Source organism: Paenarthrobacter sp. TE3676, assembly GCF_056279165.1.
In genome coordinates this window covers 57672-170174 of record NZ_JBWBQU010000002.1, presented here as the reverse complement: position 1 = coordinate 170174, position 112503 = coordinate 57672, and the positions used below count along the sequence as shown (strand labels likewise).

General features: G+C 62.6%; 101 protein-coding genes, 2 tRNA genes, 1 pseudogene and 1 riboswitch (2 of these 105 running past the window's edge). Of the genes and pseudogenes, 40 read left to right on the top strand and 64 right to left on the bottom strand.

Annotation, left to right across the window (positions count from 1 at the left end):
- The 5 genes in view from ACZ881_RS04625 to ACZ881_RS04605 are tightly spaced (at most 18 nt apart) and all read right to left on the bottom strand, a layout consistent with a single transcriptional unit that may run on beyond the window.
- Positions 1-761: the 5' portion of a Gfo/Idh/MocA family protein gene (locus ACZ881_RS04625; protein ID WP_476112875.1), read on the bottom strand. 268 nt of this gene lie to the left of the window's left edge; only the first 761 of its 1029 coding nucleotides appear in the window; it begins with the start codon at positions 759-761; the stop codon falls past the left edge of the window.
- A 4-nt stretch (positions 762-765) separates the two neighbouring features.
- The gene (locus ACZ881_RS04620) at positions 766-1767 is read right to left on the bottom strand and encodes a sugar phosphate isomerase/epimerase family protein (RefSeq protein WP_476112873.1); all 1002 of its coding nucleotides are present in this window, start codon (positions 1765-1767) and stop codon (positions 766-768) included.
- Position 1768: 1 nt separating this feature from the next.
- Positions 1769-2932, bottom strand: a complete 1164-nt coding sequence (locus ACZ881_RS04615) for a Gfo/Idh/MocA family protein (protein ID WP_476112871.1) — start codon at positions 2930-2932, stop codon at positions 1769-1771.
- Between the two features lie 18 nt (positions 2933-2950).
- Positions 2951-4072 carry a Gfo/Idh/MocA family protein gene (locus tag ACZ881_RS04610; protein WP_476112869.1) on the bottom strand — a complete coding sequence of 374 codons (1122 nt, stop codon included), beginning with the start codon at positions 4070-4072 and terminating at the stop codon, positions 2951-2953.
- Entirely contained in the window at positions 4069-4836 is a 768-nt protein-coding gene (locus tag ACZ881_RS04605; RefSeq protein WP_476112867.1) for a sugar phosphate isomerase/epimerase family protein, read from the bottom strand. The genes ACZ881_RS04610 and ACZ881_RS04605 overlap by 4 nt, the downstream gene beginning before the upstream one ends.
- 139 nt (positions 4837-4975) lie before the next feature.
- Between ACZ881_RS04605 and ACZ881_RS04600 the strand changes: the two genes are divergently transcribed.
- Both ACZ881_RS04600 and ACZ881_RS04595 read left to right on the top strand, forming a co-directional pair.
- Positions 4976-6193 carry an ROK family transcriptional regulator gene (locus ACZ881_RS04600; protein ID WP_476112865.1) on the top strand — a complete coding sequence of 406 codons (1218 nt, stop codon included), beginning with the start codon at positions 4976-4978 and terminating at the stop codon, positions 6191-6193.
- Positions 6194-6275: 82 nt separating this feature from the next.
- Positions 6276-7469 carry an MFS transporter gene (locus tag ACZ881_RS04595; RefSeq protein ID WP_476112863.1) on the top strand — a complete coding sequence of 398 codons (1194 nt, stop codon included), beginning with the start codon at positions 6276-6278 and terminating at the stop codon, positions 7467-7469.
- Between the two features lie 484 nt (positions 7470-7953).
- Here ACZ881_RS04595 and aceB read toward each other — a convergent pair whose 3' ends face one another.
- Positions 7954-9606, bottom strand: a complete 1653-nt coding sequence (gene aceB, locus ACZ881_RS04590; RefSeq protein ID WP_476112861.1) for a malate synthase A — start codon at positions 9604-9606, stop codon at positions 7954-7956.
- Positions 9607-9814: 208 nt separating this feature from the next.
- Positions 9815-11131, bottom strand: a complete 1317-nt coding sequence (gene aceA / locus ACZ881_RS04585; protein WP_178993320.1) for an isocitrate lyase — start codon at positions 11129-11131, stop codon at positions 9815-9817.
- Positions 11132-11276: 145 nt separating this feature from the next.
- Here aceA and ACZ881_RS04580 point away from each other — a divergent pair, with 145 nt between their 5' ends.
- Positions 11277-12791 carry an XRE family transcriptional regulator gene (locus ACZ881_RS04580; protein WP_091465280.1) on the top strand — a complete coding sequence of 505 codons (1515 nt, stop codon included), beginning with the start codon at positions 11277-11279 and terminating at the stop codon, positions 12789-12791.
- A gap of 140 nt (positions 12792-12931) precedes the next feature.
- Entirely contained in the window at positions 12932-14254 is a 1323-nt protein-coding gene (locus tag ACZ881_RS04575) for a serpin family protein (protein WP_476112860.1), read from the top strand.
- Here ACZ881_RS04575 and ACZ881_RS04570 read toward each other — a convergent pair.
- Positions 14251-14865, bottom strand: coding sequence for a TetR/AcrR family transcriptional regulator (locus ACZ881_RS04570; RefSeq protein ID WP_476112858.1), 615 nt, complete (start codon positions 14863-14865; stop codon positions 14251-14253). The genes ACZ881_RS04575 and ACZ881_RS04570 overlap by 4 nt on opposite strands.
- A 301-nt stretch (positions 14866-15166) precedes the next feature.
- Between ACZ881_RS04570 and ACZ881_RS04565 the strand changes: the two genes are divergently transcribed.
- Complete coding sequence (locus ACZ881_RS04565; protein ID WP_091465285.1) at positions 15167-16099, top strand: cytochrome b/b6 domain-containing protein; 933 nt, start codon at positions 15167-15169, stop codon at positions 16097-16099.
- On the opposite strand, the gene ACZ881_RS04560 is transcribed toward ACZ881_RS04565, so the two are convergent.
- The 5 genes from ACZ881_RS04560 to ACZ881_RS04540 form a co-directional block, all read right to left on the bottom strand.
- A complete protein-coding gene (locus ACZ881_RS04560; protein WP_476112855.1) occupies positions 16096-16929 on the bottom strand; it encodes a hydroxymethylpyrimidine/phosphomethylpyrimidine kinase in 834 nt (277 codons plus the stop codon). The genes ACZ881_RS04565 and ACZ881_RS04560 overlap by 4 nt on opposite strands.
- 52 nt (positions 16930-16981) lie before the next feature.
- The gene (locus ACZ881_RS04555) at positions 16982-17968 is read right to left on the bottom strand and encodes a TAXI family TRAP transporter solute-binding subunit (protein ID WP_476112853.1); all 987 of its coding nucleotides are present in this window, start codon (positions 17966-17968) and stop codon (positions 16982-16984) included.
- On the bottom strand, positions 17961-19376 hold the full coding sequence (locus ACZ881_RS04550) for a sensor histidine kinase (protein ID WP_476112851.1): 1416 nt from the start codon (positions 19374-19376) through the stop codon (positions 17961-17963). Before ACZ881_RS04550 ends, ACZ881_RS04555 begins: the two co-directional genes overlap by 8 nt.
- Positions 19373-20035 (bottom strand): response regulator transcription factor, encoded by a 663-nt coding sequence (locus ACZ881_RS04545; RefSeq protein WP_476112850.1) that lies wholly within the window; start codon positions 20033-20035, stop codon positions 19373-19375. The genes ACZ881_RS04550 and ACZ881_RS04545 overlap by 4 nt, the downstream gene beginning before the upstream one ends.
- A 131-nt stretch (positions 20036-20166) precedes the next feature.
- Entirely contained in the window at positions 20167-21570 is a 1404-nt protein-coding gene (locus tag ACZ881_RS04540) for an MFS transporter (protein ID WP_476112848.1), read from the bottom strand.
- A gap of 313 nt (positions 21571-21883) precedes the next feature.
- Here ACZ881_RS04540 and ACZ881_RS04535 point away from each other — a divergent pair.
- Positions 21884-22315 (top strand): annotated as a pseudogene (locus ACZ881_RS04535) (methyltransferase family protein); the annotation flags it as partial.
- A 44-nt stretch (positions 22316-22359) separates the two neighbouring features.
- On the opposite strand, the gene ACZ881_RS04530 reads toward ACZ881_RS04535, so the two are convergent.
- From ACZ881_RS04530 to ACZ881_RS04520, 3 genes are all read right to left on the bottom strand, one after another.
- On the bottom strand, positions 22360-22812 hold the full coding sequence (locus ACZ881_RS04530; RefSeq protein ID WP_476113892.1) for a hypothetical protein: 453 nt from the start codon (positions 22810-22812) through the stop codon (positions 22360-22362).
- Positions 22813-22953: 141 nt separating this feature from the next.
- On the bottom strand, positions 22954-23868 hold the full coding sequence (locus tag ACZ881_RS04525; protein WP_476112846.1) for a TIGR01777 family oxidoreductase: 915 nt from the start codon (positions 23866-23868) through the stop codon (positions 22954-22956).
- Positions 23865-24527: a TetR/AcrR family transcriptional regulator gene (locus ACZ881_RS04520; RefSeq protein WP_476112844.1), complete on the bottom strand. Its 663-nt coding sequence runs from the start codon at positions 24525-24527 to the stop codon at positions 23865-23867. Before ACZ881_RS04520 ends, ACZ881_RS04525 begins: the two co-directional genes overlap by 4 nt.
- A 312-nt stretch (positions 24528-24839) precedes the next feature.
- On the opposite strand from ACZ881_RS04520, the gene ACZ881_RS04515 reads away from it, so the two are divergent.
- Entirely contained in the window at positions 24840-25550 is a 711-nt protein-coding gene (locus ACZ881_RS04515) for a queuosine precursor transporter (RefSeq protein ID WP_091465298.1), read from the top strand.
- Positions 25551-25631: 81 nt separating this feature from the next.
- On the opposite strand, the gene tgt is transcribed toward ACZ881_RS04515, so the two are convergent.
- From tgt to ACZ881_RS04490, 5 genes are all read right to left on the bottom strand, one after another.
- Entirely contained in the window at positions 25632-26903 is a 1272-nt protein-coding gene (gene tgt, locus ACZ881_RS04510) for a tRNA guanosine(34) transglycosylase Tgt (RefSeq protein WP_476113854.1), read from the bottom strand.
- Positions 26904-27031: 128 nt separating this feature from the next.
- The gene (locus ACZ881_RS04505; RefSeq protein ID WP_091467504.1) at positions 27032-27742 is read right to left on the bottom strand and encodes an SRPBCC family protein; all 711 of its coding nucleotides are present in this window, start codon (positions 27740-27742) and stop codon (positions 27032-27034) included.
- 72 nt (positions 27743-27814) lie between these two features.
- Positions 27815-28828 carry a DUF6707 family protein gene (locus ACZ881_RS04500; RefSeq protein WP_476112842.1) on the bottom strand — a complete coding sequence of 338 codons (1014 nt, stop codon included), beginning with the start codon at positions 28826-28828 and terminating at the stop codon, positions 27815-27817.
- A gap of 73 nt (positions 28829-28901) precedes the next feature.
- Positions 28902-29441 carry an NUDIX hydrolase family protein gene (locus tag ACZ881_RS04495; protein WP_091465301.1) on the bottom strand — a complete coding sequence of 180 codons (540 nt, stop codon included), beginning with the start codon at positions 29439-29441 and terminating at the stop codon, positions 28902-28904.
- Between the two features lie 77 nt (positions 29442-29518).
- Entirely contained in the window at positions 29519-30232 is a 714-nt protein-coding gene (locus ACZ881_RS04490; RefSeq protein ID WP_476112839.1) for a hypothetical protein, read from the bottom strand.
- 99 nt (positions 30233-30331) lie between these two features.
- On the opposite strand from ACZ881_RS04490, the gene ACZ881_RS04485 reads away from it, so the two are divergent.
- Positions 30332-30937: a YdeI/OmpD-associated family protein gene (locus tag ACZ881_RS04485; RefSeq protein WP_178993332.1), complete on the top strand. Its 606-nt coding sequence runs from the start codon at positions 30332-30334 to the stop codon at positions 30935-30937.
- Here the strand turns inward: ACZ881_RS04485 and ACZ881_RS04480 are convergent.
- Positions 30934-32097, bottom strand: coding sequence for a glycoside hydrolase family 76 protein (locus ACZ881_RS04480; protein WP_476112836.1), 1164 nt, complete (start codon positions 32095-32097; stop codon positions 30934-30936). The two genes, ACZ881_RS04485 and ACZ881_RS04480, sit on opposite strands and share 4 nt — an antisense overlap.
- A gap of 113 nt (positions 32098-32210) precedes the next feature.
- Here ACZ881_RS04480 and ACZ881_RS04475 point away from each other — a divergent pair, with 113 nt between their 5' ends.
- Both ACZ881_RS04475 and ACZ881_RS04470 read left to right on the top strand, forming a co-directional pair.
- On the top strand, positions 32211-33017 hold the full coding sequence (locus ACZ881_RS04475) for an SDR family NAD(P)-dependent oxidoreductase (RefSeq protein WP_476112834.1): 807 nt from the start codon (positions 32211-32213) through the stop codon (positions 33015-33017).
- The gene (locus ACZ881_RS04470; protein ID WP_476112832.1) at positions 33017-34315 is read left to right on the top strand and encodes an acyl-CoA dehydrogenase family protein; all 1299 of its coding nucleotides are present in this window, start codon (positions 33017-33019) and stop codon (positions 34313-34315) included. Before ACZ881_RS04475 ends, ACZ881_RS04470 begins: the two co-directional genes overlap by 1 nt.
- Before the next feature lie 36 nt (positions 34316-34351).
- Here the strand turns inward: ACZ881_RS04470 and ACZ881_RS04465 are convergent, their stop codons facing one another.
- The 3 genes from ACZ881_RS04465 to ACZ881_RS04455 form a co-directional block, all read right to left on the bottom strand.
- Complete coding sequence (locus ACZ881_RS04465) at positions 34352-35179, bottom strand: DUF1684 domain-containing protein (protein WP_429331257.1); 828 nt, start codon at positions 35177-35179, stop codon at positions 34352-34354.
- Positions 35180-35411: 232 nt separating this feature from the next.
- The gene (locus ACZ881_RS04460) at positions 35412-36722 is read right to left on the bottom strand and encodes an Ig-like domain-containing protein (RefSeq protein WP_476112829.1); all 1311 of its coding nucleotides are present in this window, start codon (positions 36720-36722) and stop codon (positions 35412-35414) included.
- Positions 36719-37384 (bottom strand): hypothetical protein, encoded by a 666-nt coding sequence (locus ACZ881_RS04455; RefSeq protein WP_476112827.1) that lies wholly within the window; start codon positions 37382-37384, stop codon positions 36719-36721. Before ACZ881_RS04455 ends, ACZ881_RS04460 begins: the two co-directional genes overlap by 4 nt.
- A 266-nt stretch (positions 37385-37650) precedes the next feature.
- Between ACZ881_RS04455 and ACZ881_RS04450 the strand changes: the two genes are divergently transcribed.
- The 3 genes from ACZ881_RS04450 to ACZ881_RS04440 all read left to right on the top strand — a co-directional run bounded on the left by ACZ881_RS04450 (position 37651) and on the right by ACZ881_RS04440 (position 42628).
- On the top strand, positions 37651-39261 hold the full coding sequence (locus ACZ881_RS04450) for a sigma-70 family RNA polymerase sigma factor (RefSeq protein WP_476112825.1): 1611 nt from the start codon (positions 37651-37653) through the stop codon (positions 39259-39261).
- Between the two features lie 156 nt (positions 39262-39417).
- The gene (gene ppc / locus ACZ881_RS04445) at positions 39418-42216 is read left to right on the top strand and encodes a phosphoenolpyruvate carboxylase (RefSeq protein WP_179018765.1); all 2799 of its coding nucleotides are present in this window, start codon (positions 39418-39420) and stop codon (positions 42214-42216) included.
- A 106-nt stretch (positions 42217-42322) separates the two neighbouring features.
- Positions 42323-42628: a hypothetical protein gene (locus tag ACZ881_RS04440; RefSeq protein ID WP_091465316.1), complete on the top strand. Its 306-nt coding sequence runs from the start codon at positions 42323-42325 to the stop codon at positions 42626-42628.
- A gap of 15 nt (positions 42629-42643) precedes the next feature.
- On the opposite strand, the gene ACZ881_RS04435 is transcribed toward ACZ881_RS04440, so the two are convergent.
- Positions 42644-43288 carry a DedA family protein gene (locus ACZ881_RS04435; RefSeq protein ID WP_091465318.1) on the bottom strand — a complete coding sequence of 215 codons (645 nt, stop codon included), beginning with the start codon at positions 43286-43288 and terminating at the stop codon, positions 42644-42646.
- 54 nt (positions 43289-43342) lie between these two features.
- On the opposite strand from ACZ881_RS04435, the gene ACZ881_RS04430 reads away from it, so the two are divergent.
- Positions 43343-43900: an O-acetyl-ADP-ribose deacetylase gene (locus tag ACZ881_RS04430; protein ID WP_476112822.1), complete on the top strand. Its 558-nt coding sequence runs from the start codon at positions 43343-43345 to the stop codon at positions 43898-43900.
- Positions 43901-43907: 7 nt separating this feature from the next.
- Here the strand turns inward: ACZ881_RS04430 and ACZ881_RS04425 are convergent, their stop codons facing one another.
- Both ACZ881_RS04425 and ACZ881_RS04420 read right to left on the bottom strand, forming a co-directional pair.
- Positions 43908-44612, bottom strand: a complete 705-nt coding sequence (locus ACZ881_RS04425; protein ID WP_476112820.1) for a hypothetical protein — start codon at positions 44610-44612, stop codon at positions 43908-43910.
- A gap of 79 nt (positions 44613-44691) precedes the next feature.
- On the bottom strand, positions 44692-45621 hold the full coding sequence (locus ACZ881_RS04420) for a pseudouridine synthase (RefSeq protein WP_476113851.1): 930 nt from the start codon (positions 45619-45621) through the stop codon (positions 44692-44694).
- Positions 45622-45773: 152 nt separating this feature from the next.
- On the opposite strand from ACZ881_RS04420, the gene ACZ881_RS04415 reads away from it, so the two are divergent.
- Both ACZ881_RS04415 and ACZ881_RS04410 read left to right on the top strand, forming a co-directional pair.
- Positions 45774-46424: a helix-turn-helix domain-containing protein gene (locus tag ACZ881_RS04415; protein ID WP_476112818.1), complete on the top strand. Its 651-nt coding sequence runs from the start codon at positions 45774-45776 to the stop codon at positions 46422-46424.
- Positions 46417-47109, top strand: a complete 693-nt coding sequence (locus tag ACZ881_RS04410; protein ID WP_476112816.1) for an SRPBCC family protein — start codon at positions 46417-46419, stop codon at positions 47107-47109. Before ACZ881_RS04415 ends, ACZ881_RS04410 begins: the two co-directional genes overlap by 8 nt.
- Before the next feature lie 9 nt (positions 47110-47118).
- On the opposite strand, the gene ACZ881_RS04405 is transcribed toward ACZ881_RS04410, so the two are convergent.
- A complete protein-coding gene (locus tag ACZ881_RS04405; protein WP_476112814.1) occupies positions 47119-47694 on the bottom strand; it encodes a TetR-like C-terminal domain-containing protein in 576 nt (191 codons plus the stop codon).
- An 89-nt stretch (positions 47695-47783) separates the two neighbouring features.
- Here ACZ881_RS04405 and ACZ881_RS04400 point away from each other — a divergent pair, with 89 nt between their 5' ends.
- Positions 47784-48311: a DUF4188 domain-containing protein gene (locus tag ACZ881_RS04400; RefSeq protein WP_476112812.1), complete on the top strand. Its 528-nt coding sequence runs from the start codon at positions 47784-47786 to the stop codon at positions 48309-48311.
- Positions 48312-48376: 65 nt separating this feature from the next.
- On the opposite strand, the gene yczR is transcribed toward ACZ881_RS04400, so the two are convergent.
- Entirely contained in the window at positions 48377-49831 is a 1455-nt protein-coding gene (gene yczR, locus ACZ881_RS04395) for a MocR-like transcription factor YczR (protein WP_476112810.1), read from the bottom strand.
- Between the two features lie 61 nt (positions 49832-49892).
- Here yczR and yczE point away from each other — a divergent pair, with 61 nt between their 5' ends.
- On the top strand, positions 49893-50522 hold the full coding sequence (yczE, locus tag ACZ881_RS04390; RefSeq protein WP_476112808.1) for a membrane protein YczE: 630 nt from the start codon (positions 49893-49895) through the stop codon (positions 50520-50522).
- A 2-nt stretch (positions 50523-50524) separates the two neighbouring features.
- On the opposite strand, the gene ACZ881_RS04385 is transcribed toward yczE, so the two are convergent.
- The 3 genes from ACZ881_RS04385 to ACZ881_RS04375 form a co-directional block, all read right to left on the bottom strand.
- Positions 50525-51445 carry a carbohydrate ABC transporter permease gene (locus tag ACZ881_RS04385; protein ID WP_476112806.1) on the bottom strand — a complete coding sequence of 307 codons (921 nt, stop codon included), beginning with the start codon at positions 51443-51445 and terminating at the stop codon, positions 50525-50527.
- Between the two features lie 7 nt (positions 51446-51452).
- On the bottom strand, positions 51453-52394 hold the full coding sequence (locus ACZ881_RS04380; RefSeq protein WP_476112804.1) for a carbohydrate ABC transporter permease: 942 nt from the start codon (positions 52392-52394) through the stop codon (positions 51453-51455).
- 83 nt (positions 52395-52477) lie between these two features.
- Entirely contained in the window at positions 52478-53791 is a 1314-nt protein-coding gene (locus ACZ881_RS04375; RefSeq protein ID WP_476112802.1) for an ABC transporter substrate-binding protein, read from the bottom strand.
- A 307-nt stretch (positions 53792-54098) separates the two neighbouring features.
- Between ACZ881_RS04375 and ACZ881_RS04370 the strand changes: the two genes are divergently transcribed.
- Positions 54099-55154, top strand: a complete 1056-nt coding sequence (locus ACZ881_RS04370; protein WP_476112800.1) for a LacI family DNA-binding transcriptional regulator — start codon at positions 54099-54101, stop codon at positions 55152-55154.
- A gap of 21 nt (positions 55155-55175) precedes the next feature.
- Here ACZ881_RS04370 and ACZ881_RS04365 read toward each other — a convergent pair whose 3' ends face one another.
- Genes ACZ881_RS04365 through ACZ881_RS04355 form a run of 3 tightly spaced genes read right to left on the bottom strand, consistent with a single transcriptional unit; the run spans position 55176 to position 58770 of the window.
- A complete protein-coding gene (locus tag ACZ881_RS04365) occupies positions 55176-56408 on the bottom strand; it encodes a glycoside hydrolase family 26 protein (RefSeq protein ID WP_476112798.1) in 1233 nt (410 codons plus the stop codon).
- On the bottom strand, positions 56399-56836 hold the full coding sequence (locus ACZ881_RS04360) for an STAS domain-containing protein (RefSeq protein WP_476112796.1): 438 nt from the start codon (positions 56834-56836) through the stop codon (positions 56399-56401). Before ACZ881_RS04360 ends, ACZ881_RS04365 begins: the two co-directional genes overlap by 10 nt.
- A 50-nt stretch (positions 56837-56886) precedes the next feature.
- The gene (locus tag ACZ881_RS04355) at positions 56887-58770 is read right to left on the bottom strand and encodes a glycosyltransferase (RefSeq protein WP_364307862.1); all 1884 of its coding nucleotides are present in this window, start codon (positions 58768-58770) and stop codon (positions 56887-56889) included.
- Between the two features lie 340 nt (positions 58771-59110).
- Here ACZ881_RS04355 and ACZ881_RS04350 point away from each other — a divergent pair, with 340 nt between their 5' ends.
- Positions 59111-60373, top strand: coding sequence for a ricin-type beta-trefoil lectin domain protein (locus ACZ881_RS04350; RefSeq protein WP_476112794.1), 1263 nt, complete (start codon positions 59111-59113; stop codon positions 60371-60373).
- A 180-nt stretch (positions 60374-60553) separates the two neighbouring features.
- Here the strand turns inward: ACZ881_RS04350 and ACZ881_RS04345 are convergent, their stop codons facing one another.
- The 7 genes from ACZ881_RS04345 to ACZ881_RS04315 all read right to left on the bottom strand — a co-directional run bounded on the left by ACZ881_RS04345 (position 60554) and on the right by ACZ881_RS04315 (position 69883).
- A complete protein-coding gene (locus ACZ881_RS04345; RefSeq protein ID WP_476112792.1) occupies positions 60554-61384 on the bottom strand; it encodes a DNA-formamidopyrimidine glycosylase family protein in 831 nt (276 codons plus the stop codon).
- Complete coding sequence (locus ACZ881_RS04340) at positions 61377-66320, bottom strand: ATP-dependent helicase (protein WP_476112791.1); 4944 nt, start codon at positions 66318-66320, stop codon at positions 61377-61379. The genes ACZ881_RS04345 and ACZ881_RS04340 overlap by 8 nt, the downstream gene beginning before the upstream one ends.
- 55 nt (positions 66321-66375) lie before the next feature.
- Positions 66376-67023, bottom strand: coding sequence for a DUF4232 domain-containing protein (locus tag ACZ881_RS04335; protein ID WP_476113848.1), 648 nt, complete (start codon positions 67021-67023; stop codon positions 66376-66378).
- A gap of 104 nt (positions 67024-67127) precedes the next feature.
- Positions 67128-67862 carry a YcnI family copper-binding membrane protein gene (locus tag ACZ881_RS04330; protein ID WP_091465338.1) on the bottom strand — a complete coding sequence of 245 codons (735 nt, stop codon included), beginning with the start codon at positions 67860-67862 and terminating at the stop codon, positions 67128-67130.
- A 121-nt stretch (positions 67863-67983) separates the two neighbouring features.
- On the bottom strand, positions 67984-68604 hold the full coding sequence (locus ACZ881_RS04325; RefSeq protein ID WP_091465340.1) for a hypothetical protein: 621 nt from the start codon (positions 68602-68604) through the stop codon (positions 67984-67986).
- A 103-nt stretch (positions 68605-68707) separates the two neighbouring features.
- Positions 68708-69256: an SRPBCC family protein gene (locus tag ACZ881_RS04320; RefSeq protein WP_476112788.1), complete on the bottom strand. Its 549-nt coding sequence runs from the start codon at positions 69254-69256 to the stop codon at positions 68708-68710.
- A gap of 135 nt (positions 69257-69391) precedes the next feature.
- Entirely contained in the window at positions 69392-69883 is a 492-nt protein-coding gene (locus ACZ881_RS04315) for a hypothetical protein (RefSeq protein WP_429331270.1), read from the bottom strand.
- Between the two features lie 242 nt (positions 69884-70125).
- On the opposite strand from ACZ881_RS04315, the gene ACZ881_RS04310 reads away from it, so the two are divergent.
- Positions 70126-71142 (top strand): TM2 domain-containing protein, encoded by a 1017-nt coding sequence (locus ACZ881_RS04310; protein WP_476112786.1) that lies wholly within the window; start codon positions 70126-70128, stop codon positions 71140-71142.
- A gap of 331 nt (positions 71143-71473) precedes the next feature.
- Here the strand turns inward: ACZ881_RS04310 and ACZ881_RS04305 are convergent, their stop codons facing one another.
- Positions 71474-71962 (bottom strand): NUDIX hydrolase, encoded by a 489-nt coding sequence (locus tag ACZ881_RS04305; RefSeq protein WP_178993357.1) that lies wholly within the window; start codon positions 71960-71962, stop codon positions 71474-71476.
- Between the two features lie 353 nt (positions 71963-72315).
- Positions 72316-72405, bottom strand: a tRNA-Ser gene (locus tag ACZ881_RS04300).
- Positions 72406-72531: 126 nt separating this feature from the next.
- Here ACZ881_RS04300 and ACZ881_RS04295 point away from each other — a divergent pair.
- The 3 genes from ACZ881_RS04295 (at position 72532) to ACZ881_RS04285 (ending at position 74937) form a co-directional block, all read left to right on the top strand.
- Positions 72532-73533 carry a zinc-dependent alcohol dehydrogenase gene (locus ACZ881_RS04295; RefSeq protein WP_476112783.1) on the top strand — a complete coding sequence of 334 codons (1002 nt, stop codon included), beginning with the start codon at positions 72532-72534 and terminating at the stop codon, positions 73531-73533.
- Between the two features lie 3 nt (positions 73534-73536).
- Positions 73537-73935 (top strand): 6-pyruvoyl trahydropterin synthase family protein, encoded by a 399-nt coding sequence (locus ACZ881_RS04290; RefSeq protein ID WP_476112781.1) that lies wholly within the window; start codon positions 73537-73539, stop codon positions 73933-73935.
- A 171-nt stretch (positions 73936-74106) separates the two neighbouring features.
- On the top strand, positions 74107-74937 hold the full coding sequence (locus tag ACZ881_RS04285) for a glycosyltransferase family 4 protein (protein ID WP_476113845.1): 831 nt from the start codon (positions 74107-74109) through the stop codon (positions 74935-74937).
- 34 nt (positions 74938-74971) lie between these two features.
- Here ACZ881_RS04285 and ACZ881_RS04280 read toward each other — a convergent pair whose 3' ends face one another.
- On the bottom strand, positions 74972-75508 hold the full coding sequence (locus tag ACZ881_RS04280; protein ID WP_476112779.1) for a nucleoside deaminase: 537 nt from the start codon (positions 75506-75508) through the stop codon (positions 74972-74974).
- 22 nt (positions 75509-75530) lie between these two features.
- Here ACZ881_RS04280 and upp point away from each other — a divergent pair, with 22 nt between their 5' ends.
- From upp to ACZ881_RS04260, 4 genes are read left to right on the top strand one after another with little or no spacing between them, the layout of a single operon-like run.
- Positions 75531-76166 carry a uracil phosphoribosyltransferase gene (upp, locus tag ACZ881_RS04275; protein WP_091465380.1) on the top strand — a complete coding sequence of 212 codons (636 nt, stop codon included), beginning with the start codon at positions 75531-75533 and terminating at the stop codon, positions 76164-76166.
- Between the two features lie 45 nt (positions 76167-76211).
- Positions 76212-76589 (top strand): VOC family protein, encoded by a 378-nt coding sequence (locus tag ACZ881_RS04270; RefSeq protein WP_026005392.1) that lies wholly within the window; start codon positions 76212-76214, stop codon positions 76587-76589.
- Positions 76590-76634: 45 nt separating this feature from the next.
- A complete protein-coding gene (locus tag ACZ881_RS04265) occupies positions 76635-77333 on the top strand; it encodes an HAD-IA family hydrolase (RefSeq protein ID WP_476112776.1) in 699 nt (232 codons plus the stop codon).
- A 51-nt stretch (positions 77334-77384) separates the two neighbouring features.
- Positions 77385-78776 carry a pyridoxal phosphate-dependent decarboxylase family protein gene (locus ACZ881_RS04260; protein WP_091465383.1) on the top strand — a complete coding sequence of 464 codons (1392 nt, stop codon included), beginning with the start codon at positions 77385-77387 and terminating at the stop codon, positions 78774-78776.
- Positions 78777-78890: 114 nt separating this feature from the next.
- Here ACZ881_RS04260 and ACZ881_RS04255 read toward each other — a convergent pair whose 3' ends face one another.
- The 3 genes from ACZ881_RS04255 to ACZ881_RS04245 all read right to left on the bottom strand — a co-directional run bounded on the left by ACZ881_RS04255 (position 78891) and on the right by ACZ881_RS04245 (position 82305).
- Positions 78891-79745 carry an aggregation-promoting factor C-terminal-like domain-containing protein gene (locus ACZ881_RS04255; RefSeq protein WP_476112773.1) on the bottom strand — a complete coding sequence of 285 codons (855 nt, stop codon included), beginning with the start codon at positions 79743-79745 and terminating at the stop codon, positions 78891-78893.
- Between the two features lie 3 nt (positions 79746-79748).
- A riboswitch (cyclic di-AMP (ydaO/yuaA leader) is annotated at positions 79749-79910 on the bottom strand.
- 133 nt (positions 79911-80043) lie between these two features.
- Complete coding sequence (locus ACZ881_RS04250; protein WP_476112771.1) at positions 80044-81543, bottom strand: sensor histidine kinase; 1500 nt, start codon at positions 81541-81543, stop codon at positions 80044-80046.
- Between the two features lie 21 nt (positions 81544-81564).
- The gene (locus ACZ881_RS04245; protein WP_091465388.1) at positions 81565-82305 is read right to left on the bottom strand and encodes a response regulator transcription factor; all 741 of its coding nucleotides are present in this window, start codon (positions 82303-82305) and stop codon (positions 81565-81567) included.
- 675 nt (positions 82306-82980) lie between these two features.
- On the opposite strand from ACZ881_RS04245, the gene ACZ881_RS04240 reads away from it, so the two are divergent.
- Both ACZ881_RS04240 and ACZ881_RS04235 read left to right on the top strand, forming a co-directional pair.
- Positions 82981-83847, top strand: coding sequence for a winged helix-turn-helix domain-containing protein (locus ACZ881_RS04240; protein WP_017198144.1), 867 nt, complete (start codon positions 82981-82983; stop codon positions 83845-83847).
- 338 nt (positions 83848-84185) lie between these two features.
- Positions 84186-84710, top strand: coding sequence for a SixA phosphatase family protein (locus ACZ881_RS04235; RefSeq protein ID WP_091465390.1), 525 nt, complete (start codon positions 84186-84188; stop codon positions 84708-84710).
- On the opposite strand, the gene ACZ881_RS04230 is transcribed toward ACZ881_RS04235, so the two are convergent.
- Positions 84707-85009, bottom strand: coding sequence for a hypothetical protein (locus ACZ881_RS04230; RefSeq protein ID WP_243836673.1), 303 nt, complete (start codon positions 85007-85009; stop codon positions 84707-84709). The two genes, ACZ881_RS04235 and ACZ881_RS04230, sit on opposite strands and share 4 nt — an antisense overlap.
- 124 nt (positions 85010-85133) lie before the next feature.
- Positions 85134-86051: a LysR family transcriptional regulator gene (locus ACZ881_RS04225; RefSeq protein ID WP_476112768.1), complete on the bottom strand. Its 918-nt coding sequence runs from the start codon at positions 86049-86051 to the stop codon at positions 85134-85136.
- A gap of 72 nt (positions 86052-86123) precedes the next feature.
- Between ACZ881_RS04225 and ACZ881_RS04220 the strand changes: the two genes are divergently transcribed.
- Complete coding sequence (locus ACZ881_RS04220; RefSeq protein ID WP_476112766.1) at positions 86124-87038, top strand: EamA family transporter; 915 nt, start codon at positions 86124-86126, stop codon at positions 87036-87038.
- Positions 87039-87110: 72 nt separating this feature from the next.
- Here ACZ881_RS04220 and ACZ881_RS04215 read toward each other — a convergent pair whose 3' ends face one another.
- Both ACZ881_RS04215 and ACZ881_RS04210 read right to left on the bottom strand, forming a co-directional pair.
- The gene (locus ACZ881_RS04215) at positions 87111-88589 is read right to left on the bottom strand and encodes a gamma-aminobutyraldehyde dehydrogenase (protein ID WP_476112764.1); all 1479 of its coding nucleotides are present in this window, start codon (positions 88587-88589) and stop codon (positions 87111-87113) included.
- A gap of 130 nt (positions 88590-88719) precedes the next feature.
- Entirely contained in the window at positions 88720-89406 is a 687-nt protein-coding gene (locus ACZ881_RS04210) for a TetR/AcrR family transcriptional regulator (protein WP_476112762.1), read from the bottom strand.
- A gap of 179 nt (positions 89407-89585) precedes the next feature.
- On the opposite strand from ACZ881_RS04210, the gene ACZ881_RS04205 reads away from it, so the two are divergent.
- From ACZ881_RS04205 to ACZ881_RS04180, 6 genes are read left to right on the top strand one after another with little or no spacing between them, the layout of a single operon-like run.
- On the top strand, positions 89586-91283 hold the full coding sequence (locus ACZ881_RS04205) for an amidohydrolase (RefSeq protein WP_476112760.1): 1698 nt from the start codon (positions 89586-89588) through the stop codon (positions 91281-91283).
- Positions 91280-92977 (top strand): ABC transporter substrate-binding protein, encoded by a 1698-nt coding sequence (locus tag ACZ881_RS04200; RefSeq protein ID WP_476112758.1) that lies wholly within the window; start codon positions 91280-91282, stop codon positions 92975-92977. The genes ACZ881_RS04205 and ACZ881_RS04200 overlap by 4 nt, the downstream gene beginning before the upstream one ends.
- A 1-nt stretch (position 92978) precedes the next feature.
- A complete protein-coding gene (locus ACZ881_RS04195) occupies positions 92979-94007 on the top strand; it encodes an ABC transporter permease (RefSeq protein ID WP_429331283.1) in 1029 nt (342 codons plus the stop codon).
- Positions 94004-94861, top strand: a complete 858-nt coding sequence (locus ACZ881_RS04190) for an ABC transporter permease (RefSeq protein ID WP_476112755.1) — start codon at positions 94004-94006, stop codon at positions 94859-94861. The genes ACZ881_RS04195 and ACZ881_RS04190 overlap by 4 nt, the downstream gene beginning before the upstream one ends.
- Positions 94858-96462 carry a dipeptide ABC transporter ATP-binding protein gene (locus ACZ881_RS04185; RefSeq protein WP_476112753.1) on the top strand — a complete coding sequence of 535 codons (1605 nt, stop codon included), beginning with the start codon at positions 94858-94860 and terminating at the stop codon, positions 96460-96462. Before ACZ881_RS04190 ends, ACZ881_RS04185 begins: the two co-directional genes overlap by 4 nt.
- Positions 96463-96500: 38 nt before the next feature.
- Complete coding sequence (locus ACZ881_RS04180) at positions 96501-97919, top strand: NAD(P)/FAD-dependent oxidoreductase (protein ID WP_178993376.1); 1419 nt, start codon at positions 96501-96503, stop codon at positions 97917-97919.
- Between the two features lie 161 nt (positions 97920-98080).
- Here ACZ881_RS04180 and ACZ881_RS04175 read toward each other — a convergent pair whose 3' ends face one another.
- The 5 genes from ACZ881_RS04175 to ACZ881_RS04155 form a co-directional block, all read right to left on the bottom strand.
- Positions 98081-98698, bottom strand: a complete 618-nt coding sequence (locus ACZ881_RS04175) for a hypothetical protein (protein WP_476112751.1) — start codon at positions 98696-98698, stop codon at positions 98081-98083.
- Positions 98699-98842: 144 nt separating this feature from the next.
- The gene (locus tag ACZ881_RS04170) at positions 98843-99487 is read right to left on the bottom strand and encodes a TetR/AcrR family transcriptional regulator (protein WP_364307911.1); all 645 of its coding nucleotides are present in this window, start codon (positions 99485-99487) and stop codon (positions 98843-98845) included.
- Positions 99484-101520 (bottom strand): YhgE/Pip family protein, encoded by a 2037-nt coding sequence (locus tag ACZ881_RS04165; RefSeq protein ID WP_179018694.1) that lies wholly within the window; start codon positions 101518-101520, stop codon positions 99484-99486. Before ACZ881_RS04165 ends, ACZ881_RS04170 begins: the two co-directional genes overlap by 4 nt.
- On the bottom strand, positions 101517-102323 hold the full coding sequence (locus ACZ881_RS04160) for a P-loop NTPase family protein (protein WP_476112748.1): 807 nt from the start codon (positions 102321-102323) through the stop codon (positions 101517-101519). The genes ACZ881_RS04165 and ACZ881_RS04160 overlap by 4 nt, the downstream gene beginning before the upstream one ends.
- A 72-nt stretch (positions 102324-102395) precedes the next feature.
- Positions 102396-103853: a dihydrolipoyl dehydrogenase family protein gene (locus ACZ881_RS04155; protein ID WP_476112746.1), complete on the bottom strand. Its 1458-nt coding sequence runs from the start codon at positions 103851-103853 to the stop codon at positions 102396-102398.
- 287 nt (positions 103854-104140) lie between these two features.
- Here ACZ881_RS04155 and ACZ881_RS04150 point away from each other — a divergent pair, with 287 nt between their 5' ends.
- Positions 104141-104869 carry a FadR/GntR family transcriptional regulator gene (locus ACZ881_RS04150; protein WP_091465427.1) on the top strand — a complete coding sequence of 243 codons (729 nt, stop codon included), beginning with the start codon at positions 104141-104143 and terminating at the stop codon, positions 104867-104869.
- A 221-nt stretch (positions 104870-105090) separates the two neighbouring features.
- Here the strand turns inward: ACZ881_RS04150 and ACZ881_RS04145 are convergent.
- A tRNA-Arg gene (locus ACZ881_RS04145) sits at positions 105091-105164 on the bottom strand.
- Between the two features lie 284 nt (positions 105165-105448).
- On the opposite strand from ACZ881_RS04145, the gene ACZ881_RS04140 reads away from it, so the two are divergent.
- On the top strand, positions 105449-107275 hold the full coding sequence (locus ACZ881_RS04140) for a phosphoenolpyruvate carboxykinase (GTP) (RefSeq protein WP_017198121.1): 1827 nt from the start codon (positions 105449-105451) through the stop codon (positions 107273-107275).
- A gap of 115 nt (positions 107276-107390) precedes the next feature.
- On the opposite strand, the gene ACZ881_RS04135 is transcribed toward ACZ881_RS04140, so the two are convergent.
- The 5 genes from ACZ881_RS04135 to ACZ881_RS04115 form a co-directional block, all read right to left on the bottom strand.
- Complete coding sequence (locus ACZ881_RS04135) at positions 107391-108548, bottom strand: globin domain-containing protein (protein ID WP_476112743.1); 1158 nt, start codon at positions 108546-108548, stop codon at positions 107391-107393.
- Between the two features lie 148 nt (positions 108549-108696).
- A complete protein-coding gene (locus ACZ881_RS04130) occupies positions 108697-109167 on the bottom strand; it encodes an RrF2 family transcriptional regulator (RefSeq protein WP_091465433.1) in 471 nt (156 codons plus the stop codon).
- Between the two features lie 22 nt (positions 109168-109189).
- Positions 109190-109645: a hypothetical protein gene (locus tag ACZ881_RS04125; RefSeq protein ID WP_476112741.1), complete on the bottom strand. Its 456-nt coding sequence runs from the start codon at positions 109643-109645 to the stop codon at positions 109190-109192.
- On the bottom strand, positions 109642-110559 hold the full coding sequence (locus ACZ881_RS04120; RefSeq protein ID WP_476112739.1) for a hypothetical protein: 918 nt from the start codon (positions 110557-110559) through the stop codon (positions 109642-109644). The genes ACZ881_RS04125 and ACZ881_RS04120 overlap by 4 nt, the downstream gene beginning before the upstream one ends.
- A 12-nt stretch (positions 110560-110571) precedes the next feature.
- On the bottom strand, positions 110572-111990 hold the full coding sequence (locus ACZ881_RS04115) for a phosphomannomutase/phosphoglucomutase (protein ID WP_476112737.1): 1419 nt from the start codon (positions 111988-111990) through the stop codon (positions 110572-110574).
- Positions 111991-112115: 125 nt separating this feature from the next.
- On the opposite strand from ACZ881_RS04115, the gene ACZ881_RS04110 reads away from it, so the two are divergent.
- Positions 112116-112503 carry the beginning of a RecQ family ATP-dependent DNA helicase gene (locus ACZ881_RS04110; protein WP_476112735.1) on the top strand. It continues 1778 nt past the right edge of the window, so only the first 388 of its 2166 coding nucleotides appear in the window; it begins with the start codon at positions 112116-112118; the stop codon falls past the right edge of the window.

Below are 112503 nucleotides of genomic sequence, written 5' to 3'. Positions count from 1 at the left end.
TCGATCCACCCTTCGGCCCCGATGACCATGGCACGGTTGGCGCTGGCGGCGTCGAGTTCGCAATCCACAATCGCATGGGCACCGTTGGCGTATTCGAAGATAGCCGCCGTTTGGCGGTCTACCCCGGTAGCCGACATGGAGGCACTGGCCTTGATCGACGCAGGCGTACCCAGGATGTCGAAAGCAAAGGAGATCGGGTAAATGCCCAAGTCGAGCAGCGCTCCGCCACCGAGCGCGGGATCGTTGAGCCGGTGGGCGGGATCCTTGGGAAGGCTCTGGTTATGTGTGGCCACCACCTTCCGGACCTCGCCAATAGCACCGGCGGCAATAAGCTCCCGGAGATGGATCATGTGCGGCAGGAACCGCGTCCACATGGCCTCCAAGGCCACAAGCCCCTTGGACTCTGCCAGGTGAACGATGTCCTGTGCCTCGCGGGCGTTCATGGTGAACGACTTCTCCACCAGCACGTGCTTGCCCGCGTTCAACGCCAGCAGCGCGTTGGCGTGGTGGAAGGGGTGGGGCGTGGCGATGTAGACCACGTCAACCAAAGGGTCGGCCACCAAATCCTCGTAGCTGCCATGCGCCGTGGCAACGCCGTACTGTTCTGCGAACGCCTTGCTCGATTCCAAGGAGCGCGAGCCGACGGCCTGCACTGCGAAGCCGTTCTCCTTTAGGTCCTGCGTTTGGAGTCCGGCGATAAATCCTGTGCCGAGGATTCCCCAGCGGATCGTTCCGTCGGAGGTGCCATTGCTGAGGGTCATGTGCTCAGTCCTTGCTGCTGAACGCGGCGTCGAAGGAGGTTTGCGACGCCGGGAAGTCGAACTTCTTCAGCGCAGCGAGGGCTTCGGGGGCGCCGTGGAGGCGGTCCATGCCGGCGTCTTCCCACTCGACGCTGATGGGTCCGTTGTAGCCGATGGCGGTGAGGGCCCGGAAGGACGATTCCCACGGAACGTCGCCGCGTCCGGCGGAGACAAAGTCCCAGCCGCGGCGGGGGTCACCCCAGGGCAGGTGCGAGCCCATGACCGTGTTCCGACCGGTCGGGCGCAGCTTGGTGTCCTTGCAGTCCACGTGGTAGATCCGGTCCTTGAAGTCCCAGATGAAGGAGACCGGGTCGATGCCCTGCCACATGAAGTGGGACGGATCCCAGTTCAGGCCGAAAGCGGGCCGGTGACCGATCGCTTCGAGGGTCCGGACGGTGGTCCAGTAGTCGTAGGCGATTTCGGAGGGGTGGACTTCGTGGGCGAAGCGGACCCCGCATTCATCGAAGACATCCAGGATGGGATTCCAGCGGTCAGCGAAGTCCTGATAGCCGGCATCGATGACCTTCTCCGGGACAGGCGGAAACATGGCCACGTACTGCCAGATGGAGGAGCCGGTGAACCCGACCACGGTATCCACGCCGAGCGCTTTGGCGAGGCGGGCGGTGTGCTTCATTTCCTCGGCTGCGCGCTGGCGTACGCCTTCAGGCTCCCCATCACCCCAGACGCGCGAGCCCACAATGGCTTCGTGGCGGAAGTCGATGGGGTCGTCGCACACGGCCTGGCCTTTGAGGTGGTTGGAGATGGCCCAGACCTTCAGGTTGTACTTCTCCAGGACAGCGAGCTTGGATTCGACGTAGCCGGGTTCGTCCCAGCGCCAGGCGTCCAGGTGGTCCCCGGAGACGGCGATCTCCAAGCCGTCATAGCCCCAACCGGAGGCAAGGCGCGCGACTTCCTCGAACGGGAGGTCGGCCCACTGGCCGGTGAACAAGGTGTACGGGCGGGGCATGTCAGGCTCCTTCAGTAGCGGATGCGTTGAGCTGGATGAGTGAACCCTTGGCTGCCGCGGATTCTTCCACGGCCGCCAGGATGTGCTGGACGTTCAGGCCCTCTTCGAACGACGGCGACGGTGCCTCACCGGCCGCGATTGCGGTCAGGAAGTCCCGGATCTGGTGGGTGAAAGTGTGCTCCCAGCCAATGATGTGACCCTGAGGCCACCACGCTTCCACATACGGGTGCTCGGGTTCGTTGACCAGGATCCTCCGGAAGCCCTGTTCACGGACGGGCACTGTGTTGTCCATGAAGTTGAGCTCGTTGAGGTTCTCCAGGTCGAATGTCAGTGATCCGAGCGAACCGTAGATCTCGAGCCGCAGGGAGTTCTTTTGGCCCGTAGCCACGCGGGAGGCTTCAACTGAGGCGATTGCTCCGGAGGCGAGCGTCAGGTTAACCCAGGCGGCGTCGTCGACCGTGACATCCTCCAGTCCTTCTGCGCCAGGGCGCTGATCGACGAAAGTCTGAAGTCGGCCGGAGACCTCGGTGACGGCATCGTCCAGGAGGTACAGGATCTGGTCGATGGCGTGCGAGGCGATGTCGCCCAGTGCACCCGAGCCGGCCGTCTCCTTACGGAGGCGCCAGGTCATGGGGGACTCGGCGTCGGTCAACCAGTCCTGCAAGTACGCCGCGCGGATGTGCCGGACGGTGCCGAGGCGGCCTTCAGCGATGAGTTCGCGTGCCAGTGCCAAGGCGGGGACCCGGCGGTAGTTGAAGCCGATCATCGACTGCACGCCACGGGTCCGGGCTGAAGCGGCAGCGGCGACCATGGACTCAGCCTCGCCGAGAGTGTTGGCGAGCGGCTTCTCCACCAGGACGTGCTTACCCGCTTCCAGGGCGGCAGTCGCGATTTCGGCGTGCATCCAGCCCGGTGCGCAGATGTCCACGATGTGAATGTCGTCCCGTTCGATGACGGAACGCCAGTCAGTGGCGGACTCGGCCCAGCCGTACTTGGCAGCAGCTTCGGCCACTTGGGTGGCGTCCCGGCCGACGAGCACTTTCTGCTCGAAGGTCGGAACGTCGAAGAAGCTGGCTACGTTCCGCCACGCGTTTGAGTGTGCCTTGCCCATGAAGGCGTAGCCGATGACCGCAACGCCCAGCGGGGAGGGGGTAGGGATAGTCATGATGTTCGTCGCCCGTTCTTAAAGGGTTGCTGTTTCGGGTGCCCAGTCTTCGGGGAGGGCAGCGGAGACGGGGGCGTTGCTGGTGACGTCCACGAAGGTGCCGGACTCGACGGATTCGGTGATGGAGACCATGGTGTCCAGGACGTGGTAGGCGAGTCCACCGGTGGCCCGGTGCGGGGCGCCGGTTCGGATGGCGCGGGCCATGTCCAAGGCTCCCATGCCACGGCCGTTCGCCGGACCCGTGGCGGAGATGATTTCGGGTTCGTCGGCACCGGGCCGCCAAAGCTTCAGGTCGCCGTCGAAGTAGTTCGGGTCCGGGAGGGACAGCGTGGCTTCGGAGCCGGTGATTTCCACGAATCCCATGCGTTGGCGGGGGGATTCGAAGGAGAAGACGCTGTGGGAGGACTGGCCGCCTTCGAACTGTGCCATCGCGGAGACGTGGGTGGGAACCTCGACGGCGAATTCCTCGCCCGCCTTGGGTCCGGAACCGATGATGCGGGTTGCTTTGGCGGAGGAGCCGACGGCGGCCACCTTACGGACCGAGCCGAAAGTTTGGATCAGGGCGGTGAGGTAGTACGGGCCCATGTCGAACAGCGGGCCGGCGCCGTGCTGGAACAGGAACGCCGGGTTGGGGTGCCAGGATTCGGGGCCGGGGGTTTGGAAGGTGGTCATTCCGGTCAGCGGGGTGCCGATGTCGCCCCGTTCGATGATCCGGCGGGCGGTCTGCAGGCCCGCTCCGAGGAAAGTGTCCGGGGCCGTGCCAAGGCGGATACCGGCGGCGTCGGCTGCCTTGAGCAGGCCGAGCCCGGATTCGCGGTCCAGGGAGAAAGGCTTCTCGGTCCAGACGTGCTTCCCGGCGTTGACTGCCGCGGTGGCGACTTTGACGTGCGCTGCCGGGATGGTGAGGTTGATGATGAGTTCGACGTCGGGATGGTTCAGTGCCAGCTCGGGCGTGCCGAATTCGGCGATCCCGTATTCCTTGGCCCGTGCTTCCGCGGTTTCGACGAAGAGGTCCGCGATGACCAGGACTTTCAGATCCGGGAAGACCGTGAGGTTGTCCAAGTACTGCTTGCTGATGTTTCCCGCGCCAATGACGGCGACGCCCACGGGGCCTTTGCGGGTGGAAGGGGCGAAGCTCATGCCTGCACTCCTTCTGCGCTTGCTGCGTTGGCGCTGGCTGCGGCGGTCAGGTAGGCCAGGCTCTGGGTGATTCCTTCGAAGATGTCACCGGAGTAGTCGTCGAATTCAACCACGCCAACTTCCAAGGACTTGGCTGCGGCGATGACGTCCAGGACCGGGATGGTGCCTTGGCCGGCGGGCTGCTGGGCCTTGGTGTCAGTGTTGCCTGGTCCGTCCTTGATGTGGATGAGTTTCACCCTGTCACCGAGGCGGGCCAGAAGTTCCACGGGGTCCTGGCCGCCGACGGCAACCCAGTAGGTGTCTATTTCCAGGACCAGTTCCGGGTCCAGCAGACCCTCGAGGTATTCCAGTGCGGTCTTGCCTTCGATGGTGGACTCCAGCTCCCAGGCGTGGTTGTGGTACCCCACACGGATGCCGTATTCGGCGCCCTTCTTCGCCGCTGCGTTGAGCTTGGCGGCCGTGGCCTGGATGTCCTCGGCGGTCTGCCAGTGCTCCGCAGGAAGGAAGGGATCGATCACCGTGGTGATGCCCAGTTCCTTGGCTGCGGCGAAGATCTCGTCCTGGTCCTGGGACAACAACGGGGCATGCCCGGACGGAGCGGTCAGGCCGTTCTCCTTCAACGCCGCACCCAGTTCCTTGGCCGTGGCCACGAAGTTGTACGGCTCCACCTGCGTAAAGCCGATCTCTGCAACCTTCCTTATGGTGCCCGGCAGGTCCTCCTGGAGAGCGTCCCGCAAGGTATACAGCTGGATCGAATAAGACATTGGATTCCTTTTCCGGGAGGGGCCTTCTGAACTCTTTTCAGCCTAGAGGGACTTTTGCCGAGCGTCTAGCAAAAGTCGGGATTTTTCAGATTAACTTCCGCTGGATGACATGCAAAAGCAATCATGCTTCACTAAATGGATGACAACAGCTGCCGGAACTGACGCCGGATATACCTCCGCGCCAGAGGTCGGCAATCTTTCACGCGCCGGGAACCTCTTCCAACTCCTCCGCGACGGCAAAGCCCGCACTCGTGCTGAGCTCGCCGAAACCACCGGGTTGGCCCGGTCCACGGTGGCCTCACGCATTGACGCGCTCATCAACTCGGGCCTCGTTGGGCCCGCCGGTGAAGCGACCTCCACCGGCGGCAGGCCGCCGTCGCGCTTTGCTTTCAACCCTGCCGCGCGCGTCGTCCTCGCGGTCGACGTCGGAGCTACCCACGTGATTGTTGCCGTCACCGACCTCGGCGGCAACGTCTTGGCGGAGCGACGATTGGGGCAGGAAGTCGCCGATGGTCCGGACGTCGTCCTGGGCCGCGTCGTGACTGCGGGCCGGGAGCTTTTGGCCGAATCCGGACGGGAGTTGGGCGACCTGGCCGGCATGGGTATCGGGCTACCCGGCCCCGTTGAACACGATTCGGGTCGCCCGGTGAAGCCGCCCATTATGCCTGGCTGGGACGGATTCGACGTCGTCACGTACGTTCAGCGCTCCCTGCCGGTTCCCGTTCTGGTTGATAACGACGTCAACATCATGGCCCTCGGCGAACGTACGGCGTATTGGCCGGACCACGAGAACTTCCTGTTCGTCAAAGTAGCCACTGGCATCGGCGCCGGCATCATCAGCAGTGGCCAATTGCAGCGCGGCGCCAATGGCACCGCCGGCGATCTGGGCCACGTCCGTGTCCCGCGCGGCGACGACGTCCTCTGCCGTTGCGGCAATCACGGGTGCCTCGAGGCGCTTGCTTCAGGTCCCGCCGTCGCGCGCCAGCTACAGTCACAGGGGCTGGAAGCTACCAACGGCGCGGACGTCCTGCGGCTTGTTGGTGAGGGCAATCTTCAGGCAATTCAGGCACTCCGGCAGGCCGGGCGTGACGTCGGCGATGTGCTGGCCACCGTGGTCAACCTGCTCAACCCGTCCATCATTATCATCGGCGGCAGCGTGGGGGAGGCCGACGAGCATCTGGTGGCCGGAATCCGCGAAGTGGTCTACCGACGCTCCCTGCCCTTGGCCACCACGCACCTGCGCATCGGCATTTCCATGGCCGGGCAGCGCGCCGCGATCCTGGGCGCCAGCCACATGGTCACCCAGCACGTCCTGTCTCCATCTGTGATTGAGGCCACGCTCCAAGCTGCGGGATGAGCGTTTCCGGATGCCGGTTGCCGGGTAGCGCCGTGATAGCAATGAAACTGATGTCTAATCTCCTTGCTTCTTCGTGCGTCCAATGAGCAAATTCCTCGCCAAAGTTCCCCGTGGCTGGCTGATCCTTGCGTGCATCGGGCTGATCGCCCTCAACATGCGGGGCCCTTTCGTGGCCGTGGCGCCCGTGGTGGATTCCCTTCAGCAGGACCTCGGTTTTTCACCGGTTGAGCTTGGACTGCTGACCGGCATCCCCGTGCTCTGTTTCTCCCTTGCTTCGCCCTTGGCCTCATTGGCGGGCCGCCGTCTTGGGGCAGAAGTCGCCGTGATGCTCACGCTTCTTGGTGTGCTGGCCGGCGTAGTGGTCCGTTCCAGCGGCGGTGGCGTTTCGGTGATGGTGGGCACCGTCATCATTGGTGTGGCCATCACTATCGGCAACATCGCAGTGCCGCTCATCATCCGACGCGACTTCGCGCCCCGGCGCCAGGCAACGGCCATGGGCGTCTATACGGCTGCGCTGAACGTCGGCTCGTTCCTCACTTCCGTGGCTACGGCGCCCCTTGCAGAGCTGGTGGGCTGGCGGCTTGCCTTGGCCGCGAGCGCGTTGTTGGCCTTGGCGGCCATCGTGTTCTGGGTGCCCACTGTTGGTGCTCGGAAGGCCTTTGTTCCGTTGGCGGTTCCTGCTCCTCCGGCTTCCTTGTCCGGTCGTGTTGCGGGTGTTCGGTGGCTGACGGTCGGCCTCACACTTGGCTTCGCCGGCCAGGCGTTCTCCTACTACGGAGTTACCGCCTGGCTGCCGAGCTTCCTGTCCGACGAACTCGCCATGGGCACCGCCGACGCCGGTGCAGGCTCGTCGCTCTTCCAGATATTCGCCATTGTGGGCGGCCTGGGCGTACCGCTTCTGGCCCGTTTCGCCAGTACGACGGCGGTCGCGGTCACCCTGAGCGCGCTGTGGCTTACCGTTCCCGTGGGTCTGTTGCTGGCGCCTTCGTGGTGGTGGATGTGGTCCTCGCTGGGCGGTGTTGCTCAGGGCGGAGGTATCACGGTGATCTTCATTGCCATCATCAAATTCGCGCAATCGCAGGCAGCCGCCGGAAAGATGTCCGCCGTGGTACAAGGCGTTGGCTACTGCTTCGCTGCGTTGGCTCCCACTGCCATCGGGTTCGTGCACAGTGTTACCGGGGGGTGGACGGTGCCGCTGTTTGTGATCCTTGGCTCGGTGCTCGCGTTCTGCGTGTGCACCACGTTGTCCGTGCGCTGGGTGGCCCGGCAGCGCTAGCTGGGCTTGAGCCGGCCCAACCCTGCCCGTGGTCAACCCTGCCCCGATCCAACCCTGCCCGATTCGGGGGTTCCCTGCGCAGCATGCCGTGCGCACGGCATGCTGCGCAGCTAGACAGCGAAGCGGAATGCCGTGCCGCGGGAGGTGGGCGCCGCCGTCGTGCGTTGCTTGGTTCTCGCTTGCCCAACCCTGCCCGATTCGGTGGGTAGCCGCGGATTAGACGGTAGGAAGCGTCTTGTGCGCAGCTAGCCGTCGAATCGGAGGCGGGGCCAGTGATTGTTCCCTGCCTCAACCCTGTCCGATTCGGGGGTTCCCTGCGCAGCATGCCGTGCGCACGGCATGCTGCGCAGCCAGGCAGCGAAGCGGAGTGACGCGCACAGGTAAGCCCCGTTGCTGGGCTGCCTCCCCGACGGTCGGGGTCACTTGTTGCGAAGAGTGCAGGCAGCCCAGCGTCGGGGCTTGATTGTGTCGCTACCCAGTAGATCTAGGCCGCGACGAGTTCCTCTTCCGTGGCCTCTTCACGGGCCTCGGTGAGGAAACGGGCGTACGCAGGGATTGTCAGGAAGGTAGGGAATTCCTGGGCCAGGGTGACTTCTTCGAAGATGGCGCGGGCGTCAGCGAAGCGGTCTCCATCGAAGCGTTCCAGTCGGGCGTATTCCTCCTCCAGCATGTCTTCCACCCATTCGCGGGTGATGATGTCGCCGTGGTCGGTGATGGCGTGGGAGTGGATCCACTGCCAGAGCTGGGACCGGGAGATCTCGGCAGTTGCGGCGTCTTCCATGAGGTTGTGAATGGCCACAGCTCCGTTGCCGCGCAGCCAGGACTCGATGTACCGAATGCCTACCTCGATGTTCAGGCGAACGCCGCCCTCGGTGATGGTGCCCTCGGTGCTGGCAATATCGATCAGTGCCCGGTCATCGGGGTTTACGTCCTCGCGGGAGCGGTCCAGCTGGTTGGGGCGGTCTCCGAGAACTGAGTCAAAGACTTCCCGGCAAACAGGCACCAGGTCCGGGTGGGCCACCCAGGAGCCGTCGAAACCATCGTTGGCTTCACGGGTCTTGTCCGCCCGGACCTTCTCGAACGAGGCCTGGTTTGCTGCTTCGTCCTTGCGGTTGGGAACAGCGGCAGCCATGCCACCGATCGCCATGGCCCCGCGACGGTGGCAAGCCCGGACCAACTGTTCCGTGTAAGCACGCATGAATGGCTGGGTCATGGTCACCTGGCCACGGTCAGGGAGCACGAAACGCGGTCCGCGGGTACGGAAGTTCTTGATCAGCGAGAAGATGTAGTCCCAACGCCCAGCGTTCAAACCGCTCGCATGGTCGCGCAGTTCGTACAGGATCTCCTCCATCTCGAACGCGGCCGTGATGGTTTCAATCAGCACTGTGGCGCGGATGGTGCCCTGTGGGATGCCGAGCAGATCCTGGGCCAGGACGAAGATGTCGTTCCACAGGCGGGCTTCGAGGTGGTTCTCGATCTTCGGCAGGTAGAAGTACGGTCCCTTGCCCTGGGCCAGCAGGCGGCGCGCGTTGTGGAAGAAGAACAAACCAAAGTCCACGATGCCGCCGGCGATCGGCTTGCCGTCGATCAGCATGTGCTTCTCCGGCAGGTGCCAGCCGCGGGGACGAACCACAATGGTGGGCAGGTCCTCTGCAGCCTTGAGCTTGTACTCTTTGCCTTCCGGGGAGGTGAAATCGATCCGGCGCTCCAAAGCATCGGTCAGGTTCAGCTGGCCCTGGATGACATTGCGCCACGTCGGCGTGGACGAGTCCTCCATGTCAGCGAGCCAGACCTTCGCACCCGAGTTCAGGGCGTTGATGGTCATCTTCTTATCCACCGGGCCCGTGATCTCCACACGGCGGTCCTCCAAACCAGGTGCCGGGGGAGCCACGCGCCACGACGGGTCATTCCGGATGGCTTCGGTCTGCGGCAGGAACCGTGGATCCTGGCCCCCTGAAATTTGGTTGCGGCGGGCGTGCCGTGCCTGCATCAGCTCCTGCCGACGATCAGCGACGGCCCGGTGCAGCTTGCCGACGAACTCAAGCGCATCCGGAGTAAGGACCTCGTTTTGCCGGCAAATTGGCTGCGCGGTGATAGTGATGCCGTTGATTGTGAAGTTGTCAGTGAAGCTGTTCATTTTAAGACTCCTAAGAGAAAGTTCGACGGCGGCACTTCCGCGAGATGCGCACGAGGCCAAGGAGCCGGTGCCGCGGCAGCCTGCGTAAAAGGGGCCCTGCGTCCCGGTCCGGCCTCGCTCAGCGAGGTCGAAACCGGGACGTGGGGAATAGCAGGCAGAGCGGTACCGGTCCGCAGGCCGGAGGCGACAGCCGCCGTCGGGAATTGGTTTAGTGGAACTGGCCCTCTTCGGTCGATCCGACCAGTGCGAGGGTGGATGCGTTCGGGTTGAGCGCGGTTGCGATGTCGTCGAAGTAGCCGGTGCCGACTTCGCGCTGGTGCTTGGTGGCGGTGTAGCCGCGGGACTCGGAGGCGAATTCCTTTTCCTGAAGCTCGACGTAGGCACTCATGCCTTCACGGGCGTAGCCGTGGGCGAGGTCGAACATCGAGTAGTTCAGGGCGTGGAAGCCGGCCAGGGTGATGAACTGGAACGTGAAACCCATGGCACCGAGTTCGCGCTGGAACTTGGCGATGGTGGTGTCGTCCAGGTGCTTGCGCCAGTTGAAGGACGGGGAGCAGTTGTAGGAGAGCATCTGGTCCGGGAACTCGGCCTTGACCGATTCGGCGAACTTGCGTGCCAGTTCCAGGTCCGGGGTGCCGGTCTCCATCCAGATGAGGTCGGAGTACGGTGCGTAGGCCTTGGCGCGGGCGATGCAGGGTTCGATCCCGTTGCGGACCTTGTAGAAGCCTTCCGCAGTGCGCTCGCCGGTGATGAATTCCTGGTCGCGCTCGTCAACGTCGGAGGTGATCAGCGTTGCGGCTTCAGCGTCGGTGCGGGCGATGACCACGGTGGGGGTGCCGGCGACGTCGGCTGCCAGGCGGGCTGCGTTCAGGGTCCGGATGTGCTGCTGGGTGGGAATCAGGACCTTGCCGCCGAGGTGTCCGCACTTCTTTTCGGAAGCGAGCTGGTCTTCCCAGTGAACGCCCGACGCGCCTGCGGTGATCATGGACTTCATGAGTTCGTAGGCGTTGAGCGGGCCACCGAAGCCGGCCTCGGCGTCAGCGACGATCGGGACCAGCCAGTCCTCAACAGTCTTGACGCCCTCGGCATATTCGATCTGGTCAGCGCGGAGCAGGGCGTTGTTGATGCGACGGACAACCTGGGGGACCGAGTTGGCCGGGTACAGGGACTGGTCAGGGTAGGTCTGGCCCGAGAGGTTCGCGTCAGCTGCCACCTGCCAGCCGGAGAGGTAGATGGCGCGGAGGCCGGCCTTGACCTGCTGCACAGCCTGGTTGCCGGTCAGGGCACCGAGGGCGTTGGTGTAACCGCCGGTGGGTGCTTCCTCGGTGAGCTGCTTCCACAGCTTCTCCGAGCCGCGGCGGGCCAGGGTGTGCTCTTCGGAGACGCGACCGCGGAGGCGGACGACATCAGTAGCCGAGTAATCGCGGGTGACGCCTTCCCAACGCGGGTTGGCGGACCATTCAAGTTCCAGCGCTGCGGCCTGCTGCTCTGCGGTCTGCTCTGCTGGTTCAAATGAAGCGGTCATCTTTGATCTCCTAGGTGGTGCCCGGGCCGGCCTCCGCTGCGCCTTTGCTGCATCGGCCGGCTTGCCCGGGGTCTGTATTTCTTTTTCGTAAGACCTACTTTTCTGCACTTCCAAGAGGGTTACTAGAGGAAAACTATGGAAAGAAATGCACTTCTTCGCGTATTCTCAAGAAATGTCGCCTGTGAGCTGGAATCGTGAAGTCGCGTCGCCGTCGTTGTCCGCTGCGTCCCCTGAACTGGACGTCATCAGCCTTGGCCGCCGCGTGCGCCATCTGCGCAAGCAGGCCGGGCTGACCCTTGACGACTTGAGTGCCGCCGTCGGGACCGCACCGAGCCAGCTGAGCCTTATAGAAAACGGCAAACGCGAACCCAAGTTGGGGCTCCTTCAGCAGCTCGCTGCCTCACTCAACGTGACCATCGATCAGCTGCTCGGAGCCGAGCCGCCGAGCCGCCGGGCGGCCTTGGAAATTGAGCTGGAACGGTACCAGCGGGGACCCCTGTATGAGTCCCTCAACCTGCCCAAAATCCGCATCAGCTCGCGGCTTCCGCTGGATGTGCTGGAGTCGCAGGTGGGGCTGCTTCAGGAGCTCGAACGCAAACTTAACGAGCAAGTGGCGACGCCGGAAGAAGCCCGCCGCGCGAACGGCGAGTTGCGTGCCATGATGCGCGAGCGCGGCAACTATTTCCCCGAGTACGAGGCCGAGGCGCAGAAGGTCCTCAAGGGGGTGGGTTACACCACCGGTCCGCTGAGTCAGCACGTCATCGCGGACATCGCCGAGAACCTCGGTTTCACCCTGCACCACGTGGGCGATCTTCCCCATTCCACGCGGTCCGTGACCGATTTGAAGAACCGCAGAATTTATCTGACGCAGAACCAACGCCAGGATCACGACCCTCGTTCAGTGCTCCTGCAGGCGCTTGGACACTATGTCCTTGGGCATGAAACTCCGCGGAACTATGGGGATTTCCTGGCGCAGCGAGTGGCCACCAACTACTTCGCGGCCGCTTTGCTGCTTCCGGAGCAGGCAACGGTGGAGTTCCTGCAAAAGGCCAAGGCCGCCAAGGAAATCGCCGTCGAAGACATCCGGGATGCCTTCGCGGTGTCCTACGAAACTGCCGCACACCGCTTCACCAACCTGGCCACCAAGCACCTGGGTATCACCACGCACTTCCAGAAAACACATCAGTCCGGCATCATCTACAAGGCATACGAGAACGACGGTGTGACCTTCCCGCAAGATCACACCGGGGCGATTGAAGGGCAGCCGTCGTGCAAAGCGTGGACCTCGCGTGCGGTCTTTGACGTGCCGGACAAGTTCAGCGCTTACAGCCAATACACGGACACACCCTCAGGCACTTACTGGTGCACGGCCCGCACTGAGCGGTCAGCTGCCGGCGAGTTCTCTTTGAGTATCGGAGTGCCGTACCAACACGTGAAGTGGTTCCGCGGCCGGGAGACCACCGCCCGTGCAACGTCCAACTGCCCGGACCCGAACTGCTGCAAGCGTCCGCCGGCGTCATTGGCGAACGAGTGGGCCGGCAACGCCTGGCCGTCCGCCCGGGCGCATTCGCACCTGCTCGCCGCCATGCCTCCCGGCGCATTCCCCGGCGTGGACGAGACCGAGGTGTACTCGTTCCTGGCGGCGCACTCCGAACGGTGACGCTCGCTCACGTCCCGCGGGCTTGAGCGTGACGCTCGCTCACGTTCTGGCAACATTTGGCGATCCCTCCCTCACTTCGGGTGAATTCCATCCTCAAACGGAGCACCATGTGAGAACAACGCCAAACAGGGGGATGCGCCATGAAACGAACCGGCAGAGTCACAGCGCTGCTCGCGGCAGCAGCGCTGGTGAGCGGTTCCGCGACTATCAGTGCCTGCGCGCCGCAATCAACCGACGTCGGGCTCCAAACCGCCGACGGCGTGACTCGCGTTTCAGTCCAGACGACGGACTACTCGGCGCAGCTTGCCGCGTTCAATGCGTCGGCGCGCAAGCTCGGCGCCACGCTACTCGCCGATGGCGGCGACTCGGATAACGGCAACGTAGTGTCGTCGCCCGCCAGCCTGCTGATTGCGTTGAGCATGCTTCGGGCCGGGGCATCCGGGGCCACTGCTGCGGAGATGGACTCAGCCCTGGGTTTTCCCGGAGAGGGGCGCGACGAAACGATGAACGCGCTGCTCGCCTCCCTCGAAAAGTTCGACGGCGACCCCGGCTCAGTCGACGAAGAGAACCCGCCGCGTAAGCCGGTCATGCACGCCGCCAACGGGCTGTTCGTTGACAAAGGCGTGCCCACCGGCGAGGCCTTTCTCACCACCCTCGCCAAACATTTCGGCACAGGCGTCTACCCGGTGAACTTTCGGGACGAGGCCGTTACCAAACCAGCAATCGACCAGTGGGTCAGCAGGAACACCGGCGGCCGGATCAAGGAAGCACCCGCACAATACGATCCTGACAACACCTTCAGCCTGCTCAATGCCCTTTACTTCGCCGCCGCCTGGCAAACGCCCTTCGACGCGGACGACACGGCGGACGGCCCCTTCACCAAGGGCAGCGGGGAAGTAATCAACGTGCCAATGATGCACTCTTCGCTCACCATGGCATACGCCGAAGGGCCCGGATGGCAGGCCGTGGATCTGCCTTACGCCGAGGGTTTTGTCATGCGGGTGGTACTGCCCGACGGCGATGCGCCGGGTTCGGTTGGTTCGTCAGGTGCGCCGGGACAGGCCGCCGCTTCTGCGGCAGTGCTGACGGACGTGGCTAAAGGATTGGGTGCAGCCAAACAGGACATGGTCCAGATCAGCCTCCCTAAGTGGGACCACAAGACCACGTTTGAGCTGCGGAAAGTCTTCAAAACGCTCGGACTCAACCAGATGCTGGCCACGGACAAAGATTTCGACGCGATCCAGCAGGGCATGAAACTGACGCAGGCGGCTCAGGCAGCCAACATCACCGTTGCCGAAAAGGGGACCATTGCCTCCGCGGTGACCCAGATGAATGCGGAGGCCTCCAGTGCCGTGGTTCCGGAGCGGGAGATCGTCCTCGACCACCCCTTCCACTACCAGATCGTTCACGTCGAGACCGGAACGCCCCTGTTCATGGGATGGGTGGCGGACCCGCGAAGCTAGCGGGCCAGACGCTGCACCAGCACCGCGGCGGCTTCGACAACCTCGTCGGCCTCGCGCTTAGTGTGACTGAAGGCCACTTCCTGCCCGGCGACGGTGATGATGTCCGTGATCACGGCAACGGTGAGCCTGCCAAGGGTGTCGTCGCTGGCGCCCAAGAGCACGGAATTTTGCCGCACCCATTCGCGCCCACGTTCCCGCCGGAGTACCTCGAAACCCGGGGGAGTGTCGCCCTCAATGAACACCCGCTCCAAGTGCCGGTGCTTCCAGGTGTAGTCGAAGTAGCTGCGGCTGCCCACGTTGAACAGCGCAAGGGGATCGTTCTCGCCGGCATTGCGCGCCTTCGCCACGGACGCGGCGACCAAGCGCTCGTGTTCGTTTTGGTAGTCGTCCCACAGGGCGAGGAAGAGCTCAGTCTTCCCGCCAAAGTGGTGATAGAGGCTGCCCACGCTGGATCCTGCCCGCGCCACGATGTCCGAGATGCTCGCGTCGGTAAAGCCGTGCTCCACGAAAACGCTGGCAGCCGCGTCCAGGAGATTGCGCTGTGTTGCCGCAGTGCGGGTCCACTGCCAGGAGCCGGCAGTGGTGGCTGCATCGGATGTTTTGCGAACCACGCTCTCGCTCCTCTCGCAGGCGGAAGAAGACCGGAGTGTTGCCCGGCCATTTTTTGGAATCTTACTCTGGAGAGAATCCACATAGCCAACACCAAGCCTTGACTGGTCCACAGGGAACAGGAAATAATTCTGGAAGTCTGTTCTAGAAATGCATGTTGCGGCGTGTATCCGAATGCTGCGATTTTTGACGTCGAACGCCCCGAAACCCGGGTGCCGTTTTCACCGTCGGGCTGCAACTGGTTGAATCGCTATATAGCGCCAACTGGTCGCAGCCAAACAAGCCAGAGAGGAACGCGGCCTGATGTCCGTTTCAAGCAAGTCGTCCGGGATCACGTCGAACAGGTGGTTCAAACCCGTCGTCGTCACCGCAGGAGCTTTGGTGGTGGCACTGATCCTGGTGCTCGTTGCGCAATGGCTCCGGACCCTCCAGCCCGTGCAGCAGTTCCTCACCGACTACCCGGGGCACTCGGCCATTCCTGAAGGCGCCCCCACAGGGTTCCCGGCCTGGCTTGGCTGGCAGCACTTCCTCAATATGTTCTTTATTGTCCTGATCATCCGGTCGGGCTGGCAGGTGCGCACCACCACCCGCCCGGCTGCCAACTGGACCCGGAACAACAAGGGTTTCATCAAGACCAAGAATCCCCCCACCAAGATCAGCCTGGACCTATGGTTCCACCTGACTCTGGATGCGCTCTGGGTCCTGAACGGCATCATCTTCATCGTGCTGCTTTTCGCTACCGGTCAGTGGCTGAGGATCGTTCCCACCAGCTGGGACGTCTTCCCGAATGCCATCTCGGCCGGGCTGCAGTACGCATCACTGAACTGGCCCGTTGAAAACGGCTGGAACAACTACAACAGCCTCCAGCTCCTCACCTACTTCATCACGGTCTTCATTGCCGCGCCGCTGGCCATCATCACGGGCATCCGGATGTCCGGGGCGTGGCCCAAGAAGGCTGCGATCAACAAGTTCTACCCGATCGAGCTGGCCCGTAAGATCCACTTCCCGGTGATGATCTACTTCGTGGCATTCGTGATCGTCCACGTGACACTGGTGTTGGCAACCGGTGCCCTGCGGAACCTCAACCACATGTACGCCTCCAACGACGACAACAGCAGCTGGTGGGGCTTCGGGATCTTCGCAGCATCCATTGTCTTCACGGCAGCCGCTTGGTTCCTGGCCCGGCCCCTGTTCCTGCGCCCGATCGCCTCGCTCATGGGCAAGGTCTCGCGCTAGCTGGCCCCGCCCTGCCACAGGGCATCGAACGGAGCACCCGAGGACACTCGGTTCTTGATGCCGGCGGTCACGAAAGCCTTCGCCGTTCGGGCAGCTTCCAGCGGCGCCGCACCCTTGGCCAGCTCGGCAGTCACTGCGGCAGCAAGCGAGCAGCCGGCGCCGGATACAGCTACCTCGCCAACCTTGGGCGCGCGCAGGACCTCCAGCGTCTTGCCGTCGTAGTAAACGTCGACGGCGTCCGGGCCTTCCAGCCGAACCCCACCCTTGGCAAGGACTGCTGCGCCGCTGATCTCATGGATGCGAATGGCGGCGGCCTTGAGCGACTCTTCATCGGTGATGGTGAGTCCGGACAACGACTCGGCCTCGAAATGGTTGGGAGTGACGAACGTAGCCAACGGCAGGATCTGCGCCTTCAAGGCCTGGTCGGTGTCCAGGGCGTGGCCAGGTTCCTGTCCCTTGCAGATCAGCACCGGGTCCAGCACTACGTGCCTGAAGGAGCCGTCGGTCAGTGCGTTTTCCACGGTGCTGATGGTCGCCGGGCTTCCGAGCATGCCGATCTTCACGGTATCCAGCAAGGAAGGTGCGCCGGAAGCGGCACCATATGCCGCCGTCGTGGCTTCCAACTGGTCTGCAATGACTTGCTGGTCCACGGGCACAAAGCGGTGGTTCCAGTTGTCCTGCGGGTTGAAGGAAACAATGCACGTGAGGTTCGCGATGCCGAACACTCCGAGTTCCTGGAAGGTCTTGAGGTCGGCCTGTGCGCCGGCGCCACCGGTCGCTTCGGAGCCGGCGATGGTCAGGGCAATGGCAGGGGCAACGGCTGAAGTCATGGTTTCCATTTTGCCAGTTGCGCGGCTGCCCGCCGATTCCTGCGGGGGAGGCTCAGCCGTGCAGCGCCCGGTAGGCAGCCTGTGCCGCCGGATGCAACGGGATGCCCGCAGTATTGATCAGTGTTTCTGGGCTGAGGAACTGCACGCCCGTGCTGGACTTCGGCACCAGATCCTGGGCTTGTTCCACCAGGAGTTCCACGGTTTGCCGGACAACGTGATCGGCCAGGTCCCTGCGGCACAGGAGCAGGTTGGCCACGCCGACGGTCCACACGGCGGGCGCGTTACCGTAGCTGTTCGCGGGGATGAGGACGCGGTCGTAGAAGAAGCCCGATTGCGCCCGGGTTGCCGGGATGAACTCTGAAAGGTCGAGGAGACGGACGCCTATTTCCTCCGCTGCCGCAGCGATGGGCGCCGTCGGGACGCCGCCTGACTGGATCATCACGTCAATGGAACCCTCCCGCAAGGCGGCCAGGGCTTGGTTCAGCCCTAAGTTGGCTTGCTTCAGTGCCCGTTCCGGCCCGGCCGTTTCAGGAGAGAGCCCTGCGGCAGCAATGATGCGCCCGGCCGTGAGAGTGGTTCCCGAGCCCACCTCACCCACGCCCGCAGTCTTCCCGGCGAGGTCAGCGAAGGTTCGGATTCCGCTGTCTTCCCGAACGATGCAGTGGACATAGTTCTGGTACACCTTTCCCAAGGCCACCAACTGGCTTTCACCCTGGCCGGGAGCTGCTTGGGCTGCTGCGTCGGCCAGCGCGACGGCGAGCGTGGCCCCTCCGGATAAGACCCGCTGAATGTTCTCGAGGCTTCCGCCGGTGGTCAGCGCAACTGACCTTTCAGCGACCCCTTCCCGCTGCAGCAAGTCGGCGAGCAGGCTGGCGAACTCAAGGTAGAAGCCGCCCGATTCGCCGCCGGCAACGGTGAGTTCCTGAGGGCGTTCCTCTGTGGTGCAGCCTGCTGTTGAAGCGAGCAGGCTGCCGCCCAAGCCAAGCGCTACGGCTGTCTGGAGGACATTTCGCCGCGAGACTTTGAGGGGTTCAGGCATGCGTGTCCTCCTCCGGTTTCACGAACTCGAGGCGTGCCGTCAGGCCATGGGGCTCGCGGGATTTCAGGACCAGCCTCGCGCCATTTGCTTCTGCCAGCCGTTCCACGATGGTCATCCCCAGCCCGTTGCCGGCAATACTGCTGTGCTGCGGCGCCCGCCAGAACCTGGTGGTGGACGCGGCGAGCTGTTCGGCCGGGAGGCCCGGGCCGTCGTCGGAAATCACGACGGCGGTGCCTCCTTGCGTCTGCAGGGTCGCCACCGTGATGGTGGCCCCCGGCGCGTATTTGATGGCGTTGGCGAGGAGTTCGCCCACCATGTGTGCGAGTTCGTCGGGATCGCAGACGATCCGGCTTTCTGACGCAGGGCTCTCCAACGTGAGCTCTGATCCGGCACGGTGAGCGGCCGGCGTCGCCCGTTCAACCTCGCCCTGCAGAATTGGGTAAGGGTCGATGACGGCCAACCGTTGGTGTTCCGGTGCTTTTTCAGTCCGGGCAGACCCCTCAAAGGCGCGATGTTCCGCCGTCGCGAGCTTCAGCACGCCGTCGAGCATTTCCTCCACCCGCTCAAGTTCCGCCACGACGCCAGCGGCCGCATCCTTTTCCGGCTCCGAACGCAAGGCGAGTTGGAGCAGATCGATTCGCAGTCGCAGGGCACCAACGGGGTTCCGGAGTTGATGTGATGTGTCGGCGATGAGTCGGCGCTGCGACTCCATACTCTCGGTCACCGTATCCGCCATGGCGGTGAAGGATCGGCTTAATTCCCGCAGTTCCGGCGGTCCTGCATCGGGAAGCTGGCTGGTTTTCCCTGTGGCTTCGAGCTCGTGGACTGCTTTGCTGAGCCGATGGACCGGGCGCAAGACCCACGCCGTGATGCGCGACGCCGCCACGAGCAGCAGCATGCCCAGCGCAACCGCAGCAAGCCCCACCACCAGCCACCGTTCCCGCAGCTTCTGCCGGGCTGCGTCGAGGTTGACTTCCACAACTACTTCGCCGAGGACCTGGCTGGCCGTGCCGAAGGACCTGGAGATGAAGTCGTTGCCGGTACCGAAGGCCCGGATGGGGTTCAGGGTGGTGTCGCTCAGGTTGAGGCTTGCCCGGTTGAGGGCGTCCTTGACCTCCGAATGGTCCTCGTTTAGACCGCCGGAGCGGAGGGTTTCTTGCTGGAGGCGGATCAGGATTCCTTCGCCATAAAGCTCGGAATAGCGGTCCATTTCCCGCTGTAGTTGGGTGGTGTTGCTGTCCTCCGCTGCGTCGCTGGCCAGCTGCGCGAAGCGGTTGAGGGCTGCCACACGGTTGATCTGCAGTTCCTGGGTGAGCTCCCGGCTGGCTGATGTGAGGATCACGCTGGACACCGTCACCACAATAATGACCACCAGCAGGCTCAGGATGCCGAGGACCCGGACTTTCACGGTTGCTCTACGCGGTAACCGACGCCCCGGACGTTGATGATGAACCCGGGGAGCTGGAGTTTGGACCTCAGTCCGGTCAGGTGAACGTCCAAGGACCGTGAATGAGCCAGGAACGCATCGCCCCAGAGTGCGTCCAGGATCTGCTCGCGGGTAACCACGGAGCCGGCGTTCCTGACGAGGAGGCCCAGGAGATCGAACTCCGTTGCCGTGAGGGCCAGTTGTCGTTCGCCGACGATGGCAACGCGGCGGTGGAGGTCTACCTCGAGTTCTCCGAGGACGATGTTGTGCGGTGCTTCCTGGCCCGATCGGTGAGTCCTCCGAGTGACAGCTTCGATTCTGGCGAGCAATTCCACGAGCTTCACGGGTTTGACCAGGTAGTCGTCCGCCCCGGACCGGAGGCCCAGCACCACGCTGCGCTCGTCGTCGCGTGCTGTCAGGATCAGGATCGGGATTTGGGTGACCTGCCGGAGTTTCCGCAGGACGTCCAAGCCATCCATATCGGGGAGCCCAAGGTCCAGAAGGATCACCTCGTGCTGCCTGTGCGCCAGCAACGCATCCTCGCCGCGGGACACCCGGGTGTGCTTATGCCCGGCAGAGGCGACGACTGCGCTCAAGGCCGACGCCATGGCGTCGTCATCCTCGACGATGAGCACGTGCACTGTCAGGGTCCTTTGTCTTGCTGGGCTGATTGGCGGGTCTGTTCCGCTACTAGAGCTTAACGTTGTGAGGCCCGCTCTGCGCCCTTCAGAGTATCCAAAGGGGGCAGAGCGGGCCTCACAAGGCAGCCAGTTTAGGCGTTGACGCGATCCTTCGTGCCGTCGTCGTCGGTTTCCTTCACAGCGCCCTTGGCCACGAAGGCGTTGCCTTGCTCCGCATCCAAGTGCGTGGGCTTCTTGTTCTTCAGCGCGAAGATGTACACCAGCAGCGATATGAAGATCGCGGCGGTGACGTAGGTGAAGAACATGTCCACCTGACCCGACTTCTGCAGGGCCGCACCGATCAGCGGAACCGTGCCACCGAACAGCGAGTTGGCAATCGCGTATCCGAGCCCGACGCCGAGGGCGCGGATGGATGCCGGGAACAGTTCAGCCTTCACCAGCGCGTTGATGGACGTGTAGCCACCCACCATCAGAAGGCCGCCGAACATCAGCAGGAACGCCACGAACGGATCCTTGGTTCCAGCAAGTGCGGAGAGCAGCGGCCAGGTGAACAGCACCCCGGTCACACCAAACCAGATCAGCAGCGGTTTCCGGCCGATCTTGTCCGAGAGCATGCCGTACACAGGCTGCAGCAGCATGAAGATGAAGAGCGCCCAGAAGTTGATCACAGAGGTGTCGGTCTTGGCGATGCCGGACGTATCGTTCATGAACTTCAGGATGAAGTTGGTGTACGTGTAGAACGCCACCGTGCCGCCGAGCGTGATGCCGATGCAGATGAGCAGCGGCTTCCAGTGCTTGGTGAACAGCAGTTTCATGGTGCCAGGCTGCGCCTCGCCCTCAACCTTGACGTGGGCTGCGCGGAGTTGATCTGCGGAAAGGGTCTCTTCCATGGAGCGGCGAAGCCAGAGAACAACAAGCGCAGCCACGCCACCCAAAGCGAACGGAATCCGCCAGCCCCACGCCGTCAGGTCTTCCTTACTCATGGTGTTCTGCAGGATCACCAGCACCAGGAGGGCCAGCATCTGCCCGCCAATGAGCGTTACGTACTGGAAGCTCGAGAAGAAGCCGCGGCGTTTGGCCGTTGCAGCCTCGGACATGTACGTAGCACTGGTGCCGTACTCGCCACCCACTGAGAAGCCCTGGATCATCCGGATAAACACGAGCAAAATCAGTGCCCAGAGGCCGATCACGTCCTGCGTTGGCAGGATCGCGATGGCGAAGGAACCAGCCGACATCATGGTCACACTGAGTGTCAGCGCAGCTTTGCGGCCCTTGCGGTCGGCGTAGCGGCCGAAGAACCAGCTGCCGATCGGGCGCATGAGGAACGACGTCGAAAAGACAGCCATCGCCTCAAGGCCTGCCTGCAGATCGTCCGAGGAGTTGAAGAAGTGCGACTGGAAATACGCGGCAAAAGCGGTATAGACATACACGTCGAACCACTCCACGAGGTTGCCCGCGGAGCCCTTGAGGATGTTGCTCACGGCTTTACGTGTCTGGGCGGCTTCGCTCAGAGGTGCAGCTTGTTGGGTGCTCATCAATGAACCTTCCTGGACGGCAGCGTTTTGCAGCGGCCGTGTCTTGCATGAGTTCGTTCTGTCCATGAAGCTCGTGCTCATGGCGTCCTTGCGCATGGCTCTTCGTTGACTAAGAAAGGCCCTCCGGGGTGAAGAGGACATGTTCCAAACTATGGGTGATGCACGGCACAGCCCTAGCTCGCGGGGGATTTCCTAACACTTCCTTAGGTTTCGGCTGGCCCGGGTTGAGGTCCGCTTGCGGTCGCTTGCCCTGGATTCCCCGGCTGCAGCTTCCGCTGTGGCTTTCCTGAACCGCCGGGGTTATCTTCTTGGCATGGGCGCATTTCTGCGTGTGGCGCGCGCAGTGAAACAGGAGGCAGCCAATGTTCCGCTGCCGCCGGGTCAGGTTGCCGGTCTGGTGCTGGATGCAGTCCTCGACCGCTTGCATCCCGTTTCCGTCCCTGAGCGCAGCGTCAGACATAAAGCGGCTGGCGCTGTGTTGGTTCTGGCTGGTGCAGGAATCACCGGTTGGGCGGTTTGGGAGCGCCGGCGTGAAGCGGCGGGAAGCTTTCAGCTGGGCCATCCCGAGGGCTTAGTGACCACCGGCCCCTATGCTGCGAGCCGCCATCCGATGTATCTCGGGTGGTGGATGATTCACGCAGGGGTGGCGGTCTCCAGGGGTTCTGCCTGGCCCGTGGTGACTATGCCTGCTGGAATGCTGGTGGAACATCTGGGCGCGTTGTGGGAAGAATCCATGCTCCGACGGCGATTTGGCGAGGCATACGCCGACTATGAGCGGGATGTTCCGCGCTATATAGGTTCACCGGCACGGTTGATGCGCACCAGTTTCCAGATGGCAAGGCGGCCAGCTCCCGCTGCGACGGCAATCGACGACGAAAACAGAAGTGAACCCGTGGACGAAAATGCGCCGATAGGCACACACATGAGCAATCCCGCAGCGAAGAATGCGGCCACGTGAAGCCACTGATTCCGAACGCGTCGCAGGGCGAGTCCGAGGAAGGAACCTACCGCGGCACCAACTGCCCAGACTGGGAGCAGGCTGTAGATGAAAAAGACAACGGCCCACTCGGGACTCTGGCTGGACAGCAACACGCAGAACGTCAAGTGCGCTACGGCGATGCCCAGCGTCAGTCCCTTCCCTCCCAGCACCACCCGATCCTTCGGTCCGTAGCGCCATCCAGTGGATGGGCTCCCTGTTGCCGGCGCGTACTCTTCATCGATTGACCAAGGGTTCTGGCTCATGACTACCTCCGAGTGATGTGAGCGAGCGGTCGGCTGAAGGGGTGATTATGTGAGCGAGCGGTCGGCTGAAGGGGTGATTATGTGAGCGAGCGTTCGGCTGAAGGGGTGATTATGTGAGCGAGCGTTCGGCTGAAGGGGTGATTATGTGAGCGAGCGTTCGGCTCTGCCCTCGGTGATCGCGTTGAGGGCACCGGCCAGGGTTGGGTGCTTAAACGCGAACCCGGCGTCGAGCAGTTTCCGGGGCTCCACCCATCGGCTCTTCAGCACAAGCTCTGTTTGAGTACGGATCAGGATGGCGCCGGCTTCAAGGAGCCACGCGGGTGTTGGGATGCCGAACGGAATACCCGCGCTTTGCCGGACGTGTGACATCAGCTCGCGGTTGTCCACAGGATAGGGTGTTGCCGCGTTCACCGGTCCGGTCAGCTCAGCGTGGGCGTGCACGAACATCACCGTCCTGAACAGGTCCTCCACATGGATCCAGCTAAACTTCTGGTTTCCCGGGCCCATAGGTCCGCCCAAGCCAAACCGGGCAAGGTTCCGGAGGGGGCTCATGACACCACCGGCCCCCAGGACGATCGCAATGCGCAGCGGCACCTTCCGCGTTGCCGGAACAACAGCAGCCGCCAACTCATCCTCCCAAGCCCGGGCCACGTCCACGGAGAACCCGCTGCCCAATTCGCCCGAGACCTCTGACTGTGGGTGATCTTCCGCGTGCCGGTAGATGGTTCCGGTACTTGAGTTGATCCAGGTCATAGGTGGTTCAGCGCACGCAGCAATCGCCCGCCCCAGGGTCCGCGTGGTCAACACCCGGGAGTCCAGAATCTCCCGCCGGTGCCGCTCGTCGTAGCGGCAATTCACGGAGCGTCCGGCGAGGTTCACCAGCAGATCGGCGCCGTCCAGCGCTTTGGTGATGGCGCCGTCGTCGTTCCAGTGGGCGTCAGCCGACGCGTCCCGCCCAACGGTCCGGACCTGCCACCCCTCGGCAGTGAACCGCTGCTTGAAGTAGCCGCCAATGAAGCCGGTGGCACCAGCGATCACCACTGACCGCGGGCTCATGAGTCTGCCTTGACGCTGCGCACGAGCCCAAGGACGTCGTCGAACACTTTGCTGACGCCGGGAATCTTCGCGAGCGACAGGCCCCGCGCCACAAGTGGTGCCGCGCCATCGATCAGCTTGCGCGTGCGGCGTTGATCCTCGGAGCGGTCGTAAACCCAGAACAGCGCGACGCCCATGTACGCCAGCCACAGCAATTCGGGCAGATCCCCGCGCAGCTTTTTCGCGACGGCGGGGGAGGAGCCCTCGACGGCGGACCGGAAGATCGCGAGCGAGGCCGCGCGGGCGGCGGTGGACGCCTCACCGAACGGGTTGACGGGCGACGACGGCCGGATCGCCGTCGCGATGAAATCGGAACCGAACTGGTGGTACGGAGACATGACGTCCACTCCTGTGTGCAGAACTGCTTTGAGGCGCCCGGCGAGATCATGGATGCCTTCGAGTGCCTGCGCCGCCACTACGGCGTGTTCTTCCTGCACTTGGATGTAGAGCTCCTGGACGAGTTCGTCCTTTGACGCGAAGTAGTAGTAGGCGTTGCCGACCGAGACTCCGGCCTCCTGGGCGATGGCGCGCATGGTGGTCTTTTCGAAGCCGATTTCACGGAACATCTTCAGTGCGACATCGGCCACCAGCTGGCGGGTCTGTTCACTCTTTGCTGCCATTCGGTCCACCTCGCGGAAAGTTTTGAACGTGTTCAAGAATAAGTATGGCATCATTTCTGAACGTGTTCAAAAGCGGGTTAGTGAGCGAGCGTTTGATTCAAGCACGTGGGAGGTGAGCGAGCGTTTGATTTAAGCACGTGGGAGGTGAGCGAGCGTTGGGGTCAAGCACGTGGGAGGTGAGCGAGCGTTGGGGATGAAGGAGTGGGAGAATGGAACCGGTGCCGGGCCGGATGCCCCACCAACCCACAGTGCTAATACAGCGGGGTTCCCTCACCAGGGAGCCTGCGCGAACCACTACGAAATGGATGACCCATGCCCTCGCCCTCAGGCTCCAGTACTTTGAGCAAGCCCGCTCCGCGCTTCGCTTCCATCGGTTCCCCGTATTTCGGCATCATGCTGGCCATTATGGCCGTGGTGCTGATCCTGTCCAACATCGGCGCTTCCAAGGGCGTGGTGATCGGGCCGATTATCACTGACGGCGGGTTCTTCCTCTTCCCGATCGCCTACATCCTGGGTGACGTGATGAGCGAGGTCTACGGTTTCAAGGTGGCGCGCAAAGCCATCATCACTTCGTTCGCGCTCTCGGTGTTCGCATCGCTCTGCTACTGGATCATCATCGTGCTTCCCGGCTTCAGCGACGAGTACGGCACCGCAAAGCAAGCAGCCATCGAAGGTGCTCTGGGCCCGGTTCCGCTGATCGTCCTCGGTTCACTGCTCGCTTTCCTGGCCGGGCAGACCATCAATTCCTGGATCCTGGTGAAGATGAAGGCGCGCACGGGCGAGAAGTCACTGTGGGCGCGCCTGATGGGCTCGTCCGTGGTGGGCGAGTTCGTGGATACCCTGATCTTCTGCACCATCGCGGCGTCGGTCATCGGCATCACGGACTTCGGTTCGTTCCTGAACTACGTCCTGGTTGGCTTCGTCTACAAGACGGCCGTGGAATTCCTGTTCGTCCCCGTCACCGTGCTGGTTGTTGGCTGGATCAAGAAGCGCGAGCCCAGCTACGGGGTAGCTGCAGCCTAGCCTCGGGCCGAGATCGCCGGAACCGTGTGAGTTCGCCGGAAGTTTCCGCACGCTCACGCAGGCTTCCGGCGATCTCGACGCCTACGAGTAGTACCGGCCCAGGGTCTCTGCCTTGAACTCGAAGAAGTCCCCGGATTCGATGGCCAAGCGGGCATCGTCCACCATCTTCACCACGAAGCGCTCGTTGTGGATGGAGATCAAGGTAGCCGAGAGCATTTCCTTGGCCTTGAACAGGTGGTGGATGTAGGCCCGTGAATAGTTCACGCAGGTGTAGCAGTCGCATCCTTCCTGCAACGGGCCAAAGTCGGTTTTATAGCGGGCCCCGCTCAGGTTGAACCGGCCAAAGGGTGTGTAGAACGCCGAGTTTCGGGCAACACGTGTGGGGGAGACGCAGTCGAACGTGTCGGCGCCGTTCTCGATGGCCGTGAAGATGTCGTCCGGTTCGGAGATGCCCAGCAGGTGCCGCGGCTTGTTTTCGGGCAGTTCCTCGTTGCACCAGCGCACAATCGTGCCCAGGTTTTCCTTCTCCAGAGCACCGCCGATCCCGTACCCGTCAAAGGGCATGGCACCCAAATCCTGGCATGCCTTGCGTCGGAGGTCCTCGTATTGGGCGCCCTGGATGACGCCGAACAACGCCTGATACGGCTTGTCCACGCGGGATGAAGTCAATGACGCATGCTCCTCAAGGCAGCGCAAAGCCCAGAGCCGCGTCCGTTCCAGCGATTCCTCCTGGTACGCACGCGAGTTCTGCAGCGTTGTGAGTTCGTCGAAGGCGAACATGATGTCTGCGCCGATCTGGTGCTGGACCTGCATGGAGATCTCGGGGGAGAAGCGGTGCCGGTCTCCGTTCAGGTGCGATTTGAACCAGACACCGTCGTCGTCAATATGCGCCAGCCGCTCCTTGCCGGGCGCTACTGCGTCATCCGGACCGGAGCTGTCCACGTTCTTCATATCGATGACCTTCTTGAACCCCGAGCCCAGGCTCATCACCTGGAATCCGCCGGAGTCGGTGAACGTCGGCCCCGCCCAGTTCATGAACGCGCCAAGCCCGCCAGCGGCGTCGAGAATCTCCGGCCCCGGCTGTAGGTACAGATGGTAGGCGTTGGCAAGCACAGCCTGCGCACCGAGCTCGGCGATGGACTCCGGCAGCACCGCCTTCACGGTTGCCTTGGTCCCGACGGCGATGAACGCGGGCGTCTGAATGGTCCCGTGCGGTGTGGTGATGGTTCCGGTTCGGCCTAGGAAAGCGCCGCCGTTGGCGTCTACCTGAGCGTCCGACGGCGAGCACGTTTCCGTGAGGCGCTTACCCACCGAGAAGGAGAACTCGGATTGCCGGGCAGTCAGCCCTGGCAACCCGGGGAGCGCAGGCGGAGTGGAAGCCGGAACAGCAGAAGGATCGGACAAAGACGCAGAAGCAGGAAGGGAAGCTGGCACGCTACCAAGTGTGCCAGCTTTACCGCGGGTAACCTGCCGAAAAACCCCTACGAACCGTAGCTCTCAGCCTTCCACTTGTCCCACGAGGACCTGATGTCCGCCAAGGTGTGGGCCCCCAAATCGTAGGTGGAGGCAATCACCATGGAACCGCCGTCGGGCCTTTTCTCCGGAATCGGCAGTTGCTCAGCGACGATCAGCAGCCCGTCCCCGTGCTCGGCGTAGCTGTGGACGGTGAGGCCCACCTGGTGCCGGCTCTTGAACCAGACCTTGCCGGAGATCTTCTCACCCGTGGCAAGCGTGAGCGAGTATTCCTCTCCAACAGGCGGTAAATCCCCAAGCCCCAGCTTCTCAATCGCCGGCCCGCCTTTACCCGGCAGGGAGATGAAATGGGTCCGCCGGTGCCCGTGGGGGTGCCGTTCCAGCGCGAACCGCAGCTGATGCAGGAACGTGAGCCAACCCTGAGTGATGTCCTCATCCCACTCGGCCCATTCCGAGTTGTGATCGAGGGCGGCCCTGGTGACCCGCACTTCTGTGCCACCGGAGACCGGATGGAGCTCAAAGACGTCACCGCCGTTGACGGTCAGGCTCGTGTGATCGGGCCCCTCCACAACATCGGTGTTGAAGTAGATCTGTTTGATTTCGTCGGCGAGGTCGTCGGCTTCCCAGCCGTGCCATTGAGCCACCAACGACGGTTCACGCAGCATTGTCCAAACCTGCTGCGCGTCGGCATTAACCACAACGCTCAGATTGTTCGTCATGGCCCCGAATCTACCGCCGTTGGCGCCCACATAACAGGTCTTGATATTCCCTAAGAATCGGTACAGGGGAAGCTAGGCGCGCACCGACTCAAGTTCATTGCCGATCCGCCTGGCCAGCTCGTCCTCGTCGATGGTCTTCGATCCACCGTGGGCACGCAGGAACATCAGCGCCTCGAGCCGGAGGAACCGCCATTCACGCTCAGCTTCGTGGTTCCCGTTGTCGATTGCACGGAAGATTTCCTTGTCGTACAGGTTGGGTTCGTTCAGCGAACGTTGCCTGACCCGGGCATTGATCCGGGCCTTGAAGGGGTCTTCTTCCTGCGACTCGGGGGCGCGCAACAATTTTTCGTAAACAGCGGCGCGCTCGGCTTGTCCGGCTTCGCGGCAAATGAAACTGGATAGCGCCAAGGCACGTTCGATCGATGCCCAGCGGTCCAGGTTGCCGTCAAAGGGCAGCACATTCAGCAAATCGGCGACTGCCAAAGCGTGGTCTGGATCGCGCAGCACAATGCAGAGATCGAAGGCGAGGTCGCTGAGGTCCCGCAGGCAGCTTCCCGACTTGGTATTGATGCCTTTCGCGAGGCGATCCGCCAGGACCTGCACACCGTTCTTACCCTTGTGGTTGGCTGCCGCAGCACGAACCACGGCTTCCGGTGTGCCGTCAGGCTCAGGGATGAGGGCCAGCTCCTCAGCGCTGGGACCGGTGTGCGTCGGCGGCGTTTCCGGGCGCGGAGGAACGACGACGGCGGGACCCGCGGGAGCGTCGGCGTCGCCTCCTGCCGGGGTGCTTGAGTCCGAGGTGCTGGAATCAGGGGTGCTTTCGTCCGCGGCGCTTGAGACGGAGCCGTCGGAGTCAACGGGAACTCCGCCACCCACAGGAACACTGGACCCTACAGCGATCCGTAACGTGCCGCCGTCGACCATTGTCACCAGCAGCAACGCGGCCACGCCGTAATCGTCGTTTTCCACCTCAACGGCGGCAATTTCCTCGGCTGGCCCGTCACCGGGCGGGAACACGAAATCCCCGGGCCGCAGGTCCCCAGCCTGCTTTTCCATGTATTGCTGTGTGGCTGGGCTGTGAGTCATCGGAAGTCCTTTGGTTCTCGTGGGGTCCGCCGTCCAGTCTACAAAGACCAGCTGGCGCAGGGGTCGGGACCCGCTAGAGAACGATGCCCGAGAAAGCCAGGGCCTGCCGGACGAGGTTCCCGCGGCCGCCGTCGAATTCCTGCTGGACGTTCTCGCTCAGCACCTCTTGCGGCGTCATCCACGTGAGTTCCAAAGCGTCCTGGCGGGGTTCGCATTCGCCGGTCACGGGAATGATGTAGGCCAGCGAAACGGCGTGCTGGCGGTCATCAGTGAAGCCTGTCTGAGACGGAGCCGGGAAATATTCGGCCACCGTGAAGGGAACAGGGCTGATGGGCAACTGCGGGAAAGCCAGGGGGCCGAGGTCCTTTTCCATGTGCCGCAAGAGCGCTGCACGAATGGTTTCCCGGTAGAGAACACGGCCGGACACAAGGTAGCGGACCATGTTTCCGTCGGCGTCGCCCTGAAGGAGGGTGCCCACTTCGTTCACATAACCGAGCGGATCCAACCTGACCGGAACGGCCTCCACGTAGACCATGGGGAGGCGGCCGCGGGCTTCGAAGAGGTCTTCATCTGAAAGCCAGCCTGGATACGGGTCGGGTGTACGTACGCTCATGGTTAAGTTCTACCGCATCCCCAGCCGAACTTCCTTGGCAGCAGCGCCGTGGCTGCGGCGTTACGCTCTCGGCTGTATTACGCGGCCGTGACTGGTGACTTCTCCACCACAATCGACGCCGGTGCCGCGCCGCTCACAGCATCCGGGTTGGCGACGTACAGGACGTCTTCGGTGATCCTGGCCTCGATGTCCGCAGCCTTGAGGCGCTCAAGCAGTGGTTCCAACTCGCCGTCGTACTCAAACGCGAGGTCCCCGTTGGTGGCGTCCGCGCCGTGAATAATCTGGAGGATGCCGCCGTTCTTGGTGGTGAACGTGGCCGATTCGTCGTCTTCTGTGCGCTGCCGGGCGCCGATGTTGCGGAGAACATTTGCGGAGAATGCCACCAAGGGGCTGACCCACGTTGCTACCACCGTGAGTGCTGGGTCTGCATCGCTTGACGTGGCCCAGCTGCCATCCGCTGCCCGTGACGCGGGGAAAGCAAAAAACTCGAAACCGTCGTCGGCCGAGATACGCACCGTGGGCCCGTAGGAGGCTTCGTGGAGTTCTGCCTGGGTGCCGTCTTCCTCGGTGCGGCGTGCGAATTCCTCCAGGTTTCCCACCTCCACGCTGAAGATGGTGTAGCCATCAAGGGGGTGGCCGTGCTCCAGGCGACCCAATGCGACGCGACCCGAACCGGCGTCGAACTCCTGCCAGTCGCCGTCGTCCACCGTCTTCACCAAACCCAGCGCCTGCAGCAGCGTGGCCCACTGCTCAAAGTGCGATGTGTAATGGATGGGGCGGGCTCGCAACATTGGTCCTCCTGGGCTGGGTCCTCGCGGTTCGGGTGTCCGCTCCCAGCCTATGCCGCGTGGCCCTGCCGGGCGCGGTGCGTTTCACAGGAGAATGAACCCATGCCCATTGAACTTGAGGAACTTCTTGTCGCAGACGGCGCCGCCTGGCGCGCTTGGCTTTCGGAGCATGCCGCTGAGAGTCCCGGCGTGTGGCTGATCCTGCACAAGAAGGGCGGCAGCATCACTGAGTTGGACTACGACGCCGCCCTGGACGAGGCCCTGTGCTTCGGCTGGATTGACGGCCAAGCGAAGAGCCGCGACGCCGAAAGCTACTTCCAGCGAATGACGCCCCGCGGCCGCAGGAGCATCTGGTCAGCACGGAATGTGGGGCACATTGCGCGACTGGAATCCGAGGGCAAAATGACCGATGCCGGACGAGCTGCCGTCGAGGCCGCAAAAGCGGATGGACGCTGGGAGGCCGCCTACGCCGGGCCAGCCGATTCCGTGGTTCCGGATGACCTCGCGGCAGCCATCGCCGCAGTCCCTGAGGCCCAGGCGATGTTCGATTGCCTGACCTCCCAGAACCGCTTCGCCCTCATTCACCGCACCAACGGGGTCAAACGGGCAGACACCCGCGCTCGCAAGATCGCCGGTTTCGTGGAGATGCTTGCCCGCCATGAGGCCCCATACCCGCAAAGGAAGCGTCCCCTTTCCAGCGACAGCTAGAGCGTGGCGGCAGCTTCCAACGCCATCCAAGCTTGAAGCTGAGTTGAAAGCTCGACGGCGGCCCCCACCGGATATGTTTCGCTCGCCGGTCGCTGGGGGTCGAAAGAGAACACGATGGCTGGAGTTCCCCTGCGGCCCTTGGCCTGGTTCGGGTCCTCGCGGCGCCCGGCCCAGAACGCTTCGGCTGTGCTGCGAACCAAGGACCTGGCCGTTTCCCTGGTTGTGGCCGGGAGCCTGGCATCCCGGGCTGCCAAAGCCACATAGCGCAGCAGGATGCCGGTGAATAGGCCACCATCGCCCGTCCCGTCACCGCGGATTACCTGCGTGCCGGGCAGAGTCAGCTCGCGTTTCACGGCGTCCACAAGCAGGGCGGCCCTGCGCAGGTTGTCATCACCGCCCAGTTCCAGCAAGGCACCGAGGACCGGGCCTTGGTTGTAGGTGTAAATGGCCTCATCCACCACCACCTTGCCCTGACTCATCCGAAGCCCGTCCCGATACACGCCACGGTCCGGGTGGAGGAGCTTGCTGTTGAGCCAGTCCACCAACTTCTGTGCGCGCTCTGCGTGGTCTGTCCGGGAGTAGTACAGGGCCACCGGGGCGGTGGCAGGCGTGTTCTTGAAGTCCCGTTTGGTGCTCCAGAAGGTGCCGCCACCAAAATCTTCTGTTGACGCCGAATCGAACTGCAACGTCAGGCTCTTGCGGACATACGCGTTGCGCCGCCGGCCAGGTTTCCTGGTCTCCTCCGCCAGCTTCTCCAGACGCAGCGTGGCGAGTGCCAGCCACGCCATGTCGTCGTAGTAGTCGTTGACGAAGCGCAGCAGATTCCGCAACCGGATTGTGGTGACCAGCCGCGAAGCGAGCCGACCCGCGCTCGGGCGGGAGTCGCCGTCGAACTTTGTTTTGCTCGCGAGTTCACGGCGGCCGGCGTCCACCAGGCAGTCGACGTAATGCGCCTGCCACCAGTAGTGCCAGGGGCCGGAGAGACTCTTGATGGTGCGGCTGGGCAGGCTCACTGCACCCAGGTGTGTACCTGGCAGGAACAGCAGGCGCCTGCCGAAGCTTCGGGTCACTGATCGCGCAGCCTGGTTGGCACGCGCCGCCCACTCGGTGGCGTCTGTGGAGGGGGCAGGCTTCCCGGCTGGATCGATCTGACTGGACATGCAATTAGCCTAGCCGGGCAGGGGAATTCGCCTTTCAGGGCGGGCAGTGTGCGCTTCCCCACAATTCCAGTTAACATGCATTAACGGATTTGGGTCTGCATCAAGGAGGATGAATGGACATCAAGGGCACGGTCGCGCTGGTAACCGGCGGGGCATCAGGGCTGGGGGCCGCTTCCGCGAAGCGCTTGTTCGACGCCGGAGCCTCGGTGGTCCTGGTGGATCTGCCGCAATCGGCTGGTGACGCATATGCGGCCGAGCTTAATGCGACACGTTCGGGTGAGGGGGAGCCGGGTCCACATGCTGTCTTTGCTCCCGCAGACGTCACCAACGAATCCCAAGTCCAGGCCGCCGTCGATGCCGCCGTAGCTTTGGGACCGCTCCGGATCGTCGTCAATTGCGCAGGCATCGCAACGCCGGGGAAAGTCCTTGGCCGCGAAGGCGTACTGCCCTTGGAGAACTTCAACAAGGTCATTCAGATCAACCTTGTGGGCACCTTCAACGTGACCCGCTTGGCCGCTGCTGCCATGGTGGAAACCGAACCCGTCTCCACGGAACTGGGTGGGCCCGAACGCGGCGTCATCATCAACACTGCCTCCGTGGCCGCCTTTGAAGGCCAGATCGGCCAGCCAGCCTACGCCGCATCCAAAGGTGCTGTCGCAGCCATGACGCTCCCCTTGGCGCGGGAGTTCGCGCGTTCACTGATTCGCGTAGCCACCATCGCCCCTGGCATCTTTGAAACGCCCATGATGGCGGGACTTTCCCAAGCGGCCCAGGACTCACTTGGACAGCAGGTCCCGCATCCCGCACGCCTGGGCCGTGCCTCGGAGTACGCAAACCTGGCGGCCCACATCGTGGAAAACGCCATGCTCAACGGGGAGACCATCCGACTCGATGGCGCCATCCGTATGGGACTCAAATAATGGGCGATTACAACGGCATTCCGGGGTCCTTACCTGGAACGGTTGTGCCCGGTAGTTCCGGTTCGGGCGGGCCAGGCCCGTCGTCCGTAGCGGACCTTCCCACGGCTGACTTCTTCGACTTCGAATCCCTGCTCAGCGTCCAGGAGCAACGGAAACTCAACGAACTCCGGGCTTTCCTTGCCTCCGAGATCGCACCATACGCCGGGCAGTGGTGGGAGAAAGCAGAGTTCCCCGAACACATCCTCCCTAAGCTCGCGGCCCTCCGGCTCAGCGCGCCCGCCCAGCGCGGATATACCCACCTTTTCGCCGGCCTGGTCATAGCCGAGATGACACGCGTCGACACCTCGATCGCGACGTTCTTCATGGTTCACCACGACCTCTTCGTGGAGTCGCTGTACGACTTTGGCAGCGACGCCCAGCAGGACCGCTACCTCGACGACGCCTCCAACCTCCGCACTACCGGCGCCTTCGCGCTTACGGAACCGGATCACGGCTCCGACGTCGCCGGCGGCATGGAGACCACTGCCCGCCGTGTTGAGCGGGCAGATTCCGACGGCGGCGATTACTGGGTGATTAACGGCGCCAAACGCTGGATTGGGAACGGGACGTTCTGCGACTACATGTTGGTGTGGGCCAAGGACGAAACAGACGGCGCCGTGCGTGCCTTCATCGTTGACGCATCCTTGCCGGGCATCACGCGGAGCCGCATCGAGAACAAGATTGCCCTGCGGACCGTGCAGAACGCCGACATCGTGTTTGTGGACGTGGAGGTAGCTGAGGCAGATCGCTTCGCCGGCATCAGCAGCTTCGTGGACACCAACCACCTGCTCCGTGGCTCCCGCATCATGGTGGCATGGCAGGCCGTTGGCCAACAACTGGCAGCCTTCGACGTCGCCCGGCAGTACGCCGTCGAACGCATGCAGTTCGGTAAGCCGCTGGCCAAATTCCAGCTCATTCAGCAACACCTTGTGGACATGCTGGGAAACGCGGTGGCCAGTATGGGGATGATGGTCCGAATAGCGCAACTGCAGGAGGACATCTTCACAGATGCGCAAGGAGTGCGGCACGGAGGCGCAGAGATGGCGCAGGTGGCGCTCGCCAAGGCCTACTGCAGCGCAAGGATGCGGGAAACCGTGGCGTTGGGCAGGTCAATCCTGGGCGGGAACGGAATCGTTACCGATTACCGCATCGCGAAGATCTTCGCCGACGCCGAAGCCATTTACACGTACGAAGGCTCCTACGAAATCAACTCGCTGATCGTTGGCCGTGCAGTTACAGGGGTTTCCGCCATCGCCTAGACCTGCCCGGCTCAGACCGCCGTGGCTGTCCGGGCGCTAGTCCTGCGGAAGCTTCTCTCCGGCTTCCACCCGAACATCGATTGAATTGCCCCGGACAGGCATTGGGCATGTGCCGTACGGAGTGAATGCACTCGGGTAGTTGATGGCGCGGTTGAAGTCGATCACCACGGACCCGTCTGGCCGGGGCCGGGGGATGAACACCTTGCGCCATTCGTCCGTGGTCTCTCCGTTGGTTTCATCGTGGAAGGTTACGTTGAGCGCGCCCAGTTTCTCCTCCTCAGCGTGCAATCGGATTTCGTGGGGAACACCCGGTACCCGGAACGCCACTTCGCCCACTGACCGGTGGACACCGTCCACCAAGGGGTTCGCCGTGCCGATGGGCACGTCCTTTGGCTCATCGTAGGATTCAAACCGGCCCTCGATAACCCAGGCGGGGTTGTATTCGTAGGTGGGGACACCTTTGAACCCAGTCAATACGGGGGAGTTGTTGTCGCGGGTGCGAACAGCGTACTTGTCGGCGCGCATGGCGAGTTCCACCACAACTTGCTTGCCGTCCTTGCCTCCAAACTGCACCCACATGAGCGACTCTTCGTCCTGAAGTGTGGCCGAGATGGTCCCGTCGACGCCCTGTCCCGTCTCCACGAGCGTGAGCCCATCCGCAGCGCTCGCCGTCAGGAAAGCTGTGGTGCCGTCGGTGGACCACAGGCCAGGGACAAGTTCGACCTCGGAAGGTTCGGCCTCAAGCCATTGGAAAGATGTGAGCGTCAGCCAGCCGTGTTCGGTGGCAAGAGCTGCATTTCGACCTGCACGGAACCGCTCCCAACGGGCGAGTTGGGCGTCGGTTGCGGTGGTGGGCGAGCTCATGGTTCTCCTCGGCGGGTTTGCGTCAGTTCGTGGCGGTTGCACTTGCCTCAACTATGCGCCGGGCTTGGGCATTCCCCGAATCCATAAGACCTGAACCGAAGCTATTACCTTGGATCGGCTCGCGCTGGCCCTGATTCATGCCAGCGCGAGCCGGGATTGATGGACGGAAACGATGGGCCGCTCACGACGTGCCCAACCCATCGTCGCCGTGTTGGCTATTGCGGTCGGATTCTTAGTGCGACCGCTGCCCGTACTTCCGGGCACCTGCAAAGGCAAACAGGGATCCCGCGGCCAGAAGCGCCGCAGCAATGAAGATGAACCCCTGCCCCTGGGCGCCGGTGTTGGCCAGCTGCTCAGGGCTATCCGCCTCGGTGGGTTCCGCAGGTTCCTCGGGAATCACTACGACCATGGGATGAGTGATGCTCGGGCTCGGTTCCGGAGTTGCGGGGGGTGTGCTGATGCTCGGAGTTGGCGTCGCGGGTGCTGTGCTCGGGCTCGGAGTGGGTGTTGGGGTCGGGGTCGGAGCCGGCGTGGCGGGTGCTGTGCTCGGGCTCGGAGTGGGTGTTGGGGTCGTATCGACCGTTCCGTCGCCCGTTCCGCTCGCGACGCTTCGACGCGTCTCGGCACCAACGGGGTGCTGTTCGCCCGAGATGTTGACTGTTCCGTTGTTCTCGTAGACATCCAAGGAAGAGTCGGTCACTGTTGTGACCACGAAGAGCTCCACGTGTTCGCCTTCAGGAAGCCCTTGCCAACTTACTGTCAGCGACTGCGGGGTGCACTCGATGGTTGCCGGATATTGCTCGTCATCGAATGGCTCAACAATGTTGCCGGCGGCGCTCACTACCTTGCCCACGCGGGGTGTAACTTGGCTGCAATCGATTTCCATGCCGGCCGCAGGGATGTCCGTCACCACAACATCGTTGGTTTCGAAGGCCATGGGCGGCATGTAGAAGATCGACTCCAGTTTCGTCTGGGCGGGGTCTGCCCACCACATCGACTTTCCGGCAGACGTTGGCACGCCCGGGGTGCAATTCTCGGTGCAGGGTTCAGTGGTCACGGGAACCCGAACCACGCTGTCACCAACAACGAAGTTCAGCTCCTCCGTTCCTCCGCCGGTGAGCTCACGCGCGTACTGAGTAGTGAAGGAACATTTTCCGCCAACATTCAGGGGATGCGAAGCCACGAAATCGGTCAGGGTGAAGACCACCAAGCCGGCGCCATTCGCGGCTGCGGTGGCAACTATGCGGCCAGCCGGGTTCTTAAGGTCAAACGTAGTGTCGCCAAACCAGCGCAGTTCAGCGGGGAGTCGAAGACTGAAGGTGTCCCCGGGTTGCGATTTGTCGGGGACAGACCATTCACATTTCACATCCACTTGGTCCCATTGCTTGGTAACTACTGATTCCGTGCTGATGGTGATCTCCGCTTCCGGAATATTTGCCGCAGTGGCCGGAAGGGCGGTCAGCCCCAAGCCCAAGACAGCCATGACGGCGGCCAACAGCGCAGTCACCAGCGACACAGTTCTTAGATGGATCTGATTGTTCATTTTCTGGATGGTCCTTCGAATCCTTGGGTGTTGTGTTCCGTCACAGGGTGAGTGTTGGCAGCGGAGGGTTCGTGACGTTGCAGCGGGTAAAGCACCATGCGCGCAGGGCTCAGCGTCCCTTCCCCCAAAGCCTCCAGCACGGACTTGCATCCCAGTAGCCGGGACAGGCTGCGTTCTCCAAGGGGGAAAAGGATATGGACAGCAGAATTTTGGTACATGGCCATGGATCCGGTTCCGTGCAACTGCCCTTTGACGGCTTCCCCGAGCCGGGCAAGGAGTGTCCAGCAGTGTCCGCGGTTATGGCGGGGGCCGGGCAGCCGGATGATCGCCAGGGCATGCGAACCCGTGGACTCCGGCCCTAACGTGGATACCTCGTGGACCCGTCGCTGAAAGTGCGCGTAAGTGACCAAGCCTGTGTAGACATCGGTGCATGAGAGGGGGGCGGCTGTTTCTGCGACCTCCGCCCAGCCTTCCGCCAGTGATTGAAGGGCGTCGATGTCTACGGGCCGTTCCGCAGCCACAAACAACGCGCGGAAATCGCTCATGGTCTCATTGATGCCCACGCCATTCGCGGCGCGGGCCGCTCCGAGTAGTTTGGCCCTGCCGGCCGGAATCGCTGTGCCGATGGCGAGCGACGTTACGATTGTCCGGACCTCAGGCACGAACCAATCCGCCCTGAAGCGCCACCCCATCTTGTAACTGGCCGTTTGCCATCTTCGCTGCAATAGATACCGTGAGAACGCGCATTCGGCGAATGATTTTGTCCGGAACAAGGTCATATCCGAATAGTGCGCTGAACAGACGGTTCGTGACGAAGAGCTTTCCCCAAGCTTTGATAAAGACTATGTAGAAAAACGCGTCACGACTTGCCTCTACCCCCCACTCCATATGTATGGGCAGGGTTCTTTACGGTTTGGGGATGCCATAGATGGCACAGAGTTCACATGCAGTCAGCAAATCAAAAATCGACGACGATGGGCGTCTTATTGAGTTGGTCCGGGGCGGAGATATGTCCGCATTCGATGGTCTCTATGAGCGCCACGTGTCCATTGCATCCACCGTTGCCCGACGCAACGTGGACAATCCAAGCGATGCCGAGGATGTAGTGGCAGAGGCTTTTCAAGCTGTGCTGCAAGGCCTCGTGGCTGGGAGAGGACCCGATACATTCTTTCGGGCCTACCTGTTATCGACAGTTACCAGGTTGTCCCATCAACGGAACCGAAAAGCCGGCAGGGTCCTGCCCAGCAGTGATGATTCTGTTCTGGATCACGCCTTGGCCGATTCAGATGCCGCCATCAGTGCTTTCGAGTCGCGCACGGTGGCCAAAGCCTTCCGCACCTTGCCGGAACGGTGGCAGGCGGTGCTGTGGTACTTGGACGTGGAACGCATGAAACCTGCAGCCGTTGCACCCATTCTGGGGCTTTCTCCCAATGCTGTTTCAGCGCTCGCCCTTCGTGCGCGCGAAGGCCTTAGGAGGCAATACCTGCAGTGCCATATCGCAGAGCAGCCCGATGGCAGGTGTTCCGAGTTCGCTTCGAAACTCGGCAACTTCATCCGAGGTGGACTGTCAGCAGCCACTGAGCGCAAGGTTCGGGATCACCTGAACGGCTGTTCTACATGTACGGCCGCCCTCGCGGAGCTGAAGGACGTTCAAGGGAGCATGCGAGCAGTGCTCCTTCCCATGGTTACGGGTGTTCCCGTCACGATCTGGGCGGGAAAAGGCGCGGGGCTGGGCGTTTTAGGCGCGGTTTTTCCCGCAAAGGCTGCACTGATCGCACCAGCGCTCGCTCAACCGATAGTCCTGGCCGTCGTCGCGGCCGCCGGGGTGGGGCTTGTGTTGGGGTCCATAGGAATCGTTGATCACCTGACTCCGGAGACGTATTCGCAGCAGCGCGCCCTGCAGACTGGCAGTCCACCCTGGGAAAGTGAACCGGCGATGCCCACCGCTACACCTACGACAAGCAGCACACCATTCCCTGCATCTTCCTCTCCGACAGAGTTGCCTCCTGCCCCGGAGGAATTGCTACCAACCCCGGTGGAGGTACCTCCAGGGGCGCAAGTACCCACGCTGCCCCAGGTGATGCCCGCGCAGAATCAACCCGCAGCGCCCTCCGCAAGCCCGACCCCGTTTGCGCCACCAGCCCCCAGCCCGCCTCCCGCGCTCTCTGCAGGCCCCACGTCCGCCGTTCCGGCGGATGTCCACGGCTCTGTGCGGCAAATTCCGGACCGGAGTTCAGGGAGCGTCACCATGGAAATCGACTTCCAAGTCTCAGGTGCAAACCCCTTGGGTAGCGGCAAAGCGGTATTTTCGGTGGCCGCGGATGCATGGATAGAGGAAGGTTCCCTTCAAGCGCCGGTTGGATGGACCTGCGCGCTGGAGAGCCGGCGCGTTGCTATCTGTGCCAGCAGCTCTATGCAACGGGGTGATCTTCAATTCCGTGTACTGACCGACTCCAAGGGCAATAAGAAAAACCGCGAACTGAGCTACACCTTGAGTGGCCCGGGGTTGGCTCCTAACAAGTTCTCCTACAACTACTGACATCGGGACTCTGGCTGGGGAAGGCGACGCCAAAATCTGAGACACATTCTTTTGTTGAGTTCCGTGCGGGTAAGATCCCGTAGGAAACATTAGTAATCCGGCTCACAGTATCCAGCGCAGTGTACGGGCCAAACCAGATCCCGAAGGTAAGTATCAATGGTTCACACTGCCCATCAAGACACCGATCTCGCAGCCGAACTGCGTGCCGACGTGCGGCGCGTATCCACGCTTCTCGGCGAGTCCTTGGTCCGACAACACGGTCCGGAACTGCTCCAGCTTGTGGAGCAGGTCCGCTTGCTGACCAAGGAGTCCAAGGAAGCCGCACGGGGCGGCGCAGATGCCACCGGCCCTTGGAGCGCGCACGACGTCGTTGCTCAGGTCCGCGAGTTGCTCGCCTCCCTGCCGCTGGACCAAGCGACCGACTTGGTCCGTGCCTTTGCGTTCTACTTCCACCTCAGCAACGCGGCCGAGCAGGTACATCGCGTTCGTGGACTGCGTACCCGGCAGGAAAAGGACGGCTGGCTGGCAAAGGCAGTGTCGGAGATAGCCGGCCAAGCGGGCCCGCAGGTCCTGCAGGATGTGATCAACGAGCTCGACGTTCGGCCCATTTTCACGGCGCACCCTACCGAGGCATCACGTCGTTCAGTGTTGGATAAGGTCCGCAAACTATCGGACGTCCTTGCTGAGCCAACCACGGAGGGGACTTCCGCGCGGCGCCGCCAGGACCGGCAGCTCGCCGAGATCATCGACCAAATGTGGCAGACCGACGAGCTCCGCCAGGTCCGCCCCACTCCTGTAGATGAGGCTCGGAACGCCATCTACTACTTGAACAGCATCTTGACCGATGCAATGCCGGAAATGCTGACCGACCTTTCAGAACTCCTTGCCGAGCATGGCGTCACGCTCCCGGCCGCCGCTGCACCCTTGAAGTTTGGTTCGTGGATCGGTGGCGACCGTGACGGCAACCCGAACGTCACTGCTGCTGTCACCAGGGAAATCCTGCAGTTGCAGAACCAAAATGCTGTCCGGATCAGCATTGCCCTCATCGACGAACTCATCTCGGTGCTCTCCAACTCGACGGCACTCTTTGGGGCCGACCGGGAGCTGTTGGATTCGATCGCTGAGGATCTCAAGAACCTCCCCGGACTGGACAAGCGCATCCTTGAGCTGAACGCGCAGGAGCCCTACAGGCTCAAGCTGACCTGCATCAAGGCCAAGCTCATCAACACCGGTCGCCGTATTTCAGCTTCCACCTATCACGAGCCGGGCCGTGACTACGCCACCACTCCTGAGTTGCTTGCGGAGTTTGGGCTGCTTGAGGCCTCGCTGCGAAACCATTCCGCCGCATTGGTGGCAGACGGCGCCCTGGCCCGCGTCCGCAGGGCAATCGCTGCCTTTGGCTTGCACCTGGCAACACTGGACATCCGCGAACACGCCGATTACCACCATGATGCCGTGGGGCAGTTGGTGGACCGGCTCGGCACGGAAAAGCCTTACGGCGAATTGACGCGTGAGGAACGCTTCATGTTCCTTGGGGCCGAGTTGGCTTCCCGCCGGCCGCTGTCCGGCCACCCGATCAAGCTTGAAGGCACTGCGGACGGCACGTACGACGTCTTCCGGAGCATCCGCCAGGCCCTGCACACCTACGGTCCGGACGTCGTGGAGACCTATATCATCTCCATGACCCGTGGTGCCGATGACGTCCTTGCTGCAGCAGTTCTTGCGCGTGAAGCTGGCCTGATCGATCTCTTCAGCGGCAAGCCCCACGCCAAGATCGGGTTCGCTCCGCTTTTGGAAACGGTGGAGGAACTCCGGGCTTCGGCCGAGATCGTGGACCAGTTGCTGTCCGACCCGTCCTACAGGGAACTTGTCCGTCTCCGCGGAGACATTCAGGAGATCATGCTGGGTTACTCCGATTCCAATAAGGAATCGGGCGTCATGACCAGCCAGTGGGAGATTCACAAGACCCAGCGCAAGCTGCGTGACATAGCTGCCAAGCATGGCGTCCGCGTGCGCCTGTTCCACGGCCGCGGAGGATCTGTGGGCCGCGGTGGCGGACCCACCTATGACGCCATCATGGCCCAGCCGAACGGCGTGCTTGAAGGCGAGATCAAGTTCACCGAGCAGGGGGAGGTCATTTCGGATAAGTACTCCCTGCCAGAGCTCGCCCGCGAAAACCTGGAACTTTCCCTGGCCGCAGTGATGCAGGGGTCGGCCCTGCACCGTACTCCGCGCACCTCGGATGACGAGCGTGAGCGGTATGCCAATGTCATGGAAACCATTTCGGATGCAGCGTTCGCCCGCTACCGCACATTGATTGACGATCCCCAGCTTCCGGCCTACTTCCTCGCTTCGACGCCGGTGGAGCAGCTGGGTTCATTGAACATCGGCTCGCGCCCCTCCAAGCGTCCGGATTCAGGTGCCGGACTCGGTGGCCTGCGGGCAATTCCGTGGGTTTTCGGTTGGACCCAGTCACGCCAGATCGTACCCGGCTGGTTCGGCGTGGGCTCCGGCTTGAAAGCCGCCCGCGAGGCCGGCGACACCGATCAGCTTCTGGAGATGATGGACCGCTGGCACTTCTTCCGCTCTGTGATCTCCAACGTGGAAATGACCTTGGCCAAGACGGATATGGAAATTGCCGGTCATTACGTTTCGTCGCTGGTCCCGGAGGAACTGCACAGGCTGTTCCACATGATCCGCGACGAGTACGAGCTTACTGTGGCCGAAATCGAACGGCTTACGGGTGAGATTGAGTTGTTGGATGCCCAGCCGACGCTGAAGCGTTCACTCGAAATCCGCGATCAGTACCTGGACCCGATCAGCTACCTGCAAGTAGAGCTGCTCCGCCGCGTGCGCGAGGAGCAGTTGTCCGGAGGCGAGATCGACGAGCGGCTCCAAAGGGCAATGCTCATCACCGTCAACGGTGTAGCTGCAGGCCTGCGCAACACCGGCTAGCAAACCTTCTCTCACATCCCTCGGGATTCCCCGGATGCCTCTCTCACCTGGTGAGAGAGGCATCCGTCCAAGGGCGTGGGATGTGCGAGGGCGTTAGGGTAGTGGGATGCCGTCGTTCCAGACCAAGTTGAAGATCACTGGCCTTAAGCCGGGCAACGCACCCGAGTCGGTGATGGCCGCAGCCGTGGAGGCGCTGGAAACCCGCCACCATGTCGAATCGAACCAGCTCGACATCGTGGGAGGCGTACCCCAGATCAGCCTGCGCTTCACAGTGGGCGACCGGGACTACTCGGGCGAGAACGACGAAGCCCGGACGTCGGCAGCCATGATGCGTGACGCCGTCGAACGCGTTGCTATCACTGGAAGCCTTTTCGTGTTGCGTCGGAGCCGCGGCCGTTGGTCGCCGGTTTAGACCAGTTAGTCAGCCCTACTCGGGCTGCGGAACGTCGCCGGGCTTGTCGGCGTCGAAGGGTTCGTCTACGGGGGATCGGCTGCCGCGGCGCCGGGTAACGATCAATCCGACCACCACGCCGATGACCAGGCCCAGTCCCACCCCAATCAGTGAGCTGGCCCAAAAGGGAAGTTTGGTGGTGGAGCCCGTGAAGTAGCCTAAGCCGACCTGCCACACTGCCCAAAGCACTGCGCCCAGGCCGGCGCACAGGCTGAAACCGCGGACCGAAACGTTGGCGATGCCTGCCGCGGATGAGGTGGCGAGCCTTCCGCCTGGGATGAAGCGAGCGCCGATGATGGCGCCGTAGGTTGACGAACGGCCGGCTTTAGCGATGGCCTCGTGGATTCCGCGATGGACCCGGCGGCCCCACGACCACCGGTCCAGAACGTGGCTGATGCGCCGCTTAAACAGCAGGAACACTGCCATGTCGCCCAGCCAGGAAGCGAACGCAGCAAGGAACAGGATGAGCCAGAAGTTGGCGTGGCCGTCGGCTGCGAGCGCCCCGCCGGTGATCACCACCATCTCGGAGGGGATGGGCGGGAAGATGGCATCGCCCAACACAATGGGGACAATCCACAGGTAAATTGCGGATCCCCATGTCTCTGGAGCGATGATGTCCATGGGCAAAAGGTACCGCACTTGCCGCGTCCCCCGCTCGGGGGTGAGACTGGCGCCATGCGAATCGAGATTCTGCACGGTGACATCACCACCCGCCGGGTTGACGCGATCGTCAACGCCGCCAATTCGTCACTGTTCGGTGGAGGGGGAGTGGACGGCGCCATCCATAGGGCCGCGGGCACGGAACTTCTTGAGGCCTGCCGCGAGCTGCGCCGGACGCAACTGCAGGACGGACTTCCGGTAGGTGACGCCGCGGCTACGCCCGCCTTCCGGCTCCCCGCACGCTGGGTGATCCATACAGTGGGACCCAACCGGCACGCGGGTCAAACAGATCCGGCGCTGCTCGCGTCGTGCTTCCGTCAGAGCCTGAAGGTGGCGGCGGGGCTTGGTGCCCGGTCCGTCGCCTTTCCTGCGATCAGCGCCGGAATTTACGGCTGGGACGCCGGTCAGGTCGCGGAGGTAGCGTTCGACGCCGTGAGGTCGTTTTCGTCGTCAGCTTCAGCTTCCGGCGCTGAGGGCAGCCCGCTTGAGCTGGTGGAGTTCGTACTGTTTTCGGAGGAGACGACGGCGGTCTTCCGGGCTGTGTTTAACTCCTCGCCGAGGGGTGAGTCCTAGCCGCGGTTTAGCGACTCACCCGGGGTGACTGACCTCCTGCCGCTGAGGGCGCCCCACCGGGCACGCCCGCCGCGTGTTTGTGGCCGAGGAACCTGCCGGCCTTGAAGTACCAGTAGGGCCAGACGGCCCAGGACGATGCCCCCGCGATGAAGCCCGCTCCCATGATCCCGTAACGGAGCCACTCGGGCCCGGGAAGGAGGAAGCCCAGGCCAGCCAAGGGGAGGCCGATCCAGAGGGCACCGCCGATGAATCGGCCGAGCTTCGCGAGCCCCTGCGGGTAGTCCTCAACGTGGAGAAGTCTGTTGTTCGCCACAAAGAACCAAGCTCCTTGGACGACAATGGCCGCAACGGAAATTGCTGTTGACGGCCCAAAGTCCAGGACCTTGAATACCAGCAACGCCGAACTCGTGGCCCCGGCTGCGCATGCTGTTACGGTGACCCACTTCAATGGCCCGGTCCACGGTGCCTTCGGGAGACGCTGGTGAACTTTGAGGATTACCGGTATAGCGAGAACGTTGAACACGGCTCCCGTGGCATCGTTGATGGCACCGAAAACAAACGGGCCACCCTTGGGCACTTCCACGGCGTACATTGCTGCGAGGGTGGCGATACCGAGGGCACCCGCGGCAGCAGCAGAGAAGGCGAAGGCTGATGCGGCCCTGTCGCCTGGAAGCTCAACTGAGTCGCCTGGAAGCTCAACTGAATTGTCCATCTCCCGCCCCCTGCCAAACTACCCCGGAATCCTCATGGTAGTCCTGCTCAGAGTCACGTGGAATGGGTGTGGGAGGCCCTTAGCCGCGGGCTTCGCTGAGCTCCAGTTCGCTGCGATAATCCACGCGTTGCTTGCTGATGGGATCCACAAATGCGATGCCGCGGGCCAGCAACTGAAGGGGTTTGGAGTAGTCGTCCGGGGCTTTGTCCAGCAAGTCCGGATAGAAGGCGTCGTTGACGATTCCCAACCCAAGCGAGGCCATGTGCACGCGGAGTTGGTGAGTCTTTCCTGTGTGCGGTTCCAACCGGTATAACGCGCGCTGGTGAGTTCCGGCGTCGAACGTCTTTTTCTGTTCAATGCGGGTTTCCGCGTTCGGTACTCCGTCGATGACTTCCGCGAGCAGGTAACTGCGGGACTTGGTCATGCGGTTGCGGACAACCACCGGGAATTCGACGGCGGGATAGCCTGCGGCCGGCGTCGCGGCGGACACGCACTCGTATTCCTTCTGGACCTGGCGCTTCTCGAAGAGGACCTGATATTTGCCGCGTGTCTCCGGGTTGGTGGAGAGCAGCAGCAGGCCGGCCGTCATGCGGTCCAGACGGTGCATGGGGATGAGGTCCGGGAGGTTGAGCAGGTTCCGGAGCCGGACCAGCGCGGATTCCTGGATGTAGGTGCCGCCCGGCGTTGTGGGGAGGAAGTGCGGTTTGTCCACCACCAGGATGTGTTCGTCTTGGTGGAGGATGTTGATTTCCACTGGCAGGCGCGTCTCGGGCGGGAGTGTGCGGTAGTACCAGATGAAGGTGTGGTCCTCCAGCTTGGTGCTGCGGTTCAGCGGTACGCCGCCTTCGCCCACGATCTCTCCGGCGTCAAAGCGGTCCTCGATGCCCTGAGGATCGATATGGCCCCAACGATGCATCATGTAGTCCATTGCGGTGGTCCACGGTCCCTCGTCCGGCAGGCGAAGGCGGGTCGCGTTCACGCCGTCGCGCACGGGGAGGGGGGATTGCATCACTGGTCAATTCTACCGGCGTTGCGTTGTGAGGCCCGCTCTGCACCCCTGGGCGGCTCCGAAAGGCGCAGAGTGGGCCTCGCAACGGGAGAGATAGACCGACGATAAAAAAGTTCTTGACAATAAAAGTTGTCGGTGAGCATACTTGAAGCATGTTGGACATCGAAGTGATCGAGGACCCGGCCGCGGCGGAAGCGTCGCTGGATCCGATCCGCACCCGAATCCTGCAGGAGCTCGTCGAACCGGCGTCCGCCACGCAGCTGGCCGCGAAGGTCGGGTTGCCCAGGCAAAAGGTGAACTACCACCTCAAAGCCCTCGAACGGCACGGTTTGGTAGAGCTGGTGGAGGAACGGCGCAAGGGCAACGTCACCGAACGCGTACTGCGCTCGACCGCGGCGTCGTACCTGATCTCGCCTGTCGCCTTGGCGTCTGTGGCACCCGATCCGCGGCGCTTCTCTGACCGGTTCTCCGCGTTCTGGTTGCTTTCACTGGCTTCCCGAACCGTGCAGGAAATGGGCAAGCTCATCGCCGGAGCAGCCGTTGCAGAGAAGAAACTGGCCAGCTTCGCGATCGACGGCGAGATCACCTTCCGTTCCGCTGGCGAACGCGCAGCTTTCGCGGAGGAGCTCGGTGTGGCGGTGACCCAACTCGTGGACAAGTACCACGACGGCGGTGCTGCCGCCGTGGCGGGCGGCGGACGCAAGCATCGCCTCGTCGTCGTACTTCACCCCGCACTCAAAACCGGGGCACTGAAAGCACCCTCAACCCAGCACTCAGCAGAAAAGGACCAAAGCAATGACTGATAACCGGAAATTCGAAATTGAGACGGATGTCGAACTGCCCGGCACCCCTGAACGAGTATGGCAGGCGGTCACCAAGGACACCCCCGCCTGGATGTTCCCCACGGATCAGTGGCCGGACGTGAAGACCACCGAGAAATACCCCAGCCACCTTGTGTCCCGCATGGACGGCCCGGATGGATGGTTCAACCAGTTGGAGCACATCCTTGAGCCGCTGGAGGGGGGCCGCGCCAAGCTGCACTATGTTCACAGCGGGATCTTTGCCGAGAACTGGGATGAGCAATACGACGGCGCCAGCAAGCACACGGAGTTCTACCTGCACACGTTGGGTCAGTACCTACAGTACTTCGACGGCAAGCCCGTGGTTTTCACGGACATTCAGGCGCCTGCTTCTTCGCAGACGGTGGATGGATTCGTTCAGCTGAAAAAGGCCCTGAATGTGGACGGTGTAGCCGCCGGCACCGCAGTGGATGTTGACGTCGACGGCGTGGGGCGGCTGGCCGGGGTAGTGGACTTCTCCAACGAGAACTTCCTGGGCCTTCGGACCGCGGATACGATGTACCGCTTCTTCGGTCGGAACGCATTCGGCGCTCCGGTCGGGATGACGGTGCACGAGTTCAGCGGCTCCGGCGATGCAGAACTTACGGCCAAGGCCTGGGGTGCGTTCCTGGAGAAGGTTTACGCATAGCAGTTCCGGTTAGGCCGCCCAGGCCCGGGCCACGGATTCCAGGGCGGCCTCGTAGATCGTGGCCCAATCGGTGGCGGGATCATTCATCTGCGCAAGTTCCAGGCTGACGAGCCCATGGACCTGTCCCCAGATGGCCGTTGCGATGAGTGCGGGGTCGTCCTTGCCCAGATCGCCCGCTGATTGGGCGGCGACTACCGCCTCCACCAGGGGGAGCATTGAACCGGAAGCGACTGCCGGCGTCGGGCTGCAATCAACATAGGCGGCCAGCGCCCCGCCGAACATGAGGCGGTAAAGGGCCGGGTGCTCCAGCGCCCAGATGCGGTAGGCCCGGCCCAATCCCGGCAGTCCGTCTTTGACCGCAGCACGTTGGGACTCACCAAAGGAGCGGAAACCGTCGTCGACGGCGGCGGTCAGCAGTTGCGCTTTACCGCCGAAGAGGGAGTAGATCGCGGTGGTGGACGTTTCTGCCGCTGCCGCTACGTCACGAAGGGTGACGCGGGCCGGCCCCTCGCGGTCCACCAGTTCGGCGGTCACGGCGAGGAGTCGATCCTGGACGTGTTGATCATGAACTACAGGTCTTGCCATGCCATCCAGTGTTTCATAACATTGTTTCATAACAACGTTATGAAACCCGGATCCACAAAAATCAAGGGTTCCCCAACTGAAGGATTCACATGGCACAGGAGATCTTCCCCGGCCGCTTCACCGCGGATATCGGGCGCGATACAGTGACCGTCTTCCTCATCGGGATGCGGGCAAACCGGTGGTGGAAGCTGGGCCGCGTCGCCAAGGTGGCGTCGGCCATGCCCACCATGATGCAGCACCTTGCCAAGAACCCGGACGCCGGTCTCCTTGGCAGCGAGCAGTGGTTCGGGCGGACTACCATCCTGCTCAGCTACTGGGAAAGTCCGGAGCATCTGAGGCGCTTTGCCTCAGACAGGGATTCGCCGCATCTGGGCCCATGGCGGAAATTCATGAAGGAGTTCGCGGGCAGCGGCGACGTTGGCGTGTGGCACGAGACTTACCAAGTCCCGGCGTCGGGTATTGAAGTGGTGTACAACGGCATGCCGCTGTTCGGCTTGGCAAAGGCAACCTCGCATACACCGGTGGGGCCGGGCAGCAACACGGCGAAGCAACGCATGAGCGCGAGGGCGCGATCCGCAGACCCGGCCCCAACTAAGTCGCAGCACATGTCGTTTTGAGCCCTCAAAACGGCCTCAACTGCGACTCAGTTGGGTCGGATGGGCGGGACCAGGCGGGCGGCGGCCTAGGCGACCGCGACGGCGGCTGGCCGCTCTGTCTTTAGCGTCCGGCGGAGGTGCGGCGAGGCGTCGAGCTTGTCTTGGGCGGCGCGAAGCGCACCGACGGCGAACTCCAACTGTCCGGCCGGCAGGGTGTAGGGAACGCGCAGGTAGTGCTCGAACGCGCCACCCACCCCGAAGCGGGGTCCAGCTGCCAAGCGCACGCCGAAGTCGGGTGCAAGAACAGTCAGTGCGGTGCTGCATGGCGTGGGAAGGCGGCACCATGCTGTCAGTCCACCCCGCGGTCGCTCCACCTCCCACGAGGGCAGATGCTCCGCGAGCAACCCCAGCAATGAATCCCGGTTGTGCCGGAGCTCCTCAAGCCGGGCATCAAGCGGTTCGGCGAAGGACCGCACCAGGCGCGCCGCTGCCAGTTGTTCAACCACTGGCCCGCCCAGATCCATGACTGTCCTCGCGGCGATCAAGCGGGCAATCAGGGACTCGTCTGCCCGGATCCACCCGGTCCTGAGTCCCGCCCAATGCGATTTGCTCAGCGACCCGATGGAAACCACCGCAGGACTGAACGACGACATCGGCGCGGTGCGGACGCCGTCGAGATTCAACCCACGCAGCGTTTCGTCCACCACCAGCACGGTTCCGGAAGCAGCGGCCGCCCGCGTAAGGCGTCTGCGTTGCAGGTCGGACATGATGCGCCCGGTCGGATTGTGGCAGTCCGGCACCAAGTAGGCCATGGCCGGGCGCTGCTGATTCATGGTGGCCACCATCGCATCGATGTCCCAGGCTGGCGAGGTGCCCGAGGGCAGCGCCACCGGCAGGGGCTTGCAGCCGGCGGCGCGGATGGCGTCCAGGGCGTTGGGGTACGTGGGGTGTTCCACCAGAACCCGGTCCTGCTTTCCGGCCAGGGCGCGCAGCACAATGTTGAGGGCATGCTGTGCACCGGAGGTGACAAGGATCTGGCCCGGCGTCGTTGGCACCCCTTCCGCTGTGTACTTCTCTGCGATGGCTTCGCGGAGGGCCGGCACCCCCAGCGCGTCGTAGCCGAACCCGGGCAAGAGGGCCGGCAACTCGGTCAGGGCGTCAGCGAAGGCGCGATGCACTACCTCGCCGGCGGCCGGCAAAGACGCATACGCCAGATCCAGAAGCCCCTCGGGAACCGCGAACCCAGGCGCGCTTGCTGGTTCGGTGCGGTGGGGAATGCATGTCCGTCCGCGGCTGCCCTGACCTGCCGTGAGGAATCCCTGTTCGCGCAGGCTCGCATACGCGGCAGTGACCGTGGTCCGGCTGAGTCCGAGTGTCCGGGCGAGTGCCCGCTCGCTTGGCAACGCGACGTCCAAGGGGATGCGCCCGTCCATCACCAGCAAACGCACGACGTCGGCCAGCTCACGGTAGGCGGGCAGGGCGCCGGAGTTCCAAGAGCCGAGGAGGCGAACAAGCGCGGTGGGATTCAGGGAGCCGGACATAAGACCAGTATTCCAAACTGGCTATGGAATACAAGGCCAGTTCTCTTGGAAGATGTACTTCATGATGACCCGAAGAATCACTCAACTCCTCATTGGCCTCGCGATGTACGGCATCTCCTTGGCCATCTTTATCCGCGCCGGCCTGGGCTTGGACCCTTGGGATGTGTTTCACCAAGGCCTATCCGAAAAGACGGGTTTCAGCATGGGTGTTGTGGTGATCGCGGTCAGCTTTCTGGTTCTCCTCCTGTGGATCCCGCTCCGGCAGATGCCAGGGATCGGAACCATCGCCAACGCAATTCTTGTGGGTCTCTTCGCCGATCTGGGACTGTGGCTCATCCCGGAGTTCTCACACCTGGGCGGACAGATCGCCATGCTCGCCGGTGCCGTGATCCTCAACGGCATCGCGTCCGCTTGCTACATTGGTGCCCGCCTTGGACCCGGTGCCCGTGATGGCCTGATGACTGGGCTTGTCCGCCGAACTGGTTGGTCCGTTCGCCTGGTCCGCACCGGAATCGAGGTGGTTGTCCTGGCTGTTGGCTTCCTGCTGGGCGGTTCCGTTGGTGTTGGTACGGTGGTCTATGCCCTGGCGATCGGCCCGATCGTGCAGGTGTTGCTGCCGAAGTTCATGGTGCCGGAACGTCCAAAAGCGACGGCCCCCACGGAAATCGTGGAGGCCGCGCCGGCTGCCTGATCCTAGTCCTTGATGGCACCCATCGAGAGACCGGACTGCCAGTAGCGCTGGAGGCTCAGGAACGCGACGATCAGGGGAATGATCATGAGAAGCGAGCCCGTGATCACCAGGTTCTGGATCAACTCACCGTTTCCAGCGGTGGAGCCAAGCTTGTTCCACTGGTTGATTCCGATCGTGAGTGGATACCATGCCGGGTCCTTCAACATGATCAGGGGCAGGAAGTAGTTGTTCCAGATGGACACAAAGGAAAACAGCAACACCGTCACTGTGGCCGGCCCCAGGAGGGGGAAAGCGATCTGAAGGAAGATGCGCAGTTCTCCGGCACCATCGATGCGGGCGGCCTCAATCAAGCCGGTGGGAACTGCCTGGTCCGAAAAAACCCACATGAGGTAGAGGCCGAACGGGTTGATGAAGGACGGAATGAGGACGGCCCACGGGGTGTTGGTTATTCCGAGCTGCGCAAAGAGCAGGAACTGCGGAATGGCTAGTGCGATGCCAGGAACGGAAATGGACCCCAGCACGATCAAGAGAAATGCGCGTCTGCCCACAAAATCGTGCTTGGCAAGTGCGTAGCCTCCCAAGGCCGCCAGGAACGTGGACACCACCGCGCCGATCACCACGTACAGGACGGTATTGAGGAGCCACCGCGAGAAAATTCCGTCCTGGAAAGTGAAGACCTGAACCACGTTGTCCCACAATGCGAAGTGGCCACCGAAACCAAGTCCGAATGAAGAAACAAAATCCTGTTGGGATTTTGTGGCGTTGATGACCAGCCAGAGCATGGGAACAATGCAGTAGAGCGCGAACAACCCGGTCACGATTGTCAGCGACAGGCTCTTCCTGGGGTTAGCCAAGGTGTGCAGTTTGCGCGGACGCTTCAGGGGAAGCCTGGGAACTGGTTTGGCCGTGCTTGATGCGGACATGGTGGGGCTACTTGTTGAAGGCATTTTTCATTCCCTTGATTTGCACTGCGTAGGCAATGGCAATGGTGAAGACGGCCATGACCAAGGCCAATGCCGCTGCATATCCCTGTTGGGAACCAGTGAAAGCAAGGCTGTAGGCGTACATGTTCGGTGTGTAGTAGGACGTTATTCCGCTGTTGGACACCAACGTGGTGAGGATGTTGGGCTCATTGAAGAGCTGGAAAGTCCCAATGATCGAGAAAATTATCGTGACGATGAGTGAGCTGCGCAATGCTGGGAGCTTGATATGCCGGATTATCTGGAACTCTGTGGCTCCGTCTATTGCTGCAGCCTCATAGAGTTCACGGGGTACGGCCCGGAGGGCTGCGTAGAAAATCAACATGTTGTAGCCCGTGAAACCCCAGGTGACCATCACGCCGATGGAGATCATGGTGGTTTCCGGCGCGAATGGATTGAACGAGGTGCCGGCTGCCCTGTTAAGGCTCCCGATGAGGCCGTAACGGATGCCAAGCATGAATCCCCACATCAGAGTGGAGACGATTGCGGGAATGGCGTAGGGAAGGAACACGATGATGCGGAAAAACTTTGAACCGTGAAGACGCAGGGAGTCGATGGCCAGTGCCAGGGCAATGGCGCTGAACAGCATGATGGGGACTTGGATGGCAGTGAAGAGCACAACCCGGACCACGCCATCGTAGAATTGGCTGTCCTGGAACAGCTTGACGTAGTTGTCGAACCAAATGAAGACTTTTCCACCGATCAGTTTGTTTTGAAACATGCTGATGTAGGCCGAGTAGCCAATCGGAACAATGAAGACGACGAGGAACAACACGCTAAACGGTGCAATGAAGGCCAGGCCGACGTTCCGGCGTTTTGGCTTTCGGAGGGTTTGGTGATCGGCTACAACGTCTGAAACCGATTTTTGTTGGGTGAGCAGCTGTCGGCTCATGGGGCCCTGCTTTCATGTTTCATCTGGTGTAACGGGGTGGGTCCGGTGCCGCGCGCGGTCATCTCCTGCAGCACCGGAGACCACTAACGGACCGAGAATCCTTGTTCGTTGCCGTACTCGATGCTGCGCTGCTTCCAGGTCTCCAAGACGTCTGCCAGCGTGCCTTGCCGGCTGTCATACAGGGGAGCTGATACGTCCTCGTAGCTTGTGCGTGCCCAACCGAAGAAAGGAGGGTACTGCCAGCCCGTTGCCACGTTCTTGGATGCATCCGCGAGGACCAGGTTGTACTTCTGGTCGCCGAAGAAGGGATTCGTGGCGCTCAGAAATTTCTCGTTATTCAGGTTCGAGAGGTTCGGGACAAAGGCGCCCGCATCAATCCGGGACTGGAGGCCGTCGCCGTGGGTGAAGTATTCGAGGAAGGCGTATGCTGCGGCCTTGTTTTGAGCTGCTGCCGGAATCGCCATGGCACTGCCGCCGTTTTCGGCGCCGGACGTTTGACCCGCCTCCCATTGGGGAAGCGGCGCCACTCGGAAGTTTCCTGCCGCATTCGGTGCCCGTTCGGGAAGTGTCGAGGTAAACCAGCCGCCGATGAGTTGAGTAGCAAGGGTTCCCTCGTTCAAGCCGCGGTTCCAGTCATCCGACCAGTTGGTGATCTTCGTGTTGACCAGGTCTTCGTCGAGGAGTTTCTGCCAGAAAGCAACGGCGCGGCTGCTGCCTGCGTCTTTGAAGTCAATGGTGACGTCGGTGCCGTTCACTTTGAACGGCCGTCCGCCGCCCTCCCACATCAGGGACATCAGCACGAAAATGTCCGCAGAATCATTGGTGATGTAGTGGTCACCGCCGAGCGCCCGTACTTTTTTGGCGGCCTGGTAGAACTCGTCCCACGTGGCCGGTGGTGCGGTGACTCCGGCCTGGGTAAGTACCGACTGGTTGTAGAACATTGCTGCGGGCCCATAGTCCGAAGGGAGGCCATAGGGCTTGCCGTCTATCGTGACATTGCCCCAGGCCGCCTCGACGTAGTCCGACGCCAGATCCTTCGCCCCGAACTCAGACAGATCAGTGAGTTTTCCCGGGATGGCGAACAGCGGTAGGGAGAAGTACTCGAACATGGCGATGTCCGGCACCCCTGATCCTGCCTGTATGGCATTGTCCAGGGCGGTGTACTCGTCGGTGGACGAGCCTGCGTTCACCACGTTGACTGTGATATTTGGATGGAGCTTTTCGAATCCTGCGACAGCTTCCTTGACCGTGCCATCCCAACTCCACACCGTGAGAGTGATGGGCTTGTCGGTGGGAACCTCGGTGTTCGTCGAAGTATTTCCTCCGCCCGAGCAGCCGGCAAGGGCCACAACTGATGCAGCAATTGCTGCCGCAGCCCTAAGACGTTTCTTCGGCATTGCATACTCCTTCGTATCGATGATCGTTGACCAGGAATCGCCCGCGCTGTCCTGGTCGAGAGATGTACAACGTTGTACCTGTTGGCAAAACGCGGGCAGGGCGGGCGGTTTGGGTAGTGTTCCGCCACCCTTGGCTGCTTCGGGAGCAGCACTTTTGATTTCGCGCGGAGATCAGTGGGTGGGTACAACGTTGAACCTCATGCTAAAGCGCAGTGCGATGGACCGTCAAGGAAATGGCGGAAAGTGCGTCGGAGCTATGATCTAGACAGTGCCCCAGTCGGAGATGCTGCGGGGAGGAAGGACGCGGATGAATGTGAATCCGACGATTCACGACGTCGCCCGGGCGGCAGGTGTCTCCATCAAGACGGTGTCGAACGTGCTCAACGACAACCCAAAGGTCGGACCCGAAACCCGGCTCAGGGTCAGGCGCCTCGTAGACGAAATGGGGTACCGGCCCAACCTCTCGGCCCGCGGACTCCGTTCGGGAAAGACCGGAGTGATTGGTCTCGCCGTCCCTTCACTCCGCGAGACGTATTTTGCGGAGCTCGCTGATTCGGTGATACGTGCTGCCGCGAAACGAGGGCTCCGTGTGGTGATAGAACAAACCAACGGAGACCGTGAACTGGAGATTGCCGCGCTCTCAGGCGGGCAAATGCGGTTCATCGACGGGCTGCTTTTCAGTCCCGCCGCCATTGGCCAGCAGGACGTGGATGTCCTCACTGCAAATGATCCCCTGGTCCTCCTGGGCGAACGGATTTTCGGTGGGCCAACGGACCATGTGACCATGCACAACACATCCTCAGCACGGGCTGCCGTGGAGCACCTGCTGGGTATTGGCCGGACGAAGATCGCGCTTATTGGAGCGCCGGAACAACCAGCTGACGAGGCGAGCTCGGCGAACCTGCGAGAGCGCGGTTACCGCCAGGCACTGGAACACTCCGGCATAGGGATTGATCCGCGGCTTGTGGTCAGGGGCGGGACCTGGATCCGGGAAACAGGGGTAGCCGCAATTCGACAGCTCCGTGCAAGCAACGTGGACTTCGACGCGGTCTTCGCCCTCAACGACACCCTCGCATTGGGTGCGCTGCGAGCACTTGCCCAGGACAGCCTGCGGGTTCCCGACGACGTTGCCGTTATTGGGTTCGACAACCTTGATGAAGGTCGTTTTTCGTTGCCGTCTCTGACCAGCGTCGATCCGGGCAGGGAAGAGATTGCCGAGACCGCGGTGACTCTGCTCGTGAACCGGATCCGGGAAAAGGACGCGAGGGCGGCACCTAAAACCGTGAAATCCGGCTTCAAGATCGTCCAACGGGAGTCCACGGGATTTGCGGACGGGGATGGCGGGCCCCTCCCAAGCGCTTGACGAAGTGGCCGCACCTGCCGCCTAGCGGCATGCCTCCAGGTCCTCGCCATACTGCAACCAGTCCGGCAGGTCCTCACTGAAGGCATCTCGGATGGCGGGGGATCCAGCGCTCCGCCAGTCGACGTCGTCGTTAATCTCGATCTCGTACTTCTTCCACTCAAACCAGTTGATCATCTTCAACTGCGGGTACTTCTGGTGGGTTTCAACGGAGAAGACCTGACGCCACCATGCCTGCTTGACGTCCAACTCGGACGCCCCGCCGCGGGCCGGGGTGAAGATGGCTGCCGTCTCCGGGATGGCCACCGGCTTGTTGTGGTCCACACCGTACACCTGATAGAAATCCGGGACGGAACTGTCATCACCGGCTGTGCCGCTATAAGTGCCGGTCAGCATGGCCAGGAACTTTCCGGACTCCGAGATGTCGTTGTTTCCCCAAGGCCGCTGATTGCCCCAGTGATACAGCGAAACTCCCACCCAATCCACGGCGTCGTCCCCGGGGTAGTAGGGCGCATAGGTGTCGTCAGCCATGGTCAGCGCACCGTCACGGTCCGTGTCGAGCGCGGCGAAATCGCCAGTTCCCGGACGGGCCGCGAATTGGCCCCCTGTAAATGGGTAGCCGCCACCATAGTTCGGGGCCCACATCATGGATGAGCCCGGCGCCCCGGCATGAATGGCAGCGGCCACTTTGCGGAATACCTCCACATAGCGCAGCGGTTGCTGGCCCCAGGAATACCAGGACCCGTTCATTTCATGCGCAAAACGTACGACGACGGGCGTCCCCTGGTCGTTGACGGCCCGTAGGTCGGTGGCCAGTTTGGCGATCACTTCGTCGCTCATGGTCTCCAGGCCGCCGTGCGGTTCCAGGGTCAGGAGCAACACGCCCCCTGTTGGGCGGACCTGGGTGACGGCGTTGGTGGTGTGAGCCCACGTTTCGTCGTCGTAGGGGATATCCGAAAATTGCACTACCACCGCCGGATCATGGCCGAGGTTTTCCCGGTGCTCGGACAATGTCTCCGAGTCCCAATCGAGGTTCACGCCCAGAAGCACACCGTCCTTGGGGATCATGGTGGAAGCATCCCCGGCCCGGCAGAGGGACAGGGCCTGGACTACCGGCACCACCTCCTTGGAAGCAAAACCCAGGCCTGTGGCAGCGAGGGCCGTCACCACCAAAGGGATGAGCAGGCTGGCCCGCCGGCGTTTTCTGTTCGGATGTCCCGTGAAAGTGGGAGGAATCTGCGCCATGGTCAGCCCCATCCGATGGAGCGATGACGACGCCTGAAGAGAGACCGCCAACTGAAGCGAGGCGCAAGCCCGCGTGGCCGCACGAGTGCCGCACCGCCGTCGACGGCATCTTGGCGAGTTGCGTAGATACGCGCGACGTGACCCAGATGGGCTTGGAGGTGGGTTTCCTGGAGCTCGCTGGAATCGCCGAAAAGGCGGAGATCGCCGCCGCGCGATCGGAGCAGGTGCAGCACCTCAAGCACCCCTACTACGCCTGATGCTCCCACCGATGTCACCGCTGCGACATCCAGCAGGACCAGGACGGGGCCGTCCGCGGCGGCTTTGGCGGATGCTTGGCGAATAGCGGGAACGGTAGCGGCGTCCAAGGCGCCGGTGATGGTCAGATCCACCGATTTCAAGGCGGTGGAGGTGGTGTTCGGGGCATGGGAGAGCATGGACATGGGGGTCGCTCCTTGCTGGGGGTTGGAACGGCGTTAATTGATGGTTGCGGTCAGGGGGTGGGTTTGGTTGTGGCACCAAGGACGCTGGTGAGCTCCTTGGGAGTGGGCATCGGTTCAACGAGGTGGTCGCCGCGCCCCCGGTACCTCGCGGCACCGATCACCACGCTCAAAAGCGCCAGGTCCAAGACAACCCAGGCCAACGTGATGAGGGTGGGATAGAGCGGCGCTTCCCCGGATGACACTCGGGCAATGCCGATCAACGAGGACACAACGAGCAACGCCATGGCAACTACTTGTAGCCTGACATGCTGGAATCCACGGCCCGTGGCCTGCTTGCTCTTGGCTGTCACCGAGAACGCGAGGTGCTTGCCAAGGAAAACCGCTGCCGCACCTGAACACGTGGCTGCGATCCAGGTGGGAAACAGGGCAAAGGACCACTGCTGGCCGCGCCACAATCCCTTCGACCCGTTGCCCGCTACTTGGAAGAGCAGCTGGCACGAAATGAAGAAGGGCAGGAAGAGGCAGAAGAACACCACGGGGCTGGCGGTCAGCGGGTAGGTACCGGCCACCAGGAACACCACAGGCGCCGCGATGTAGCTCAGGGCCGCGAAGCCATTCAGATAACTCGTCATAGTGCCCAGATACATTAGGCGCTGAGCCACGGTGAGGCCCCGAAGAAACAACGGATTGTCACTGAAGAACACCTGCATGGTGCCGGCCGCCCATCGATGCCGCTGCGAGAGCATGGTGGACACGTCCTCAGGGGCCAACCCATGGACCAGCACCTCGTGGTGGTAAACACTGCCCCACCCCATCGCGTGAAGGTGCATGGCCGTTGCCATGTCCTCGGTGATGGTGGTGGTGTCCATAGGGTGGATGGCCAGTGCTTGGTCCGTGTGGGCCACATCCACCGATTCCAACACAGCGTCAAGTTCCGGCACCACGTCGTCCAATGCATCGGGAACTGCCAGAGCGGCTGTATGGAAGGCGATGCGGAGTTCGAAAGTGATCTCGGCGAGGACATCGCCTCTGCGCACCTGATGCTCCGCGCGTGCCACTGCCTCCAAGGCCTGTTCTGCAACGATCATGGCCGCGGGATGGCGCCTGCCCAGTTCGCCGTGAAGGTCCTGCAAACGCGATCGGCCCCGACGCAAAGCGCGCCAGGTCTGCTCAGTGGCTGTCCGCGTGTAGCGGGTCAGGCCCAGGGCCATGAGGGCTTCACGGCGTAGGACAGCATTGGAACCGCAGAAGAACGCTGCGTCCCAGCCGTCCTTGCCCTGTTGGATGGGGCCGTAGAAGAGTTCCGCCTGGCTTCCCAGCGGGTCCCGTTCCGGAACATTCCAAAAGTGCTGTGGGGTCTGGACGAAAGCCACTTCCTCGGCATCGAAATAGCCCAGCACGCGGTCCAGGAAACGCGGTTCAGGGACTTGGTCTGCGTCAAAGATGGCCACGAACTCGCCCGTTGTCATGGACAGGGCGTTGTTGACGTTCCCTGCCTTCGCGAAGCGCTGCCGGCCATCCCACTCAGGACCGCGGGTGATATACCCGACGCCGATCCGCCGGGCTGCGGTGGCAAATTCGGCCCGGTCGCCGTCGTCAAGGATCCAGGTTTCGTGCGGGTACTCCATGTCTCTGGCCGCGATGGCCGTTTTGAGCACCAAGTCCAGCGGCTCGTTGTAGGTGGCGATGAAAACGTCCACCGATCTGCCCGGCAGGGCAGGTGGGGGAGGTGGACGTCGTCGTGCGTTCCACATGGTGACGGCGTAAAGCGCCGATTCGCCAAGGCTGTAAGTCTCCGCGGCCACGAGGGGCAGCGAGATCCACCAGGCATCCCACGCGACAGTGCTCGACCAGCGCCAGCTGATGTAAATCAATCCAAAGGAAACTACAAGAACTGCAAGGATCCTTACCAGTATTTGTCTGTAAATGCCCATCTTTAGCCTCCGGTAACTGCTGGGGAAAAGGCCAAGGCGCGCCAGTATGTCCAAACGCTCCTCAGAGCGAAGTTTGGGAGGACACGGCTGACGCGCCTGGAGCTGCATCTTCGATGCTCAAGGGAAGGAATTCGGCTGCGAACGGAATGTCCTTTTCCCAACGGATTTGAAGGAAATCTGCAAACCAGTTGGTTCCTGCTTCCACTTTCTCCCGCCGATATTTCATCCTCGTTACGGCATTGAAAAGTAAACCTGCGTTGATTATTTCCTTGCTGTGACGTTTTGCGTGTCGCCTCGAAAAAGCTTGCGTGCCACGGGCAGACGCCTTCAGAGTGGCACCATGAAGCGAAGACTCATGCCCCTGACGATGCTCGTCGCCGGCCTGACCATCGCAGCTACCCTCATAGCCCCGGAACCGTCCGCGCTGGCTGCCGCTGGTATGCCCGCACCTGGAGAACTGGTGTGGAGCGACGAATTCAACGGCCCCGCTGGCACGGCACCGGACCCCGGAAAATGGACTCACGACACCGGAGGATCCGGCTGGGGCAACGGCGAACTGCAGTACTACACCAACAGCACAAATAATGCTGCAGCCGATGGGCAGGGAAACATGGCCATCACCGCCCGGAGGGAGAATCCTGCGGGCTATGAGTGCCACTACGGCACGTGCCAGTACACGTCCGCGCGCCTCCTGACCGCCGGCAAGTTCAGCCGAACACAAGGTCGGTTCGAAGCCCGACTCAAACTGCCCAAGGGGCAAGGCATGTGGCCCGCCTTCTGGATGCTCGGCGACAACGTCTTCACCGACGGTTGGCCCACCAGCGGCGAGCTCGACATCATGGAAAACGTTGGCAAAGAACCCGGAACGGTCTGGGGAAGCATTCACGGCCCCGGCTACTCCGGGGCCAACGCCTCCAACGCCAGCTACACACTGCCCGACGGTAAATCCCTGGGCGATGCTTTCCACACGTTCACGGTGGACTGGGGGCCCGAGTCCATCACCTGGTACATCGACGGAACGGCCTTCTCACGAAAAACCAAGGCAGCAGCTGCCGGCCCGTGGGTTTTCGACCACGACTTCTTCCTGCTCCTGAACCTCGCCGTGGGCGGTTACTGGCCCGGAGCGCCAGCTTCAGACACGGCGTTTCCGCAGTCGCTGCTGATTGATTACGTCCGAGTGTATGAGCTTGCTTCCGTTCCGGCGGCGCCTTCCTCTGCGGCCGGCAAGCGTATTCAGGGCTATGCCGGAAAATGCATTGATGTGGCCGGTCGGCAGGCGTCTGACGGGGTCACCTTGCAATTGTGGGACTGCGATACGGCAGCGTCGGAGCAGTGGACATTTGCTGACAACGGCACCATTCGGTCACTGGGAAAGTGCATGGACGTGGCGTGGGGATCAACCGAGAACGGTTCACGACTCCAGCTCACCAGTTGCAACGGCAGTCCGGCGCAGCAATTCGTCCTGAACAATGCCGGGGATCTGGTGAACCCGCAGGCGGACAAATGCGTGGACGTGACTGACTGGAATTCATCCAACGGTGCTCGGTTGCAGCTGTGGGATTGCGCCGGTTCCACCAACCAAAAGTGGTGGCGGATGGCGTAGAAAACGTCCGACGGCGGCGCGCAGCTTGCGGTGTCCGGCGGCTATTGCTGGGGCGGCTGGGGAGCTTCCTGGAGTAGCGGGCCGGGCTGGCAGTTGCGCGCAGCCGTCGCGGCGGTTGTTGGCCGGACCTGGCTGGCCTTAAGTGGCCAGGTCCGGCCCCTTGTTGAGCTCAATGTTGGTCTATGGAGCCGGCTGGCAGCGCGGACAGAAGTAGATGTCCCGTTCTTCCGTGCCGTCCGGTCCGGCAAGGAGGCCGCGGCGTACAGCAGTGCCGCAGCGCCGGCATGGTTGGCGCTCCCGGCCGTACACCCAGTATCCAGGACGCATGGCGCGCGGCCCCAGGGTGGTCCTCCGCCCGGGACCCAGGTTTTCGCCGAGGAGCCGTTTGGCGTCATTGACTGTCTTAGCAAGGTCAGGGACGTCTCCTATGGGCAGGGCAGGGTGAATGCCGGACAGGAAGCATGCCTCGCATCTGTAGATATTGCCAATGCCCGCAAGCTTCCGCTGGTCCAGCAACGCGAATCCCACGGTGACGTCCGGTTCGGCGCGAAGCCTGCGCAGCGCTTCTTCCTCGTCCCAGTCGGGGCCGAGAAGGTCCGGCCCGAGGTGTCCGACGATCTTGTCTTCCTCAGCTGTGGGCACCACTTCCAGGATGCCCAACGAGAACCCGACGGCGTCCACGGAGTCCGTGCGGAGCACGCACCGGGCAGTGTGGCCGGGTTTGGTCCAGCGACCACCCGGTGGGTAGGTCATCCAGTTCCCTTCCATTTTGAGATGGGAATGGATGGTGAGGGCACGGGGTTTCCTGCTGGCGCCGGGTTCATCGTCAGCAGGGCCCGTCAGGCGCATGAGCAGGTGCTTTCCCCTGGGAACAACCTCGGCCATGGTCCAGCCCGCCAGGTTCAGGGTGGCAAATCGTGGCACGCGGAAGTCGGAGGCCTTGAGGGTCTTCCCGGCCAATGCCTCGTGCAGCCGTGACGCGGCCCGCCAAATGGAATCACCTTCAGGCACGGATACGGAGTCCTTTCGGAGTGGAGTATGCGCCGGCGGCCGCGAGGGCGACGGCGATCGGGGTTTCCAGGAGATCGTGGCCGTTGACTTTCTCCATGAAGAGTTTGTCCACGGCCCCGCGGCGCACCACATCCACCAGCGCCTGGGCCGCAACTGTCAGCACGGCGTCGTCCTGGCTGAAGGTGAGCAGCGTCTTGCCGCCGCGTTCCACGTAAAGGACCAAGGCGCCGTCAACCATCACCACCAGCGCTCCGGCCTTACGTCCCGGCCGGTGCCCGGAACCGGCGTCGACAGAGAGCGCAGGCCAAGGAAGAGCAGCGCCGTAGGGGTTGGCGGGGTCGGTCGCAGCAAGTGCGAGCGCGGATGGGTCGGCTTTGGAGATGCGGGCGTCCTCCGTGAACGACCTTAACCGGTCAACCGTGGCAGGGACGGCGAACTGGGCGGCCCCCAAATGCTCGATGAAGTAGCCGCGGCGGCAACGGCCGGCTTCCTCCAACCGGGCCAGCACTTTATACATGAGCCCGAAGCCACCAATGATGTTCTCCGCCATGACCGAACCACGCGTCACCACGCCGTAGCGGTCCAACAAAAGCTCAGCCGTGCCGCGGGCGTGGATAGTGGGGTCCAGTTCCGGGGCGGGAAGCGCTGACCAGCGGCCCACTGCCGACGGCGGGGCAGGCGCAATGCCGCCTGTTACCGGGCCGTAGCGACCCCCCGTTAGTCCGGGGGAGCCCAAGAGGCCCGTCCCATGGGAACGGCCAAGCCTGCTCATGCGCGGGGTCCGTGCCCTCGGCGCTTTGGCTACTTGCCGGTGGGCGGTTTTCCCGCCGGCGATCATGGCCCTCACGGGAGCGAAAGTATCGCCTGTTACACGGCCGGCCCAGACGAGGTCCCAGAGGGCAGACACCACGGCGTCGTCGCTCAATACCGCGTCCATGCCACCGGCCACATCCGTCAGTTGCCGGAAGAAGTAGCCGCCGCCTGCGCTGAAATGTTCCAAGAGCCGCTGCTGGGCATCACCGGGTTCGAATTCGGGGTCCGGGTTGAGCGTCAGCTCAGCGGAATCGGCTACATGGAGGCTGATCCAGCCGTCGTTTCCGGGCAGGGAGCCTGCGCCGGACCAAAGGAGTTCGCCGGCGGCCATGAGTTCGTCCAGCATTGCCGGTTTGTAGTCCGCCACCCTGCTCGCGAGTACCAAGGGTTCCCATGCGGATGCCGGGATGGGCACTCCGGACAGTTGGTCCACGGCCGTGATGATCCCGTCCAACCCCCTTAGCGCCTGGCTTCGGGACTTACCCGGCGAGGTCACGTTTTGCCATGCCGGCAGGAACCGGCCGTAGGCGGCTGTGTCCACGGGCTCTACTTCGGCCCGCAGTGCAGCGAGCGAGCGACGCCTCAGTTTCCGCAGGACCTCGGCATCGCACCACTCGCTGGACGGTGGGGCGTCCACGCTCATGAGCTCTGAGTCGGCTGCCTCCAACGGTTGCTCGGAAACGGCGTGTGGGCGGAATTCGCCTTCCACCACCCGACCGTCACCGGCCAGGCGCTTAAGGGCAGTATTGACCACCGCGACGCCGAGCCCCAGCCTCGCCGCAGCTTCGGCGGCCGTGAACGGGCCGTGGGTGCGCGCGTACCGGGAAACGAGGTCGCCCAAGGGATCGTGGACGGGTTCAATGAACGCGAGCGGCACGCCCATGGGCAGCGGAACACCGATGGCGTCACGAAGCCGTGCCGCATCCTCAATTGCCGCAAAACGTTCGACGCCGCCGATGGTTACCTTGAGCGCGCGATTGGCTTTCTGCAATGCCGCGAGGTGGGAGCCGGCGTCCGCGACGCTGCCATGTGGCGCCGCCGCTTGGGTTTCTTCGAGGTCGTCTACTTCCCCGAGCCCAGTTTGCTCCAGCCCTTGGAGACGCTCAGCTACTTCTTCAACGCTGAGCGGACCGAGCAGCCTCAGCAGATCCGCGACGCCTTCCATGCCACGAACCCGTCGGTCCGGGGCAAGGCGCTGCAGTTCCAACTCTGTTGAATCGATGACGGCGGCGTCCAGGAGTTCGCGCAGTTCCACCCGGCCGAGGAGTTCGTTGAGGAGCGTGGAGTCGAGGGCGAGGGCCGCAGCCCGACGTTCCGCCAAGGGGGAGTCGCCCTCGTAGAGGAACTGGGCAACGTAACCGAACAGCAAGGACTTCGCGAAAGGGGAGGGCTGCTGCGTGGTGGTCTCCACGATCCTCAGTTCCCTGCGCTCCACGGACGCTGCGATGTCTTTCAGTGCGGGTAGATCGTAAACATCCTGTAAGCATTCCCGGACTGTTTCGAGCACGATGGGGAACGAAGGGTACTTCCGGGCGACATCCAGCAACTGGGCTGAGCGCTGGCGTTGCTGCCACAGCGGCTGGCGCTTGGCCGGATTCTGCCGGGGGAGAAGCAGAGCACGGGCTGCACATTCGCGGAACCGGGATGCGAACAGGGCGCTGCCGCCAACTTCCGCGGTGACAATTTGTTCGAGTTCCTCCGGGTCGAAGAGGAAGAGTTCAGCGCCGGGTGGCTCGTCTTCCATCATGGGCACGCGCAGCACGATGCCGTCATCGGCTGCCATGGCGGATCCGTCCAAGCCATAGCGCTGCTGCAGGCGTTGGCCCACTGCAAGTGCCCATGGGGCGTGAACGGGCATGCCGAACGGGCTGTGGAGGACTACCCGCCAATCGCCGAGTTCGTCGTGGAAGCGTTCAACCACCAGAGTTCGGTCGCTTGGGACAATCTCCGTGGCTTCCTTTTGCTCCCTCAGGTACTGGATCAGGTTGTTTGCGGCGAAGGCATCCAATCCGCTGGCCTGGCAACGTTCCATGGCCGGGGCTTCGTCTGCTGCCGCGAGTTCCCGAATGAAAGCACCCAGCGCGCGGCCCAGATCTACGGGCCTGCCGAGTGAGTCGCCCTTCCAAAAGGGAAGCTTGCCGGGTTGCCCAAAGGCAGGGGAGACCAGCACGCGATCGTGGGTGATGTCCTCGATCTTCCAACTGGTGGCTCCGAGTGCAAAGACGTCTCCCACCCGGGATTCGTAGACCATTTCTTCGTCGAGCTCACCAACGCGGCGTCCTCCCTTGGCAGCACGGGCCGAGGCGGTCGGTTCACTCCTGTCCCCTCTGCTGGGGGAAGCGGAGCCCTCTACTTCCGTACCGATGATGTAAACACCGAATAGTCCGCGGTCCGGGATGGTGCCGCCTGAAGTCACTGCCAATCGCTGAGCACCGGGCCTGCCCTCAATGGTCCCGGCGTGCCGGTCCCAGACGATGCGGGGCCGTAGTTCTGCAAATTCGTCTGAAGGATACCTTCCGGCCAGGAGGTCCAGGGTGGCTTCGAAAGCCGAGCGTGGCAGGCTCGCGAACGGCGCTGAGCGACGGACGGTGCTGAACCAGTCCTCAACGTCGATGCTGCCCAAGGCGGTAGCCGCCACTGTTTGCTGGGCCAGGATATCGAGCGGGTTGGCGGGAATGCTCAGGCGTTCAATCTGCCCACTGAGCATGCGTTCAACGGTGACGCTGGTGTGCAGGAGATCCGCGCGGTGCTTGGGGAAGAGCACGCCTTCGGAGATCTCGCCGACCTGGTGCCCGGCACGGCCAACGCGCTGCAACCCACTGGCCACCGATGGGGGCGACTCCACCTGAACCACAAGGTCCACGGCACCCATATCGATGCCGAGCTCCAGAGACGAGGTTGCCACAACGCAGCGGAGCCTCCCGGACTTGAGATCGTCCTCGATCATGGCCCGCTGGTCCTTGGAAACCGAACCATGGTGCGCGCGGGCCAGCACAGGATCGGCGCCGGTAGTGCTTCCAGCCTGCGCCATCATGTGCGCAGGAGTGGCCGTGGAGGCCGGGACTCCGGGGCTGGTTTCGGTCGCCCCGGGGGCCGCCCACTCGCTACCGCCCACCGCCATCAACTGGCGTTCAGCGTAGATCTCGTTGAGTCGGGCTGTGAGACGTTCCGCCAAGCGACGGGAATTGGCAAAGACAATGGTGGACTGCTTGGACAGGACCAGATCCACGATCTGCTCCTCCACATGCGGCCAGATGGAAGCCTGGGGTTGCAGGCCCGATGCTGGCCCGGAGTCGAATGCTCCTGCAGCGCCCTGAAGATCCGACATGTCCTCCACGGGGACTGTGACCGTGAGGTTCCAGTTCTTCTTGGAAGGCGGAGCGACAATTTCCACCGGAGCTTGCCCTGCCAGGAACTGGGCCACCAACTCTCGGGGCTGGACTGTGGCGGAAAGTCCGATGCGCTGGGCAGGCTTCGGAAGCAGGGCGTCGAGGCGCTCCAGGGAAACGGCCAGGTGCGCGCCGCGCTTGGTGCCTGCTACGGCATGCACTTCATCGATGATGATGGTGTCCACTTCGCTGAGCGTCTCCCGGGCACGGGACGTCAGCATGAGGAACAGTGATTCCGGGGTGGTGATGAGGATATCCGGCGGGTTGGTCAACAGCGTGCGGCGATCGGCCGCCGTCGTATCTCCTGAACGCACGCCGACTGTTACCAGCGGTGCCGGAAGCCCTAAACGCTTGGCGGTTTGGGTAATTCCAATCAGGGGTGCGCGGAGGTTTCGCTCCACATCCACACCCAGTGCCTTCAGCGGCGAGATGTAGAGGACGCGCGTCTTGGTCTTGGGCCGCTTTGCCCGGCCCTTGCCATTGACCGGGACGGTCTCCAGTCCCGGCAGTGTGTCACTGGGCTTGGAATGCAGGCGATCGAGGGCCCAGAGAAAAGCAGCGAGTGTCTTGCCGGAGCCAGTAGGAGCGACGACCAAGGCATGAGAGCCCGAGGAGATCGCGTTCCACGCCCCATCCTGCGCGGGTGTCGGCTCGGAAAAAGCGCCTAGGAACCATTCCCTGGTTGCCTGGCTGAATCGGCTGATGGCGCCATCCGACGCCTGCGGCTCCTGCATTCCTCCATCATGCCCCACGACTCCGACAGAATAAGCCGGAGCCCTGGGAAGACGGTCAGACTGCTTGGAACGCCGTGATGGTCAGGAGCTTAATACCCGCGTTGCTGCACGCGTCGTGGGGCTCCGGGATGAACAGCGACGCTGTGTCGTTCGGCGGGTAGATCCGGAAACCGGCGGCGGGCACCTTGGTGCAGTCGCCGTAGTTGCCGGCTTGGGTGTAACGGATTTCGGCCCACGCCGACTTTCCCGGAACCAGCTCAATCTTGGTCACCGGAGTTGTGGTTTCGCGGGTTGCAGGTTCGCCGATTGGCTCACCATTGGCGTCGGCAGTCAGGGAGACGCCGGCGAAGCCTTCCAAGATACAGGGGGCTGTGCCGGAGTTTGTCAGTATCAACTTCTCGTAGATGCTGCCGGCCGCACCGCCGCCGGTCGCGTCGGTTGTGGCACTGAGGGACGCAGCCTTGCACAGGGCGGGTGCTGCGGGTGCTGCGGATGTTGCTGACGCTGAGGGTGAGGGCGTCGTAGTGGCTGTTGCAGAAGGAGAGCTGGACGTCGCCGGGATCGAGGCCGACGGCGTCGAGGAGGTTGGCGGGGCGCTGCTGGTCCCGGACGGGCTGGGGCTTGGCCCACAAGCAGCAAGAAGCAACAGCACAGCGGCTGCCGTCGTCGTCACAAGACCGGTTTTGATGCGCTGAGTCCACATGGGCACCAGCTTTGTTCCGGCCATGATGCGAGTCAATTCAGCCACGGCTTGAAGCGCGGATTGGCGCCCGGATTGTGATCTTCCAGGCACCAATCCGACGTCAACTACTTCGTGTCGGCTTTGGCCACTGCCGGCTTGGCCGAGCGGCTGCGGAAGAACGCAGCGCCGCCCAAGCCCAAGCCCGCAATGCCGGCGATCAGGCCGGCCCAGCTGCGCGCCTGCGAGCCGTCGTCCGTTACGGCAGAGGCAGGCTCGGTGGATTCCGTCGTTGCAGCGTGATGGTCGCCTGCGGCATCGGCCGGAGTGATGGTGACCGACGGGGCAGGGGCCTTGAGATCGTGCTCGTTCTGACCCTCCTTGGCAATCTCCGACCAATCGGTCTGTCCCTGTTCGCAGGTCTGCAGCGTGGGGAAGTAGAGGGTCTTGCCCGCGGCATCGGGCAGCTTGACCGACAGAACAAGGGCGTCCCGCAGGTGTGGGTCCAAGGGTGCTTTGGCCGTGTACACGATCTGGCTTGTGCGCTTGGTGATGGAGGTGCCGTCATCAAGCTTCTTGGGCTCCGCGAGGGTCTCCGTGACCTTCTCCACGGTCCAGTTGGGGTTGACCGTCGGCTGGGCGTCGTTCAGTTCCTCGGGGAGTGAAATGGCAACTTTGGTGGTGCCGAAGGTGTCGCAACCGTGAGGGATTCCGAAGGTCACCAGCGCGTACGAATTGGCCGCGGTCTTGTTCGGATCGGCCGAAACGTGCGCGGATGCTCCGGCCAGGCCGGCCATCATCAGGACAGCGGTTCCACCGGCGACGGCGGTTGCGGAAAGGGTGCGGCGAGTCGAGGTTTTCATGGGAATTGCCTTTCGGGGGCGCCGGCTATATTCGGCGCGGGGTACGGGTATGGAGCCCGTCACCATGCAAAAGGCTTGCTGTTGCGGCGCGCAATTTGTCGCGCGCAGGTGCCGGGCGGAACTAGGTAAGTACGACGACGGCGGGCGGGCCGCGGCGGCTGTCTTGCCTAAGGTTCCGCCAAGGGCGGGGGATGAAGACGTCGGGTGCCCCTACTGCGACGGGCGAGGCGCCGGCGTCGGGCCTGAACACCAACGTGGGCAGGGCGAGCAGCGGACGCAGCCAGGCGGCGAGCTGCCACAAGGCATCTTCGCCCTTTGCCAGGATGACGGCGGACACAATGGTGGCCAGGACGTGGCCCACAAACATCATGGCGCCAAAGGCTGTGCCGAGCTCATGGGTGTGTGTCGCCGAAATGTCCAGCCCGGTGCTGAAGGCTTCGCCACCGAGGTGGTGGTTTGTTTCCTGCTGGCTGACAGCTATCGGGCTCAAGGCGGTGAAGGCTTCGTGAAGTGCCAACTGTCCGGCGCCCAAGAGTCCCGCCATGGTGAAAAAGTTCAACTTGAAGCGGGTAGCGAGCGTGGCAGCCAAGGTTGTCAGCGCAACGAGCGCCAGCAGGACCGGTGCGCTGGGAAGTTCTCCGCCACCCACGAGGTGGGCCACTGCAGCGAGGAGAACCACCACAATCGAGATGGCGCCCGACCGCAACGCATGAAAGGGCACCCGGGACTGCGATGTGCGCACGGGCCCTCCCTCATCTGTTGCTGCTTGATTATCGGCGTCTTGATTCTATCGGGAGTTCGGTGCCGGGCAGGACCCGGATGGGTGCCTATGTGGATAGCTCCGCTTAACGCCTCGAGGAGCGAACGAAAGTTGGCTTCGGTGGCTCCGGCACATTCGCTGCGGACCCGGAACGTCGACGGCGGAGCTCAAGTTTCAGGCTTTCCTCACCGCGAGCCATGGCCCAGTGATGATTGGCAGAGAAGGCCGGTTTGAAGAGCCAACTCAAACGGCGAAGCAAGGGCTTGGTGGCACTGACCCGCCAATGGTAGGTGATGACGACCTCCGGACCGTCAGTCTCGAATGTCCAGCGGCCCGTGCCGTTGAGGTCACCTTCGGCTGTGAGCGCAAAGCCGTCGAGGGTCACGGGTTCGGTAATGGTGAGTCGCCAACGCAAGGTGTATGGGAGCCAGCCCTTGGTATGAAGGTCAAAGCATGCACCAACTCCATCCGGTCCGCCTTGGGCTACGGGCGTGACCGTGAGGTAGACGGAGGGCCACCACTGTTTGAGAGCCGCGGCGTCGCCCAGGACGTCCACTACTTCCTCGCGTGTGCCCGCCACCCGCCACACCGTGACGAACGCGTAGTCGGTGCTTTTCTGTGTGCGCTTGGTCATTGCTGCCTCCGCGGTCCGTGTGGGTTCCGAGGGTGTCTTACGGCATCCGGGCTCAATCTACGCCTGCCTTCGCCGAAGGGTTAGGTCTCGCGGCTTTGGATCTCCCAAAGTGCTGAGATCCTGCCCCTCAAAACTTCAGCCATTGGTTTTCAGGAGGTCTCTCATGTCGAAGAGTGCTTCCAGCGGAGCGGCTGTATCCGTTAGGGGCGCAACTGGGCCTCCACCGCAGTCTTCGATGTGCCGGGAGTAGCGCTGGTCATCGCCTTCCCGCACCACGATTTTCGAGGCAGTGCCACCTGCGCAGCCAGGTTTCTGCGTTTTGATGTCTTTCGTCCGTTCCGGCAGGCTGCGAACCAGATCCGTTACCTTGGTCCACGTCTCAGCCGACACTGCAGTAGTTTCCTGACGGAGGACATCGCCGTAAGAATCCACAGTGATGGTGGCCTGTGTGCTGGAGGCCTTGATCACGTAGCTGCGATGGTATTCGGGTGGGACGGAACTGTCTCGAAACGTGTATTCGACTGACGTTCTCGCCGGGTCCACTTCAAGCGGCTTGGCGGCGGAGCAGCCCACAGTCAGTCCAACTGAAACGGCAGCGATAGCAATCAATGTGATGCGGCAACGCATAATTCCCCCTTGGCAGCCGGGTTTCATTAGCCCGGTCGTGTTCAATCTAATCTTCTCCCACCCTGTAAAATCCGAATTACCGTGCATATGCCGGTGCTTTGGGGAGCAACCTTGGGGGCATTAGACAGGCTAGCGCCGCAGTTTTAGCTCGCACTCATTGCCAGGGCACAAAGGCAATCCACTCGCATCAAACCCACTTGTGTTTAGCCGCGCCTAAAAGCGCGGCGTTTGAAAGGACCCTCATGAGTCAAGATCAGCCTGGCTACACGCCACCACCCGTGCCCCAGGGGTACCAGCCGCCTGCACCCCAGGGGTACCAGGCGCCGCCGGCGTTCGGTCAGCAGCCGCAGGAGGGTTTCCAGCAGCCGTACGGCCAGCCTTTCCAGCCGCCTCAGGGATACCCGCAGCAATTCCAAGCCCCTACCCCGCCGCCCAAGTCCTTCCTTGTGACGTGGCTCCTGGCATTGCTGGTGGGCGTCCTCGGCGTTGACCGCTTCTACCTTGGCAAGATCGGCACCGGTATTGCCAAGCTTCTTACCTTTGGTGGCCTCGGAGTTTGGGCATTGGTGGACCTCATCCTGGTTCTGGCCAACAAGCAGACTGATAAGTATCGTCGCCCGCTGGAGGGCTACGACCGGCACAAGCTGGTCGCCCTCATCGTTTCCGCTGTAGTGATCCTTGCCAGCATCGCGTTCAACGTAAGCCAGGGCATCGCAACAACCGCAGCCCTCACTGCCCCGGTAACTGCTCCGTCTGTTGAACCTGTCACCAAGTCAACCCCGACGCCCGCACCTGCGGACGATGTGGAAACCAACAGCCGTGGAAACCTCGTGATGGCCTTTGGCGATATCGGTACCATCAGTGACGGCAAGAGCGGCGACGTCCACACCAAGTTCACCGTCAACAGCATCACGCCGGTCACTTGCACCGAACCGTATGCTCGTCCCTCCGAGAATGGCAACGTGGTGGCGGTTGATATAACTGTTGAGACCACGCCTGAGCTGGCTCAGTCTGCGTACCCGAAGTTCACCTTGAGCGGTTTCGACTTCAAGTACATTGCAGCCAACGGCACCACCTTCAATGGCTCCCTTGCCAGTATCGCGACGTATTCGTGCATTCCTGACGCAGAGCAGTTCCCCAGCGCTGGAATGGGACCCGGCGAGAAAGTCACCGGAAAGGTTGTGCTGGACGTGCCAGCGGCCACCGGGCTTCTGGTTTTCGAGTCCGGCCTCAAGGGTGGCTTTGAGTACAAGTTCTGATCTGGTGCGCTGAGGGCCAGGATCTCAGCTCTTAGCACTTGGCGGAATCACTCCGTCATTGCTAGAGATCCACCGGAACAGGTCCGCTGATGGCTGCATATCAGATCAAGCTCGCTCTGATATGCAGCCATCAGCACGCCAGATGGCGCTACATCCCAGCGTCCAACGGCAGTTAACTACCAAGCTCGCGACAAGCCGGATTCGGACGACGTCTCCTGCGCAACCTTATTGGCGACGCCGATGGCACCGCTCAGGAGCCCTCCGGATGCCGTCGGTCGGGACTCTGAAAATCGTGGCGCCCTGATCTGGAGAGCAATCCAAGAACCAACCGTCATTGCACCAAGAGCCGGTGCCGAAGTGCTGCGAAGCTGAGCGCTGTAAACGTTTGTGGCTCATTCTGCATCATCTCTATCAGCGTTTCCTGATCGAGCCATTGCACTTCACGAGATCCGTCTCCAGTGGAGTGGGGCAACCCGGAGGCCAGGACGTCCACAATCGCCAGGAGTGAGGGATAGGGCCCCTGGAGCATCTGTACCAGCTGGATCGCATCGCTGACCTGCACCTTGTCCCCCAGCAACTCGTGGTCGGTTTGGCTGACCTGCACCTCCACCTCCCTGAGGCCGGTTTCTTCCTCCACCTCACGCTCGGCGCATGCAGCCAAAGACTCAAAGGCGCGCCACTTACCGCCCGGCAACTCCCAGCGTCCGCTGTTTGCCGGATCTGATTCGGGCTTCCACCGTTGCTGCAGCAGGATGCGACTTGGGTTGTGGCGGTCGCGGACCAGGGCATAGACGTTGGTGAGTACTAGCTGTTCAACCATTATTTCTCCATTTCGTTCCGACGCCGCCTCCCCACGGGGAACGTCAACAAGGGGAGCCACTTGCAACCGTTGACGAAAGCCATGAAGACCTTTGTGAGGAAGGCTAGGAGAGCCCAGCTCAGTTAGTCAATGAAATTGACTAATTTTTGATATGACACTCTCGTTTCCGTGAAAGCATGTACCCTTTGGCTCCGCCGATCCCCGTGAGGAGGAGCGGGACTAAGCGGAACGTCGTTACGAAGACTAGGAGATGTGTAGACGGTGGCGATTCCGGCTTCACCGCTGAACCTGGCCCGCACATAAGAAAAGGCCCCGCCTCCCTCATAAACAAAGGGAAGCAGGGCCTTTCGTATTGGCGGTGACGGTGGGATTTGAACCCACGTTGGCTTTTACACCAAACAACATTTCGAGTGTTGCACCTTCGGCCGCTCGGACACGTCACCAACTGAAATAGGGTACCGGAGTTGAGCCCTGTTCCCCAAAACGAGGCCGCGTGGAGCCGCGCGAGGAACAAGCAAAACACAGCCAACTTCCGTCAGCAGCCCCCCACCGATAGATTCATAAGCACCATGACTATCTCGCATGAACAAGAACACGAAGCCCAGGCCTATTGGGTCACGGAGACGGGCGATGGCGAGCTGCGCCCGGAGGTCCTGCCAGCAAGGCAAGACGGAGAAGCCCTGGTCAGGACCCTGTATTCCGGGGTCAGCCGCGGCACTGAGCGTGTTGTCCACGAGGGCCGCGTTCCGGAGCGAGTGGCTGACCTGATGCAGGCCCCGCACCAGGAAGGCGACTTCCCGGGCCCCGTCAAATACGGCTACCTGAACGTCGGCATTGTGGAAGAAGGCCCGGACGAATGGCGGGGAAAAACGGTCTTCAGCCTGCACCCGCACCAGGACTTCTACGTGATGCCCACCAGCCAACTCACCGCAATCCCGGAGGACGTACCAGCACGTCGGGCTGTGCTCACCGGCATCGTTGAGGTGGCCATCAATGCCCTTTGGGAAGCCGGACCAAGGCTGGGCGACCGCGTCGCCGTCGTCGGTGGTGGTTTGGTGGGTGGCGTCCTGGCGACGCTCCTGCGGAAGTATCCGCTGGGCCGCCTGCAACTGGTGGACGCCGATCCCGAGAAGCGAAAGCTGGCGGAAACCATCGACGTGGACTTCGCACTTCCCGAGGAAGCGAAGGACGACAACGACATCGTCTTCCACTGCTCCGCCTCCAATGAGGGCCTCAAGTTGAGCCTCCAGCTGGCCGGCGACGACTCCGATGTCATTGAACTTTCCTGGTTTGCCGACAAAGAAGTCACCCTGCCACTCGGCGAGGACTTCCATGCCCGCAGGCTGAACATCCGTTCCAGCCAAGTGGGTGCTGTCGCCCTGCCCAGACGGCACCGGCGAACCAACGCCCAGCGCTTGGAACAGGCGGCACTCGAATTAAGGGATCCGCTGTTCGACACGTTCCTGACCAGCGAATGCCTGTTCAGGAACCTGCCCACCACACTCACAAAATTGTTCGAACGGCCCGGCGGTTTCTGCCATGTGGTCGCGTACCCCAACCCGGAGGATTAATTCATGTTCAGCCTGACCGTCCGACGCCACTTCATGGTCGCCCACAGCCTTCCGCGCGAAGCGTTTGGCCCAGCCCAGGGCCTCCACGGTGCCACGTTCGTTGCTGAAGTCACCTTCCGCCGGCCCACCCTCAACGACGACGCAATCGTCCTGGACATCGGTGCCGCCGGCGGCATCCTTGAGGACGTGCTCGCCGACCTGAACTACAAGAACCTCGACGAACACCCCGCCTTCAAGGGCAAGCTCTCCACCACGGAGGCTCTCGCGAAGCACATCGCCGACGCCATGGCCGCCCAAATCCAGGACACGGCGGACGGTCCGGCACTCACTGGCATCGACGTCGTCCTCCGCGAGAACCCTGATGCCTGGGCGGGCTACTCGCTGGAGCTCCCGGTCAAGTAAGTGCACATCCGCTTCCTGGTCCCTGGGAACGTCCGGCACGGTTCCGGCGGCAACAAGTACAACGCCAAGCTCGCGGAGCACCTGACTGCCCTCGGCGTCAACGTTGAGACAGTAACGGTCGACGGCGATTGGCCGGTTGGCAGCCCCATGGACCGGCAGCGGTTCGCTGACATGCTCGACGGCGGCACAACAGTGATTGCCGACGGCTTGGTAGCGAGCGGGGCGCCGGACGAGATCGCCGCCGCTGTGAATGCCGGGACGAAGGTCTGGATTCTGTCGCACATGGCGTTGGCGGACCACCATGACCTTGAGGCGAAGGCGCTGGCTGCAGCAACCGGGATCATTTGTCCAAGCACCCACGCCGCCGGGGAACTGCGAGCCAGGCATGGGACGCCGTACATCGTCGTCGCTACGCCCGGTGCTGAGCGGGCAAACCCCGCAGAAGGATCCGAACCAGGGCACATCGTGGCGGTTGCCGCGTTGCTGCCCAACAAGTGCCAAACACTCTTGGTAGAGGCGCTCAGCCGGTTACAGGATCTCGCTTGGACCGCAGCTCTCATCGGCTCCCACGACGCTGATCCGAGCTATGCGGCCGAGGTGAGGGCCGCCGTCGAGCATTACGGTCTCGAAAACCGAATCAGCATCACTGGCGAGCTGACCGGCGATGCCCTCGAAGAGCAATGGCACAGGGCAGGCCTGAGTGTTCTGATTTCACGCTCCGAAAGCTTCGGGATGTCCGTCACGGAATCGTTGGCTCATGGCATCCCCGTGCTTGTGCGGCAGGGGACCGGCGCAGTGGAAGCACTGGGTAACACAGGGGCGGGCGCGGCCTTGGATCTCAGTGCCCCTGGCACCCTCGCCAGCACCCTCCGGACCTGGCTCTCCGATCACGCGCTCCAAGAACGATGGCGCAGCAGAGCCCTCACGTCCCGGGAGCATCTCCAAGGCTGGGACACCACTGCCGCCACCGTCCTAAAGGCCCTCCAAAGCCCACCGAGGTGACAGTAAAAGCCCATCCCGGGCACCCGGATCGGCATTAAGTGCCATCTCGGGGGAGAGAAAGAGGAACGCGGTGCGAAGCGAAGAAGCCCCTCAGCAGCGCTGCGCACTCCTCCTCGCGGACGCCCGCGTACACCTCCACCCAGTGATTGAGGCGGCGCTCGCGGAGGATATCGAACACAGAACCCACCGCTCCGGCCTTCTCGTCCCACGCGCCAAACACGACGCGGGGAATACGAGCCAGGACAATCGCCCCGGCACACATGGCGCAGGGCTCAAGGGTGACCACCAAAGTGCAATCCTCCAAGCGCCAGCCGTCTCCATCGGAACCCGCATCGTGAGCGCGCTGACGCAGCGAAGCAGCAGCCTGACGAATGGCCACCACCTCCGCGTGGGCCGTCGGGTCTCCGAGCGCTTCCCGTTCGTTGCGTCCGGAACCCAGCACCCCGCCGTCGGGCCCCAACACCACGGCACCGATCGGTACGTCGTCCGTTTTCAGTGCCAACCGGGCCTCGTCCAGGGCAAGGCCCATCCAGGCCATGTGTTCTGCGTGATACGGCTCGGTGGCGCTCATGTCTCAATGATAGTTTTGGGGGATGCGCACACTCGTCGTGGACCACCCGCTGGTCGCTCACAAGCTCACCGTTCTGCGGGATAAGAACACCCCTTCACCGGTCTTCCGGCAGCTCACTGAAGAACTCGTCACCCTCCTGGCCTATGAAGCCACCCGCGAGGTCAAGACGCAGCCAGTCGAGATCGAGACCCCCGTGACAAAAACCGTGGGCACGGCTTTCACCAAGCCCACTCCGCTGGTAGTCCCGATTCTGCGCGCCGGCCTCGGCATGCTGGAGGGCATGACCAAGCTGGTCCCTACCGCCGAGGTGGGCTTCCTGGGCATGGCCCGTGATGAAGAAACCTTGGACATCATCACCTACGCCGAGCGGCTCCCTGAGGACCTCACCGGCCGGCAGATCTTCGTCCTGGACCCCATGCTCGCCACCGGCGGCACCCTGCGCGAGGCCATCAAGTTCCTCTTCAAGCGCGGTGCCTCGGACGTTACCTGCATCTGCCTGCTTGCTGCTCCGGAGGGGCTGTCCAAGCTGGAAGAAGAGCTCTCCGACGCCAACGTGAAAATCGTCCTGGCCTCGATTGACGAGAAGCTCAACGAAAAGTCGTACATCGTGCCAGGCCTGGGCGACGCCGGCGACCGCCTCTACGGCGTCGCAGTTTAGGGAGCCCCCTACCGGTTTCCCACGCGCCCCGTTAGCCTGTGGCGCATGGACTGGAAACTTGAACTGGTGTTTGTCCCTGTGTCCGACGTCGACCGCGCGAAGGATTTCTACGTCAACAAGGTTGGTTTCAACGCCGATTTCGATGAGCGTCCCATGGACGGCATCCGTTTCGTGCAGCTGACACCGCCGGGTTCGGCGTGTTCCATCGCCATCGGGGAGGGCCTCAGCGATGCCCCTCCCGGGACAGCGCCAAGCCTCCAAGTGGTGGTGGCGGACATCAACAAGGCGCATGAGCAGCTCAAGGCCAACGGCGTGGACGTCAGCGATATTGACGTTCAGGATTGGGGCCACTTCGTTTACTTCGCAGACCCCGACGGCAACAAGTGGGCGGTGCAGTACCTTCCGCAGCGTCCGAACGGCTAAGTCACACTTCAGCACCACCGCATGAGTGTGCGGCAGGATGGAACCATGAGCCATCCTGCCGAACCCGCCTCCCAACCATCAGTGCTGAACGTCCGTGCCGTCCTCTTCGACATGGATGGCACACTGGTGGATTCCACGGCGATCGTTGAGCAAGTCTGGCTCGAGTTCGCCGAGCGCTATGGCTTGGATTACAACGAGATCCTGCGCACCTCACATGGCGTCCAAGCCGGCGATACCGTTCGCCGGTATGCGCCCGCCGGCGCTGACTTTGAAGCCCTGACCGCCGAGTTGGGTGAGATGGAACGCTCCCGGACCGACGGCGTCATAGCGCTTCCCGGGGCAGAAGCCCTGCTGGCGCGGCTGCCCGATGACGCCATCGCGTTGGTCACGTCCGCGGATCGCATCCTGGCCGGTATCCGTATGCAGGCGGCCGGGCTAACCATGCCATCAACAACAGTCACTGCTGAGTCCGTTACCCGAGGCAAGCCGCATCCGGAGGGCTATCTCAAGGCGGCGGCGCTCCTGGGAGCCGACCCGGCCGACGTCGTGGTTTTCGAAGACGCCCCTGCCGGTATCGCCGCCGCGCGCGCCGCGGGGATGCGGACCGTTGTGGTGGGCAAGGCCGCTGCCAGGCACAATGCGGAGCTGGACCCGGGCATGTGGCGGATCCCGGATTACTCGTCGGTCACCGTTACTGCTGTGACGGACGACGACGGCGGCCGCCTCCTGACGCTGACCCTTTAGCCCTTTCTGCGCGGTCTGTTCCAAGCGGTGAACCGGGCGTAGGCTGTGCGCATGTCTGCGATGCCGGAGGCGTACGGTGCTGCATTGGAGCGGGCCATGGTCCACGCCGGTGAGTGGCTTGCGTCGGTTCCCACCCGTTCTGTCCGCCCTTCATCCGACGCCGACCAGGTGGCCAAGAGCATCCTGCCGCGTCTCCCCGACGGAGCAACCGATGCCGCGGAGGTAGTGGACGAGCTGGCCGCGCTGGCTGAGCCCGGCTTGATGGCGATCCAGTCCGGACGGTTTTTTGGGTGGGTCATGGGCGGAACTTTGCCCGCCGCCATGGCCGCTGATTGGCTCGTCTCTGCCTGGGATCAAAACACCGGGCTCCGGTTCGCCACTCCCGCCGCCGCTGCCATCGAGGAATCGGCCGCCGCCTGGCTTTTGGACCTCCTGCACCTGCCCGCGACTGCCGACGTCGGATTCACCACGGGTGCCACAACCGCGAACTTCGTGGGGTTGGCAGCGGGCCGCCAATACCTGATGGACGAGGCCGGATGGGACCTCGAAGCGCTCGGCCTCAGCGGCGCACCGCGCATCACAACCTTTGCCGGCCGGGAACGGCATGCCGCAGTGGATCTGGCATTGCGATACCTCGGTTTGGGCGCCTGCGTTCCGGTAGACGCCGACGACGAAGGCCGGATCTTCCCCGACGCCCTTGCTGATGCCATGGATCAGCAACCGGGCCCATCGTTGGTCTGCCTGCAAGCCGGCAACCTCCACTCCGGAGCATTTGATCCCATGGAAGAAGCCATAGCTGTGGCACACGATCGCGGCGCGTGGGTGCACGTTGATGGTGCCTTTGGTTTGTGGGCCGCTGTGAGCCCGAAGCTGCGAGGCCGGCTGGCGGGTGTGGAAGACGCAGATTCGTGGGCAACGGATGCCCATAAGACCCTGAATGTCCCTTACGACTGTGGCTTGGCAATAGTGGCACGCCCGGAAGCCCTGAGGCGTGCCTTCAGCGTTCACACGAGTTACCTCATTGCCACTGATGCCGGGCCTGGGGATCCTTTCGAGAAAGTTCCGGAGATGTCCCGCCGCGCCCGGGGCATCCCGGTCTGGGCTGCACTCAGGCAGCTGGGCCGGGACGGCGTGATTTCCATGGTTGAGCGCCTGGCAGCAAATGCCCGTGCTTTGGCTGAAGGACTGTCCTCGATCCCTGGCGTGGAGGTGCTCAACGACGTCGTGTTCACGCAGGTCTCGGTGAGTTTCGGAAGCGATGACCGTACGCACCGGATCACCCAGCGGCTCATGGCCGAGGGCGCGGTCTGGATGTCCGGTTCTTCGTGGCGTGGCCGCGAGATCTTACGGATTTCGGTGAGCAATTGGACTACGGACGCCGGGGATGTCGCCGCGTCCATTGCAGCCGTGCGGGGTGCGGTGGAGGCCGAACCGGAGGCATAGCGTTCTTCGGCGCCGCACCTGTGAAACGGCAAAAACCGCGCCCGTTCCCGCCGTTCGCTCCAGTGGGTACTGGTGCGAACGGCGGCAACGGGCGCGGCAATCAAGCAGTCTGGCTTAGTACCAGTTGTTGGCCAAGTGGAAGCCCAGAGCGGCGGACGGGGATCCGTAACGCTCCTTGATGTAGTTCAGGCCCCACTTGATCTGGGTCTGGTAGTTGGTTTCCCAGTCAGCACCAACGGTAGCCATCTTGGAAGCAGGCAGGGACTGGACGATGCCGTAGGCGCCGCTGGAAGCGTTCATCGCCGTGGTCTTCCAGTTCGATTCCTTCTCCCACAGCGTGTTCAGGGCAGTCATCTCGCCCGGGCCCCAGCCGTAGTTGCCAAGGATGCTCAGTGCGTACGCCTTGGCAGCAGCGGGGTCGTCCACGGCCTTGGGGGCAGCAGCAGCAGCTGCGGCTTCCGCGGCGGCGGCGGCAGCAGCGGCGTCGGCGGCTTGCTTGGCAGCAGCGTCAGCAGCAGCCTTCTCAGCTGCGGCCTGGGCGGCAGCCTGGTCTGCGGCAGCCTTTTCGGCGGCGGCCTGCGCGGCTGCGGCCTGGTCTGCGGCAGCCTTTTCGGCGGCAGCCTTGTCAGCAGCTGCCTTTTCCGCGGCGGCCCTGTCGGCTGCGCCCTTTTCGGCGGCAGCATCCAGGGAAGCGGAGATCTCGGCCGACTTGTTCGTGTTGACCTGCGCACTGGACTGGGTTCCGGCTACGCGGCTGGCCTCGGGGAGGGTCAGTGCGGCATTGGCGGCGGTTCCGAGCGATGCAACGCCCAGTGCAGCTGCCACGACACCGGCTACGACGGACATGCGGTGGCCGGACTTACCCTGGCGGGCTGCGTTCTTGAGGACGGACTGCGACTTGGTGTGCGGTGCGTTGTGTTCGTCGCGGCGACGCGCGGAAGGGCGCGTCTGATCGTTAAATTCAGACATGTGATTACCTCTCAGCGCCTGCGGAGTTAGCTGTCGGGTTCGGATGAGGTCATCCGGCCGCGCATCATGCTGCGGCTTCACCCCAAGGGCCGGCCAAAAAGGCCTGGGCCCGGAGACTCTGGGTCCCCCGTCTCTGCCTCGGAGAAAGAACGGACTCCGGGAAGTGGCAGAGCTCGGCGCATCCCGGATGTGGGCCTGCTAGGGACGACCCACCCTTTCGACGGTACAGGAGGATTCCACAGAAGTCACATTTAGGTAACAGAGATCACGACGCCGGTGAGTCGCCTTGCCCGATTCGTTATAGGCCTTCGATGCTGACGGCGGGGAGTCGGAGGGCGAATTCCGTGCGACCCGGCCGCGAGGTCACTTCCACGCTACCGCCATGCGCTGAAACGATGGCCTCCACAATGGACAAGCCGAGTCCGGAGGTGCCCTCAGAGCCCGATCTTGCGGCATCAGCGCGGGCAAACCGGGAGAAGATCCTGCCTTGGAAATCTTTCGGAATTCCGGGGCCGTTATCCGTCACTGTCACCACGGCACTGCCATCGGCGGAGAGTATGACGCCTGTGACCACGGTGGTACCGGGATCCGTATGCTTGCGGGCATTGGACAACAAATTGCCCAGCACCTGATGAAGTTGGGTGGCATCGCCGCGCACAGTGATGGGCTCATCAGGGAGCTGGAGCTGCCAGATGTGATCCGGCGCCATGACTTTCTCGTCACTGACCGTTTCGATCACGAGCTGTGTCAGGTCCACGTCCTCAACTTTGACGGGCTGTCCCTCGTCCAACCGCGCCAGTAGAAGAAGGTCCTCCACCAAGGTGGTCATGCGTTCGGACTGGCTTTGGACACGCGCCAGCGACTTCCGGCCATCCTCGGTGAAGTTCTCCGTCATCCTTAGCAGCTCGGTGTAGCCCCGGATGGCGGTCAGGGGAGTCCGTAGTTCGTGCGAGGCATCGGCCACGAACTGGCGCACCTTGGTTTCGCTTTCCTGCCGTGCTTCCAGCGCGCTCGAAACGTTGTTCAGCATCTGGTTCAAGGCATAGCCGACGCTGCCCACTTCCGTTCCGGGGTGGGATGCCGACGGCGGTACGCGCACCGCAAGTGCCACCTCGCCGGCGTCGAGAGGCAGGCGCGAAACCTTCGTGGCCACCGCGGAGAGCTGCTCAAGCGGACGCATGGTCCGACGGATGATGACCGTTCCCACGAGCCCGATCACCACCAGCCCAGCCAGCGAGACCAGCACCATGGTCCACACCAGCGAGGCTTCTGCGCTCTGCTTGTCCTCCAGCGGCAGGCCCGTCACAATCACGTCGCCATAAGTGGTTTCGACTGCCACTAGCCGGTAATCGCCGTTGGACAGCGATCGGTCCACGGGTTGGTTGTCCGTGGGCAGCGACACCAGGACCTGCTCATCGTCTGCTGAGAGTGAGACGCGGTGACCTTGGGCGTCGATCAAACCCGAGCTTCGCACGGTGGAGCCGTCGATCCTCGCGTTGAGCGTGCCCGCCGCCTGCCCGCGCGCCTCCAATGGATCCGGCCTGCCGGGGGATGACGGAAAGTTCGACGGCGGCCTGCCGAAGTCATTCGCGCGGCTGGACGCCTGCTCCAACTGCCTGTCGAGCTGCCTGTTGAAGACCATGTCCATGGACGCGTAGCTGACCACCCCCACAGCAGCGCAAATGGCGATCAATAGTGCCATGGCCACCAGGACCAAGCGTGTACGCAGGTGCCAGGTGGAGGGATTGAGCCAACTGAGCTGAGTCTGTCCGGCCGACACTCCGGACTTCCTGGCCATTCGCGAGAGGGTGCCCAAGGGCTAGTCCGCAGGCTTGATGACGTAGCCGGCACCCCGGATGGTATGGATCATCGGGGGATGGCCGGCTTCGATCTTCTTGCGCAGATAAGAGATGTAGAGCTCCACGATGTTGGCCTGGCCGCCGAAGTCGTAATCCCACACACGGTCCAGGATCTGGGCTTTGCTGACAACTCGTTTGGGGTTCTCCATGAGGTACCGCAGTAGCTCGAACTGGGTGGCGGTGAGCGGAATATCCTGGCCGCCGCGGGTTACTTCCCGGGTATCTACGTTGAGCGTGAGGTCGCCGACCACCAGCTCGGCGGTGTCCATGGCAGCTACGCCCGAGCGCTGGACCAGGCGGTGGAGGCGCAGGAGGACTTCTTCCATACTGAAGGGTTTAGTGACGTAGTCGTCCCCGCCTGCTGCGAGTCCGACAATGCGGTCCTGCACGGCGTCCTTGGCGGTGAGGAACAGGGCGGGAACCTCCGGGGCGAAGGTGCGGATGCGGTTGAGGACCTCGACGCCGTCGAATCCGGGAAGCATGACATCCAGGACCAGCACGTCAGGGCGGAAGTCCTTGGCTAGCTTTACTGCTTCCGGACCATCGCCGGCGACCGCAACAGACCAGCCTGCCATACGCAGGCCCATGCTCATCAGCTCAGCGAGGCTGGGTTCGTCATCCACCACCAGGGCACGGATGGGGGAGCCGTCCGGATGGGACAGCTCGGGAAGGTTGTTGGTCATGGAGTGCGAGGAGGCCATGGGATAACTCTCCGTTCTGCTTGTTTGCCAACGCTTTGCCCATCCTGTGAAGACGCTGTGAGATCAGACTAGCGAGGAGGGGGCTGGCGGACACGCTTCCGTGCCCAAGGTTCCCGGCGGCCCGGGTTCAGCCGTGTTCTACGGCTTGTAGCAGATTTTCAGCTGAAAATTGCTTGTGACGATCAGCTCCGATTGGACAACAAGTGTTTCAGATCGTGAGATTCCGTCGGGAGAGGGTTAGTGGAAATGGACATGCACATCATCCCCGATATGCCGAAGAATATTCAGTAGATAGCGAATATTTCCCGACTGCACCGAATGAAATGGCGTTCATTTACCGGCCCTACTGAATTGTGATTTGCGACACAATAGACCTCTGTGTCTCAAAATGTGGACGGTTCGGCGCTTTGTTACTTGCGTGTTGCCTTTGTTACGTTGCACACTTCCAATGTGAACAAGAACTCAACAGCACCTGCAGCCGCAGCAACCTGGCCCAGCGCACCCGCTGGCCATGATGACCGCTGTTGTCGAATGCAAGCCTAACTTTCCACCCCAAAAAAGTTTCAGGCATTCGCCCCCTAGCCCAGCGTTGGGCGCCCATCCCCAAACTCATTGCGGGGACAACCAGCATTCGAAGCCGCGATGACGGCTATTCACTTTTGAGGTAAGCACTCCATGTCAGTTGCATCTGGATACGTCCACATCTCCGTCCGTAACGCCAACAAGGCCGCGTCAAACGCGGGGCTTCGCCCCGGCTTCGGCAACCGCCCCGGCTACTCTCCCGCTCCGCAAGGGGCAGGGCAGCAGGCTCCCGGATACGTGCCGCAGGGCTATAACCCCAACTCTTACGGCCAGCTGCGCGCTGTCCCCACAGCAGAGCCGGCGCCGATGACTGCACCCACCCCGGTGATTGCGCAGTCGGACAAGCTCCGCCCCGTTGCCAACGACAATGTGGCCCGCGGATTCGTCCTCTACATGGGCATTGACGAAGAAACCGCAGCTGCCGCCGGTACCTCCATTGCCAAGCTTGCCCAGGAAATCCGGGCTTACGCTCAGTCCCTCGTGACCGGCGCCGAGAGCTATGCCGCCGTCGCAGTTGCCCCTGCCGGGGCACCCGGGTCCGCACTCGACGTCGTGCGTTCCACCTTCGGCGACCCCACGGTCGCCGCCCGCCAGCGCACCGAAGCCGCCCGCCCGGCGCCCCAGCAGGAAGCTCGTCCGTCCGGCGTCCTGATCGACCTCGCCCGCCGCGAAGTGCACCTCGATGGCGAATCGCTGAACCTGACGTTCAAGGAATTCGAGCTCCTCAACTACCTGGTCGAGAACGGCACCCGCACCGTGGGCCGCGACGAACTCCTTGAGGGCCTGTGGCGCAACGCCGAAGAGGTGCCCAACGAGCGCACCATCGACGTGCACATTCGCCGCCTCCGTTCCAAGCTTGGCCGCCTCGCGAACACGGTCCGCACGGTCCGCGGCCAGGGCTACCGTTTCTACGAGCACCCCGAAGTTATCGTTTGGGCAGCACCTGAATACTCGATCTAAGTAGCACTACGCCGAAAGCGCTCGTCCTGTGAGGGCGGGCGCTTTCGTGTTCGTGGGGTGATCCAGCGGCGGACGCTTCCGCTTTAGCGGGACGATCCCTTTGCGCCTGCGCTCATCCTTTGCGCCTGCGCTCATCCTTCGCGCGATAATGGCGCTATCGGGATATGCCGCCTTTCGGCGTTTAGCTTCGAGGAAACCGTGTGCCTCCACCACCCACATTGGCCGCCAAATACCCTGGACACGCCCCCCGCACGGCGTGCCCAGGGTGCCACGAATTCAAAGTTGGTGACGGCGGCCCGCAGGAAGCCGCTGGGCTCTGTGGCAGATAGGGTTGGGTTATGAGTGACCATCACATCAAGCGCCTGGTGATCATGCGGCATGCCAAGGCTGATTGGCCCATGGGAGTGCCTGATCATGAGCGCCCCTTGGAGGAGCGTGGGCATCGGGAGGCCCCGTTGGCGGGGAAGTGGTTGCTCAAGCATGGTGTGGTGCCCGACTTCATCCTTTGTTCGTCAGCGTTGAGGACTCGTCAGACCTGCACTTGGGTGTGCGATGAGTTGGGGGACAAGGCGCCGACTCCCAAACTGGAGGATGGCTTGTACTCCGCCTCAGCCAACCGCATGTTGACGGTGATCAACCACGTACCCGATACCGTGACCACGTTGATGGTCATTTCCCATATGCCCGGCGTTCAGGATCTTGCCATGCACCTGGCTTCCCGCGATTCGGACCACGATGCTTACATGGATGCTGCTAACCGTTACCCAACGAGTGCGTTGACGGTAATGGAAACAGAAAAGTCATGGGCTGAGCTCGACGGCCAGGACGCCAGGCTGACGCACTTCAAGGTGCCGCGCCCCTAAGCCAGCTGCGGCATGCACATGCAGCGGATCTCGAACACCGGCAGGCCCGCCGCTTCTTCGCCATGCCCGGTTGCGATGAGGAATTCGCCGTCGAACATGTACACCGGCAACTGCGGAGCCAGGTATTCGTTGTAGCGGCTGGGGTAGACCCATTGACCGCGGACATCGAACGCAGGAAGCGCGTACGGATCCCGGCGGTTGTGCGCGCTCGGATAAAGGCCGTCGTCGATCATGATGTAACTGACCAAGCCATATGTGTGGTGGTGGTTCATGTCCGTGGGAAAGAGGATTGCTTCCACAGGTGGGCCCCTTCAAGAGTTTCGACGGTCGCGCGCTCCGGGCGGCGCTGGTAGGTAAGGTTAGCCTAAGCTAACACCCTTCCCGGCGTCGAATGTTCCCCTGTGTGACGTTGATCGCTCCTGGTCAGCTTCGCGGCAGCGGTAGCTCAGCCGCTATATCGCGCAGCAGGTTCACGGCAAGTCGAATGTTGGGACTGGCTGTCATCGATTTGCGGTAGACAACACCAACGGACCGTTGTTGGACCGGACGGATCACCGGGATGGCCACGACTCCGTCAGGAAGGGGAGGTCTTCCGAGCCTCGGTACGAGTGCCACGGCCACACCTTGTTCCACCATGGCGATGTGGGTGGAGAAGTCGGGGTCGTAAATACGGATGTTGGGGACCTTGCCCAGTCCAGCGAAGATCTGCAGGAGTGCTTCGTTGCAGATGGCTCCCGCCGGGGTGCTGATCCACGTCTCGTCCAGAAGGTCTTCAGGCTCGACGGCGGTGCTCGCCGCCAGCTGGTGGGTGCTGTTGACGAGGACGTCGGCTTGGTCGATGCAGAGGTCTTCATGCACCAGGTTCTCCGGGATCACCAAGGGTACCGAATTCCAGTTATGTACCACCGCGAGTTCGGCCTCGCCAGAGGCGATTCTTTGCACCGCCTCCCGCGGATCCTCAGCCAGTACGGTGATGCCCAGGGTCGGGTGGGCAGCTGCGATGCGCCCGAGCATGGGCCCCACCAAGCCCCTGCAAGCCGTGGAAAACGCGACGAGCCTCAGGAGTCCGGAAGGCTTTGCAGGATCGGCGAGCAGGGTAGCTTGCAGTTCCTCGAGCTCACCCATGATCCGCCGGCCATAACCTGCAAGAGCCAAGCCACGCTCTGTAAGGAGCACCCCGCGGCCGCTGCGTTCCAGCACAGTGACGCCGGTCTGCTTCTCAAGTTTCTTGATTTGCTGCGAAATTGCCGAAGGGCTGAAGCCCATAACGTCCGATGCCGCCACCACTGAGCCGTGCTGCTCCACTGCGACCAAGGCCCTAAGTGCTGAGATGTCGATCATGAAGCAAATCTACGCTGTTCCATGTGGAATTCAACGCTGGTGCTTCAACCAAAAACGGGCCAGAGTGTACTTGTGAACCTTCGCCACTCTGCCCTTGCCCTCATGGTCGCTGTTCTTTGGGGCATTAACTTCGTCGCCATCGATCTCGGTCTCCACACGAACGGCAGGGAAGTCCCGCCCCTGCTCTTCGTCGCCATGCGCTTCTTGTTGGTGGTGTTTCCCTTCATCCTGTTCATCCGCAAACCAGACGTGGGCTTGAAGGCGATTGTCGGCGTCGGGCTCTTCATGAGTGCCGGTCAATTCGGCCTCCTGTATCTGGGCATGGCGCTTGGCATGCCCGCCGGCCTGGCATCGCTGGTGCTGCAGGCACAAGTGCTGTTCACCATCTTGCTTGCGGCGAGACTCCTGGGCGAGAGGCCGAGCCGGCGACAACTGGCGGGTGTGGCGCTGGGCATCGCTGGCTTGGCAGTGGTGGCCTTGGGGCGAAGTGCCGTGGCTCCGGTTCTGCCGCTCATGATCGTTCTTGCCGCGGCGTTATCGTGGGCGATCGGGAATGTGGTGGCCCGGCACACGAAGGCCGCTTCCGGCTTGGGGTTGGTGGTGTGGTCCGGTGCCGTGGTGCCGCTTCCGTTGGCTGGCTTATCGCTGGTGGTGGATGGGCCTGACATCGTGTGGGCAACGCTCACGGACCTGCAGCCGGCCACCATCCTGAGTGCGATCTACACGGCCGTGTTCGCGTCCCTGATTGGATACGGCATTTGGAACCGCTTGTTGTCGCTGTACCCGAGTTCCGACGTCGTGCCCTTCACGCTTTTGGTTCCCGTGGTGGGGATGACGGCCGCGTGGCTTGTCCTGAACGAGATTCCTACCTTGACCGAAATCGTGGGCGGATTGATCCTGCTCCTCGGAGTTGCCACCGCAGTGCTCGGCGCCGGAGGCAAGATCCGTCCCGAAACACCCGTTGTGAGGCCCGCTCTGCTGCCCTAGATCGGGCGAAAGCGCGCAAAGCAGGCCCCACAACGCGAGGGCCCCGCAAAGCAGGCCCCACAACGCGAGGAGTCAGAGCAGTTTGAAGATGGTCCGGTGCCAGTCTTTCCGGGTGACGCCTTCCAACTCGAACATCACGTGCTTCACCTGGGTGTACTCCTCAAAGGAGTAGGCGGACATGTCCTTGCCGAACCCGGATTGCTTGAAGCCGCCGTGGGGCATCTCGGAGACGATCGGAACGTGGTCGTTGACCCACACGCAGCCGGCCTGGATCTCGCGGGTTGCCCGCAAGGCCCGCTGGAGGTTGTTCGTCCAGGCCGAGGCGGCCAGTCCGTAGACGGTGTCGTTGGCGAGGTGGATAGCTTCGTCGTCCGTTTCGAACGGGAGGACCGCCAGGACCGGGCCGAACACCTCGTCCTTCACAATTTCAGAGTCCGGCGCCGCGTCAACAACCAGTGTGGGTCGGTAAAAGGCGCCATTTTCCAGGCCCTCGTCCGTAGGGGCGTATCCGCCTGCCATCACCTTGCTGTAAGTGCGGGCGCGGTCCACCATCCCGGCTACGTGGTCGCGCTGCTTGAAGGATACGAGGGGGCCGAGATCGGCGTTGGTATCCCCAGGGATGCCCAGGACGAGCCCATCAAAGCGGGCGGCCACCTTCGCTACGAACTCCGCATACACGCTCCGGTGCACGATAGCCCTGGTGGCTGCGGTGCAATCCTGACCGGTGTTGATCATTGAACCGGCCACGGCCCCATGAACGGCGGCGTCCAGATTGGCGTCGTCGAACACCACGAAGGGTGCCTTGCCGCCCAATTCGAGGTGCACGCGCTTCGAGTTGACGGCCGCGGCCTCCAAAACTGTGCGGCCAACCGCGGTGGACCCTGTGAAAGAGACCATGTCCACGTCGGGGTGCCGCATGAGCGCAGCCCCAACCGTGGCGCCGTCGCCCACCACCACGTTCACCACGCCGTCGGGCAGTCCGGCGTCACTGAGCGCTTGTGCGAACATCAGCGACGTCAACGGAGTGATCTCGGCAGGCTTGAGAACGATTGTGTTGCCTGCGGCGATGGCGGGAAGGATCTTCCATGCGGCCATTTGCAGGGGGTAGTTCCAGGGCGCGATGGATCCCACCACACCGATGGATTCCCGGCGTATGGAGGAAGTGTGTTGGGGCGAATACTCGGCGGTGGCCTTGCCCTCGAGGTGCCGTGCGGCACCTGCGAAGAAATCGATGTTGTCGATGGTGCCGGGGACGTCGAACTCCCGGGTCAGCCGCAGCGGTTTGCCTGTCTGAGAACTCTCAACCCGGGCGAATTCCTCCGCACGATCTTCGATGATGCGGGCGAATTTCTGCAGGATCCCGGCGCGTTCACCCGGCGCGGTGCGGGACCATGACGGGAAGGCGCTGCGGGCCGCCGCCACTGCCGACTCCAGATCCGCAAGTGAAGCGAGTCCCACCGTTTCCACTACCTCCGAGGTGGCCGGATTGATGACATCGAGGCTGCTGCCAGAGGTTCCGGAGAGCAGTTTTCCGTTGATGAACTGATGCATGAGGGTGCCGTGCTTTCCCTGCCGGGCGTCGCTGTCCGGGCAGTGCTGAATGGACGACGCCGGATGGTGGCGTCGTGCGGGGAAGGTGGGTTGCGTTGTTGGTCAGGCGGCCGGTCGCGCCAGCACCCCGTCAGGCCTGCGGTGGCTGCTTGCTCTCGCGTTCGGCGCTGTCCAGGATGGCCGAGAGGCCGGCCTGGAACGCCTTGAGGGAGTCGAGGTTTTGCAGTGCAGCGTGGTGTTTTTCAAGGAGCGGGCGACCGGTGATGCGCGTGAAAACCCGTGGGTTGAGCCAAGGATCGTGGCCCTCGGAGTCCGGGAGCCGCTGGATTTCAACCGCAATGCCGGCGCCGAGCGCAAGGGTGTAGCTTTCCAGGGCCGCGTAGTAGTGCACCACGCGGTCCTCTGCCAGCCCGGCATCGGTGAGGCATTGAAGGACGAACTCGATTGCCTTTAGCTCGCCGGGGCCATAGGTGTCCGTAGCGAACGACTCGCTGCCCAGGGAGGGATGCTGCATGAAGGCTTTGAGGAGTTCGTCAAGGTAGGCCTCCAGCCGGGCACGCCAGTCCTGGTCGCGTGCTGTGGCCAGCGTGCGCTCGACGGACATCAGGAACAACCGGTCCAGTGCTGCCCTGACGATTGCGTCCCTGTTCCGGAAATGCCGGTAGACGGCCGTGGCGTCCACCTCGAGTTCCTGTCCCAGTCGTCGCACGGTCAGCCGTTCCCCGAGCTCCTGGCTGGAAATCCGCAGGACGGCGTCAATGATGGTGGCCGGGTCCAGGCGCGTTCGGCGGTCCGTCGACTGTGCTGGCTGCACCATCAGTTGTCCGCCTTCCATGCGTTCCCGGGTTGATTATCAACCTACATGATTCATGGCTTCCTCCTTTCAAGGACCAGTCAAAGTCTTTGTCAGCATTGATGTCAACACTGTTGACTTAAGTGTGATCCGGCTCATAGTGTGTCTCGCAGAGTTGAATTTCCCCACGAAAGGACTCGACCATGCACGCCGAGATTTTGTTTGAGAACGGATGGGTGTACACCGGCAATGACGCCGGCCCACTGCGCGCAAACCTTGCCATAGCCGAAGGCCGCATCATCGCCGTCGGAACACCCGACGAGCTTCACGGTTCGGTCACGCCGGAAACCCGCAAGGTGGACCTGCAAGGGCAACTGGTGGTGCCGGGCTTCCAGGATGCCCACATCCACCCCATCTTCGCCGGGATCGAGTTGCTTCAGTGCGACCTGACGGAGGCCACCGGCGCAGAGGAAGCCGTGGCGAGGGTGGCCCGTTACGCAGCCGACAACCCGGATGAACCCTGGATCCTGGGCGCTGGATGGTCCATGGATTTCTTCCCGGGCGGCACTCCAACACGGAAACTTCTGGACGCCGTGGTGCCGGACCGGCCCGTCTACCTCGTCAACAGGGACCACCACGGCGCGTGGGCCAACACGGCAGCGTTTGAGGCGGCGGGAATCGGCGCGGAAACACCTGATCCTGAGGGCGGCCGGCTGGAACGTGAAGAAGACGGGACGCCCGCCGGCACAGTTCATGAGGGGGCCATGGACCTGTTCAATGCGGTCAAGCCAGCGGTGCCGTATGCGTTGGCGTACCAAGGCCTGCTCGCCTCTCAGCAACTGCTGCTATCGCAGGGCATCACGGCCTGGCAGGACGCCTGGGTTCCCATTCCCGAGGGGGAACATGCCGATCATCTGGACGTCTACATGGACGCGGCGAAGGCGGGAGACTTGAAAGCCCGGGTCACCGCATGCCAATGGTGGGACAGGACAGCCGGAATGGCCCAGCTGGAAGCAATCACGCAACGCCGGGACAGGGTGGCCGATTCCCTCGACCACCATCAGCTCAACGCCAACACCGTGAAGGTGATGGTGGACGGAGTGGCAGAGAATTACACAGCCGCAATGCATCACGTCTACCTCGATCACCACGGCCACCACACGGATAACCGTGGCATCGAATTCTTCGAGCCCGAGGAGCTGAAGGAATTCGTCACCGCGATAGATGCTTCCGGCATGCAGGTTCACTTCCATGCTCTCGGCGACCGCGCCGTGACGGGTGCTTTGGACGCGCTGGAGGCAGCGCGGGACAGCAACGGGACGAACGACAACCGGCACCACCTGGCGCACCTTCAGGTGGTCCGCAGCGAGGATGTTCCACGGTTTGCCGGGCTGAATGCGGCGGCCAACGTCCAGGCTCTCTGGGCCTGCCATGAAGAACAGATGGACACCCTCACCCTCCCGTTCCTGGAGCCCGGCGCCGAGGACAGGCATTACCCCTTTGGCGAGCTTGCTTCGGCAGGAGCCCGATTGGTGGCCGGAAGCGACTGGCCTGTCTCCACCGCGGACCCGATTGCGGCCATCCACGTCGCAGTAAACCGCATAGCGCCGGGGGAGGACCTGCCCCCACTCGGCCCGGAATCGCAAAAGCTCAGCCTCAAACAGATCCTGGATGCCTACACGCAGGGCTCAGCGTGGATCAACCACTTGGAAACGGAAACGGGAACGCTGGAACCAGGAAAACTCGCCGACCTTGCCGTACTGGACCTCAACGTCTTCGACCTCCCTGCGCAGGAGCTGCACCGGTCGGTGGTGACGCAGACGTGGATTGGGGGCGAATGCGTCTATGACCGCGCGCTCACCCGAGACAGTCAAGCTCAACCCGCCTCGGTAATGCCATGAGGCCGCAGCCAGCGCCGCAGCCCGCGCAAGGTGCCGTGCGTTTGAAACAGCGGACGACGCCGTCGCGCATCACCGCGGTTGGGGTCGCCGCAGTCGTGGCCGGGCTGGTCCTGGGCGGCTGCGGTGTTCGGCCCGCCAGCGTGGCTGACGCCGCGGACGGAGCCAAGTTCACCATGTCCGACTCCACGCCGGCCCCCACCAAGGAGATCGAATACTTTAACTGGGCCATGTACGCGGAGCCGTTCTCCCTGGACTATGCGTACGCCTTCGACTACCCGGACAACACTGTCCTGTCCAACGTGTGCGAGTCGCTGTTCCGCTGGGACGCTGACCTGTCCACGGCGCCGGGCCTGGCCACGGGAGTTGAAAACCCTGATCCGCTGACCTGGATTTACACCATCCGGCAGGGCGTAAAGTTCCACGACGGAACCGAGATGACAGCGGACGATGTCGTAGCCTCCTTGAGCCGCCACGTGGACCCCGAAGTGGGATCTTTCTGGGCCTCCGCCTACCAGAACGTGGAGTCCATCGAGAAGACCGGCGACTTCGAGGTCACGGTGACCACCACCCGGCCGGACTACGTGTTCAACAGCTCCTTGGTGGGAGCAACAGGTGTGGTTGAGTCCGCCGAGACGCTGGAAGCTGCCGGCAAGGACTATGGCAACTCAAGCACCGGCGTGAACTGCACCGGCCCCTTCCAATTCGAGCAATGGGAAGCCGGTGAAAGCATCACCCTCAAGCGCTTCGATGACTACTGGGACCCGGAACTCAAAGCCAAGTCCCAACAGGTCACCTTCAAAATGCTGCCCGATGCCACATCACGCATCAATGCGTTCCAGACCGGAGAAATTGATGGCGGCTTCGCGATCCCTTCCAATGCCATGGACATCCTGAAAGCCAACAAAGATGCCGGTTCGCTGTACTTCGGCGAGGACACGTCGGTGCAAAGCCTGGTGTTCACCAACCTCGGCGGCACCTTCCAGGACGTTCGGGTCCGTAAGGCACTGATGATGGCAATCAACCGGGAAGCCTTGATCAAGGCGGCCGAACAGGGGTACGCGAAGAAGACGGACGCATTGACCACCAAGAGTGTGTGGAAGGACGTTGCATCGCAAACTACGGACGAGGCTTTTGACGGCCTGCTGTCCACGCCCTATGACCTGGAAGAAGCCAAGAAACTTGTCCAGGAAGCAGGTGCCGAGGGTAGTAAGTTCGTCTTCGCCACCGCGTCACTGAACGCAGCCTTCGACATCACGGCACGGGCCATCGCATCGGCAGCCAAGGAGATCGGCCTGGACCCGGAAATCCAGACCATGTCCAACGACAAATACACCACGCTGTTTTCAGACCCCGAGTCACGCAAGAACGTGGACCTCCTGGTGACCTCTTGGTATCTCTCCAGCACCGAGCCCTTGGAAATGTACAGCGTGCTGCGAACCGGCGATTTCAGCAACTACGGCGGCTGGAGCAACCCGGAATTCGATGATCTGGTGAACTCCGCCTACGGCGTGCAGGACCCCGACGCCCGGGGCAAACTGACGGGCCAGGCCGCCAAACTGGCCAGCGACGAAGTGGTGTGGGGGCCGCTCTACGAGACCGTCACGTCCATGTGGCTGGGCAAACGCATCACCGGGGCGGACCCTTCCATCAACTACATGTACTTCCCGTGGGCAGCCCAGATAGGAGGTCGCTGACATGACCGCTACAGATCAAGTCCAAGCAACCACCGCGCCGGGCGCTCCCACCCGCCAGCGGGATAAACGCAGCGCAGTCCGACCGGCGGTGTACATCGTGAAGAAACTGCTGGCCCTGGTGCTGACGTTGTTTGTTGCCTCACTGGCCGTGTTCTTCTCACGCTTCCTGGTTCCCGGCGACCCGGCACGCTTCCTGCTCAGGGGACGCAGCCCCAAGCCTGAGGCACTCGAAGAAATCACCCGGCAGTTCGGCCTGGATAAACCGGCTTGGGAACAATACCTGAACTGGCTAGGTGGAATTCTCCAAGGGGACTGGGGCCGCTCGCTGACCTACCGCCAGGATGTCTCCGACGTCTTACTGGGACGGTTGCCCACCACCCTGCAACTGGTGGCGCTCGCAGCAGTGTTCATCACGGTCCTGGGATTGTTCGCCGGCATTGTGGCCAGCCTCAACAAGGGCTTCGGTGACCGCTTCATCCTCATCACGCTCACCGCTGCGGGGGCAGTGCCGCCGTTCGTGGCAGCCATCGCTTTGGTAGCGCTCTTCTCCGTGGGCCTGGGCTGGTTTCCCTCCTTTGGAAGCGGCGACGGCGGATGGGACCGGATCTGGCATCTCACCCTACCGGCGCTCGCCTTGGGCATCACCTACATCGCCATGGTGGCAAGGGTGACCCGTTCCTCCATGAACGAGCAGTTGCTCCGCGAACACGTTGAGGTGGCAACCAGTCGCGGCCTTACCCGCGGATCGGTGGTGGCACGCCACGTGCTGCGCAATGCACTTGGGCCCATCCTCACCGTGAGCGGCGTGCTGGTGGCCGGCCTCCTGGTCTCCAGCGCCATCATCGAGCGGACGTTCGGTCTGTCCGGCATCGGGCAGCTCCTGGTGCAGTCCATCGACAGGCTCGACTTCGGCGTCGTTCAAGCAATCGTCATGGTGGTGGTGGCTGCTTTCGTCCTGGTCAACACCGTGGTGGACCTCGTCCAACCCCTCATTGATCCGCGTATCGCGGCCGGAACGGAGTCCCGATGACGTTAGCCATCCAACTGCCGCAGGCGGGCCTTCGCCGTTACGGCAGCCTCCTGTCACCCATGGCGTGGGGCGCGCTCGCCGTTGCCGCCGCCGTCGTACTTCTCTCACTATTCGCCCCGGTTCTGGCGCCGTACGACCCCGACTATGTGGACCTCAACAACGTCCTGGCCGGTCCAAGCGGACAGCACCTGCTGGGGACCGACGCGCTGGGTCGTGATCTCCTTAGCCGGCTCATGCACGGCGGGCGGACCTCCCTGCTGGGGCCCACCATCGCGGTCATCGGATCCACTGTCCTGGGTCTGCTGCTGGGCCTGGTGGCCGGCTGGTCCGAGGGCTGGCTGGGCAAGGTTCTGGGCCGCCTTTTCGATCTCCTCTTTGCTTTCCCTGCACTGCTCATGGCCATGCTCGCCATTGCCTTGTTCGGCAAGGGGCTTTTTGCTCCCATCCTGGCCATGACCATCGCCTACGTTCCGTACGTTGCCAGGCTCGCGCAGTCGCTGGTGGTGGCTGAGCGCAGCCGACCCTATGTCCAGGCCTACCGCGTGCTCGGATTCCGGACGCCCTGGGTGGTGCTGGGACGGGTTCTCCCCAACCTGATTCCCACTGTGGGCGCCCAGTCAACACTGAACTTTGGTTATGTGTTGGCCGACCTCGCAGCGCTCTCCTTCATCGGACTCGGGGTCCAGCCGCCCACCAGCGACTGGGGCGCCATGATCGAGGAATCCCGCGGCGCGCTGCTGGGCGGCTACATCCTGCCGGCCTTCTGGCCCGCGTTGGTAGTGGTCCTGGTGGTAGTGGCCGTCAACGTCATCGGCGAGGAACTCTCAGACCGCATCGGAGGAAAACTTTCATGAGCCAGCTCTTGCAGATCGAAAACTTTACGCTCGGTTTTCCGGGCAGGCCGCCCCTGCTGGACAGCGTCTCCCTGCACGTGAACGACGGCGAAGCGGTCGCCTTGGTGGGGGAGTCCGGCTCAGGCAAATCGCTGACTACCCGGGCCGCCCTGGGTTTGTTTCCTGGTGGCTCGCAGTCCTCCGGCATCGTGTCGGTTCAGGGCCTCGACACTCTCACAGCGAGCGAACAACGCCTCATGGAGCTGCGACGGAGACGCGCTTCCATGATCTTCCAGGATCCTCGGGCGGGCATCAATCCCGTTCGGACCGTGGGGGATTTCCTCACTGAAACCTTGGTGAGACTGGATGGTTTGTCCCGGGCCGAGGCCACGGAACGGGCCGTGACGCAACTGGAACAGGTGGGCCTGCGACGTGCCAAGGAGCTCATGGACCAGCACCCGTATCAGCTCTCGGGCGGCATGCTCCAACGTGTCATGATCGCAGCTGCACTACTTAACTCACCGGATCTGTTGCTGTGCGACGAGCCCACCACGGCCTTGGACGTCACTACCCAGGCGGGGATCGTGAGGCTCCTCCGCGAAGAGCAACAGTCACGGGGAATGGGCATGCTCTTCATTACGCACGACCTCAATCTTGCGGCCAGCTTGCGTGAACGCGTCTACGTGCTTCGCCGGGGGGAAGTGGTGGAGCACGGGCCAACCCGGACTGTCTTTCTGACGCCGGAGCAGGACTACACCCGGCAGCTGGTTGAGGCTACCCCTGTGATTGAAGTGGGCGGCTTGGCTGCGCCTGTGGTCGTGGGGTCCCCGCTGCTGAAGGTTTCGGGGCTATCAAAAACGTACCAACTGCCCCGCGGCGAAATCATCACCGCCTTGGACGACGCCGGTTTCAGCCTCCCTGAGGGTGGGTCGTTGGGGATCGTGGGTGAATCCGGGTCCGGAAAGTCCACCTTGGCACGACTGGTGGTGGCGCTGGAAACCGCCACATCGGGTGAACTCACGTTGCGGGACGTCCCCCGGCCGCGCCGGGCCCTGAAGGCCTCTGAACGGAAAGTCCTGGCCAGGGATGTCCAGATCGTGTTCCAGGACCCCTACCTCTCTTTGGACCCGCGCATCCCTGTAGGAAACGCTGTGGCAGATGTCTTCCGCCTGCATCAGAAGCAAGGACGCAAGGAAGCCAAAGACAGCGCCCGGGTCCTGTTGGGGCGGGTGGGCATCGGACCGGAACGTTTCGACGCACGGCCTCGTGCCCTCTCGGGTGGGCAGAGGCAACGGGTTGCGTTGGCCAAGGCGCTCGCTGCCCGCCCCCGTCTCCTGGTGCTGGACGAGGCCACCAGCGCCTTGGACGTCTCTGTCCAAGCCCAAGTTCTGGAGCTCGTGGAGGAATTGCGGGACCAGCTCGGACTGACCATCTTGTTCGTCACCCACGATCTGGCTGTGGTCTCACGGATTTGTTCCGAGCTCCTGGTGATGCATCAGGGCCGGATCGTTGAGCAGGGGCCGACGGCTCGAATCCTTGAGGACCCTGGGGACGACTACACGCGAAACCTCATCGCCTCCCGTCCCCGGCCATTGTGGGACGCCGAGCCGGTCACTGCCTGACCGGTGAGAGATTGACCATTGAAATAGGAGAATTTCCCGTGAATACCACCGTTTTCGAACGGAATGTCCCGCAGGCCGCCGTCGTATCCCGTGCCTTGGAGGGCGCGGCCCACCGGCCGTTCTGGATCGACCACCTCAAGGACTCAGCCACACGCTATCCGCAACTCGACGGCGACGCTGCCGCGGACCTCGTGATCGTCGGTGGCGGCTATACCGGATTGTGGACGGCGCTGCGTGCCAAGGAACGCGATCCCGGCCGGACGGTGATCCTGCTGGAAGGGGAGCGGGTGGCATGGGCAGCTTCGGGCCGCAACGGCGGCTTCTGCGAGGCGAGCCTCACCCACGGCCATGAGAACGGCAAGAACCGCTGGCCTGATGAGCTGGAGACCCTCGACCGGCTGGGCATGGAGAACCTGGACCGCATGCAGGAAGCCGTGGAGAAGTACGGCATGGATTGCGAATGGGAGCGCACCGGTGAACTGAACGTTGCAGTGGAACCGCACCAGGTGGCTTGGCTCAAGGAGGACGAAAGCCCCGGCAGCGTCTTTCTGGACCAGGAAGCAGTGAGGGCAGAGCTCAACTCTCCCACCTACCTGGCCGGCCGCTGGCATAAAGACTCCGTGGCGATGGTCCACCCATACAAGCTGGGACTTGAGTTGGCTCGGGTGGCAACGGAGCTGGGCGTGGTGATCTACGAGGACACTCGCGTGCGCGAGTTGAAGGACCACGAACAGGGCGTCACCGTTGTTACGGAGCGAGGCAACGTGGAAGCGGACAACGTGGTCCTCGGTACCAACGTGTTTCCGTCACTGCTCAAACGGAACCAGCTGATGACGGTGCCCGTCTATGACTACGCGCTGATGACCGAGCCCCTGAGCGCGGAGCAGTTGGAGTCCATCGGATGGTCCCAGCGGCAAGGGATCGGGGATGTTGCCAACCAATTCCACTACTACCGCATTACCAAGGACCACAGGATCCTGTTCGGTGGCTATGACGCCCTCTACTTCTGGGGCCGGCGCGTGGACCAGCGGCACGAGCACCAGCCAGCGACGTGGGAGAAGATCGCCTCGCACTTCTTCACGACGTTTCCGCAGCTCGAGGGCCTGAAGTTCACCCACAAGTGGGCCGGACCCATCGATTCGAGCACCCAGTTCTGCGCGTTCTTCGGCACGGCGCGGAAGGGACGGGTGGCGTATGCGGCAGGATTCACCGGACTCGGCGTAGGGGCCACGGCATTTGCAGCCGACGTCCTCCTGGATCTCCTGGCCGGTCTGGATACCGAACGCACCCGGGTGGAAATGGTCCGGAAACGGCCCCTGCCCTTCCCTCCTGAGCCGCTCGCTTCCCTGGGCATCAACCTGACACGCTGGTCCATGGACCGCGCCGATCACAATCAGGGAAAACGGAACCTGATCCTCAAAGCGCTCGACGCCGTCGGGTTGGGATTCGACTCCTGACCCCTTTCGTTGCGGGGCCTGCTTTGCGCGTTTAGATCCCGCGTTAGCGTGTAGAGCGGGCCTCGCAACGCAGGGCGGGTTCGTTGTGGGGCCTGCTTTGCGCGTTTAGGTCCTGCGTTAGCGTGTAGAGCGGGCCTCGCAACGCAGGGTTGGTGGGTGAGTTATCGCTTAGGGGTTGGCTTGCGTGGGGTGGAAGCGCTCGACGCCGGACGCTTGGCCGGCGTCGTTGGCGTACGGGGAGCGGGACGCTTCACGGGAGTAGCCTTCGCTGCACCGGACGATCGCGGAGCCGAAGCAGCCGGGCGTTTGGTGGGGGTTCCTACACGCGGAGCCGGTTTGCGGGGTGCGGGAGTGCGCTTTACAGCCGGTGGCCGTCGAACTGGAGTTCCGGCCCGCGAACCAAACGACGGCACCACCGCTCCCAGGAAAAGCACGCCCAGGGTCCCAAAACCTGCCACGGCTGCCAAGTAAAAGTAGATGTCTGAATCCTGGGTGCTCACGGCACTGCCCAGAGCATTGGCGTCCTGGTTGAACGCGATTCCCCACATGCGCAGGAAGGCGATGCTGCAACCGATGAAAAGGCTGGTCCCCGCGGCCCCAAGGAGGACCACAAAGTAGCGTCGCCGGTTGAAGACCTGCACGATGGACGCCAAATAGCAGATCAGCACGGAACCGAGGAACAAGTACAGCACCAGTTCCTCAAGCACCACGGCGGCCAGCACCAACAGCCCGAGCGAGACGAACGCGGACACCACCGCAAGCTTCCCGCTGTTCCCCATGTGACGCATGAGGTTAATCATCGCCGACCAAGTGGCCACGCCACGCCGTCGTACATTGCAGTTGGATACCGTTGCTAGGCCCGCTCTGCGTCGTATGAGCCCGTCAGAATGCGCAGAGCGGGCCCCACAACGGGCTGACCAAACCTACTTGATGACGTACCCATGCATGATGGTCATGACGGCAGCGACGCTCTGCTCGCGGGTGCGCTCAGGGTTGTACGTCTGCCGGTCGAGGCCAACCACGAAGATGGCACCAAAAATTGCCGCCTCCAAGGATCCCCGGGCAATGCTCTCATCAACCTTGTAGCCGGACGCCACGCTCTCCACCGCGGAACCGATCACGGCCAGGAGTTCAGCGCGAAGCTCGGCAAACACGGCACTCCATTCACCGGGAGTGCGCCAGTTTTCGCTGACCCACAGGCGGGCGAAGGAGGGGTAGTCGTCCATGAATTCCATGGCTTGGCCCACCATGTTGGTCATGGATTCCAGAGGGTCGTTGGCCTGTCCGCGGACGTCCTGGAGCCGGACCAGCATAATGTCCACACCGTGCCGCAAGAGCTGCGCAATGAGGTCGGACTTGCTGCCGAAGTTGTAATAGACAGTCCCCTTGGACACCCCGGCGGCGGCCGCGATTTCATCCACGGTTACCCCCGCAGCGCCGCGCTCGCCGATCAGCTCCATGGAGGCCTCGAACAGGCGCTGCTTGGTGGCGTTGGTGCGGCCGGGGCGGAGTTTCTTCTCCGAGAGACTGGCGCCGGTTTCGGAAGGAACCGGCTCGGTGGTGCTCATACTGCGATCTCCGGCTTCAGCGTCTTGAGGGTCCACATCTTGTGCTTGCGGACAGCGAGCGTTGACAGTGCCGCTCCCAGCAAAGTGTATCCAAGCAGACCCAGTACGGTTGGCCAGATCATGCTGAGTTCACCGCCGTAGATCAGGTGCCTCATGCCGGTGACCACGTATCCCATAGGCAGGACCTCGTGAACAACATGGAGCGGCATGGGGGTGGTTTGCCACGGGAACGTTCCGCCCGACGAAACGAGCTGCAGGACCAGCAGGATCAGCACCACGAACTTTCCGGGCGTGCCCATGAGCGCCACGATGCCTTGGATGATCGCGCTGAACGCCATCACTGCTGCAAGCATGAACAGCCACATCCCGATCGGGTGCGCGGGGTTCAGGCCCAGGCCGAGATTCACCACGAGGGTGAGGATGGTGGCCTGCAGCACGGACACCACGAAGAACGGCAGCCAGCCTCCGACGGCGATTTTCCAGGCGGGGGCGTTCGAGGCGAGGGCCCGTTGGGTGATGGGTCGCATGGCCTGGACCAGCATGAATACGCCGATCCACAGTGCGAGGGTCAGGAAGAACGGTGCCAGGCCGGCGCCGTAAGAGCCCGCCTTGGCCTGGGAGACGTTGTCCACGGCCACGGGATCCGCGATCACCTTGGACACGCTGCTCTTCTGTTCATCGTTCGGGTTGGGGATGTCTCCCGCGCCCTTGGCGAGCTCGGTGGCCAGGGTGTGGGCGCCGTCGGAGGCTGTGACTCCGCCGCTGGCGAGCTGGCTGGCGCCGTTGTCCAGTTGGCGGGCGCCGTCGTCGAGCTTGCCGGCCCCTTCCAGGGCGGTTTGCTGCCCCGCGGCCAACGTTGAGGCGCCCGTGCTCAGTTGCCCGGCGCCGTCGGCAGCCTTCGAGATCGCGTCGGTCAGGGCTGGTGTCGCGGCGGCGAGCTTGGATGCCCCGGCGCTCACGGCAGCTGAACCGTCCGATAGCTGCTGGATCTTGGCCGCATCACCAGTGATCTTGGTCTTCGCGTCCGTCACCGGGCTCGATGCTGCGGCGGCGTCAAAGTCCGCCAGGACCTTGTCGGCCTGCTCCTGCGTCAGGACACCGGCAGTCACCAGTCGTGCGTTGGATTCCACCACGCGGTTGCGGAGGCCCTTGTCTGCCGCTTCGAGCTGTCCGACGACGTCCTGGACTTTTGCGTTCAGCTCGGCGTTTCCGGCGGCTACTTGCGCTGCGCCGTCGGCGAGTTTCTGCGAATCACCAGGAAGGGTAGCGGTTTTATCCTTGAGCTCGGTCAGTCCCGAACTCAGCTGGCCGGCACCGGTGTTCAGTTGTACCGCGCCATCCCGCAATTGGGTCTGGCCGGCCACGAGTTGGTCGGCGCCGGTCACTAACTGAGTGGTGCCGTCGTGCAGGGTTGCGGCACCGTCACTGAGTTTGCCAACGCCCGTGGCCAACTCCGAGGCGCCATCAGCAGCCTTCACGATGGACGCATGGATGGTGCCGAAGCCGGTGAGGAGCTGGTTTGCGGTTTCCTCGCCCACTTCCTTGGCCACTGTGGAGTGGACGGCTGTTGTGAGCTTGTCCACGATGGTGCTCAGGAGGTAGTTGTTGGCGTCGTTGGTGGTGACGTGCAACATGGCCTGGTTGGCGGCGTCGAAGCTGCCCGGGGAGACCAGGTTGGCGGAGAAATCCTTGGGGATGCGCAGCGCGAAGGCATACTCACCCGTACGAACACCCGCATCGGCGTCCTCGGCGCTGGACACCTGCTTCCAGTTGAAGACGTGGCCCTCAACCAAGCTGTCTGCTACCTTCTTGCCGGCCTGCAGTTCGGTACCGTCCGACGACGTTGCTCCCGTGTCTTCCACCACCAAGGCGGCGTCGATCTGGTTCAGGTTGCCGTACGGATCCCAGTTCGCGTAAAGGTACACGGCGCCGTAGAGCAACGGGACCATGGTCAGGGCGAGGATGGTCAGCTTGGGCAGGAGCCCGCCGGTCATGCGCTTGAGTTCGGAGCGGGCGAGCCGCAGAACAGTCACTTTGCAGTCCTTTGAAGGTTTACGGATTCAGGTTGGGCAGCTGCGGATGTTTCAGATGCCGGTTCGGCCGCGTGCTTGGCTTTGGGCTCGACGGCGGCTGCTGGCTTGGGCTGGGCGGGCCCGGTTTGGGTTGTCTTTTCTTTGGCCGGGGCGGGTTTCGCTTCCGGTTCAGGGGGATGCGTGACGGAGTTTCCAATCACCGCCGCGGGGCCGGTCCAGTTGTCCGGGAGGGAACCCACGACGGCGACGACGGCAAGTGGCCGCCCGGCGTCGGACGCCAATGCCTGAAGTCGCGGTAACCACGACGCGGAATCAGCACTGTGGCGATCCGGGGAGTCGACAACAAGGAGGTCGGTGGCCGGATCTGCCAAGGCAAGCGCGGTGAGGAGTTCAAGTCGGCGGGTGGCCGGAATTTGTTCTATCCAGAGTCCGGCGATGTCCTCGAAGCTGTTGACCTTCAGCCATGGCTTGCTCAGTAGGGCGCCACGGTAACGGCGGGGGATGAGGGAGAGGTCTTCGGTGACCAGATCGCGGACACTCAGGTGCTGCTCGGGTTCGTTGACGCCGGGGGAGTCCACCAAGGCGCTGGCGAGGCGGATTTTCTTGGTCTTGGAGGTGTTGTCCCAGCTCAGGATGCCGTCGCTTGGCTTCATGCGGCCGCTCAGAGCCAACGCCAAAGCGGTCCGCTGGTCCTGGCCCTCTCCGGCCACGAGCAGGAGTTCACCGCGGCGGACTTGCAGTGACGTTGCCGGGAGGAGATCGTCCCGGCGGCCGTTGATCTGGAGTTGCTGTACGGACAGCACAATGAAGCCTTTCGCAGAAATGGTGTCTGCTGAAAGTCTAACTAAACTGACCAGTCAGTTCAAATAAGGGTTCTACAGGCCGTACTTTTCCAGAAGCCGTAGCCACACTTCGCTGATGGTGGGGTACGACGGAACGGCATGCCAGAGACGGTCCAGCGGGACTTCACCCACGATCGCAACGGTTGCAGAATGGAGCAATTCGGCGACGCCCGGGCCCACAAAGGTAGCGCCGAGGATCACCTTCCGGTCCTCATCCACCACTATTTGCGCCCAGCCTTTGTAGTCGGGGGAGTGCAACTGGGAGCCGGACACATCTATGGGCAGTTCCACGCCGGTGACGTTCTTGCCCTGCAACAACGCCTGCTCCAGGCTCGGGCCCACGGAGGCAACCTCAGGATCGGTGAAGACGACACTGGGGACTGCATGCTGATTGGCGGTTTGGGCCCAAGGGCTCCAAGGCTGCGGCGTTCCTTTGAGCTTGCCGTTGGCTCGGGCGACGATCGCGTCACCGGTGGCACGGGCCTCGTATTTACCCTGGTGCGTCAGGAGGACCTTGCCGGCCGCGTCGCCGGCAGCGTAGAGCCATAGTCCGCTGGTGCCGTCACTTGCGGGGCCTTCCACCAATCCGCTGGCTTCGGTTGTGAGTCGCAGGGGCTTACCGTCCTGTGCTTCAACGCCCACATTTTCCAGGCCCAGATTGGCCAAAGCGGGGTGCCGTCCCGAGGCGACCAGTAGTTGGTCGGCGGTGGTGGTTTTGCCGTCGAACGTGACTGTCACCGAGCCGTCGTCGTTCTTCTCCGTTTTCTCCACATCGGTGTGCAGGTGAACAGCGACGCCGTCGGCGCGAAGCCCTGCCAGGACCAGGTTCGCGGCTTCCTCCGGGTAGCTGCTCAGCAGGCGGCCCCGGGCGATCAGCGTGACATCCGAGCCGAGCCGGGCGAATGCCTGCGCCATTTCCACGCCCGCCACGCCGCCGCCGAGCACCACAAAACGCTTCGGAACTTCCTTGGCTGCCGTGGCGCCGCGGGTGGTCCAGAACGGAACGTCCTTCAAGCCATCAATGTCCGGGACGGTAGGGGTTGAACCCGTTGCGATCACCACAGCATGGTGGGCCTTCAGCGCGTAGCTGTTGCCATCGAGCCCATCCACCTGGACCTCGCGCGGGCCTGTGATACGGCCGCGTCCACGAAATAACTCAATGCCGGCGCTGTCCAGCCATTCGACCTGGCTGCCGTCCTGCCAGTTATTGGTGAACCAATCCCGATGCTTCAGCGCGGCCTCGGCATCAATGGTTCCAGTGATTGCCTCCTTTGCGCCCGGCACCACTTGGGCGGCGTGGAGCACACTCCCCGGACGGAGGAGCGCCTTGGACGGGATGCATGCCCAGTATGAGCACTCGCCGCCCACCAATTCGCTTTCGATGATCACCGCCGTCAGGCCGCCGCGAACCACCCGGTCCGCCACGTTTTCCCCTACGGCGCCCGCGCCGATAACGATTACGTCGAATTCCCGGGAGCTCTCGGCAGTCATGGGGAAAGCCTACGCCGGGTTGGTATGCGTTGTGAGGCCCGCTTTGCGCGCTTTGGGTGGGTTTTGGGGTGCAGAGCAGGCCTCGCAACGCGTGCGGCCGGCCCGTGCGGGAAATCTCAGGGAATTCCCGGCTTGTAGCTATGACGGAGGTGGGACATCCGATATTGTATGCTGCGAGCTACCCGTTCTTTGGTGGGCACTATGCTCGCCTCAATATTAACACCGCACCTGCTCCCCAACCTGGCCTCGCCGGAGTGCGGGGCAGGTGCATCGGCAAGGAGAAAGCCATGACAACTTCCGGTGTGGTTCCGCAGGCGCGGTTCAGCGCACAGGCCCGGCTGCGTGCCTTGCAGTCGGACATTATGGAATTGATCCTTGAGCGTGAGCTCGAGGCTGGCGATCCATTGCCCACGGAGAGTGAGCTCTCTGTCGCCCTGGGCGTAGGCCGAAACACTCTCCGCGAATCCCTCAAGGTGCTCCAGGCCCTCGGCGTGATTGAGATCCGCCACGGCTTCGGCATGTTTGTGGCGCCGAGCAACTTTGATGCATTGGCTGATGGGCTCACGTTCCGGGGGCGGCTTTCGCTTCGCCATCAGGGACTTGAAGCCCTCCAGCTGGTAGATGTACGCCAGGCTCTCGAATCCGGGCTGATTGGCTCTTCCATGGATGTCATGACCAAGGAACAGCTTGCCTCCATCGAGGAGGCCGTGAAGCAGATGGAAGATCTGGCTGCCGCTGGCGAGAACTTCGTCGCCGCCGATGCCGAGTTCCACCGCCGCCTTTTCGAACCTCTCAACAACGAACTCCTGATCAATCTCATGGGGGTCTTCTGGAAGGTCTACCGGAAGATCCACGTGGAGATCGGCCCGGGCAACGAGGACCTGGCAAAAACCGCTGCGATGCACCGCGGAATTTATGCGGCAGTTGCTGCCGGCGACAAGGTTTCGGCTTCTGAGCTGCTCAACCGGCACTTCGACGGCATCCGTCGCCGCATCAGCGAGGCCGTGGGGGAGTAAACGCTCCGCACTTAACGCAAGGGACCGCCGTCGTACTTCTGTGAAAAGTACGACGGCGGTCCTTGCGTTTCTGCGTGCGGGTCACCTTCCGCTGCGGCTTACCCAACTAGGTAACAGCAAGTGCTGCAATGAGGGCTCAGTGGAGCACTTGCTGTTACCTAGTTGGGTACCCGGGCAAAACAAAAGACCCGCACCGGCGAGCCGGTGCGGGTCTTCATCTGTGCGCCCAAAGGGATTCGAACCCCTGACCTTCTGTTCCGTAGACAGACGCTCTATCCAGCTGAGCTATGGGCGCATTTCGTGTGATTCTCGGCGGTCTGTTTCTCTGACCCCCTCGAACCTCAATAAACTTTACAGAAGTTCATGTGAAGTTCCAAATCGAAAAGCTGTAATCTACGCAACTAGACCGGTCTACGTGACCTTCGTCACTTAAATTCAGCCTTTCCGCTTGTCAATCCTTGATTTCTAGCGGTTTTCGCTTCCACCGCCTCCGGATGTCCGATGTCTGACAGCGGATTGGTCTGGTCCGCGGCCCCTATCGTTTAGGACACACCACTGAACCCGAGGAAGGGAACCGCAATGGGCGATCTGGCGCGACTGCCGCTGCTTGAGAAGGCACCTACTACGCATGCACGCCTGCTGGCCTGGGTTGAGGAAGTTGCCGAGCTGACTCAGCCGGACCGCATCCACTGGGTCGATGGAAGCGAAGCAGAAAACAAGAAGCTCACCGACGAACTCGTCGAGGCCGGCACGCTGAAGCGGCTGAACCCGGAAACGTTCCCGAATTCCTTCGCGGCGTTCTCTGACCCCGCCGACGTTGCCCGTGTAGAAGAGCAGACGTTCATCTGCTCCGAGAACGAGCGCGACGCAGGCTTCACCAACAACTGGATGGCCCCGGCCGAGATGAAGCAGAAGCTGCGCGGACTCTTCGCCGGCTCCATGCGCGGCCGCACCATGTACGTCATTCCGTTCGTTATGGGCCACTTGGATGCCGAGGACCCGAAGTTTGGCGTCGAGATCACCGACTCCGCCTACGTTGTTGCCTCCATGCGCATCATGGCCCGCATCGGCACGGACGTCCTGGACCGCATCACGCAGACCGACGCTTTCTTTGTTCCCGCCCTCCACTCGCTGGGCGCACCACTGGAAGCCGGGCAGGCCGACGTCGCATGGCCTTGCAACACCGACAAGTGGATTGTGCACTTCCCCGAAGAGCGTTCCATTTGGTCCTTCGGTTCGGGCTACGGCGGCAACGCCCTTCTGGGCAAGAAGTGCTACGCGCTGCGCATCGCTTCGGTGATGGCCCGCGACGAAGGCTGGCTGGCTGAGCACATGCTCATCCTCAAGCTGACCTCCCCCGAGCAGAAGACCTACTACGTCTCCGCCGCTTTCCCGTCCGCCTGCGGCAAGACCAACCTCGCGTTGCTCGACCCCACCATCAAGGGCTGGAAGGTTGAGACGCTTGGCGATGACATCACCTGGATGCGTTTCGGCAAGGAAGGCGAGCTCCGCGCCGTCAACCCCGAAGCTGGCTTGTTCGGTGTTGCTCCGGGTACCGGCTGGGGCACCAACCCCAACGCCATGCGCGCCATCGCCAAGGGCAACAGCATCTTCACCAACGTTGCACTGACCGACGACGGTGGCGTTTGGTGGGAAGGCATGACGGAGGAAACCCCGGCACACCTGACTGACTGGCGCGGCGAGTCCTGGACTCCGGACTCGGACGCTCCTGCTGCGCACCCGAACTCGCGTTTCTGCACGCCGATCGACCAGATCGACATGCTGGCCGAAGAGTACTTCAGCCCGGAAGGCGTTGAGCTGTCAGCGATTCTGTTCGGTGGCCGCCGCAAGACCACCATCCCGCTGGTCACCGAGGCCCGCGACTGGTCAAACGGCATCTTCATGGGTTCCACTCTGTCCTCCGAAACCACGGCTGCTGCCGCCGGTGCTGTCGGCGTGGTCCGCCGCGACCCGATGGCCATGCTGCCGTTCATCGGCTACGACGCAGGTGACTACCTGAACCACTGGGTAAACCTGTCCGCCAAGGCCAACCCGGAGCGTCTGCCCAAGATCTTCCTGGTGAACTGGTTCCGTCGCACGGCTGAAGGCGGCTTCGCCTGGCCTGGTTTCGGAGACAACGCCCGTGTGCTCAAGTGGGCCATCGAGCGCCTCGAGGGCAAGGCTGACGCCGTGGAAACCCCGATCGGTTTCGTGCCGACCGGTGAATCCATCGATCTCGAGGGCCTGGACATGACCCCGGCCGAGGTTGAGTCGGCTGTTCGTGTCGATCCCGAGGAATGGGCAACCGAGTTGGCGTCCATCGAGGAATGGTTCGCCAACTTCGGCGAGTCGCTCCCGGCGGCGCTTCAGTCCGAACTGGACGGTCTCAAGACCCGTCTGGGCTAGACCTCTTAGGAACAACGGCGTTCTTAAGCGAACGACGACGGCCCGTCACCTTTCGAATGAAAGGTGGCGGGCCGCCGTCGTGCTTGGGGCTATTGTCCCCGCTGGAGTGCGTGCCCTAGTTGGCGAGCCACACGTCCGGGCCGAACACTTCGTAGTGGATCCGGGTAGCTGGAATTCCGGCATCAATGGCTTCATCGCGGATCTTCTTCATGAAGGGGAGGGGGCCGCAAAGGTAAAGCGAAGCGTCTGCGGGCATGTCCAGTTCACGCAGCGACATGAAGCCGTGGTTGGTTCCGGGGTGGGGAGACTCGAGCCAAAGCTGCAGGTCCGCGTCGATCCGCGCTGCGTCCGCGGTCATCTGGCCGCTGAGCGCCCAGTTCTCGATGGTCTTGTCGGCGTGAAGGACCAGGATCTGCCGATCCGTGCCCGTCTCAGCGAGCGACCGCAGAATGGAAGCGGTGGGGGTGCAGCCAATACCTGCAGAGGCCAGGATGACGGGGCCGTCACCGTTTCTGAGGGTAATCTCCCCGTACGGGTTTGAAATTTCGAGGATGTCACCGGGTTCGACGCCGGCGTGCAGGGCGGTGGACACCTCACCCCCGTCGTTCAGCTTGGTAGTGAAGGTCCGGCTCGTGCCCGCGTCACCGGAAAGCGAATACTGGCGCACCTGGCGCAGGCCATCCGGAAGATGGACCTTGACACTGACGTACTGACCGGGTTCTGCCGGCGTTACCGGGGTGTCGTCTGCCGGTTCCAGGGTGAACGTCACCGCATCAGTGCCTGCCGGGTCCTTGCCGGTCACACGCCAGGGCATCCACATTTTGTGGTTCGCCTGAGATGCGTACAGGTCCTTTTCCAGTTTGATCAGTGCGTCTGCCATGAGCCAGTACACCTCTGCCCATGCTTCAGCGATCTCCGGAGTGATGACGTCGGCCAAGTCCGCGGCGATGGCTGCAAAAAGGTGTTCGTAGACCACTCCGTACTGGTCCTCGGTGATTCCGAGGGAGGCGTGCTTGTGCGCAATGCGGGAAAGTACTTTTTCGGGGAGGGTGCCCGGATTGTTGATGAGGTGGGTCGCGAAGGTGGCGATACTCCCCGCAAGCGCCCGCTGCTGATCTCCGGAACGCTGGTTGGAGCGGCTGAAGAGTCCATCGAGCAACTCGGGGTGCGCGGCGAAGAGTCGATTGTAGAAGTCGACGGTGATCGTGCCGATCCGTGAACCAACCAGCGGCAGCGTGGCTTCAATGGTGGGGCGGGACTTTTCCGAGAGCATGGTTCTCCTGGCTGTAGGGGTCGGTTTAGTCGACCAAATATATAGGCATTTAGAATGCTTATATCTATATCCAATTTCTACACTGCGTAGAAGAGTTCTGCAAGCCGGACAGAACCGGCTGTTGGAGGTGCTGTTGTGCCTGCTACGACTAAGACTGAGTGGCCGGGGTCCTGAACTCCGGCCGGAGCCCGATGGATTGGAACACGGGGTTCATCTGCCGGGCATGGGGGAGGGACGCGATAACCACGGCATCGAGCTCTGTGTAGAACGCTTCCCTGGCACGGTTCATTGCGTGGCGCAGCCCGCACTCATTGATGAGAGGGCAGTTCTTGGTGGGGGATTGGCACTCAGCTGGATCCTGCCGACTGTCCAGATGCCTGAGGACTTCGCCAACTGTCGCCCTCCGACCGGTTTCATTGAGCCGGGAACCGCCCAACCGTCCCCGCTCAACATCGATGTATCCAAGTGCACGCAGGCGCACCATCGCCTTGCTGACATGGTTGTATGGGGTTCCCACGGCATCCGCCACCGCTTGGGTAGTCAGCAGCATGCCCTCTGGAGCCGCGGCCAACACCATGATTGCGCGGAGGCTGACATCTGCGAAGGCGTTGATTTTCATGGGCTCAGCTCACGGATAAGGTCTAGTCCACCCAGATGGATGGTTCGTGGGTATCGGGCTCCATGGCACTGAACGCGAAACCGTCCACTGCGGGAGTGTAGGGAATGATTGCTGCAAGGACTTCGCCATCCCTGTGCTCGGCTGCACCATGGATGCCGTCAGTACCATGGTCCGGCAAGCTGACGTCGCTCACAACAGCCACGGCTTTGAAATCATCACGGCCTTGACGCAGCAAATCATGGATGTCGGTCAGCATCTGCCCGGCATCCACGTCGCCGTTCTCGTCCGGCTCGCCCGGGGCAATCATCACTATCCGCAGTTCACCATCGTTCGAGAGCGTGATGCCAAACGGGAAGAATCCGCCATTCTGCTGGATGTGCTCCTGGGCGGTCCCAAGCGCTGTGCCCAGCGTCTCGCGGAGTTCGCGGTCCTGGACGGATTCGCCTTTACCCGGCGCGCTGGAGGGCAGTTCGCTCATGCGGACCACACCCGTGCAGGAGTTGGCATCACTGCTGTCTCGCCGAACGCGACGGTCCGGGACTGTTCGTCGATTTCATAGGGTTTGAGAAGGAGCATCGAAAGACCTTCAGTGTGTTCGATGTGGAGCCTGAGAGCGTCAAGGGCAACGCCTTCGCCGTTACTGGGGGTGAGGCGGACATCGCTGATGACGCACGTACCCCGCAATGACTGGATCCCTTGGCGGAAACCGTCTGTCAATAACTGGAGGGACTCTTCCGAATCAACCTCGTCGTCCTCGGTGGGCTCTTGGTATGACATATGGTGCGCGATCTCACCCGTGAGATCGGTAGTGACACCATACGGCGCCAACGAGCCGTTCTTCCCCAACTGATCCTGGCCGAAGGGTACGGCCGCTCCAACAAGATCGAAAACATCCTGGATGGCCTGCTCGGAGAGTCCCTCATGCCACCATTCCTCCGCAGGAGCGGCTCCGCCCGCCCATACGTAGGGCTCCTGAGCTTCTACCCGGGGGTCACTCATGGTGGGGTGCTTCAGGAACTTCTTGCGGGTGAAGTCCACACGGATGATTTGGCTGATGCCACTGCGGTGTTCAGCCCACAAGTGGAGCGTGTCTTCGGTCTTACCCGCCTGCGGATCCAGTACAGCAACCATCGCGAGGAGGTTTTCGGCATGGCCCGAGAAGAGATCAATGGTCAGCTTCACGGACAGCAGCGGGTCCGGGGGCATGGTCCCCTGAATTTCCTTGGGGACTTCGCCGCGGTGGATGGAGCCGTCAGTGTGGAGCATGAAGACGAACGGAGCAAAGCTCTTGTTGATTACCAACTGGGCGTCAGCCAGCTTAAGAGCCTCGGCCACGACTGCAGCCAATTCGGATTCGGGCGAGGTGCGAGCCTCGGACGGAATCTGCGTCATGCCGGCCCGTTCCTAGGCCCGAACCAGCGCAAGGACGCGGTCACGGATCTTCTCCATGGTTGCCTGGTCCTTGGCTTCGGCGTTCAGGCGGAGGAAGGGCTCAGTGTTGGACGGGCGAAGGTTGAACCACCAGCTGCCGTCCTTGGCATTGAACGTGCTGCCGTCCATGTGGTCGATGTCGATGTCTTCGGTTTCGAAATCGGCTCGAACCCGCTCCACGGCACCGGCCTTGTCTTCGATCTCGGAGTTGATCTCGCCGGAGGAAACGTAAGGTTCGTATTGGCGTCCGAGTTCGGAGAGGGGGCCGTCTTGCTCACCCAGGGCAGCGAGGACGTGCATGGCGGCAAGCATGCCGGTGTCAGCGTTCCAGAAATCCCGGAAGTAGAAGTGCGCGGAGTGCTCACCGCCGAACACGGCACCTTCCTCGGCCATGACGGCCTTGATGAAGGAGTGCCCCACCCGGGTCCGCACAGCACGGCCGCCATCCTTGGCTACGAGCTCGGGCACGGCCTTGGAGGTGAGGAGGTTGTGGATGATCACCGGGGTCTCTTCACCCGCGGCCTGGGCTCGGGCGATCTCCCGACGGGCCACCATTCCGGTGATCGCGGACGGGGAAACGGGCTCGCCCTTTTCATCAATGACGAAGCAGCGGTCCGCGTCGCCGTCGAAGGCGAGGCCGATGTCGGCGCCATGCTTGACGACGGCGGCCTGGAGATCACGCAGGTTTTCCGGCTCCAAGGGGTTGGCCGGGTGGTTGGGGAACGAGCCGTCGAGTTCGAAATAAAGGGGAACGATTTCGAAAGGCAGCGCCGGGAGGAGTTTGTCGCCGAGTACGGCAGGGGTGGTTAAACCAGCCATGCCGTTGCCAGCATCGACCACAATCTTCAGTGGACGGGAGCCGGAAAGGTCCACGAGCTTCCGCAGGTACTCGGAGTAGTCCTTCAGAACGTCATGGACGCCGATCTCGCCTCTGGTGCCTGCCGCCGGGATAATGCCGGTGTTCAGGTACTGCTCAGCGAGGGCCTGGATTTCCTTGAGCCCGCTCTCCGAAGAGATGGGCTGGGCGCCGGCCTTGGCCATTTTGATCCCGTTATACGCGGCCGGGTTGTGACTTGCGGTAAACGTTGCGCCGGCAGCGTTCAGGGCCCCGCATGCATAGTAGAGCTCGTCGGTTGAGATGAGGTCCAGCAACTGGACGTTCGCGCCACGCGTGGCTGCCCCGTTGGCAAAGGCTTGGCTGAACTCCGGAGAGGAGGGACGCATGTCGCCGCCAACCAGTACCGTTTCACCCTCCAAGCCCAGGACGTCTATGAAGGCAGCGCCAACGGCCTCGACGATTTCAGCCGTGATGGTTTCACCCACGATGCCCCGGACGTCGTACGCCTTGAAGGAAGCCGAGAGGTCGAATGTCTTGTTCTGCTCGCTAGTCACGGGCTCAATCCTACTGTGGCAAGGCAGTTGGGGTTGAACTTGAATAGATGACCTGTGGATAGCCGTTATCCACATAGCGGGACACCCAGGTTCTGGCTGTCAGGGTCGGCTGGAATACTGGGTTGATGGCCAACAACTCCCCAAACGCTGCCGTTTCCGTGCAATCACCTACCCATCACCAGGCGCTGGCGTGCCTTCGTGAGTTGGTGGGCCACCCGGAAGCGCGGTTCCACGACGGACAGTATGAAGCCATTGAGGCGTTGGTGGATGCGGGCCGCCGGGCGCTGGTAGTCCAGCGCACAGGTTGGGGGAAGTCTGCGGTTTACTTCGTGGCTTCATTGCTGTTGCGCCGCCGCGGCGCCGGTCCAACGCTGATTGTGTCGCCGTTGCTTGCGCTCATGCGTGACCAAGTGGCCGCAGCTGCCCGGGCAGGGGTGCGGGCTGTCGCCATAAACTCCGCCAATGCCCTGGAATGGGACACGGTCCTGGCCCAGCTCGCCGCGGATGAGGTTG

Coding starts and splice junctions, on each gene's coding strand:
- ACZ881_RS04620 (WP_476112873.1), bottom strand. CDS start 1,767: ATGCCCCGCCCGTACACCTTGTTCACCGGCCAGTGGGCCGACCTCCCG.
- ACZ881_RS04615 (WP_476112871.1), bottom strand. CDS start 2,932: ATGACTATCCCTACCCCCTCCCCGCTGGGCGTTGCGGTCATCGGCTAC.
- ACZ881_RS04610 (WP_476112869.1), bottom strand. CDS start 4,072: ATGAGCTTCGCCCCTTCCACCCGCAAAGGCCCCGTGGGCGTCGCCGTC.
- ACZ881_RS04605 (WP_476112867.1), bottom strand. CDS start 4,836: ATGTCTTATTCGATCCAGCTGTATACCTTGCGGGACGCTCTCCAGGAG.
- ACZ881_RS04600 (WP_476112865.1), top strand. CDS start 4,976: ATGACAACAGCTGCCGGAACTGACGCCGGATATACCTCCGCGCCAGAG.
- ACZ881_RS04595 (WP_476112863.1), top strand. CDS start 6,276: ATGAGCAAATTCCTCGCCAAAGTTCCCCGTGGCTGGCTGATCCTTGCG.
- aceB (WP_476112861.1), bottom strand. CDS start 9,606: ATGAACAGCTTCACTGACAACTTCACAATCAACGGCATCACTATCACC.
- aceA (WP_178993320.1), bottom strand. CDS start 11,131: ATGACCGCTTCATTTGAACCAGCAGAGCAGACCGCAGAGCAGCAGGCC.
- ACZ881_RS04580 (WP_091465280.1), top strand. CDS start 11,277: ATGCACTTCTTCGCGTATTCTCAAGAAATGTCGCCTGTGAGCTGGAAT.
- ACZ881_RS04575 (WP_476112860.1), top strand. CDS start 12,932: ATGAAACGAACCGGCAGAGTCACAGCGCTGCTCGCGGCAGCAGCGCTG.
- ACZ881_RS04565 (WP_091465285.1), top strand. CDS start 15,167: ATGTCCGTTTCAAGCAAGTCGTCCGGGATCACGTCGAACAGGTGGTTC.
- ACZ881_RS04560 (WP_476112855.1), bottom strand. CDS start 16,929: ATGACTTCAGCCGTTGCCCCTGCCATTGCCCTGACCATCGCCGGCTCC.
- ACZ881_RS04555 (WP_476112853.1), bottom strand. CDS start 17,968: ATGCCTGAACCCCTCAAAGTCTCGCGGCGAAATGTCCTCCAGACAGCC.
- ACZ881_RS04540 (WP_476112848.1), bottom strand. CDS start 21,570: ATGAGCACCCAACAAGCTGCACCTCTGAGCGAAGCCGCCCAGACACGT.
- ACZ881_RS04530 (WP_476113892.1), bottom strand. CDS start 22,812: ATGAGCCAGAACCCTTGGTCAATCGATGAAGAGTACGCGCCGGCAACA.
- ACZ881_RS04525 (WP_476112846.1), bottom strand. CDS start 23,868: ATGAGCCCGCGGTCAGTGGTGATCGCTGGTGCCACCGGCTTCATTGGC.
- ACZ881_RS04520 (WP_476112844.1), bottom strand. CDS start 24,527: ATGGCAGCAAAGAGTGAACAGACCCGCCAGCTGGTGGCCGATGTCGCA.
- ACZ881_RS04515 (WP_091465298.1), top strand. CDS start 24,840: ATGCCCTCGCCCTCAGGCTCCAGTACTTTGAGCAAGCCCGCTCCGCGC.
- ACZ881_RS04505 (WP_091467504.1), bottom strand. CDS start 27,742: ATGACGAACAATCTGAGCGTTGTGGTTAATGCCGACGCGCAGCAGGTT.
- ACZ881_RS04500 (WP_476112842.1), bottom strand. CDS start 28,828: ATGACTCACAGCCCAGCCACACAGCAATACATGGAAAAGCAGGCTGGG.
- ACZ881_RS04495 (WP_091465301.1), bottom strand. CDS start 29,441: ATGAGCGTACGTACACCCGACCCGTATCCAGGCTGGCTTTCAGATGAA.
- ACZ881_RS04490 (WP_476112839.1), bottom strand. CDS start 30,232: ATGTTGCGAGCCCGCCCCATCCATTACACATCGCACTTTGAGCAGTGG.
- ACZ881_RS04485 (WP_178993332.1), top strand. CDS start 30,332: ATGCCCATTGAACTTGAGGAACTTCTTGTCGCAGACGGCGCCGCCTGG.
- ACZ881_RS04480 (WP_476112836.1), bottom strand. CDS start 32,097: ATGTCCAGTCAGATCGATCCAGCCGGGAAGCCTGCCCCCTCCACAGAC.
- ACZ881_RS04475 (WP_476112834.1), top strand. CDS start 32,211: ATGGACATCAAGGGCACGGTCGCGCTGGTAACCGGCGGGGCATCAGGG.
- ACZ881_RS04470 (WP_476112832.1), top strand. CDS start 33,017: ATGGGCGATTACAACGGCATTCCGGGGTCCTTACCTGGAACGGTTGTG.
- ACZ881_RS04465 (WP_429331257.1), bottom strand. CDS start 35,179: ATGAGCTCGCCCACCACCGCAACCGACGCCCAACTCGCCCGTTGGGAG.
- ACZ881_RS04460 (WP_476112829.1), bottom strand. CDS start 36,722: ATGAACAATCAGATCCATCTAAGAACTGTGTCGCTGGTGACTGCGCTG.
- ACZ881_RS04450 (WP_476112825.1), top strand. CDS start 37,651: ATGGCACAGAGTTCACATGCAGTCAGCAAATCAAAAATCGACGACGAT.
- ppc (WP_179018765.1), top strand. CDS start 39,418: ATGGTTCACACTGCCCATCAAGACACCGATCTCGCAGCCGAACTGCGT.
- ACZ881_RS04440 (WP_091465316.1), top strand. CDS start 42,323: ATGCCGTCGTTCCAGACCAAGTTGAAGATCACTGGCCTTAAGCCGGGC.
- ACZ881_RS04435 (WP_091465318.1), bottom strand. CDS start 43,288: ATGGACATCATCGCTCCAGAGACATGGGGATCCGCAATTTACCTGTGG.
- ACZ881_RS04430 (WP_476112822.1), top strand. CDS start 43,343: ATGCGAATCGAGATTCTGCACGGTGACATCACCACCCGCCGGGTTGAC.
- ACZ881_RS04425 (WP_476112820.1), bottom strand. CDS start 44,612: ATGGACAATTCAGTTGAGCTTCCAGGCGACTCAGTTGAGCTTCCAGGC.
- ACZ881_RS04420 (WP_476113851.1), bottom strand. CDS start 45,621: ATGCAATCCCCCCTCCCCGTGCGCGACGGCGTGAACGCGACCCGCCTT.
- ACZ881_RS04415 (WP_476112818.1), top strand. CDS start 45,774: ATGTTGGACATCGAAGTGATCGAGGACCCGGCCGCGGCGGAAGCGTCG.
- ACZ881_RS04410 (WP_476112816.1), top strand. CDS start 46,417: ATGACTGATAACCGGAAATTCGAAATTGAGACGGATGTCGAACTGCCC.
- ACZ881_RS04405 (WP_476112814.1), bottom strand. CDS start 47,694: ATGGCAAGACCTGTAGTTCATGATCAACACGTCCAGGATCGACTCCTC.
- ACZ881_RS04400 (WP_476112812.1), top strand. CDS start 47,784: ATGGCACAGGAGATCTTCCCCGGCCGCTTCACCGCGGATATCGGGCGC.
- yczR (WP_476112810.1), bottom strand. CDS start 49,831: ATGTCCGGCTCCCTGAATCCCACCGCGCTTGTTCGCCTCCTCGGCTCT.
- yczE (WP_476112808.1), top strand. CDS start 49,893: ATGATGACCCGAAGAATCACTCAACTCCTCATTGGCCTCGCGATGTAC.
- ACZ881_RS04385 (WP_476112806.1), bottom strand. CDS start 51,445: ATGTCCGCATCAAGCACGGCCAAACCAGTTCCCAGGCTTCCCCTGAAG.
- ACZ881_RS04380 (WP_476112804.1), bottom strand. CDS start 52,394: ATGAGCCGACAGCTGCTCACCCAACAAAAATCGGTTTCAGACGTTGTA.
- ACZ881_RS04375 (WP_476112802.1), bottom strand. CDS start 53,791: ATGCCGAAGAAACGTCTTAGGGCTGCGGCAGCAATTGCTGCATCAGTT.
- ACZ881_RS04370 (WP_476112800.1), top strand. CDS start 54,099: ATGAATGTGAATCCGACGATTCACGACGTCGCCCGGGCGGCAGGTGTC.
- ACZ881_RS04365 (WP_476112798.1), bottom strand. CDS start 56,408: ATGGGGCTGACCATGGCGCAGATTCCTCCCACTTTCACGGGACATCCG.
- ACZ881_RS04360 (WP_476112796.1), bottom strand. CDS start 56,836: ATGTCCATGCTCTCCCATGCCCCGAACACCACCTCCACCGCCTTGAAA.
- ACZ881_RS04355 (WP_364307862.1), bottom strand. CDS start 58,770: ATGGGCATTTACAGACAAATACTGGTAAGGATCCTTGCAGTTCTTGTA.
- ACZ881_RS04350 (WP_476112794.1), top strand. CDS start 59,111: ATGAAGCGAAGACTCATGCCCCTGACGATGCTCGTCGCCGGCCTGACC.
- ACZ881_RS04340 (WP_476112791.1), bottom strand. CDS start 66,320: ATGCAGGAGCCGCAGGCGTCGGATGGCGCCATCAGCCGATTCAGCCAG.
- ACZ881_RS04335 (WP_476113848.1), bottom strand. CDS start 67,023: ATGTGGACTCAGCGCATCAAAACCGGTCTTGTGACGACGACGGCAGCC.
- ACZ881_RS04330 (WP_091465338.1), bottom strand. CDS start 67,862: ATGAAAACCTCGACTCGCCGCACCCTTTCCGCAACCGCCGTCGCCGGT.
- ACZ881_RS04320 (WP_476112788.1), bottom strand. CDS start 69,256: ATGACCAAGCGCACACAGAAAAGCACCGACTACGCGTTCGTCACGGTG.
- ACZ881_RS04315 (WP_429331270.1), bottom strand. CDS start 69,883: ATGCGTTGCCGCATCACATTGATTGCTATCGCTGCCGTTTCAGTTGGA.
- ACZ881_RS04310 (WP_476112786.1), top strand. CDS start 70,126: ATGAGTCAAGATCAGCCTGGCTACACGCCACCACCCGTGCCCCAGGGG.
- ACZ881_RS04305 (WP_178993357.1), bottom strand. CDS start 71,962: ATGGTTGAACAGCTAGTACTCACCAACGTCTATGCCCTGGTCCGCGAC.
- ACZ881_RS04295 (WP_476112783.1), top strand. CDS start 72,532: ATGACTATCTCGCATGAACAAGAACACGAAGCCCAGGCCTATTGGGTC.
- ACZ881_RS04290 (WP_476112781.1), top strand. CDS start 73,537: ATGTTCAGCCTGACCGTCCGACGCCACTTCATGGTCGCCCACAGCCTT.
- ACZ881_RS04285 (WP_476113845.1), top strand. CDS start 74,107: ATGCTCGACGGCGGCACAACAGTGATTGCCGACGGCTTGGTAGCGAGC.
- ACZ881_RS04280 (WP_476112779.1), bottom strand. CDS start 75,508: ATGAGCGCCACCGAGCCGTATCACGCAGAACACATGGCCTGGATGGGC.
- upp (WP_091465380.1), top strand. CDS start 75,531: ATGCGCACACTCGTCGTGGACCACCCGCTGGTCGCTCACAAGCTCACC.
- ACZ881_RS04270 (WP_026005392.1), top strand. CDS start 76,212: ATGGACTGGAAACTTGAACTGGTGTTTGTCCCTGTGTCCGACGTCGAC.
- ACZ881_RS04265 (WP_476112776.1), top strand. CDS start 76,635: ATGAGCCATCCTGCCGAACCCGCCTCCCAACCATCAGTGCTGAACGTC.
- ACZ881_RS04260 (WP_091465383.1), top strand. CDS start 77,385: ATGTCTGCGATGCCGGAGGCGTACGGTGCTGCATTGGAGCGGGCCATG.
- ACZ881_RS04255 (WP_476112773.1), bottom strand. CDS start 79,745: ATGTCTGAATTTAACGATCAGACGCGCCCTTCCGCGCGTCGCCGCGAC.
- ACZ881_RS04250 (WP_476112771.1), bottom strand. CDS start 81,543: ATGGCCAGGAAGTCCGGAGTGTCGGCCGGACAGACTCAGCTCAGTTGG.
- ACZ881_RS04245 (WP_091465388.1), bottom strand. CDS start 82,305: ATGGCCTCCTCGCACTCCATGACCAACAACCTTCCCGAGCTGTCCCAT.
- ACZ881_RS04240 (WP_017198144.1), top strand. CDS start 82,981: ATGTCAGTTGCATCTGGATACGTCCACATCTCCGTCCGTAACGCCAAC.
- ACZ881_RS04235 (WP_091465390.1), top strand. CDS start 84,186: ATGAGTGACCATCACATCAAGCGCCTGGTGATCATGCGGCATGCCAAG.
- ACZ881_RS04225 (WP_476112768.1), bottom strand. CDS start 86,051: ATGATCGACATCTCAGCACTTAGGGCCTTGGTCGCAGTGGAGCAGCAC.
- ACZ881_RS04215 (WP_476112764.1), bottom strand. CDS start 88,589: ATGCATCAGTTCATCAACGGAAAACTGCTCTCCGGAACCTCTGGCAGC.
- ACZ881_RS04210 (WP_476112762.1), bottom strand. CDS start 89,406: ATGGTGCAGCCAGCACAGTCGACGGACCGCCGAACGCGCCTGGACCCG.
- ACZ881_RS04205 (WP_476112760.1), top strand. CDS start 89,586: ATGCACGCCGAGATTTTGTTTGAGAACGGATGGGTGTACACCGGCAAT.
- ACZ881_RS04200 (WP_476112758.1), top strand. CDS start 91,280: ATGAGGCCGCAGCCAGCGCCGCAGCCCGCGCAAGGTGCCGTGCGTTTG.
- ACZ881_RS04195 (WP_429331283.1), top strand. CDS start 92,979: ATGACCGCTACAGATCAAGTCCAAGCAACCACCGCGCCGGGCGCTCCC.
- ACZ881_RS04190 (WP_476112755.1), top strand. CDS start 94,004: ATGACGTTAGCCATCCAACTGCCGCAGGCGGGCCTTCGCCGTTACGGC.
- ACZ881_RS04185 (WP_476112753.1), top strand. CDS start 94,858: ATGAGCCAGCTCTTGCAGATCGAAAACTTTACGCTCGGTTTTCCGGGC.
- ACZ881_RS04175 (WP_476112751.1), bottom strand. CDS start 98,698: ATGGGGAACAGCGGGAAGCTTGCGGTGGTGTCCGCGTTCGTCTCGCTC.
- ACZ881_RS04170 (WP_364307911.1), bottom strand. CDS start 99,487: ATGAGCACCACCGAGCCGGTTCCTTCCGAAACCGGCGCCAGTCTCTCG.
- ACZ881_RS04155 (WP_476112746.1), bottom strand. CDS start 103,853: ATGACTGCCGAGAGCTCCCGGGAATTCGACGTAATCGTTATCGGCGCG.
- ACZ881_RS04150 (WP_091465427.1), top strand. CDS start 104,141: ATGACAACTTCCGGTGTGGTTCCGCAGGCGCGGTTCAGCGCACAGGCC.
- ACZ881_RS04140 (WP_017198121.1), top strand. CDS start 105,449: ATGGGCGATCTGGCGCGACTGCCGCTGCTTGAGAAGGCACCTACTACG.
- ACZ881_RS04135 (WP_476112743.1), bottom strand. CDS start 108,548: ATGCTCTCGGAAAAGTCCCGCCCCACCATTGAAGCCACGCTGCCGCTG.
- ACZ881_RS04130 (WP_091465433.1), bottom strand. CDS start 109,167: ATGAAAATCAACGCCTTCGCAGATGTCAGCCTCCGCGCAATCATGGTG.
- ACZ881_RS04125 (WP_476112741.1), bottom strand. CDS start 109,645: ATGAGCGAACTGCCCTCCAGCGCGCCGGGTAAAGGCGAATCCGTCCAG.
- ACZ881_RS04120 (WP_476112739.1), bottom strand. CDS start 110,559: ATGACGCAGATTCCGTCCGAGGCTCGCACCTCGCCCGAATCCGAATTG.